At 58.6% G+C, this 112703-nt stretch carries 118 protein-coding genes and 1 pseudogene (1 of these 119 running past the window's edge); 58 read left to right on the top strand and 61 right to left on the bottom strand.

The features are described 5' to 3' along the window. Positions 1–37 precede the first annotated feature (37 nt). From gpmI to K3754_RS18345, 3 genes are read left to right on the top strand one after another with little or no spacing between them, the layout of a single operon-like run. The gene (gene gpmI, locus K3754_RS18355) at positions 38–1555 is read left to right on the top strand and encodes a 2,3-bisphosphoglycerate-independent phosphoglycerate mutase (RefSeq protein ID WP_259939309.1); all 1518 of its coding nucleotides are present in this window, start codon (positions 38–40) and stop codon (positions 1553–1555) included. After that, positions 1540–2682, top strand: coding sequence for a murein hydrolase activator EnvC family protein (locus K3754_RS18350; protein WP_409202363.1), 1143 nt, complete (start codon positions 1540–1542; stop codon positions 2680–2682). The genes gpmI and K3754_RS18350 overlap by 16 nt, the downstream gene beginning before the upstream one ends. Before the next feature lie 2 nt (positions 2683–2684). After that, entirely contained in the window at positions 2685–4019 is a 1335-nt protein-coding gene (locus K3754_RS18345; protein ID WP_259939306.1) for a S41 family peptidase, read from the top strand. Positions 4020–4081: 62 nt separating this feature from the next. Here K3754_RS18345 and K3754_RS18340 read toward each other — a convergent pair whose 3' ends face one another. The 6 genes from K3754_RS18340 to ilvD all read right to left on the bottom strand — a co-directional run bounded on the left by K3754_RS18340 (position 4082) and on the right by ilvD (position 9078). Further along, positions 4082–4816, bottom strand: coding sequence for a hypothetical protein (locus tag K3754_RS18340; RefSeq protein WP_259939304.1), 735 nt, complete (start codon positions 4814–4816; stop codon positions 4082–4084). A gap of 1 nt (position 4817) precedes the next feature. Continuing rightward, on the bottom strand, positions 4818–5300 hold the full coding sequence (locus K3754_RS18335; protein ID WP_259939301.1) for an RNA polymerase sigma factor: 483 nt from the start codon (positions 5298–5300) through the stop codon (positions 4818–4820). A gap of 165 nt (positions 5301–5465) precedes the next feature. Next, a complete protein-coding gene (locus tag K3754_RS18330) occupies positions 5466–5831 on the bottom strand; it encodes a hypothetical protein (RefSeq protein ID WP_203209720.1) in 366 nt (121 codons plus the stop codon). A 9-nt stretch (positions 5832–5840) separates the two neighbouring features. Beyond that, on the bottom strand, positions 5841–6614 hold the full coding sequence (locus K3754_RS18325) for a DUF6478 family protein (RefSeq protein ID WP_203209721.1): 774 nt from the start codon (positions 6612–6614) through the stop codon (positions 5841–5843). 111 nt (positions 6615–6725) lie between these two features. Then, positions 6726–7331 (bottom strand): hypothetical protein, encoded by a 606-nt coding sequence (locus K3754_RS18320; protein ID WP_203209722.1) that lies wholly within the window; start codon positions 7329–7331, stop codon positions 6726–6728. Further along, positions 7312–9078: a dihydroxy-acid dehydratase gene (gene ilvD, locus K3754_RS18315; RefSeq protein ID WP_259939295.1), complete on the bottom strand. Its 1767-nt coding sequence runs from the start codon at positions 9076–9078 to the stop codon at positions 7312–7314. Before ilvD ends, K3754_RS18320 begins: the two co-directional genes overlap by 20 nt. Positions 9079–9252: 174 nt before the next feature. On the opposite strand from ilvD, the gene K3754_RS18310 reads away from it, so the two are divergent. The 5 genes from K3754_RS18310 (at position 9253) to K3754_RS18290 (ending at position 15838) form a co-directional block, all read left to right on the top strand. After that, entirely contained in the window at positions 9253–12354 is a 3102-nt protein-coding gene (locus tag K3754_RS18310) for an ABC transporter transmembrane domain-containing protein (protein WP_259939292.1), read from the top strand. Beyond that, complete coding sequence (locus K3754_RS18305; protein WP_259939273.1) at positions 12351–13250, top strand: CPBP family intramembrane glutamic endopeptidase; 900 nt, start codon at positions 12351–12353, stop codon at positions 13248–13250. Before K3754_RS18310 ends, K3754_RS18305 begins: the two co-directional genes overlap by 4 nt. A 58-nt stretch (positions 13251–13308) precedes the next feature. Then, a complete protein-coding gene (gene accD / locus K3754_RS18300) occupies positions 13309–14259 on the top strand; it encodes an acetyl-CoA carboxylase, carboxyltransferase subunit beta (RefSeq protein ID WP_259939270.1) in 951 nt (316 codons plus the stop codon). Then, entirely contained in the window at positions 14256–15530 is a 1275-nt protein-coding gene (locus K3754_RS18295) for a folylpolyglutamate synthase/dihydrofolate synthase family protein (protein ID WP_203209726.1), read from the top strand. Before accD ends, K3754_RS18295 begins: the two co-directional genes overlap by 4 nt. A 113-nt stretch (positions 15531–15643) precedes the next feature. Then, positions 15644–15838, top strand: coding sequence for a hypothetical protein (locus tag K3754_RS18290; RefSeq protein ID WP_203209727.1), 195 nt, complete (start codon positions 15644–15646; stop codon positions 15836–15838). Here K3754_RS18290 and zapE read toward each other — a convergent pair. After that, positions 15817–16893: a cell division protein ZapE gene (zapE, locus tag K3754_RS18285; RefSeq protein WP_259939265.1), complete on the bottom strand. Its 1077-nt coding sequence runs from the start codon at positions 16891–16893 to the stop codon at positions 15817–15819. The genes K3754_RS18290 and zapE overlap by 22 nt on opposite strands. A 46-nt stretch (positions 16894–16939) precedes the next feature. Continuing rightward, a complete protein-coding gene (locus K3754_RS18280; RefSeq protein ID WP_259939262.1) occupies positions 16940–17332 on the bottom strand; it encodes a GFA family protein in 393 nt (130 codons plus the stop codon). A gap of 210 nt (positions 17333–17542) precedes the next feature. On the opposite strand from K3754_RS18280, the gene K3754_RS18275 reads away from it, so the two are divergent. Further along, a complete protein-coding gene (locus K3754_RS18275) occupies positions 17543–18784 on the top strand; it encodes an MFS transporter (protein ID WP_203212257.1) in 1242 nt (413 codons plus the stop codon). On the opposite strand, the gene K3754_RS18270 is transcribed toward K3754_RS18275, so the two are convergent. The 6 genes from K3754_RS18270 to mbfA all read right to left on the bottom strand — a co-directional run bounded on the left by K3754_RS18270 (position 18781) and on the right by mbfA (position 23692). Next, positions 18781–19698, bottom strand: a complete 918-nt coding sequence (locus K3754_RS18270; RefSeq protein ID WP_259939256.1) for an ornithine cyclodeaminase family protein — start codon at positions 19696–19698, stop codon at positions 18781–18783. The genes K3754_RS18275 and K3754_RS18270 overlap by 4 nt on opposite strands. Continuing rightward, positions 19695–20315, bottom strand: a complete 621-nt coding sequence (locus K3754_RS18265) for an HAD family phosphatase (RefSeq protein WP_259939253.1) — start codon at positions 20313–20315, stop codon at positions 19695–19697. The genes K3754_RS18270 and K3754_RS18265 overlap by 4 nt, the downstream gene beginning before the upstream one ends. A 64-nt stretch (positions 20316–20379) precedes the next feature. Next, positions 20380–20832, bottom strand: coding sequence for a YaiI/YqxD family protein (locus K3754_RS18260; protein ID WP_259939250.1), 453 nt, complete (start codon positions 20830–20832; stop codon positions 20380–20382). A 5-nt stretch (positions 20833–20837) separates the two neighbouring features. Continuing rightward, entirely contained in the window at positions 20838–21671 is an 834-nt protein-coding gene (fghA, locus tag K3754_RS18255; protein ID WP_259939247.1) for an S-formylglutathione hydrolase, read from the bottom strand. Between the two features lie 65 nt (positions 21672–21736). Then, the gene (locus K3754_RS18250) at positions 21737–22666 is read right to left on the bottom strand and encodes an AEC family transporter (RefSeq protein ID WP_259939244.1); all 930 of its coding nucleotides are present in this window, start codon (positions 22664–22666) and stop codon (positions 21737–21739) included. A gap of 51 nt (positions 22667–22717) precedes the next feature. Then, a complete protein-coding gene (gene mbfA, locus K3754_RS18245; protein ID WP_259939241.1) occupies positions 22718–23692 on the bottom strand; it encodes an iron exporter MbfA in 975 nt (324 codons plus the stop codon). A 141-nt stretch (positions 23693–23833) separates the two neighbouring features. Here mbfA and K3754_RS18240 point away from each other — a divergent pair, with 141 nt between their 5' ends. Then, positions 23834–24451 carry a TetR/AcrR family transcriptional regulator gene (locus tag K3754_RS18240; RefSeq protein ID WP_203209736.1) on the top strand — a complete coding sequence of 206 codons (618 nt, stop codon included), beginning with the start codon at positions 23834–23836 and terminating at the stop codon, positions 24449–24451. Positions 24452–24465: 14 nt separating this feature from the next. Then, positions 24466–24693, top strand: a complete 228-nt coding sequence (locus tag K3754_RS18235; protein WP_259939235.1) for an I78 family peptidase inhibitor — start codon at positions 24466–24468, stop codon at positions 24691–24693. On the opposite strand, the gene paaK is transcribed toward K3754_RS18235, so the two are convergent. After that, positions 24687–26000 carry a phenylacetate--CoA ligase PaaK gene (gene paaK, locus K3754_RS18230; protein ID WP_259939231.1) on the bottom strand — a complete coding sequence of 438 codons (1314 nt, stop codon included), beginning with the start codon at positions 25998–26000 and terminating at the stop codon, positions 24687–24689. The genes K3754_RS18235 and paaK overlap by 7 nt on opposite strands. Next, a complete protein-coding gene (gene paaI, locus K3754_RS18225; protein WP_259939228.1) occupies positions 26000–26437 on the bottom strand; it encodes a hydroxyphenylacetyl-CoA thioesterase PaaI in 438 nt (145 codons plus the stop codon). Before paaI ends, paaK begins: the two co-directional genes overlap by 1 nt. A gap of 117 nt (positions 26438–26554) precedes the next feature. Here paaI and K3754_RS18220 point away from each other — a divergent pair, with 117 nt between their 5' ends. Then, positions 26555–26902: a DUF2794 domain-containing protein gene (locus K3754_RS18220; protein ID WP_409202362.1), complete on the top strand. Its 348-nt coding sequence runs from the start codon at positions 26555–26557 to the stop codon at positions 26900–26902. 6 nt (positions 26903–26908) lie between these two features. Here K3754_RS18220 and K3754_RS18215 read toward each other — a convergent pair whose 3' ends face one another. From K3754_RS18215 to K3754_RS18205, 3 genes are all read right to left on the bottom strand, one after another. Then, complete coding sequence (locus K3754_RS18215) at positions 26909–27682, bottom strand: C40 family peptidase (RefSeq protein WP_259939226.1); 774 nt, start codon at positions 27680–27682, stop codon at positions 26909–26911. Further along, positions 27679–29061, bottom strand: coding sequence for a M17 family metallopeptidase (locus K3754_RS18210; protein ID WP_259939224.1), 1383 nt, complete (start codon positions 29059–29061; stop codon positions 27679–27681). The genes K3754_RS18215 and K3754_RS18210 overlap by 4 nt, the downstream gene beginning before the upstream one ends. Before the next feature lie 78 nt (positions 29062–29139). Further along, positions 29140–29517, bottom strand: coding sequence for a hypothetical protein (locus tag K3754_RS18205; protein ID WP_203209743.1), 378 nt, complete (start codon positions 29515–29517; stop codon positions 29140–29142). Positions 29518–29663: 146 nt separating this feature from the next. On the opposite strand from K3754_RS18205, the gene K3754_RS18200 reads away from it, so the two are divergent. The 3 genes from K3754_RS18200 to K3754_RS18190 are packed head-to-tail and all read left to right on the top strand — an operon-like array spanning position 29664 to position 31628. Next, positions 29664–30314 carry a carbonic anhydrase gene (locus tag K3754_RS18200; protein ID WP_203212258.1) on the top strand — a complete coding sequence of 217 codons (651 nt, stop codon included), beginning with the start codon at positions 29664–29666 and terminating at the stop codon, positions 30312–30314. Between the two features lie 15 nt (positions 30315–30329). After that, the gene (locus K3754_RS18195) at positions 30330–31313 is read left to right on the top strand and encodes a sodium-dependent bicarbonate transport family permease (protein WP_203209744.1); all 984 of its coding nucleotides are present in this window, start codon (positions 30330–30332) and stop codon (positions 31311–31313) included. Positions 31314–31316: 3 nt separating this feature from the next. Then, complete coding sequence (locus tag K3754_RS18190; protein WP_203209745.1) at positions 31317–31628, top strand: P-II family nitrogen regulator; 312 nt, start codon at positions 31317–31319, stop codon at positions 31626–31628. Here the strand turns inward: K3754_RS18190 and K3754_RS18185 are convergent, their stop codons facing one another. The 6 genes from K3754_RS18185 to K3754_RS18160 all read right to left on the bottom strand — a co-directional run bounded on the left by K3754_RS18185 (position 31629) and on the right by K3754_RS18160 (position 37504). Beyond that, complete coding sequence (locus K3754_RS18185; protein ID WP_259939220.1) at positions 31629–33254, bottom strand: mucoidy inhibitor MuiA family protein; 1626 nt, start codon at positions 33252–33254, stop codon at positions 31629–31631. A gap of 101 nt (positions 33255–33355) precedes the next feature. Continuing rightward, positions 33356–34378 (bottom strand): aspartate-semialdehyde dehydrogenase, encoded by a 1023-nt coding sequence (locus K3754_RS18180; RefSeq protein ID WP_259939218.1) that lies wholly within the window; start codon positions 34376–34378, stop codon positions 33356–33358. A gap of 98 nt (positions 34379–34476) precedes the next feature. Then, positions 34477–35655 carry an MFS transporter gene (locus K3754_RS18175; RefSeq protein ID WP_259939201.1) on the bottom strand — a complete coding sequence of 393 codons (1179 nt, stop codon included), beginning with the start codon at positions 35653–35655 and terminating at the stop codon, positions 34477–34479. Next, the gene (locus K3754_RS18170) at positions 35652–36428 is read right to left on the bottom strand and encodes an HpcH/HpaI aldolase/citrate lyase family protein (RefSeq protein WP_259939199.1); all 777 of its coding nucleotides are present in this window, start codon (positions 36426–36428) and stop codon (positions 35652–35654) included. Before K3754_RS18170 ends, K3754_RS18175 begins: the two co-directional genes overlap by 4 nt. 109 nt (positions 36429–36537) lie before the next feature. Further along, entirely contained in the window at positions 36538–37212 is a 675-nt protein-coding gene (locus tag K3754_RS18165; protein ID WP_037918829.1) for a response regulator transcription factor, read from the bottom strand. 1 nt (position 37213) lies between these two features. Continuing rightward, positions 37214–37504 carry a hypothetical protein gene (locus tag K3754_RS18160; protein ID WP_203209750.1) on the bottom strand — a complete coding sequence of 97 codons (291 nt, stop codon included), beginning with the start codon at positions 37502–37504 and terminating at the stop codon, positions 37214–37216. 185 nt (positions 37505–37689) lie between these two features. Between K3754_RS18160 and K3754_RS18155 the strand changes: the two genes are divergently transcribed. From K3754_RS18155 to K3754_RS18145, 3 genes are all read left to right on the top strand, one after another. Beyond that, entirely contained in the window at positions 37690–38187 is a 498-nt protein-coding gene (locus tag K3754_RS18155) for a hypothetical protein (RefSeq protein ID WP_259939197.1), read from the top strand. Between the two features lie 152 nt (positions 38188–38339). Further along, positions 38340–38954, top strand: coding sequence for a ribonuclease HII (locus K3754_RS18150; protein WP_259939195.1), 615 nt, complete (start codon positions 38340–38342; stop codon positions 38952–38954). Positions 38955–39054: 100 nt separating this feature from the next. Beyond that, on the top strand, positions 39055–40158 hold the full coding sequence (locus tag K3754_RS18145) for a site-specific DNA-methyltransferase (protein ID WP_409202361.1): 1104 nt from the start codon (positions 39055–39057) through the stop codon (positions 40156–40158). Positions 40159–40256: 98 nt separating this feature from the next. Here K3754_RS18145 and K3754_RS18140 read toward each other — a convergent pair whose 3' ends face one another. The 4 genes from K3754_RS18140 to K3754_RS18125 all read right to left on the bottom strand — a co-directional run bounded on the left by K3754_RS18140 (position 40257) and on the right by K3754_RS18125 (position 43550). After that, positions 40257–40643 (bottom strand): GFA family protein, encoded by a 387-nt coding sequence (locus K3754_RS18140; RefSeq protein ID WP_259939191.1) that lies wholly within the window; start codon positions 40641–40643, stop codon positions 40257–40259. 110 nt (positions 40644–40753) lie between these two features. Beyond that, positions 40754–41191, bottom strand: coding sequence for a response regulator (locus tag K3754_RS18135; protein WP_231024177.1), 438 nt, complete (start codon positions 41189–41191; stop codon positions 40754–40756). A gap of 67 nt (positions 41192–41258) precedes the next feature. Beyond that, entirely contained in the window at positions 41259–42404 is a 1146-nt protein-coding gene (locus tag K3754_RS18130) for an alkane 1-monooxygenase (protein WP_259939189.1), read from the bottom strand. A gap of 78 nt (positions 42405–42482) precedes the next feature. Beyond that, the gene (locus K3754_RS18125) at positions 42483–43550 is read right to left on the bottom strand and encodes an A/G-specific adenine glycosylase (RefSeq protein ID WP_259939186.1); all 1068 of its coding nucleotides are present in this window, start codon (positions 43548–43550) and stop codon (positions 42483–42485) included. 83 nt (positions 43551–43633) lie between these two features. Here K3754_RS18125 and K3754_RS18120 point away from each other — a divergent pair, with 83 nt between their 5' ends. The 3 genes from K3754_RS18120 to K3754_RS18110 are packed head-to-tail and all read left to right on the top strand — an operon-like array spanning position 43634 to position 45951. After that, positions 43634–44143 carry a DUF721 domain-containing protein gene (locus tag K3754_RS18120; protein WP_259939184.1) on the top strand — a complete coding sequence of 170 codons (510 nt, stop codon included), beginning with the start codon at positions 43634–43636 and terminating at the stop codon, positions 44141–44143. Between the two features lie 21 nt (positions 44144–44164). After that, positions 44165–44839: a DsbA family protein gene (locus K3754_RS18115; RefSeq protein WP_259939182.1), complete on the top strand. Its 675-nt coding sequence runs from the start codon at positions 44165–44167 to the stop codon at positions 44837–44839. Further along, the gene (locus K3754_RS18110; protein WP_259939180.1) at positions 44839–45951 is read left to right on the top strand and encodes a CaiB/BaiF CoA-transferase family protein; all 1113 of its coding nucleotides are present in this window, start codon (positions 44839–44841) and stop codon (positions 45949–45951) included. The genes K3754_RS18115 and K3754_RS18110 overlap by 1 nt, the downstream gene beginning before the upstream one ends. A gap of 24 nt (positions 45952–45975) precedes the next feature. On the opposite strand, the gene lpxK is transcribed toward K3754_RS18110, so the two are convergent. From lpxK to K3754_RS18080, 6 genes are all read right to left on the bottom strand, one after another. Further along, positions 45976–46968: a tetraacyldisaccharide 4'-kinase gene (gene lpxK, locus K3754_RS18105; protein WP_259939178.1), complete on the bottom strand. Its 993-nt coding sequence runs from the start codon at positions 46966–46968 to the stop codon at positions 45976–45978. Continuing rightward, positions 46965–48197, bottom strand: a complete 1233-nt coding sequence (locus K3754_RS18100) for a 3-deoxy-D-manno-octulosonic acid transferase (RefSeq protein WP_259939176.1) — start codon at positions 48195–48197, stop codon at positions 46965–46967. Before K3754_RS18100 ends, lpxK begins: the two co-directional genes overlap by 4 nt. A 6-nt stretch (positions 48198–48203) precedes the next feature. Next, positions 48204–48446 carry a DUF4170 domain-containing protein gene (locus K3754_RS18095; RefSeq protein WP_025049397.1) on the bottom strand — a complete coding sequence of 81 codons (243 nt, stop codon included), beginning with the start codon at positions 48444–48446 and terminating at the stop codon, positions 48204–48206. A gap of 52 nt (positions 48447–48498) precedes the next feature. After that, the gene (locus K3754_RS18090; RefSeq protein WP_259939171.1) at positions 48499–49275 is read right to left on the bottom strand and encodes a 3'(2'),5'-bisphosphate nucleotidase CysQ; all 777 of its coding nucleotides are present in this window, start codon (positions 49273–49275) and stop codon (positions 48499–48501) included. Next, the gene (locus K3754_RS18085) at positions 49262–50608 is read right to left on the bottom strand and encodes a TldD/PmbA family protein (protein WP_259939166.1); all 1347 of its coding nucleotides are present in this window, start codon (positions 50606–50608) and stop codon (positions 49262–49264) included. The genes K3754_RS18090 and K3754_RS18085 overlap by 14 nt, the downstream gene beginning before the upstream one ends. Before the next feature lie 107 nt (positions 50609–50715). Continuing rightward, a complete protein-coding gene (locus K3754_RS18080) occupies positions 50716–52245 on the bottom strand; it encodes a hypothetical protein (protein WP_259939164.1) in 1530 nt (509 codons plus the stop codon). 158 nt (positions 52246–52403) lie between these two features. Here K3754_RS18080 and K3754_RS18075 point away from each other — a divergent pair, with 158 nt between their 5' ends. The 4 genes and pseudogenes from K3754_RS18075 to K3754_RS18060 all read left to right on the top strand — a co-directional run bounded on the left by K3754_RS18075 (position 52404) and on the right by K3754_RS18060 (position 54971). Next, positions 52404–53153, top strand: a complete 750-nt coding sequence (locus tag K3754_RS18075) for an SDR family oxidoreductase (RefSeq protein ID WP_259939162.1) — start codon at positions 52404–52406, stop codon at positions 53151–53153. After that, positions 53150–53761, top strand: a complete 612-nt coding sequence (locus K3754_RS18070) for an enoyl-CoA hydratase/isomerase family protein (protein ID WP_259939161.1) — start codon at positions 53150–53152, stop codon at positions 53759–53761. The genes K3754_RS18075 and K3754_RS18070 overlap by 4 nt, the downstream gene beginning before the upstream one ends. Positions 53762–53963: 202 nt before the next feature. Continuing rightward, a pseudogene (locus tag K3754_RS18065) lies at positions 53964–54277 on the top strand (transposase); the annotation flags it as partial. A 46-nt stretch (positions 54278–54323) separates the two neighbouring features. Then, positions 54324–54971, top strand: coding sequence for an NYN domain-containing protein (locus tag K3754_RS18060; RefSeq protein WP_259939159.1), 648 nt, complete (start codon positions 54324–54326; stop codon positions 54969–54971). A 251-nt stretch (positions 54972–55222) separates the two neighbouring features. On the opposite strand, the gene K3754_RS18055 is transcribed toward K3754_RS18060, so the two are convergent. Beyond that, the gene (locus K3754_RS18055; RefSeq protein WP_203198116.1) at positions 55223–55516 is read right to left on the bottom strand and encodes an HNH endonuclease; all 294 of its coding nucleotides are present in this window, start codon (positions 55514–55516) and stop codon (positions 55223–55225) included. Positions 55517–55591: 75 nt separating this feature from the next. Here K3754_RS18055 and K3754_RS18050 point away from each other — a divergent pair, with 75 nt between their 5' ends. Both K3754_RS18050 and K3754_RS18045 read left to right on the top strand, forming a co-directional pair. After that, positions 55592–56926, top strand: coding sequence for a mechanosensitive ion channel family protein (locus K3754_RS18050; protein WP_259939151.1), 1335 nt, complete (start codon positions 55592–55594; stop codon positions 56924–56926). Next, entirely contained in the window at positions 56923–58098 is a 1176-nt protein-coding gene (locus K3754_RS18045) for a TIGR03862 family flavoprotein (protein WP_259939142.1), read from the top strand. Before K3754_RS18050 ends, K3754_RS18045 begins: the two co-directional genes overlap by 4 nt. Here K3754_RS18045 and K3754_RS18040 read toward each other — a convergent pair. The 5 genes from K3754_RS18040 to K3754_RS18020 form a co-directional block, all read right to left on the bottom strand. Further along, the gene (locus K3754_RS18040; protein WP_259939132.1) at positions 58095–58694 is read right to left on the bottom strand and encodes a glutathione S-transferase family protein; all 600 of its coding nucleotides are present in this window, start codon (positions 58692–58694) and stop codon (positions 58095–58097) included. The genes K3754_RS18045 and K3754_RS18040 overlap by 4 nt on opposite strands. 29 nt (positions 58695–58723) lie before the next feature. Beyond that, positions 58724–59722: a DNA polymerase III subunit delta gene (holA, locus tag K3754_RS18035; RefSeq protein WP_259939130.1), complete on the bottom strand. Its 999-nt coding sequence runs from the start codon at positions 59720–59722 to the stop codon at positions 58724–58726. Beyond that, positions 59722–60213 carry an LPS assembly lipoprotein LptE gene (gene lptE, locus K3754_RS18030; protein WP_259939128.1) on the bottom strand — a complete coding sequence of 164 codons (492 nt, stop codon included), beginning with the start codon at positions 60211–60213 and terminating at the stop codon, positions 59722–59724. Before lptE ends, holA begins: the two co-directional genes overlap by 1 nt. Next, the gene (leuS, locus tag K3754_RS18025; protein ID WP_203209772.1) at positions 60200–62746 is read right to left on the bottom strand and encodes a leucine--tRNA ligase; all 2547 of its coding nucleotides are present in this window, start codon (positions 62744–62746) and stop codon (positions 60200–60202) included. The genes lptE and leuS overlap by 14 nt, the downstream gene beginning before the upstream one ends. Before the next feature lie 87 nt (positions 62747–62833). Continuing rightward, positions 62834–63334, bottom strand: coding sequence for a DUF3576 domain-containing protein (locus K3754_RS18020; RefSeq protein WP_259939111.1), 501 nt, complete (start codon positions 63332–63334; stop codon positions 62834–62836). A 288-nt stretch (positions 63335–63622) separates the two neighbouring features. Here K3754_RS18020 and K3754_RS18015 point away from each other — a divergent pair, with 288 nt between their 5' ends. Both K3754_RS18015 and K3754_RS18010 read left to right on the top strand, forming a co-directional pair. Further along, positions 63623–64510 carry a porin gene (locus K3754_RS18015; protein WP_203209774.1) on the top strand — a complete coding sequence of 296 codons (888 nt, stop codon included), beginning with the start codon at positions 63623–63625 and terminating at the stop codon, positions 64508–64510. Between the two features lie 104 nt (positions 64511–64614). Further along, positions 64615–65268, top strand: a complete 654-nt coding sequence (locus K3754_RS18010; protein WP_259939106.1) for a YggS family pyridoxal phosphate-dependent enzyme — start codon at positions 64615–64617, stop codon at positions 65266–65268. A 1-nt stretch (position 65269) separates the two neighbouring features. Here the strand turns inward: K3754_RS18010 and K3754_RS18005 are convergent, their stop codons facing one another. Then, positions 65270–65764, bottom strand: a complete 495-nt coding sequence (locus K3754_RS18005) for a L,D-transpeptidase (protein WP_259943403.1) — start codon at positions 65762–65764, stop codon at positions 65270–65272. 10 nt (positions 65765–65774) lie between these two features. Continuing rightward, positions 65775–66863 carry a GTP cyclohydrolase II gene (gene ribA, locus K3754_RS18000; protein WP_259939103.1) on the bottom strand — a complete coding sequence of 363 codons (1089 nt, stop codon included), beginning with the start codon at positions 66861–66863 and terminating at the stop codon, positions 65775–65777. A gap of 164 nt (positions 66864–67027) precedes the next feature. Here ribA and K3754_RS17995 point away from each other — a divergent pair, with 164 nt between their 5' ends. From K3754_RS17995 to K3754_RS17970, 6 genes are all read left to right on the top strand, one after another. Continuing rightward, complete coding sequence (locus K3754_RS17995; protein ID WP_203209778.1) at positions 67028–67714, top strand: response regulator transcription factor; 687 nt, start codon at positions 67028–67030, stop codon at positions 67712–67714. Between the two features lie 251 nt (positions 67715–67965). After that, positions 67966–68928 (top strand): zinc-dependent alcohol dehydrogenase family protein, encoded by a 963-nt coding sequence (locus K3754_RS17990; protein ID WP_203209779.1) that lies wholly within the window; start codon positions 67966–67968, stop codon positions 68926–68928. A gap of 72 nt (positions 68929–69000) precedes the next feature. Continuing rightward, on the top strand, positions 69001–69789 hold the full coding sequence (locus tag K3754_RS17985; RefSeq protein WP_203209780.1) for an exodeoxyribonuclease III: 789 nt from the start codon (positions 69001–69003) through the stop codon (positions 69787–69789). Between the two features lie 55 nt (positions 69790–69844). Further along, positions 69845–70759 carry a thioredoxin gene (trxA, locus tag K3754_RS17980; RefSeq protein ID WP_259939098.1) on the top strand — a complete coding sequence of 305 codons (915 nt, stop codon included), beginning with the start codon at positions 69845–69847 and terminating at the stop codon, positions 70757–70759. A 27-nt stretch (positions 70760–70786) separates the two neighbouring features. After that, positions 70787–71431, top strand: coding sequence for an LON peptidase substrate-binding domain-containing protein (locus K3754_RS17975; protein WP_203209782.1), 645 nt, complete (start codon positions 70787–70789; stop codon positions 71429–71431). Then, positions 71428–71613 (top strand): Trm112 family protein, encoded by a 186-nt coding sequence (locus tag K3754_RS17970; RefSeq protein WP_203209783.1) that lies wholly within the window; start codon positions 71428–71430, stop codon positions 71611–71613. Before K3754_RS17975 ends, K3754_RS17970 begins: the two co-directional genes overlap by 4 nt. Before the next feature lie 10 nt (positions 71614–71623). Here K3754_RS17970 and K3754_RS17965 read toward each other — a convergent pair whose 3' ends face one another. Next, complete coding sequence (locus K3754_RS17965) at positions 71624–72850, bottom strand: UbiH/UbiF/VisC/COQ6 family ubiquinone biosynthesis hydroxylase (protein ID WP_259939083.1); 1227 nt, start codon at positions 72848–72850, stop codon at positions 71624–71626. Positions 72851–72934: 84 nt separating this feature from the next. Here K3754_RS17965 and K3754_RS17960 point away from each other — a divergent pair, with 84 nt between their 5' ends. From K3754_RS17960 to K3754_RS17945, 4 genes are all read left to right on the top strand, one after another. Further along, the gene (locus K3754_RS17960) at positions 72935–74263 is read left to right on the top strand and encodes an amidase (RefSeq protein ID WP_259939080.1); all 1329 of its coding nucleotides are present in this window, start codon (positions 72935–72937) and stop codon (positions 74261–74263) included. 117 nt (positions 74264–74380) lie between these two features. After that, positions 74381–75565 carry an aminotransferase class I/II-fold pyridoxal phosphate-dependent enzyme gene (locus K3754_RS17955; RefSeq protein WP_259939078.1) on the top strand — a complete coding sequence of 395 codons (1185 nt, stop codon included), beginning with the start codon at positions 74381–74383 and terminating at the stop codon, positions 75563–75565. A 17-nt stretch (positions 75566–75582) separates the two neighbouring features. Beyond that, positions 75583–78477, top strand: coding sequence for a DNA translocase FtsK (locus tag K3754_RS17950; protein WP_259939075.1), 2895 nt, complete (start codon positions 75583–75585; stop codon positions 78475–78477). 160 nt (positions 78478–78637) lie between these two features. Continuing rightward, entirely contained in the window at positions 78638–79246 is a 609-nt protein-coding gene (locus K3754_RS17945) for an outer membrane lipoprotein carrier protein LolA (protein WP_259939072.1), read from the top strand. Between the two features lie 34 nt (positions 79247–79280). On the opposite strand, the gene K3754_RS17940 is transcribed toward K3754_RS17945, so the two are convergent. Continuing rightward, positions 79281–79871: a lytic transglycosylase gene (locus K3754_RS17940; protein WP_203209789.1), complete on the bottom strand. Its 591-nt coding sequence runs from the start codon at positions 79869–79871 to the stop codon at positions 79281–79283. Between the two features lie 72 nt (positions 79872–79943). Further along, positions 79944–80825, bottom strand: coding sequence for an AEC family transporter (locus K3754_RS17935; RefSeq protein WP_259939070.1), 882 nt, complete (start codon positions 80823–80825; stop codon positions 79944–79946). A gap of 83 nt (positions 80826–80908) precedes the next feature. On the opposite strand from K3754_RS17935, the gene hspQ reads away from it, so the two are divergent. Further along, the gene (gene hspQ, locus K3754_RS17930; RefSeq protein ID WP_025049429.1) at positions 80909–81235 is read left to right on the top strand and encodes a heat shock protein HspQ; all 327 of its coding nucleotides are present in this window, start codon (positions 80909–80911) and stop codon (positions 81233–81235) included. A gap of 46 nt (positions 81236–81281) precedes the next feature. Here the strand turns inward: hspQ and K3754_RS17925 are convergent, their stop codons facing one another. The 3 genes from K3754_RS17925 to K3754_RS17915 form a co-directional block, all read right to left on the bottom strand. Next, positions 81282–82859, bottom strand: a complete 1578-nt coding sequence (locus tag K3754_RS17925; protein WP_259939055.1) for a gamma-glutamyltransferase family protein — start codon at positions 82857–82859, stop codon at positions 81282–81284. Between the two features lie 316 nt (positions 82860–83175). After that, positions 83176–83670, bottom strand: coding sequence for an ATP-binding protein (locus K3754_RS17920; RefSeq protein WP_259939052.1), 495 nt, complete (start codon positions 83668–83670; stop codon positions 83176–83178). Next, a complete protein-coding gene (locus K3754_RS17915) occupies positions 83663–84001 on the bottom strand; it encodes an STAS domain-containing protein (RefSeq protein ID WP_259939050.1) in 339 nt (112 codons plus the stop codon). Before K3754_RS17915 ends, K3754_RS17920 begins: the two co-directional genes overlap by 8 nt. A gap of 89 nt (positions 84002–84090) precedes the next feature. Here K3754_RS17915 and K3754_RS17910 point away from each other — a divergent pair, with 89 nt between their 5' ends. The 9 genes from K3754_RS17910 to rarD all read left to right on the top strand — a co-directional run bounded on the left by K3754_RS17910 (position 84091) and on the right by rarD (position 94219). Beyond that, complete coding sequence (locus K3754_RS17910) at positions 84091–85263, top strand: acetyl-CoA C-acyltransferase (protein WP_259939047.1); 1173 nt, start codon at positions 84091–84093, stop codon at positions 85261–85263. 75 nt (positions 85264–85338) lie between these two features. Next, positions 85339–85797, top strand: coding sequence for a GAF domain-containing protein (locus K3754_RS17905; RefSeq protein ID WP_259939044.1), 459 nt, complete (start codon positions 85339–85341; stop codon positions 85795–85797). A gap of 77 nt (positions 85798–85874) precedes the next feature. Continuing rightward, positions 85875–86447, top strand: a complete 573-nt coding sequence (locus tag K3754_RS17900) for a helix-turn-helix domain-containing protein (RefSeq protein WP_259939041.1) — start codon at positions 85875–85877, stop codon at positions 86445–86447. Positions 86448–86450: 3 nt separating this feature from the next. After that, on the top strand, positions 86451–87071 hold the full coding sequence (locus K3754_RS17895) for a LysE family translocator (protein WP_259939039.1): 621 nt from the start codon (positions 86451–86453) through the stop codon (positions 87069–87071). After that, positions 87071–87463, top strand: coding sequence for a GFA family protein (locus K3754_RS17890; protein ID WP_203209797.1), 393 nt, complete (start codon positions 87071–87073; stop codon positions 87461–87463). The genes K3754_RS17895 and K3754_RS17890 overlap by 1 nt, the downstream gene beginning before the upstream one ends. A 2-nt stretch (positions 87464–87465) precedes the next feature. Further along, positions 87466–89913: an FAD-dependent oxidoreductase gene (locus K3754_RS17885; protein WP_259939035.1), complete on the top strand. Its 2448-nt coding sequence runs from the start codon at positions 87466–87468 to the stop codon at positions 89911–89913. Further along, the gene (locus tag K3754_RS17880; RefSeq protein ID WP_259939031.1) at positions 89910–90791 is read left to right on the top strand and encodes a homocysteine S-methyltransferase family protein; all 882 of its coding nucleotides are present in this window, start codon (positions 89910–89912) and stop codon (positions 90789–90791) included. The genes K3754_RS17885 and K3754_RS17880 overlap by 4 nt, the downstream gene beginning before the upstream one ends. A gap of 11 nt (positions 90792–90802) precedes the next feature. Then, a complete protein-coding gene (locus K3754_RS17875; RefSeq protein WP_259939029.1) occupies positions 90803–93247 on the top strand; it encodes an FAD-dependent oxidoreductase in 2445 nt (814 codons plus the stop codon). Between the two features lie 51 nt (positions 93248–93298). Continuing rightward, the gene (gene rarD / locus K3754_RS17870) at positions 93299–94219 is read left to right on the top strand and encodes an EamA family transporter RarD (RefSeq protein WP_259939027.1); all 921 of its coding nucleotides are present in this window, start codon (positions 93299–93301) and stop codon (positions 94217–94219) included. On the opposite strand, the gene K3754_RS17865 is transcribed toward rarD, so the two are convergent. After that, a complete protein-coding gene (locus tag K3754_RS17865) occupies positions 94216–94626 on the bottom strand; it encodes a nuclear transport factor 2 family protein (protein ID WP_203209802.1) in 411 nt (136 codons plus the stop codon). The genes rarD and K3754_RS17865 overlap by 4 nt on opposite strands. A gap of 77 nt (positions 94627–94703) precedes the next feature. Between K3754_RS17865 and K3754_RS17860 the strand changes: the two genes are divergently transcribed. Beyond that, positions 94704–95351: a pseudouridine synthase gene (locus K3754_RS17860; protein ID WP_259943401.1), complete on the top strand. Its 648-nt coding sequence runs from the start codon at positions 94704–94706 to the stop codon at positions 95349–95351. 281 nt (positions 95352–95632) lie between these two features. Here K3754_RS17860 and K3754_RS17855 read toward each other — a convergent pair whose 3' ends face one another. Continuing rightward, complete coding sequence (locus K3754_RS17855; RefSeq protein ID WP_203209803.1) at positions 95633–97060, bottom strand: aldehyde dehydrogenase family protein; 1428 nt, start codon at positions 97058–97060, stop codon at positions 95633–95635. Positions 97061–97222: 162 nt separating this feature from the next. On the opposite strand from K3754_RS17855, the gene K3754_RS17850 reads away from it, so the two are divergent. Continuing rightward, the gene (locus K3754_RS17850; protein WP_203209804.1) at positions 97223–97876 is read left to right on the top strand and encodes a peroxiredoxin; all 654 of its coding nucleotides are present in this window, start codon (positions 97223–97225) and stop codon (positions 97874–97876) included. Between the two features lie 2 nt (positions 97877–97878). Here the strand turns inward: K3754_RS17850 and K3754_RS17845 are convergent, their stop codons facing one another. The 8 genes from K3754_RS17845 to rbfA form a co-directional block, all read right to left on the bottom strand. Further along, entirely contained in the window at positions 97879–98670 is a 792-nt protein-coding gene (locus K3754_RS17845) for an FkbM family methyltransferase (protein ID WP_259939025.1), read from the bottom strand. Between the two features lie 162 nt (positions 98671–98832). Then, on the bottom strand, positions 98833–100968 hold the full coding sequence (gene pnp / locus K3754_RS17840) for a polyribonucleotide nucleotidyltransferase (protein WP_259939024.1): 2136 nt from the start codon (positions 100966–100968) through the stop codon (positions 98833–98835). Between the two features lie 349 nt (positions 100969–101317). Continuing rightward, positions 101318–101587 carry a 30S ribosomal protein S15 gene (rpsO, locus tag K3754_RS17835; protein WP_037906963.1) on the bottom strand — a complete coding sequence of 90 codons (270 nt, stop codon included), beginning with the start codon at positions 101585–101587 and terminating at the stop codon, positions 101318–101320. A gap of 201 nt (positions 101588–101788) precedes the next feature. Then, positions 101789–102265 (bottom strand): hypothetical protein, encoded by a 477-nt coding sequence (locus K3754_RS17830; protein WP_259939023.1) that lies wholly within the window; start codon positions 102263–102265, stop codon positions 101789–101791. Between the two features lie 56 nt (positions 102266–102321). After that, a complete protein-coding gene (locus K3754_RS17825) occupies positions 102322–102828 on the bottom strand; it encodes a DUF1643 domain-containing protein (RefSeq protein ID WP_259939022.1) in 507 nt (168 codons plus the stop codon). Positions 102829–102835: 7 nt separating this feature from the next. Continuing rightward, the gene (gene truB, locus K3754_RS17820; protein ID WP_259939021.1) at positions 102836–103741 is read right to left on the bottom strand and encodes a tRNA pseudouridine(55) synthase TruB; all 906 of its coding nucleotides are present in this window, start codon (positions 103739–103741) and stop codon (positions 102836–102838) included. A gap of 95 nt (positions 103742–103836) precedes the next feature. Then, entirely contained in the window at positions 103837–104574 is a 738-nt protein-coding gene (locus K3754_RS17815; protein ID WP_259939020.1) for a phosphodiester glycosidase family protein, read from the bottom strand. Beyond that, positions 104571–104987: a 30S ribosome-binding factor RbfA gene (gene rbfA / locus K3754_RS17810; RefSeq protein ID WP_203209811.1), complete on the bottom strand. Its 417-nt coding sequence runs from the start codon at positions 104985–104987 to the stop codon at positions 104571–104573. The genes K3754_RS17815 and rbfA overlap by 4 nt, the downstream gene beginning before the upstream one ends. A gap of 87 nt (positions 104988–105074) precedes the next feature. Here rbfA and dapB point away from each other — a divergent pair, with 87 nt between their 5' ends. The 3 genes from dapB (at position 105075) to K3754_RS17795 (ending at position 106515) form a co-directional block, all read left to right on the top strand. Beyond that, on the top strand, positions 105075–105899 hold the full coding sequence (dapB, locus tag K3754_RS17805; RefSeq protein ID WP_259939018.1) for a 4-hydroxy-tetrahydrodipicolinate reductase: 825 nt from the start codon (positions 105075–105077) through the stop codon (positions 105897–105899). Beyond that, positions 105883–106056, top strand: a complete 174-nt coding sequence (locus K3754_RS17800) for a hypothetical protein (RefSeq protein WP_259939013.1) — start codon at positions 105883–105885, stop codon at positions 106054–106056. Before dapB ends, K3754_RS17800 begins: the two co-directional genes overlap by 17 nt. 102 nt (positions 106057–106158) lie before the next feature. Continuing rightward, positions 106159–106515: a dihydrodipicolinate reductase gene (locus K3754_RS17795; RefSeq protein ID WP_259939012.1), complete on the top strand. Its 357-nt coding sequence runs from the start codon at positions 106159–106161 to the stop codon at positions 106513–106515. Positions 106516–106531: 16 nt separating this feature from the next. Here K3754_RS17795 and K3754_RS17790 read toward each other — a convergent pair whose 3' ends face one another. Then, positions 106532–106735: a DUF1674 domain-containing protein gene (locus K3754_RS17790; protein WP_203209815.1), complete on the bottom strand. Its 204-nt coding sequence runs from the start codon at positions 106733–106735 to the stop codon at positions 106532–106534. Positions 106736–106821: 86 nt separating this feature from the next. On the opposite strand from K3754_RS17790, the gene K3754_RS17785 reads away from it, so the two are divergent. Continuing rightward, positions 106822–108096: an RsmB/NOP family class I SAM-dependent RNA methyltransferase gene (locus tag K3754_RS17785; protein WP_259939011.1), complete on the top strand. Its 1275-nt coding sequence runs from the start codon at positions 106822–106824 to the stop codon at positions 108094–108096. On the opposite strand, the gene K3754_RS17780 is transcribed toward K3754_RS17785, so the two are convergent. Beyond that, complete coding sequence (locus K3754_RS17780; protein WP_311201446.1) at positions 108097–108894, bottom strand: PhnD/SsuA/transferrin family substrate-binding protein; 798 nt, start codon at positions 108892–108894, stop codon at positions 108097–108099. Between the two features lie 130 nt (positions 108895–109024). On the opposite strand from K3754_RS17780, the gene K3754_RS17775 reads away from it, so the two are divergent. The 3 genes in view from K3754_RS17775 to lspA are tightly spaced (at most 16 nt apart) and all read left to right on the top strand, a layout consistent with a single transcriptional unit that may run on beyond the window. Continuing rightward, complete coding sequence (locus K3754_RS17775; protein WP_203209817.1) at positions 109025–110773, top strand: heparinase II/III family protein; 1749 nt, start codon at positions 109025–109027, stop codon at positions 110771–110773. A gap of 16 nt (positions 110774–110789) precedes the next feature. Next, the gene (gene purH / locus K3754_RS17770; RefSeq protein ID WP_259939010.1) at positions 110790–112376 is read left to right on the top strand and encodes a bifunctional phosphoribosylaminoimidazolecarboxamide formyltransferase/IMP cyclohydrolase; all 1587 of its coding nucleotides are present in this window, start codon (positions 110790–110792) and stop codon (positions 112374–112376) included. A 15-nt stretch (positions 112377–112391) separates the two neighbouring features. Continuing rightward, a protein-coding gene (lspA, locus tag K3754_RS17765) for a signal peptidase II (protein ID WP_259939004.1) crosses the window boundary here: on the top strand, positions 112392–112703 show its 5' portion. It continues 186 nt past the right edge of the window; only the first 312 of its 498 coding nucleotides appear in the window; its start codon is at positions 112392–112394; its stop codon lies beyond the right edge, outside the window.

Genomic DNA, 112703 nt, shown 5'->3' with positions numbered 1-112703 from the left:
AGGCCACAAAACAAGGCGCAATCGGAGCAGTCCCAGCATGAGAACCCCAAAACCCGTGGTATTGTGCATCCTTGACGGATGGGGGCTCAGCGATGTGAAGGACGGCAATGCGCCGTTTTTGGCCAAAACACCCACCGTAGACCGGATCATGCGCGATTGCCCCAATGCGACCTTGATCACCCATGGGCCAGATGTTGGTCTGCCGCGCGGGCAAATGGGCAACTCCGAAGTGGGGCACACCAATATTGGGGCGGGCCGCGTGGTGGCCATGGATCTGGGGCAGATTGATCTGGCCATCGAGGAAGGCACCTTTGAACAAAACCAGCGGCTTGTGGACTTCATCGCCGCGATGACGGCCAGCGGCGGCACGGCGCATCTGATGGGCTTGGTGTCTGATGGCGGGGTGCATGGTCATCTGGCGCATATGATCGCGGCGGCAAAGGTGCTGGATGACGCGGGCGTGCCAGTTGTGATCCACGCCTTGACCGATGGCCGCGATGTCGCGCCGCGCTCTGCCAAAGGGTTTTTCGAAGCGCTTGAGGCGGCATTGCCGAAGGCGGTCAAGGTTGTGACTGTGACAGGCCGCTATTACGCGATGGACCGTGACAACCGTTGGGACCGTGTTGAGAAGGCGTTTGATGCCATTGCCCGTGGACAGGGATTGGCGGCTGATGATGCACAAAGCGCTGTCGATGCCGCCTATGCACGAGATGAGAATGACGAATTTGTGCAGGCCACGGTGATTGACGGCTACAAAGGGGCGCAAGACGGCGACGGATTTTTCTGCCTCAACTTCCGCGCCGATCGCGCGCGCGAAATCATGGCGGCTCTTGGCGATCCGGCGTTTGACGGATTTGATGCAGGCGAGCGCCCAAATTGGGCGGGCTTGATGGGCATGGCGGCCTATTCAGACCAACACACAACCTATATGACGACGGTCTATCCCAAGCCGGAGATCATCAACACTTTGGGCGCTTGGGTGGCGAAGCAAGGCTTGCGCCAATTCCGACTGGCCGAGACGGAAAAATATCCCCATGTGACATTCTTCCTGAACGGTGGTGAGGAAACGCCATCAACGGGCGAGGATCGTTTTATGCCAAAATCGCCTGACGTGGCGACCTACGACCTGATGCCGGAAATGTCATCGGCAGAGGTCACTGACCGTTTCGTCGCAGCGATTGAGGATGGCTATGATTTGATCGTCGTGAACTACGCCAACCCCGACATGGTGGGCCACACAGGCGATCTCGATGCGGCGATTGCGGCTTGCGAAGCGGTGGATGCTGGTCTGGCGCGGGTCTGCGCCGCGCTGGAAAAGGTGGGCGGTGCAATGGTGCTGACGGCGGATCACGGCAATTGCGAAATGATGATCGACCCCGAAACCGGTGGGGCGCACACCGCGCATACCCTCAACCCTGTCCCGGTGGCCCTGATTGGCGGGCCGGACGGGGCGCAGCTTGCAGATGGGCGGTTGGCCGATCTTGCGCCGACGCTGTTGCACCTGATGGCAATGGAGCAACCAGACGAAATGACGGGGGCATGCCTGATCTCATGATCCGCGCAGCATTCCTTTCACTGATGCTCTGGCCCATGGCCGGTCTGGCGCAAACCGATGCGGCGGATCAGGCGCGGGCGGCCTCTGCCGCATTGGAGGAGGCATCAGGCCTGCTTGACGATGCCGATGGCGCCCGCGACCGGGTCAAGGCGTTGACTGAAACGATACAGGCGTTTGAAACAGGTCTCGGTGCGATGCGCGAAGGACTGCGCCGTGTCGCGATCAAAGAGGCGGAGCTTTCGACCAAGCTCAACGCGCGTGATGGCGAGGTGGCGCAGCTTTTGGGGGTATTGCAAAGCATTGGCGGCAATCCCTCCCCTGTCACCTTGCTGCATCCTGGTGGACCAACTGGAACCGCGCGGGCCGGCATGTTGCTGGCCGAACTCACGCCGGCATTGAACCGCCGTGCGGACGGGCTGCGCCGCGATCTGGAGGATGTGCAAACCCTGCGTGCGCTACAAACCGATGCGGCAAAGCGGTTGCAGGATGGCTTGACCGAAGTCCAAGCCGCCCGCACCGCCCTGAACGAAGCGATGGCAAACCGCACCGACCTGCCTTTGCGCTTTACCGAAGATCCCGTGCGCACTGCGATCCTGATCGCGTCCACCGAGACGCTGGACGGGTTTGCCAGCGGCCTGTCCGAGATCGTCACCAATGAGGTCGCGCCAGCCCCGGCAAAACTGGACGGAATGGCAGGCGATCTGCCCTTGCCTGTGCAGGGCCTGGTGCTGCATGGCGCCGGTGATGTGGATGCGGCGGGGGTCAAACGCCCCGGTATCATCCTGGCCACTCGGCCACAGGCGATTGTGACGACGCCAACAGCTGCCACTGTCCGTTATACGGGGCCACTGCTGGAGCTGGGCAATGTCGTGATCCTTGAACCACAGGCCGATGTGTTGTTTGTGCTGGCCGGTCTGGACGTCGTTTATGCCAAAACCGGCGAGGTGATCGCGGCAGGCACCCCTCTTGGTCTCATGGGGGGTGGTCAGGCGGCGCAAGGCACGTCATCCTCACCCCTTCGTGAAGGCACTGGCACTGACCGCTCAGAAACGCTCTATATAGAAGTAAGACAAGACAACATTCCACAGGACCCCAGCGATTGGTTCCGAACCGACAAGGATGGATAAGAATGAAGAAGTTTGTGATGGCAGCCCTTGGCGGCACAGTGGCAGGTGTAATTGCAACCACCCAGATCGCCGCGCCTCTGCTGGCGCAAGAAAGCGCCAAGACCGAAAACGTCTATGAGCAGCTTGATCTGTTTGGTGACATTTTCGAACGCATTCGCGCCCAATATGTGGAAGACGTGGACAGCAGCGAGCTGATCGAAGCGGCAATAAACGGAATGCTGACCTCGCTTGATCCGCATTCCAGCTATCTGTCCCCCAAAGACGCGGCCAAGATGCGCGAACAGACCCGCGGCGAATTTGGCGGGCTGGGCATCGAGGTCACGCAAGAAGACGGCTTTGTCAAAGTGGTCTCGCCAATGGATGGCACGCCGGCCTTTGAGGCGGGCATCGAAGCAGGCGATTTTATTACACACGTAAATGGTGAAAGTCTCTTGGGTCTGGTTCTGGATGACGCAGTCGAGATGATGCGCGGGCCGGTCGGGTCCGAGATCGTGATCACCGTGGTGCGCGAAGGGGAACAAGAACCCTTTGACGTGTCCATCATCCGCGACACGATCCAACTGACCGCCGTACGCGCCCGCACCGAGGGCAACACAGCGGTGCTGCGTCTGACCACATTCAACGAACAAACCTACCCCAAGATGAAAGAAGGGCTTGAGGACCAGATCGAAGCGGCCGGCGGCATCGACGGGATCAATGGCATTGTGCTGGATCTGCGCAACAATCCGGGTGGTCTGCTGAATCAGGCAATCGCGGTGAGCGATGCTTTCCTCGAAGAGGGCGAAATCGTCAGCACCCGTGGCCGCACGTTGGAAGATGGCGACCGCGTCAATGCCACGCCGGGCGACCTGTCGATGGGCAAACCCATTGTGGTGTTGATCAATGGCGGCTCTGCCTCGGCCTCAGAGATTGTCGCAGGTGCGTTGCAAGACCACCGCCGCGCGATTGTCATCGGCACCAAGAGTTTCGGCAAAGGGTCGGTTCAGACGGTCATGCCTCTGCGCGGCAATGGCGCGATGCGCCTGACCACGGCGCGGTATTACACCCCCTCGGGCCGGTCTATTCAGGCGCTGGGTGTGTCACCTGACATCGTTGTGGCGCAACCTCCGGCCAAACCCGAAGAGGACGAGGCGGATACACCGGCTCGCAAGCGCCGGTCCGAAGCGGATCTGCGCGGCAGCCTGAACAATGACAGCCTGACCGACGACCAGATCAAACAGATCGAAGAAGATCGCGCCAAAGCGGAAAAAGCCGCCGAACTGCGCGAAGAGGATTATCAACTTGCCTATGCCATCGACATTCTCAAAGGTCTGTCGGCGCTGGGTCCGAAGAACTGATCTGACCCCCGCGACAACAAAAGCCCGCCATCATGGCGGGCTTTTTTGCTTTGGATGCAAAGCTAGAGTAAGGCCGCAAGACCCGTCGACAACGCTTCTGTCCTGGCCGTATCCCCGCCACCGATCAACAAATAGCCGATGCCGTTCTCAACCCAGCTTACCCCGGCCATGTCGAACATGACGGTTGTTTTTGGTCCGCGATCCGGTCCGCTCACCGACTTCAGGCAGAGCGCCATCGGGGTGCCGTCCTCTGCCAGATAGGCCATCTGCAACAGGGGAGATCCGTTCAGCCCCAGCATCTGGGCGCGTTTAAAATCCAAACCCGAAACAGACAATGCCTCACTCAGGTCCACGCCAAATGCCTCTTTGGCGCGGGCCAGAACCTGCGCTGTTTCGGCGGGCGGCTGAACAGCGTTCTCCAGCGTTTCAGTGACATAAAGCGCCTGATAGGAGGCTATGGTCGCAATCCATCCGGTGTTCGGGGCCGGACGCATGAAATTGGTAACCGCAACGCCAATCACAAAAGACGCGGCAATGGCCGACGCCACCCAAATGCCGCGCGATGGTGACGGGGCAGAGCCCGCCAGATGCGCTGGCAACGCAGGTGCATCCAGAACTGCAGGGTTCATCGACAGCTTCAGCAGCTTCATCGGAACCGCAAGATTGTCCAACCGCGCGGCAATCAGCGCGTCAGCCTTGGCCGCGGATTTGATCTGCGCCGCCTTTTGTTTGTCCAACTCGCCATCCAGATACGCGGTCAGTTCCTCGTCTGAAAATGATGTTCTGTTCTCGCTCATCTCAGGCTCTTTCATCCGGAAACTTCTGCGCGATGGATTTGCGGGCGGCGGCCAGACGGCTCATCACTGTGCCGATCGGGATCTCCAACATTTGTGCCGCATCTTTGTACGCATAGCCCTCTACGTAGACGAGCAAGACCGTCTCGCGTTGGCTTTCTGGCAGGTTCCTTATCGCGTTAAACACTTCACCGGTGAAAATATTCGCTTCGCTGCTGGCTGTGTTGGCGGTGAGCTCCACCTCTTCCACTGGGACCAGCCCATTGCCGCGTCGCACGGCCTCGCTGCGCAACTCATTCAGCCAGATCCGCCGGGTCAATGTGAACATCCACCTGTCCAGATGCGTGCCCGGCTCAAACTTGCCTGCATTTTCCAACGCTCGCGTGCAGGCCTTTTGTGCCAGATCATCCGCCGCTGCGCGGCTCCCGCTGAGCATCAGTGCAAACCGCCACAAACGCGGATAAAGGGAAGGAAGCCCCTCGCGCACAACACTTTGACTGTTTTTCTTGACGGACCAGCGGATGGCGGCGCCTCTTTGGCAATTACAAAATCAGCGGCGCGGCTTTGACATCAAAGCGCGGGCCATGCTGCGGATAGTACAATCAGGAATGGCATTTTTTCAAACTTAATAAAGCGGCGCCGGAAAGCTGTTCTAGGCGGTTTCAACACAATGGCGGCGGAAGGCGCTTTTGAGCATGTCCAATTCTGCACGCAGCAGGTCCATCTCGGCAAGGATGTCGTCCGACAGGACCTCGCCTGCGACCAGTGTCATATGGCCCAGTTTGCGATCCTGCGTGCCGTCCCGGATCAGCAACGTATGAACTCCGTCTGCGATCATTTCCTTGGGGATCGGAATGGACAGCATCCAGTGATCCGCCTTTGCATCATGGGCCAAGACAATATCCTGGATCTCGACATCCTGATGGGTCACGACAATCTGCGGCTGGGTGTCGCCTGCGCCGGTGATAATCCCCTGCCAGACCCCCTGCCGCATCTTGGTTTTGGTCAATTTCAACATTCTTGGTCCTCAAAGCTGGGCGCGGGGGCGGCGTGAGAAGGTCAGATCGCGCAACACCACCTGGTTCATTTGCGGTCCTTCAAAGATCAGATCCACCCATGCCCGTTCCACCCGTTTCTCGTTGATATTGGAATAGGCCAGATCAAACTCAACGCGGATGTTCTCTTCGCTCAGAGGCAATTCGCGCACAATCTGTTCGGTGTTGGGGCCGTGGCGAATATTCAACCGGGTGAAGATCTCCAGCGGTTTTTCCATTTCCACAATGGCATCCATGCGCAAAAGATGGGTCCGCTTGAGGCCGATCACGCCGTCATCGGGCAGGTCGATGACCAGCGACAAAAACGACCCGTCAAACTGAAAAACATCAAGACGCAGCCCATAAGGCGCCAGATCTTCCTCGCGCAAATTGCGCAACTGGCGCAGGGTCAGCTCCGAGAATTCACAATCATGGAACAGCGTCACCTCGCGGCCCAACATGGATTTGTTGGCAATCGCGGAATACCCCGGTGTCGGCAGCGGACCACGCCACAGTTCAGGCCGCCAGGCCCAGTCTGCGTTGTGCGGTTTGAAAAAATTTGTCGAGCCGATCATTGGCAAGGCCAGCCGGTCATCGGCGATATGGATCAGCCGATCGAGATGGGTCTTGAGCAGCCTTGCTTTGTTCCGTTGCCGCCGCAGTTGAGGCAGGTCGGTTTTCCGCGCACGCCGTGCAGCCCGCGCCCATCGCAATATGCTGCGCGAGAAAACCTTTCCGTCCAGAAAGTTGAAGCCGAGTTTGGACATACCTGTAAGCGCCCTGCATTTTTGCGCAGTGTATCCAGCCCAATGGTTTCATTCAAATGAATTGGGGACAATCTGGCGCTGTTTCAGGGCTCGTTTCCAGTCTGGAAACAATTAATCCGCGTTTCGCGCCCGCGATCCGGTAATCAAGGCTGACAAAAGCGCCCCGCCCTCGCCCGATACGGCGGCGCCGTTCTTTGGCCCATAGACTGCCAGACCGATCACATAACCCCCAATAAGGGCTGTGCCTCGCCATTGCTGGTCTGCCACATCTTGCGTGGGGGCAGTGCCAGTGGCGCGGAAAACCACGCTTTTGCTGTGCCGGGTTGTGTTGTGAACGTCCCTGAGCCCCATGGCCCGGGCGCTTTGGTCCGGTGTGGGCAAGGTGGTGCCGGGTGTGGTGGCCGAAATGCTTGCGGTGATGATACCAAGTGGCGCACCACGCGAACTGCTGGACTGCCCCAAAACATCGCAACGGGCCATGATCGCAAAACGCGCGGTCAGGTTCTTGGGATCGATGCAATAGCCCTTTGGTGCGACAAGCGTAAAGCCTTTGCCCATCATCTGGGCCTCGGTGACGGGCGCCGCTCTTGGCCCCGGTGTGGCCGCCGGCAGGTTCAGGCCGTCAAGAAATGATGCACCCTGTCCTGCCTCGCAACCCGCGAGGAGAGACAGGGCAACAATGGCTGCGGCTGGGCCTTTACAGGTCCATGTAGTCATGCGTTTCCGCCGCTGCGCCAGGATGTGTGACCGCGCCAAGATAGGTTGGGCCAACAAGCTGTGCGTATTTCCACAGCGCGCCGGAGGCATAGTTTGTCGGACGAGGGCCGGACCATTCCGCCTTGCGGCTGGCCAGCTCTTCGTCGGTCAGATCAACAGTGATCGACCCTTCAACCGCGTTGAGGGTGATCATATCGCCGTTCTTCAGCAGTCCAATCGGCCCGCCAAGCGCCGCCTCTGGGCCTACGTGACCCACACAGAACCCGCGCGTCGCGCCCGAGAAACGACCGTCAGTGATCAGGGCGACCTTCTTGCCCATGCCCTGACCGGACAAAGCCGCTGTGGTTGCCAGCATTTCGCGCATGCCGGGGCCGCCGCGTGGTCCTTCGTTGCGGATCACGAACACGTCTCCTTCCGAATAGGTGCGGTTCTGCACCGCTTCGAAAGCGTCCTGCTCGCATTCAAACACCAGGGCTGGGCCAGTGAACACAATGTCTTCGTCGGACATGCCAGCGATTTTCACGATTGCGCCTTCGGGGGCCAGGTTGCCCTTGAGGCCAACAACACCGCCTGTGGTGCTGATCGGATTTTCAACCGCGTGGATCACCTTGCCGTCCGCTTCACGCTCAATCTTGTCCAGCTCTTCACCCATGGAATAGCCTGTGGCGGTCATGCAGTCGGCATGGATCAGGCCAGCCTTGCGCAGCTCCTTCATCACAACCGGAACACCGCCCGCTTCAAAGAGGTCTTTTGCAACGTACGCGCCGCCCGGTTTCATATCTACGAAATGCGGCGTGTCGCGGAAAATTTCGCAAACATCGTCAAGGAAAAACTCGATCCCTGCCTCATGCGCCATGGCGGGCAGGTGCAAACCTGCGTTGGTGGAGCCGCCCGTGCAGGCCACAATACGCGCGGCGTTTTCAAACGCCTCACGGGTACAGATGTCACGCGCGCGGATGTTTTTCTCGATCAGGTTCATCACTGCCGCACCGGAAGCTACGGCATATTCGTCGCGGGACTTATAAGGGGCAGGCGCACCGGAAGAGTTGGGCAGCGCAAGGCCAATCGCCTCAGACACACAGGCCATGGTGTTGGCGGTGAACTGGCCGCCGCAAGCACCGGCAGAGGGGCAAGCGACCCGCTCAAGGATTTCAAGCTCGGCCTCGGTCATGGTGCCGCCCTGCCAGTTGCCAACGGCCTCGAACATATCCTGAACGGTCAGGTCACGATCCGCAAACGCCGCAGGCACATCCGCGCCCTCTGGTGCCTTGCCGGGCAGGATCGAACCGCCGTACATGAACACCGAAGGGACGTTCAGGCGGATCATTGCCATCATCATTCCGGGCAGGGATTTGTCACAACCGGCGAGACCCACCAAGGCATCGTAGCAGTGGCCGCGCATCGTGAGCTCAACCGTATCGGCAATCGCCTCGCGGGAGGCCAGCGAAGACCGCATGCCTTCATGGCCCATCGCGATACCATCCGTCACAGTGATGGTGGTGAATTCGCGGGGTGAACCCTGCTCCTGTTTCACGCCAATCTTCACGGCCTGTGCCTGACGGTTCAATGCGATGTTACAGGGGGCGGCCTCGTTCCAGCAGGTCGCAACGCCGACCAGCGGCTGGTGGATTTCCACGTCCGTCATGCCCATCGCATAGTAGTAGGACCGATGCGGCGCGCGTGCCGGGCCTTCGGTCACATGGCGGCTGGGCAGTTTGGATTTGTCAAAACGTTGGTTGGTGGACATGGCGAAGCTCCCGAAGATAGGCCTGAAATACTGGTTTGCTCTTGGTCTAGTCGTGCAATCGCGCTGCTGCAAGGCCAAGCGGCTATGTTGTAATACACACCAAGCGGCCTTAAATTTACAAAACCACAACAAAGGGCATGTCCACGCCCCACAGGCCCAGTGAAAGAGCGGTGCATGGAACCCAGCCTATTTTCCTTTATCTGGAAGTATTCCCGCCGCGAGCAATTGTTCTTATTGGCCTTTACGGTTTTCACCTTTCCGTTTCTTTATGCCACGCTGGAACTGCCCAAACGGATCATCAACGATGCCATCGGGGCCACCGGTAGCGTCGTCACCGTGTTCGATGTCGAAATGACGCAGGTGCAGTTTCTGTTTGGTCTGTGCTTTGCCTATCTCGGCTCCGTCTTGGTGCATGGCTTGCTGAAAATGCGGCTTAACACGATGAAGGGGATTCTGGCCGAACGGCTTTTGCGGCGTTTCCGGTTTCAGTTGGTCAGCCGCATGATGCGGTTTCCCCGCAGCTATTTTCAGAATACCAGCCAGGGCGAATTGGTCAGCATGGTGACATCTGAGGCCGAGCCGATGGGCGGGCTGATGGGTGACGCGGTGGCACAGCCGGTGTTTCAGGCGGGCCAGATGCTGATCATCGTGACCTTTCTTTTCATGCAATCCATCTGGTTCGGGCTTGCGGGCGTTGCCCTGATCCCCTTGCAAGCGTGGCTGATCCCGCTGTTGCAACGACAGATCAATCTGCTGAACAAGGAACGCATCGGCGAGGTGCGCCAGTTTGCCGCCGAGATCGGTGAAACGGCGGCAGGGATCACGGATCTGCGGACAAATGGCGGTTGGCGCTTCCGCTTGGCGCATTTCACCGACCGTTTGGGCCGTCTTTTCGATGTGCGCTTTCGCATCTACCAAAAGAAATTCTTTATGAAGTTCCTCAACAACTTCATCACCCAGCTGACACCATTCTTCTTTTACGCGGTTGGCGGCTACTTGGCGATCAAGGGGCAGATCACGGTTGGTGCCTTGGTTGCCGCACTGGCGGCCTACAAGGATCTGTCGAGCCCCTGGAAGGAGCTGCTGACTTACTACAACCAGACGCAGGACATGTCGCTGCGCTGGGACATCGTGACAGAGCGGTTCAATCCGTCAGGCGTGATTGACGAAGCGCTGTTTGAAGGCACCCCGAATGAAATCCCGCATCTGCGCGGCGAGATTGAACTGCGCAACGTTTCGGTGCGCAACTCAGATGGCAATATGATCCTTCAGGACATTTCGCTGAAATTGCCGCCGGGCAGTCAGGTTGCCATTCAGATGGAAAGCCAGGCAGAGCGGACGGCCCTGTCCGAGGTTCTGACCCGCGAAGTGATCCCGACTAGGGGCAAGATCACCATGGCCGGGCACGACCTCAGCGGGCTTCATCAGGCGGTTATTGCGGCGCGCATCGGTTACGCCCACGCGCAGCCCTATATTTTCAAGGGGAACATCGGGGACAATCTGTTGATGCCCCTGCGGACCAGCCCCAAGACGGTGTTGTGGGATCCTGCGCACAAGGACCGCCGCGGAATCGAGGCGCGCAGATCTGGCAACAGTCCCGATAGTACAGTGGCCGATTGGCTTGATCCCGAGCTGGCCGATCTGGGATCAGCAGATGAAATCAACCAATTCTGGCTTGAAATCACCGAGGCATTGGGCACCGCTGATTTGATCTTTCATCGCATGCTGAACTCGCGCATGGACCCGGAAAAATATCCCGAACTGGCACGGCGGATTGTCGATCTGCGCCAAGAGGTTGCGCAGCGGCTTAAGGAGGAGGGGCTGGACAAGGCCGTTCACCGCTTCGACCCCGAAAAGTTCAATCCGGCGGTGCCGCTGGGCGGCAACCTTATCTTTGCCGCGCCTGTGCGTGACATCAGCCAGCAAGGCCTTGTCGCCGAAAAATCCTTTTTGTCGATGTTTGTGGAACAGGGCTTGGCCGAGCAGGGCATCGCGATCTCGCAAACCTTGGTGGAAACGCTGCACCAGACCTTTGGGATGGACGGCACGGATCATCCGCTTTTTACCGCGCTGGGCATCGAAGAAGACCTTTACGAACAGCTTGTCGACATCGCCAACCGACGCCGTGACAGGGGTGACAATGCCTTGACCGGCGAAGAATTTGCGCTGTTGCTTACGGTGCCTTTTGCGTTGACTGCAGAGCAAATTGGCCCGTCTTTCCCTGAAAGCTTCAAGGAAGAAATCCTGACCATCCGCAAAACCAATGGTCCGTTCCTGCGGGAACAGGCGAAGGGGATGTTTGTACCGATTTCTCCTGAAAACTATCTGCCGCGTCTGACCATCTTGGAAAATCTGATCTATGGACGATTTTCCTCAATGGCGGGATTGCAGGCCGATAAGGTGCAAGAGGTCGTCGCGGACATTTTGCTGAAACACAATCTTAAACGGCAGGTTTCGGTCAATCTGTTTGATATTCCGACGGCGATCGGCGGTGCAAACTTGCCTGCGGCCTTTCAAGAACGTGCCGCCTTTGGTCGGGCGGCGATCAAACGTCCCGATGTGATGGTGTTTAACCAGACCATGGGCGGACAGGAACAGGCCAACCATGCCCAGATCCGCAACCGATTGCATGATCTCCTGCCCAATACGACGTTGATCTTTATTCAGGACAGTTTCCCAAATCCCGAAGAATTCGATGTCTATGTCGAGATCCGTGATGGCCGGTTGGATGGGGCAGGTCAGGATGAAGACGACCCCGATGTCAGCGACGATCTGCGCCGTAAGCTCAGGATCATTTCGCGTAACGAATTGTTCGGCAGCCTCAGCCCGCGCAATCGGCGTTTGCTGGCCTTTGCCGCGCAATGGTACAGCGCTGAGCCGGGCGAGCGGATTTTCAGTCAGGGCGAACGCCCTGATGCGGCCTATCTTTGCCTGTCCGGCAAAGCCGAGATGAGCTGGACCGATGGCGACGGTCAGGCACATCACATCTCCTTTGTGGAGCCGGGGCGATTGATCGGGGATTTGTCGATCATTCAGAACGAGCCGCGCCAGCTTGATCTGGATGCAGTGGAGGCTGTGCAATTCCTGCGGATCGGGGCCGAACAATTCCGCGCGGTCGTTGAAAGTGATCGCACCGTGCTGCTCAAACTTCTTGAAACTGTGGCGGGCCATTTGACCGAACTTGCCGATATCCTGCGCGAGGCGCGGGTACAGATGCCGCAAGGAATGCTGCGCCTTGAAGAAAGCCTCGAGACAGCTGATAAGCCCGCGGAATGAAGCAGCAACCCGCCTATCTTCTGCATGAAGTATTCATTGCACCCGCCCGCAAGAAACCGGCGCTTTGGCGGTTTCTGGCCGGTCTGACCCTGGCTGTTGTCGGCTATGTCGCACTGAACCAGATGTTCTTTCAACTGGTGTATGGGCTGGCCGGAGACGGGGCTTATGCCCTTTATAACGAGCTGGCAGACGGCACCTCACCGCGGGCCATGCTGCTGCTGCTTTTCAGCTTTGGATTTATGGCCATGGCGGTTGGTATCTCCGTCCGGCTGCTGCACAGTCGGTCCATGTTGACCCTGTTTGGGCCGCTGGGTTTGGCGCTGTCCGATTTTCGCGCCGTCAGCATAGCCATGATCGCCTTGGGCGTTTTTCTCGCCATTTTGCCGCCGTGGGATATGGGCGGCTCGCTTACGGAAAATGTGCCCTTTGGGCATTGGATGGTTTTGTTGCCTTTCTCGCTTTTGGGAGTGCTGGTACAGGTCGGCGCCGAAGAACTGGTGTTTCGCGGCTATATCCAGCAACAATTGGCGGCGCGGTTCCGCTCGCCCTGGATCTGGATGGTTTTGCCATCCTTGCTGTTTGCGGCGGGGCACTACCTGCCGGATTCTGCCGGTGACAACGCCCTGTTTATAGCCCTTTGGGCGGGGGTTTTCGGGATGTTGATGGCTGATCTGACGGCACGGTCCGGATCATTGGGGCCGGCCATCGCGGTGCATTTGTGGAACAACGTCACTGCAATCCTCATTGTGTCATTGCCCGATGACCTTTCCGGGTTGGCGCTGTATCATTCCCCCTTCGGGATGGCCGATGCTGCCGCAGTGCGGGCATGGCTTCCTGTGGATTTTGCGCTGATGTTTGTCTCATGGCTGGCAGCAAGGGTTGCGATACGCCGCTGATTGCAATTTGTGCAGCAGGGTCTTATTTGGAAAACAGTTTTGCCATCAGGGGCTATGTATGAACTGGATCACGAACTACGTCCGGCCACGGATCAACTCGATCTTCTCGCGCCGCGAAACGCCGGACAATCTGTGGACCAAGTGCAATGAATGCGGCACCATGCTGTTTCATCGCGAGGTGTCTGATAACCTGAATGTCTGTACCAATTGCGGACATCACATGGCGATCTCGCCACGTGAGCGGTTCAAGGCTTTGTTTGACGGCGGTATCTTTTCAGAGATCAAGGTACCTGCGCCGACGCCGGACCCCCTGCATTTCAAAGACCAAAAGAAATATCCGGACCGTATGAAAGCGGCGCAAAAGCAAACAGGCGAAGCCGAAGCCATGCTGGTCGCGCATGGTGAGATGGGGCGCACACCGATTGTTGCCGCCGCACAGGACTTTAGCTTTATGGGCGGGTCTATGGGCATGTATGTCGGCAATGCGATTATTGCCGCTGCCGAAGAAGCCGTGAAACTCAAACGCCCGCTGATCCTGTTCTCCGCTGCGGGCGGCGCACGGATGCAAGAGGGCATCTTGTCGTTGATGCAAATGCCGCGCACCACGGTTGCGGTTCAGATGCTCAAAGAGGCGGGTCTGCCCTATATCGTCGTGTTGACCCACCCCACCACGGGCGGTGTTACGGCCAGCTATGCGATGCTGGGTGATGTGCATATCGCCGAACCCAACGCGCTGATCTGCTTTGCCGGGCCGCGCGTGATCGAACAAACCATCGGTGAAAAATTGCCCGATGGCTTCCAGCGGGCCGAATACCTCCTGGATCACGGGATGCTGGACCGTGTGACGCCCCGCACCGAAATGCGCGACGAGCTGATCACGATTACCCGGATGTTGCTTGGCCTGTCACCTGCCGTACGCGGCGATCTGCCCGCACCCGAAGTTGTGGAAGACGGGAAAAGCGGCGACACCGCCAAAACTGACCCAAAACCTGCTGATCCCAAGAAATGAGCGCGGCCACATCTGACGCCATCCTAGACCGGATGATGGCGCTGCATCCCAAGATCATCGACCTCACGCTGGATCGGCTGTGGCGGTTGTTGGATGCGCTGGGCAATCCGCAAAACGATCTGCCGCCCGTGATCCATATTGCAGGTACCAATGGCAAGGGGTCCACCCAAGCGATGATCCGCGCCGGGCTTGAGGGGATGGGCAAGACCGTGCACGCCTATACCTCCCCCCACTTGGCGCGGTTTCACGAACGTATTCGACTGGCGGGGGAGCTGATTTCAGAAGAAGCGCTCACGGCGGTGCTGGATGAATGTTACGCCGCCAACAACGGCGAGAATATCACCTATTTCGAGATCACGACTGCTGCTGCGATGCTCGCGTTTTCGCGGACCAAGGCGGATTATACCCTGCTTGAAGTGGGGCTGGGCGGACGGCTCGATGCCACCAATGTCATCGACACTCCGGCGCTCACCATCATCACGCCTGTCTCGGTGGATCATCAGCAGTTTCTGGGTGAAACACTGGCAGAGATCGCAGGCGAAAAGGCCGGTATCATCAAGCGGCGCGTGCCTTGCATCATTGGCCCGCAAGACGATGCCGGGCTTGAGGTGATGGAGCAAGTCGCGGCCCGCAACATGGCACCGGTGCTGGCCTATGGGCAACATTGGCACGTCGGAACCGAAGCAGGCCGCCTTGTCTATCAGGATGAAAACGGGTTGCTGGATCTGCCCTTGCCAAACCTGCCGGGCGCGCATCAGGTGCAAAACGCCGGCGCGGCACTGGCCGCATTGCGCCATCTTGGCGCGGATGAGGCAGCCTGCGAGGCCGCAGTGACCAAAGCGTTCTGGCCTGCGCGGATGCAACGCCTCAAAGGTGGCCCGCTGATCGAGATTGCCGGTGATGCAGAGCTATGGTTGGATGGTGGGCACAATCCCGCAGCAGGCGAGGCCATCGCATCGGTCCTGTCAGAGCGCGGCGCACGGTCCACCCATCTGATTTGCGGGATGTTGAACACAAAAGACATCGGCGGCTATCTGCGGCCATTGGCGGCCCACGCCAAAAGCCTGCATGCGGTTTCCATTCCCGGCGAAAGCGCCACCCTTGCGGCCTCTGAAACCGCCGCTGCGGCGCGGGCCGAGGGGATGGTAGCCTTTGAGGCAGAAAGCGTTGCACAGGCACTCGCAGACATCGTTGCCAAAGATCCACACGCCCGTGTTTTGATCTGCGGGTCGCTTTATCTGGCTGGTGCGATCTTGCGCGAAAACCACTAGATGTAGGCTCTTTGTAACTAATCTCTGCACATAAACGAAATTTTAGTGTATACTGGCTCTAATTCAGGCGTGGCTTGACCACAAAAAACTGAATGCTGTGGAGGGCGAGCAAGATGAGTTATCAAGAAAATGTCGGGCGGACTCCGTCCGCTGAAATGGATGATCGCACAGTGTCACAAATGGTCTTTGTGGCGGTTGGTCTGGCGATTGTGGTGGGCGGACTTTGGCTGCTTTATCAAGGCAATGCACCCTATCATCCAGATGTCCCGATGACTGACAGCGAAACCTATTTGGCGATCGAATCCTGATCAGCCCAATCTTCGGATTGCATCTCGCGCAGCCGTGAGGCTGTGCGCTCAAACTCGAATGTGCCTTCCCCCTCAACATAGAGCATTTCGGGAGAGGCGGCAGCAGAACAAATCAATCGGACATGCGCCTCGTAGAGGGCATCAATCAGAGTAACAAAACGCTTTGCCTCGTTAAAGTTGGAGCGGCCCAGCTGTGGAATGTTGTCCAGAAGCAACACCCGCGTGGCTTCCGCCAATGCCAGATAATCCGCTGGGCCAAGCGGCCTGCCGCAGAGCTCATGGAAACGTGCCCGCGCCATCCCGTTGCGGAACTGTGGTATCTCCACTTCTCGGCCCTTGACGTGCAAAACCATGGGCGTGCCGGCACCGCCCGCAAGATCATCCCAAACCGCATCCATGGCGGCCCGGCTTTCTGCGTTCACGGGGGTGAAATAAACCTGACTGCCCGCCAGGCGGTCTTGCCGGTAATCGGTGGGGCTGATCAGTTCATGCACCACCATTCGGTCTTTGATCAGTTCGATGAAGGGTACAAACAGATTTCGGTTCAATCCGTCTTTGTACAGATCATCAGGCAGCCGGTTTGAGGTGGTCACCACAACAACCCCCGCCGCAAAAAGCGCCTCAAACAGCCGCCCGACAATCATCGCATCGGTGATATCGGTGATCTGCATCTCGTCAAACGCCAGCAGCCGAACAGAGCTGGCCACATCCGCAGCCACCGGCGCGATGGCATCGTCCACACCGGTTTTACGGGCCTCATGCATGGCCGCGTGAATCTCCTGCATGAACGCGTGAAAATGCACTCGCCGGGCCGGAATATCATCCAGATGATCGACAAACATATCCATCAACATGGATTTGCCGCGCCCTACACCGCCCCAAAGATAAAGCCCCTTGGGCGGTTCTGGCGCTTTGCGGAACAGACCTTTTTTCACAGGTTGCATCAACGCATCGCGGATGCGGTCAAACTCCGGCAAAACGGCTTCCTGGGCCGGATCGGGCCGCAAGCTGCCTTCGGCAATCATCCGGTCATAGGTTTCGCGCAAGCTGGTCATACCACAGGCTTATCGCCCCGGTGGGAGATTGAAAAGTGCTCTGACCTTACGAAGGCTTGATGATCCCATCTGTGTCCCAAGGTTGCGCGGCATCAGCATAGATGGACTTCTCCGGCGCGTAATGGGCCGGATCATCCAGCGAGGATGCGTGCACGTAGACCCTGTCACTCATACGCGTGCTGCGCCGGGTCAATTGCGATCCGCAATTGGGGCAAAACCCGCTGTAGGTCGGTTGCCCTGACCCGCCCTGCATTTCAAAAACTTTGCAGGTCTTGCTGATCGAGAAGGTGTCAATTTCAAGTGGCAGCATTTCAGAATGCCCGGAACCAGTCAGCTTCTGGCAATCGCGGCAATGGCACCGAAACGTCGCCGCGCTGTGCCGGGTGCCCTCATAACGGACATGCCCACATTTGCATCCGCCAACCACACGCTGTGCCATGATGTCTCCTCTCTTGCGAAAGTCTAAGTCAAATTCGGCTCGATGTCAGCTTGCTGGATGAAAGCCAAGGCATTGTCGCCGACAGGACACAATTGTTGACCATGGTTTTGGCATTCATCAATCCCCCTTCGCGCGCCATCACAATGCTTGATTTGACCCTGCGCGATCTGTGCGTAATCTGGCCGGACGCCCCCCCGCATCGGAGCCATCATGCAAGAACGTTCCCCTTTGTTTACGCCCGTCCTGATCGTGGGCTGTGTGATCATCATGGTCAGTTTCGCGGTGCGGGCCTCCTTTGGTGTTTTTCAGATCCCGATTGCTGAAGAATTTGGCTGGTTGAGGGCGGAATTCTCACTGGCTATCGCGATCCAGAACCTTGCTTGGGGCATTGGGCAGCCGATCTTTGGTGCATTGGCGGAAAAGATCGGCGACCGGCGGGCCATCATTATCGGCGCGATTGTCTATGCTGCCGGTCTTTTGCTTTCGGCCAACTCCGTCACTCCGCTTGAGCATCAAGCCTACGCTTGGCTGGTGGGATTCGGGATTGCAGGCACCGGCTTTGGTGTGATTCTTGCGGTTGTTGGTCGGGCCTCATCGGATGAAAACCGGTCAATGTCTCTTGCCATTGTCACGGCGGCGGGAAGTGGCGGTCAGATTTTCGGGGCACCGATTGCCGAATGGATGCTGGGTTTCATGAGCTGGCAAGGTGTGTTTGTCGTGTTCGCGGTGGCCGTCATGGCGATGATCCTGACCTTGCCGATGATGCGGGCACCCGCGCTTGCGACAAAGGCGGAGCTGGAAGAAAGCCTTGGGCAAATCCTGATCAAGGCGGCCCGAGATCCGTCCTATACAATGATCTTTCTGGGGTTCTTTTCCTGCGGCTACCAGCTTGGGTTTATCACGGCCCATTTCCCCGCCTTTGTGACTGAGCTGTGCGGTCCCATCCTTGCGGGTGGGGTTCTGCATAGCGTTGGGATAACCACCACCTCGGCACTGGGGGCGGTGGCGATTTCCCTGATCGGACTGGCCAATATCGTCGGAACGCTGACCGCCGGTTGGGCGGGTAAGCGGTATTCCAAGAAGTATCTGCTGGCCGGTATTTATGTCGGTCGTACCATCATCGCCGCGCTGTTCATCATGTTCCCGATCACGCCGATTTCGGTCATTCTGTTTTCGGTCGGGATGGGTTCGTTGTGGCTGGCCACGGTGCCACTGACCTCGGGGCTGGTCGCGCATATCTATGGGCTGCGTTACATGGGCACGCTTTATGGCATCGTCTTTTTCAGCCACCAATTGGGCAGTTTCCTTGGCGTCTGGCTGGGCGGGCGGATGTATGATGCCTTTGGCAGCTACACTGCCGTTTGGTGGATCGGCGTTGGCGTCGGCGCATTCAGCGCCATTGTGCATCTGCCGATCCGTGAACGTCGCCTCGAAGGGTTGGTGACAGCCTAACGGCTGCGCCAACGGTCCAGAATATAGCGGCTGGTCATCAAATCCAGATGCGCCCCGCCGCCGTTCTTGAACAGGGTGATTTCGTCATCCGACGAACGGTTGAAGTTACCCGGATCGTAGTAATCAGCGATCAAATGTTCGCGGGCAATCACACCTGATTCAAGCGGGATGTTGATCTCTCCGATGTGACCTATCGTGGTGTCAAAACTGTCCACAAAAACCCGCGCACGGATGATCGCGTCATCATCCACCTCACGCATATCGGGGCGGTAGGCGCCAATCAGGTCAACATGCTGCCCCGGTTGCAGCCAATCGCCCTTGATCAGCGGATCGGTGGACATGGTGGCGCTGGTGATGATGTCCGCAACCCCCACCGCGGCTTGCAGATCCGTGGCAACGCGCAAGCCCGGAGTTTCAGCAGCCATTTTTTCAGCGTTGCCGGCGCTGCGGTTCCAGACGGTAAACTGCGCATCAGGAAACACCGCACGATATGCGGCATGCAGGGCGCGGCCCTGATTGCCTGCACCGACGATCAGGATGTTCTTGCTGTCTGGTCGGGCCAGTCGCCGCGCGGCAAGCAAGCTATCACCGGCGGTTTTCCATTTGGTCACAAGATGAAAGTCAACAATTGCCTCAAGCATGCCGTTCGCATCAGCGTATAGGTTCAGCCCGCCATTGATCATCGGGTTGCCTTTGGCCGGATTGCCCGGAAAAACCGTGGCGGATTTGACTGCAATCCCCAGACCGTCGATCCATGCAGCCCTGCTGAGCAAGGTGTCATCACCCCGATAGAGAAAGGTATCACCGATCTCGGCCTTGGGCAGGGTGTGACCGGCAGCCAATGCGTCCGTCAGGCCGATCCAGTCCAGCACCGCCTCGCCCGCGTCAAAAGGGATAAAGGGAATGTCAGTCATTTTGCGTCCTCTTGGGTCAAAAGCCCCGCCATCACCAGCCGATTGGCCCAGCCTTCCGGTCCGGTGAAATGGTGGGTTTGCCAGCCGCGTGCTGCGGCAGCGTTGATATTGTCGATCCGGTCATCGGTGAACAAAAGCGCCTTTGGATCAACGCCGCTGCGATCCTCAAGCGCGGCATAGATGCCCGCATCCGGCTTGATGACCCCCAAATGACCCGAGATATAATCCCCGTCGAATTGCCGGAGAAAGGGGTAGTGCTCTGCCGCCAGATCATAGGTCTGAATGCCGAAGTTGGTAAGGGAGAACACTGGAACATTGGCGCGTTGCAGAGCCTGCATCAGGCGCACGGAATGGTCGATCACGGGGGCGGCGATGTCGATCCAGCGGTCGTGCCAGAGCTGGATCTCTGCACGCCAATGCGGATAGATCTCAGCGGTGTCATAGATCACATCACGGAACGTCTCGCCGCGATCAATACGGTCGTTCATGCCGTGCAGATCAACCTCTGCAAACATCGCGCGGCGGCGGGCTTCGCCTATCTGCGCGTCAAAAAACCGCTCTGGCAGCCATTCGATCAGAACATTGCCGATGTCAAAAACCACGGCTTGGGGTGTCATTTGTCTGCCCTCCCGGCATTGGAAACTTTCAATGTCTCCATCCGTTTACCTTGACGGAAAACGCTCATAACCGCGCTGCTGCACGCAGCTCCCGCTCCAGCGCATCCAGAAATCGGGAACGGTCGGCTTTGGTGAACCCTTTGCCGCCGCCTTGCCTGAATGGATCAGCGGCCCGCAGATCCGCCATCAAGTCTCGGGTTGCAAGAACGTTGCCGATATTGGCCGCCGTCAATGCCTCGCCATTGTGTTTGAGCACTTTGGCGCCCGCCTCCACACATTTGGCGGCAAGGGGGATATCGCCTGTGACCACCACATCGCCGGCGCCGGCCCGATCCGCAATCCACATATCCGCAACGTCCGGGCCGTCCGGCACGATTACGGTCTCCACCAGCGGGTTTTGCGAGGGCCGCAATCCGCCGTTGGACACCACGAACATCCTTACCTTGTGACGGGTTGCGACCCGTTCTGCCTCCGCTTTGACGGGGCAGGCGTCGGCGTCAATATAGAGCGCGGTCAATGGCCTCAGACCCCATAAAGCGCATCGGCGTGAAAGGCGATGTGATCTTCCATGAAGGTCGAGACAAAGAAGTAGCTGTGGTCATAGCCCGGCTGCATCCGGAACGTGGCTTGCTGTCGCTTGGCGGCAATCGCGGCGGCCAGTGCCTCGGGCTTGAGCAGGTCCAGAAACTGATCCGATGCGCCTTGGTCAATCAGGATAGGCCCGTCAAAGCCGTTCTCCTGCATCAGCAAGGTCGCGTCGTGTTTGGCCCAAGCCGCGTCATCCTCGCCCAGATAGGCGGTCAATTGTTTGCGGCCCCAATCGCTTGCGGTTGGGTTGGCAATCGGCGCAAAGGCCGAGACAGACGCAAACCGCCCCGGCAGGTTCATCGCCAATGTCAGCGCCCCATGGCCACCCATCGAATGGCCGGTGATGCCCTGCCGCGTCAGGTCAATGGCAAAATTCGCGCCGATCAATGCGGGCAATTCTTCTGCGATATAATCCCACATCTGAAAATGTGTCTGCCAGGGGCCTTGGGTGGCGTTGACATAAAACCCGGCCCCCTTTCCCAGATCATAGGCTTCGTCGTCGGCGACATCGTCACCGCGCGGAGAAGTATCAGGAAACACCAGCGCGATCCCGTGTTCGGCAGCCCATGATTGCGCACCTGCCTTGGTCATCGCGTTTTCATGTGTGCAGGTCAGGCCCGACAAGTACCACAGCACCGGCACCGGCCCATCGCGGGCCTCTTCTGGCAAGAACAACCCAAAGGTCATTTCGCAATTACATGCCTCTGAACTGTGGGAATAGACACCTTGCGTGCCACCAAAACAGGCATTTTCAGAAATGGTTTTCATCGTCGGATCCTTTTGTCATGTCCGCCGCGCCGGGCCGGACCTTGCAACAGTCAGTACTGGAAAGATCAGCCCCCTGTCACCCCCGCGATCACAAGGCTGACGGTGACAATGCTGAGGGCTGTGGAAAATAGAATGGCGGTGGAAACGCGTACCGGGGCTACGCCATAATGCTGGGCGAGGATAAACACATTGCCCGCCACGGGCAGGGCGGAAACTGCAATGATCACGCCAGCCTTGAACGGGTCCACATCGAATATGTAAAGCGCGGCAATACCAACCAGCAACGGATGCAACACCAGTTTGCAAAAGCTGAGCCAGCCTGCCACTTCGATCCGTTCCGCCGATTTAAAGGCGAGCGACGCGCCGATGGCAAACAAGGCGCCGGGGGTGGCGGCGCCGCCCAGGATGGCCAGAAAATCATTGATCGGATCAGGGATCGGAAGTGCGAAACCGGCACAGACAAACCCAAGCGAGATCGCCACAATCATTGGATTGCGCACCAGACCCAGGGCAATAGACCGGATCATGCGCAGGCTGATCTGGCCGTCCCGCGCACCGGTGATCAAAATCACAATAAGGCTGGAGAACACGATCAGATCTACCGCCAGCGCCAACAGAACCGGACCAATCGCCTCCGCACCCAGCAGCAGGGTCAACATTGGAACGCCCAGAAACCCGGTATTTCCGATGGCGGCGCATTGCGCTTCAATCGCGGTAGTCGGCACGTCCAAACCGCGCAGAAAGCCGACGATGGTCGCGATCCCGTAAACAAACGCCGTACCCCACAGATAGGCCGCGATCAAACGCCCGTCCCAGACCTCGGCCAGCGACAGGTTTGCCGAAAACCGGAACAACATGGCCGAGAGGGCAAAGTAGAATACAAATTTGGTGAGGTAGGCGGTCGCTTCTTCACTGAAAAAGCGGGTGCGCCCGGCCCAGTATCCCAGACCGATCAGCAAAAAGAACGGCAAGGTCTTGAAAAAGATCGCCAGCATAGCCTTGGGTAACCAGCCGGAGGGTCGGGCGCAAGGTGCCTCTGCGGCCCGTCAGCCCGATCCGATCAGAACACCCGCAGCGAAGACGAGCGCACCGCCCAGCACGACCTGCATGGCGGCACGGAAGAACGGCGTTTCCATGTATTTGTTCTGAATCCAGGCAATCGCCCATAACTCGATAAAGACGACGACAAAGGCAGTGATCGTGGCGGTCCAGAAATCCGGGATCAGATAGGGCAGGGCATGGCCCAATCCCCCGACCGTGGTCATGATCCCTGAGGCAAAGCCGCGCTTCCACGGCGATCCCCGCCCCGACAGCTCCCCGTCATCAGAGGCCGCCTCGGTAAAGCCCATGGAAATCCCGGCCCCGACGGAGGCCGCCAATCCCACCAGAAAGGTTGTCCATGTGTCTTGCGTGGCAAAGGCGGTGGCGAAAATGGGCGCGAGGGTCGAGACAGACCCATCCATCAGCCCCGCCAACCCCGGCTGTACCCATGTCAGGATAAATTGCCGATGCGCACGGCCGTCCTCTTCTGTCTGGGCATCGCCGGACAAATGGGTCTCGGTAAGCCCTGCCGCCGTCGATTGATGCCCAGCCTCAGCTGCGGCCAGATCGCCCAAGAGTTTCCGTGTAGCTGTGTCAGATGTCCGTGCGGCTGCTGCCAGGTAAAAGGCCTCTGCGTCCCGTTCCATGGCGGCGGCTTCTTCGCGGATGCGTTCAAGCCCGAGGTTTTCGACCAGCCAGACCGGACGGCGGGCGTAGTAGCCCGACACATGCTCGCGCCGGATCAGCGGAATGGTGGACCCAAACCGCGCCTCGTGAAGATCAATCAACCGTTTGCGGTGCGTGTCTTCTTCGCTGGCCATGCCATCAAACACGGCGGCGGTGTCGGGAAAATCTTCACGCAGATTTTCTGCATATCCACGGTAAATCCGTGCATCATCTTCCTCAGAGGAAATGGCAAGCGCCAGAATCTCTTGTTCAGTCAAATCCTTGAAACGTTTACGGGCGAGCGAGAAGCGCATGGCAGTATCCTCTAGCGGTTTAGAATGATTCTAATACTTGCGGGCAACAGGAACAACCGACTTTGCGTGACGGAAAGGGATTTATTCCTTGGAACTAAACAAAACGGTTTATATTCTCATATTCAACATTCTGGAGTTTCCATGACAGCACTCGCACAGCAGATTCGCAAAGGCCGTAAGTTCGATCAGGTTCTTGCCGGTGCCCGCGAGGTGTTTATGGCTGACGGCTTTGAAGGGGCCAGCGTGGATGAAATCGCCCGCGTTGCTGCCGTATCCAAAGCCACCCTCTATAGTTATTTCCCCGACAAACGTCTGCTTTTCCTCGAAGTGGCCAATGCCGAATGTTGCCGGCAATCGGACGAGGCGATGGACAATATAGATCTCGAAGCGCCGCCGCGCGAGGTGTTGATGCAAACCGGCTGCCATTTTGTCAGGTTCATCACCTCCAAGTTCGGACAGCAAATCTTTTGCATGTGCGTTGCAGAGAAGGACCGGTTCCCCGAACTGGGGCAACAATTCTACAATTCCGGTCCCGCTGTGATGCGTGCCGAGATGGCCGAATACTTCGAAATGGCCGAAGCGCGGGGCGAGCTGCGGATCAAGGACAAGCTACTGGCGGCGGACCAATTCGGCGATTTATGCAAGGCAGACATCTGGACCCGTTTGATTTTTGGCGTGGTGCAAACAGTCAGCGAAGAAGAAATCCACTATGTCGTGGAAAATGCTGTCGATACCTTTCTGGCGCGGTACGGCGTATGAGGGGATGCATCGCATTGACGCTGCTGGTTCTGGCCGGATGCAGCGCAGAGCCTGCTATCAATGCCTGCGGTGCGGACCAGTGGCGCAGTTTGCTGGGCAAGCCCGAGGCCGCATTGTCTGTCATCAACAAGGAACTGCGCATTATTCACCCTGGCGATGCCGTGACGATGGATTTCAACCCTGCACGGCTGAATGCTGAGATCGACGCGCAGGGCAAGATTGCAAAACTGGCCTGTTACTGACCCTTGGGGCGGTTATCGACGATCCGAACGGCCTTTCCTTCGGATCGCGGCACACCGCCAACATCAGCCACATCCACTTTGATACTGACGCCTACGGTTTGTTTGACCTTGGCGGACAATTGTATGGCGGCGGCGGCGCGGGTCTCATCCGACATGGACGCATCCGCGCATTCGCAGATCACGCGCATTTGGTCCATCCGGTCCGGACGGCTCAACTCGATCTGGAAGTGCGGGGCCAATGATTTGACCTCCATGAGCGCTTCTTCGATCTGGGTTGGAAAGATATTCACCCCGCGCAAGATGATCATGTCGTCGGTGCGCCCGGTGACCTTTTCCATCCGCCGCATGGACCGCGCCGTCCCGGCCAGCAGCCGGGTCAAATCGCGAGTCCGGTAGCGGATGATCGGAAAGGCCTCTTTGGTCAAGGAGGTGAAAACCAGTTCCCCGCGTTCCCCGTCGGCAACGGGTTCTCCGGTGTCAGGGTTGATAATCTCCGGGTAAAAATGGTCTTCCCAGATGTGCAGCCCGTCCTTTGTCTCCACGCATTCCATTGACACACCCGGCCCCATCACTTCGGACAGGCCGTAGATATCCACCGCATGCATATCGAAAGCCTCTTCGATCTCAAGCCGCATGGCGTTGGTCCATGGCTCGGCGCCGAAGATGCCGACCTGCAAGGAAGAGTCGCGCGGATCGACCCCCTGCGCGGCGAATTCGTCCAGAATGGACAGGGCATAAGACGGGGTTACGGTGATCCCTTTGGGTTGAAAATCACCGATCAATCTCACCTGCCGGGGGGTCATACCGCCGGAGACAGGCACCGTCGTCAGTCCCAGATAGTCAGACCCCAGATGGATGCCCATCCCGCCAGTGAACAACCCGTAGCCATAGGCGTTGTGCAGCATGTCTCCGGGGCAAAGACCGGCCGCCCGCAATGACCGCGCCACAACGGAGCCCCAGTTGTCCAGATCTTTCTTGGTATAACCCACAACCGTCGGCTTGCCTGTCGTACCGGACGAAGCATGCAGCCGCGCCACCTGTTCACGGGGCACGGCAAAGAGGCCAAAGGGATAGTTGTCGCGCAGGTCGTTCTTAACCGTAAAGGGAAATTTTGCCAGATCAGCCAGAGAGTGCAGATCATCCGGATGCACACCCGCCGCATCAAAACTGTCCTTGTAAAAAGGCACGTTGTCATAGGCATGGCGCAGTGACCATTTCATCCGCTCAAGCTGTAGCGCCTCAATTTCGTCGCGGCTGGCAATTTCAATCGGATCCAATGTGGATTTCGCGGGCGTCAGATCTTTCATCAGGATGGAACCTCTTGGGGGAAATGTTGGCCTTTGACGGTGCGTGACAATCCGCGAAACAGGGCAATGGTCCGGCCGTCTTCTCCGGTGACCGTGACATCATAAACGCCGGATCGCCCGGTTTTGGATACCTCGGCGGCGGTGGCGGTCAGCAATTCACCGTCAGTACCGGGGGTCAGATAGGTGATTTGGTTTTGCTGCGCGACGGTCAGTTGATTGTAGGTGTTGCAGGCAAAAGCAAAGGCGCTGTCGGCCAGTGCAAAGGTAAATCCGCCATGACATATCCCGTGTCCGTTCAGCATATCAGGACGCACCCGCATGGTCAGAGTTGCCTGACCCGGGGCTATCTTGGTGATTTGCATGCCCAGCCCGCTTGAGGCGGGATCTTTGGCATACATGATCTCGGCACATTTTTCGGCACAGGTTTGAGGGGTCATTTCATGTCGCACATATGTTTCATAAATCGGGACATTTGCACAACTTTGTAACGCTTTCAATCCTTTTGATCCATTGCCGGGCTTGATTTGTCGCGCCAACAGCGCAACTGTATCCATATGACGATGCATTCCCCTCCCCAGGTCACCCCGTTTGAGCGCCCGCCCGAACAAGTTGCCTTTCATCGCACAGAGCTATCCGTGATCCTATCGTTGTATGGCCGCATGGTCGCAGCCGGCGAATGGCGCGATTACGGAATATCCTGCCTGAGGGAAGTGGCCGTCTTTTCGGTATTCCGGCGGACCGCTGAAATTCCGCTTTACCGTATCGAGAAACGGCCAAAGCTGCGCAACAAGCAAGGCATGTATGCGATTGTTGGCACGGGCGGCCAGATCATGCGTCGCGGCCACGATCTCAAAGCGGTCTTGCGGGTATTGGAACGCAAGCTGATCCGATCCGTCGATTGATGGACCTCAAAGACGGCGATGGCCGGTCACTGGCCCATCGCCCTGCGCCTCAATCCGTGTGATTGCATCCTCAATCGGTTCATAAACTGTGCTCATCGCGCCTGCATTGGCATGAAGAATGGTTTGCGGATCACTTACAATCGCCACGTGCCCCTTCCAGAACAGCAGATCATTCCGCTGGTAAACCTCATTGGTGGCATGGCCCAATGTCGCCTGCTGGTCGCTGTCGGCAGGGCAGGGCGTCCCGCAGGCCAAAAGCGCGGCCTGAACCAAACCTGAACAATCAATGCCCCAACGGCTATTGCCACCCCAAAGATAGGGCGTGCCAAGAAAACGGGCCGCGACCTCTGCGGGATCGGAATACCGGGTTTCCACAGGTTCCAGATGATTGATTGGGATATAGCCAAGGCAGGTCTGGGCATAATTTCCCACCACATCCGTGACCTTGATCCGACTGCCAAAGCTGAGCGAGATCAGATCGGGGGATTTGAAATCAGCCCTTTCATAGGCATGTGTGGCCGGGGTACAGACCTGGTGACTGGGCTCCAGTTGCGGACCTAAGGTCACGCTCCGAACATAGCCGCAATAGCCATCCTTGGCCGATTGCACATATCGCCAATCCCCTTCATCGCCCAGCACAGTCACTACATCGCCGTAGATCAGCTGTCTGTCGCGCGGCCCAGCGGGACTCCGGCAAAGATCGGCAACGCTGGCGGTGATCTGTGCCGGATCGGCGCGGTTGGATTTGTCCGGATCTGGGGTCAGGCGTCTGTCGGTCATGGGGCCAAGATCCCGTCCAGGGCGGCATAAAGTGCGCGGGTCGCCTGGCCAATGCCGCCCTTGGGCCGCGCGGGGGCTGCTGCTGGCTGCCAGCCATAGATATCAAAATGGGCATAACGGCTGTCCGTGACAAACCGGCGCAGGAACAATGCGGCAGTGATACATCCGGCAAAGCCGCCCTTCGGCGCATTGTCCAGATCGGCAATGCCCGGTTCGATCATCGCCTCGTAAGGATCATGAAACGGCAAACGCCAGACCGGGTCGGCCTGCGCCGCCGCCGCTGTTTCCAATGCCGTTACGAATCCGGCATCGTCCGAGAAATAGGGCGCGAGGTCCGGCCCCACCGCGACACGCGCCGCGCCAGTCAGCGTGGCCATGGAAATGATCTGATCGGGTTTCTCTTCGTCCGCCAAAGCCAATGCATCGGCCAGAACCAGCCGCCCTTCGGCATCGGTGTTGTTGATTTCAACCGTCAGACCCTTGCGCGAGGTCAGGATATCCTGTGGACGGAAGGCATTGCCGGATACGGCGTTTTCCACCGCTGGGATCAACACCCGCAGCTGTAGTTTCCGGCCCGTTGCCATAATCATATGCGCCAGACCCAGCACTGCGGCTGCCCCGCCCATGTCCTTTTTCATCAGCCCCATTGACGCGCCGGGCTTGAGGTTCAAACCGCCGGTGTCAAAGCACACGCCCTTGCCGACCAGCGTCAGCGTGGGCCCGGTATCCCCCCAGCGCATGTCAATCAAACGCGGTGCGCGGTCCGCCGCGCGGCCAACGGTATGGATCATGGGCAGGTTCTGTTCCAGCAACGCGTCGCCAGTGATCACTTTGATCTTTGCCCCATGTGCCCCTGCCAGATCCCGCGCCGCTTGTTCCAGATCGGGCGGGCCCATGTCGGATGCTGGCGTGTTGATCAAATCCCGGGTCAGGCATTCCCCCGCGGCCAGCGCCTCTACCTCGAATGTAGTCACTGCTTTAGGCGCGACCAATTCTGCCGCCATTGGTGTTTGAGTTTTGTAGCGGTCAAAACTGTAGCTGGCCAACAACCAGCCCAGTGCTTCGACGGCCTGTTGATCGTCCGGCAGGCCAGACGCAATCTTGTATACCCCCTTGGGGAGCCTGGCTGCAGCGCTAGCCAAATGGAACCGTCCCCGCTTGCGGGACGCTGCCGTGCCGTATCCGGCCAGCGCCATCATCACAGACCCGTCCGCCGCCGGTATCGCCAAGGCTTGACCCAGCCCCCCGGTAAACCCCTGCGCGGCGATCCAGTTTTGCACGGCGTCCGGTTGGTCCGCCGTCCACGCCCCAAGCCCATCCTCGGCAATCACATGAAGCGGCAGGGCAGATGTGGTATCGGATGCAAAACGAGGTGGCATGGGGCGCTTTCTTACTGGTTAATTCTCGCGCCCAGCCTACCCGTTCCAGCGACACCCGCAAGCCATCTCAGGCCGGGATCATTCGGGCATGTCGTCAATATCCCAGATCGCGGTCAATGAACGCTCACCAATGCGAAACAGCCGCGAAAGCGTTGCCGCAAGCGCGGTTGCATCGTTGTTGGCCACGCATTGCACGACATCCCCTGCCACCTTGGCCAGATCCGCCATCCCGATCTGGTCGGCGACCGCGATCAAGGACCTCGCACTTTTCTGTAGATCGGGCCAGGCGGCATCGCGAAATTTCTGTTCGCATTGGGTCAAACGCCGCGCCAGATCTTCGAGGGCGCGGCAGACCACATCTTCGGCCCCCGCTTCGCCCAGTTGCGTATAAAGCGCGCCCAGCCGATCCTGATCCACGCTGATTTGTTCCCTTGGTCGGATTTGCAGAACCTGCATCAACTCACCCCTTGTTCAGCCCCCACGGCCAAAGCGGAATATTGTCCAAACAAGTATGTAAATGGTTGCTCTGCTTCTGTGTTTTCGCTCGAATTTGTTCCGGAATTAAGTTAACCCTGCGGAAATGTTTCAGGAGACTATCAATGATGGATCATGCAAAACCACTTCCGGCATATCTATTGACGCGCTACCACGGCTGGAAAGCCACCGGTTATGCCGACAACAAGTCGTGGTATCGACGACTGGCGACCGAAGGGCAGCGGCCCCGCGCCATGGTGATCTCCTGTTGTGACAGCCGCGTGCATGTGACCTCGATTTTCGGGGCCGATCAGGGCGAGTTTTTCATTCACCGAAATATCGCCAATCTCGTCCCCCCTTGCGAGCCTGACGGCCAGCATCACGGGACATCGGCCGCCGTGGAATACGCGGTGCGGGTTCTGAATGTCGCGCATCTGATTGTGCTGGGCCATTCCAGTTGTGGCGGCGCGAAAGGCTGCCTTGAAATGTGCAAGGGAAACGCACCGGAACTGGAAGCCAAAGACAGCTTTGTTGGCCGCTGGGTGGATATCCTGCGCCCCAAGTATGGCGAAGTTGCTGACATTGAGGACGAACAGGAACAGGAACGCCAGTTTGAGAAGCATGCGGTGATGACATCGCTTGAAAATCTCATGACCTTTCCTTGGGTCAATGAAAAGGTGACAAGCGGCGAATTGAGCCTACATGGCCTGTGGACCGATATCGGCGAAGGTGGGTTGGAATACTTCTGCCCGGAAACGGGAAAATTCCAGCCAGTTTAACAGGGCATTTGGGGCATGGAAAATCTGTTCTCTCTGGCGGCGGACAATCTTGTTTCGCCAATTATTCTGTCCTTCGTATTGGGGGTTGCGGCCTCCCTTGCGCGGTCTGATCTGAGCATTCCTGAGGCCGCCGCCAAGGCGCTGTCGATCTATCTGCTTTTCGCGATAGGCTTCAAAGGTGGGGTAAGTGTTGCCGCGCATGGCATTGATGCGCGGCTTGGGCTGGCCTTGCTGGCGGGGATCATTCTGTCGGCGGCCCTGCCTTTGGTCGCTTTTGGCCTGTTGCGGGTGATGACAGCGATGAGCCGCCTTGATGCGGCTGCCGTGGCGGCGCACTACGGGTCGATCTCGATCGTGACATTTGTCGCGGCCACGTCGGTCTTGGAAAGCCGCGGCATAGCCGCGGAGGGTTACATGGTCGCCGTTGCCGCCGCGATGGAAGCGCCTGCGATCCTGTCCGCGCTGTGGCTGGTGGCCCGTGGCGGAGGCGGCGATAGCAAAGGCATGGACAGCACATTGCTGCGTGAGATCATGTTGAACGGCTCCATCGTTTTGCTGGTTGGAGCGTTCCTGATCGGCTGGGCGACGGGCGAGGAGGGTCTGGCGGAAATCTCCAGCTTTATTGTGTCGCCGTTCAAAGGTGTTTTGTGCCTGTTCCTGCTGGATATGGGCCTCGTCGCCGGGCGGGGCCTGCGCCAAGGTGGCGGTATCCTCACACCATCGGTCTTGGCCTTTGGGGTGTTAATGCCCCTGATCGGCGCGGCGGCCGGTCTAGTTACCGCCCTGGCGCTTGGCCTGACGCCGGGCGGTGTGACGTTGATGATGGTCCTGTCGGCTTCTGCATCTTACATCGCGGTGCCAGCGGCCATGAGGGTAGCGCTGCCCGAGGCAAACCCGTCTCTGTACCTGACTCTCTCGCTTGGGGTGACATTCCCCTTCAACCTGACGCTGGGTATCCCGCTTTATGTGGCGGTGGCCCAAGCCATGACCGGAGGCTGACCTATGCAAACTCATAAAGCCAAACGTGTTGAGATCACCATCGAAGCGGTCATGCAATCGCGCCTCACCGATGCGCTGAAAAAGGCAGGCGTGACCGGCTACACAGTGCTGCCGGTGCTGGGCGGGTCCGGCCGTTCCGGTGAATGGAGCCGCGCAGGTCAGGTCAGCCGCGCCTCTGGCATGGTGCAGGTGGTGTGCATCATCCGGCCTGAACGGCTTGATGGGTTGCTCGAAGGGGCCTTTGCCGTGGTTGAACGACATATCGGCGTGGTCAGCGTAACCGATTGCGATGTGCTGCGCGCCGAACGGTTCTGATCAGCGCAGGATCTTGTCCTCGGGCCAACGCAGGTTTTCCTCAATCGTGACCGATGTTGTGGCCCCAGCGGCGACGTTCAGATCCCACTGCAAAATGCCGCGCCGGTCATCCAGATTGGTCTCATCGGGCACAGGATTGGCGGACCAGTCAATTTGCAGATCTTCCTGTGCAGTATAGGGCACAGCCGCCCGCACCTCGACCAGCCAATCCTCTGATCCGATGTTCTGGATGTCCATCCGGGTGCGATCCGTTTTGGCATTGGACCGGCTGATGATCCCGCGATCCCCTTCGGTCTGGTCCAGAACGGTATAGGTCAGGCGCAAGTCCTCGATCGATCCAAACGGCAGCTCTGCCTCGTCTCCCGCAGGGATCAGCCCAAGGTTCATTTGCCCAATCAGGGTATTGTCCAGAAACAGCGCCACCTCATCCGCAGGCAAAAGTGGTTCTTGGGTGGTGTTGGTAAATTCCGCCATCAAAAAGGCGGTCTGATCGGAGCGCGGCACCGCGCGGGCAAAGCGGCGGGCGGGAAAGGTCAAAGTGTCCAGCGCTACGCGGCTATCATCCACGCCGCTGGCGATGCTGACGGGTGTGGCGAAATCATAGCGCACGCCAGGGCCGTCGAAATTGGTCATGCCCTTGGCCTCCTCAACGATAACCGGTGCTTCGATTGCCGGATCGGCAAAGCTTTCGGCGCTGTCGGCCATCTGGCGCGATAGCTTTGCACGCGGAGGTTCCTTGTCTGCCAAGGTCAATCGTCGTGGGTACACTTGTGACGGTTGGGTCTGGCCCGAGGGTGCAAGCGTGGAAAGGGTCAGGGCGACCCCCTGCCAGTTCTCGCCGCTGCGTTGAGAGACAACCGCCCCCCGTTTGATCGAAAGCTGCGGCGCGTCTTTGCCGTCCAGATGAATGTCATAAGTCGGCAGCCAATCCGCATCGACCAGATACTCCAAACCGATCATCACCTCACCCGCCGCCGGGGCCATGACATCGAGGGTCAGCTGCGCGTGTTTCTCCGGCGGTGGGGTCAATGCCTCCAGCGCCGCCCGCGCATCCCTAAGCGTGGTTTCCAGATCTTTCCGCCCCAGTTCAAGATCACGGGCGGCCTGGCGTGCGCGCAGGGCGTCTTGCTCCGCCTGAAGGCTTTCTGCGCCGATCATCTGGCCAAGCGCCTGCAAAGTGCTGACATCTGCTGGCAATCCTTCGTTGCGGCCCAAATCCCCCAGAAACCCGATCTGCGCCTGTGCCGCGCGGCCAGCAAGAGAGGCCGCTTCGATCTGGTCATCTAGACCCCGCAATGCAGCCTCGGCCGCATTGATCTGCTCCTTGGCTGCAAGGATTTCGGCGCTGTCTGTGTCTGCTTGTGGCGGCACAGCCTCTTTGCGGAATTGCGTTGTGCCAAGGGTTGCCCCCGTGACCGAAACCCGCAGAAATTTACGATCCATTGTGTGCGGCAAGTCCGGCAAGACGATCTGATGGCTGCCTTGGGGCAGGGTGACAGTGGCCTGACGGTGGACCGTTGCCAGATAAGGATAAACCGTGACCGCCTGCGGTTCGGATCGCAGGATAAAGACATCCGCCAGCGCGGCGGTTGGCAGCAGGGTCAGGCAGGCAAAGAGGACACGCATAATTCAGTTCCCATATCTATTGCCGTTACTCTGCACCCTCACGGCCAAAAGAAAAGGGGACCAAACGGCCCCCTTTCCCCAATATGCATTTTGAGCGGATATCAGCCCTTTTTCAGAACTTCCCGACCCAACAGTTCGGCGATTTGAACCGCATTCAAGGCCGCACCTTTGCGCAGATTGTCAGAGACGCACCAAAGGTTCAGACCATTGTCGATGGTGCTGTCCTGACGGATACGGCTGATGAAAGTGGCGAAATCGCCGACACATTCAACCGGGCTGACGTAGCCGCCGTCTTCGCGCTTGTCGATCACCATGATGCCCGGTGCCTCGCGCAGGATATCGCGGGCTTCGTCCTCGTCGAGGTGATCTTCAAACTCGATGTTCACCGCTTCGGAGTGGCCCACAAAGACCGGCACGCGCACACAGGTTGCCGTGACCTTGATTTTGGGGTCGACGATCTTTTTGGTCTCCGCCACCATTTTCCACTCTTCTTTGGTGGAGCCATCTTCCATGAAAACGTCGATGTGCGGGATCACGTTGAACGCGATCTGTTTGGTGAATTTGCGCGGTGGCTTGTCGTCCGTGGGGTTGTAGATCGACTTGGTCTGATCCCACAGCTCATCAATCCCCTCTTTGCCCGCGCCGGACACCGATTGATAGGTGCTGACGACGACGCGCTTGATCGTGGCGCGGTCGTGCAACGGCTTGAGCGCAACAACCATCTGCGCGGTTGAGCAGTTGGGGTTGGCGATGATGTTCTTCTTGGCATAGCCGTGGATCGCTTCGGGGTTCACCTCGGGCACGATCAACGGGATATCCGGGTCGTAGCGATAGAGGGAAGAGTTGTCGATCACGACGCAGCCCGCCTTGGCGGCACTTGGCGCGTATTTCTTGGTGGCCTCAGAGCCAACAGCAAACAGCGCCATATCCCAGCCGGTGAAATCAAACGTATCAAGGTCCTTGCACTTAAGCGTCGTGTCCCCATAGCTGACTTCCGTGCCCAAAGACCGACGGCTGGCGAGTGCCACAACCTCGTCCGTAGGGAACTGGCGCTCGGCCAGAATATTCAGCATTTCGCGGCCCACATTGCCTGTGGCGCCCACGACGGCGACGCGATAACCCATCTGATTTCTCCAATATATATAGTGATGGTCGCAGCCCTTTAGCCTGCCTGACGGGCAAGTAAAAGGGGCTCAGCTATACAGGCTGTGCCTTTGTCGCCTCAATCGGCATTATCGCGGCTGAAAAGGTACACCAAAAGCCCAAAGGCGAGGCTTCCGGCAAAAAGGACATAGACCGCAACATAGGGGCTGGCGGTGGTCGCCGCGCCGGGCAGGGCGGCACTATAGACCTTGCCGGAGAAGAACTGCGCGACGCCCACGCCGCCGATGCTAAAGAGATTCAGCATGGTCACACCGCGCCCGATCAGATGCGGCGGCAAAAAGCTCCGCCCATGGGCCATGATCACCGGATAGGTCGCGCTGAAAAAGCCGATAATGCACAACATTGTTACGGACAGCGCGAGCGATTGCGCAGGCTGTGCAATCAGCACGGCACTTGCGACAAGGGTGATCACCGTGCCCATCACGATCATCCATTTGCGCGACGGCATAAGACGGTCTGCCGGACCATAGGCCAAGGCGCCGATGACCATCGCAATGCCCATCAGCAAGCTGGCCTGACCTACGGTGCTCGTCCCCGCGTCAAACACATCCGCCAGATAAGGCCCGATCCAAAGTCCGCGCACTGCACCGGAGATCGCATAGCTGACTCCCATGATCGGGAAAATGAACCACAGCGCCCGCAGCTTGAACAGCTCGGCCAGTGATCCCTTTGATTCGCCGATGACCTTTTGGGGATCACGCACAAAGATCAACGCACCAAAGGCCACCAGTGCAGACACCGCCGCCAATGCCCAAAGCGCGTTGCGCCAGCCCAGCGTTTCGGCGGCCAGTGCCATCGGGTAGGAGGCGACTAAATTGCCCAGACTGCCCAGCCCGACCATCATCGAAGCAAGGATAGCAAACTGCGCCGGCGGATAATCGCGGGCAAAAATATAGTAAGAGGCCATCAGCACCGGTGAACATCCGATCCCGATCAGGGTCATGGCAATGCTGATATGCAAAGGCGTGGTCGCCAAAGCAAAGAGCGCCGCACCACCACTGCCGCCGATGAAAAGCGCCCATGCCGTCGTCCTTCTGGGTCCGATACTGTCCAGCGCTGCGCCCACGGGGATCTGCATGGCGGCAAAAGACAGGAACCAAAGTCCGGAGGCAAAGGCCAGATCATCAGGTGTCGCCCCGATGTCTTGCTCCAGTATGCTGGACAAAACCGCAAGAAAGGCGCGGAAAAATTGGCTCAACACATAGCCGAGCCCCAGAAGGAAAATTCCGGTGTTCATGACTGGGATGCTTTCCATTTTGCGGTCAGGGCTTGCGCGCCATTGCTCAGGATCAGCACATCCGCCCCAACCGCCACAAAAAGCGCACCTGCCTCAATGGCCTCATTTGTCATTGGATCGTGGGTGGAGAGGATCCCCGGCGCCTTGCCTGCCGCGCGAATACGGCGCAACGCGTCCATGATCACCGTCTGAACGTCGGGATGCAGGGAATTGCCCATATGCCCCATATCCGCCGCCAGATCTGCCGGACCGATAAAGACACCATCCACCCCCTCGACCGCGAGGATATCATCCAGCGCGGCGATGCCTTTGCGGTTCTCGACCTGCACCAGCAAGCAAATCTGTTCATCCGCAGTCTTGCCATAATCCTTAATCTGGGAAAACCGCGAGGCGCGGGTCAGGGCATAGCCAACGCCCCGGTCGCCATGCGGCGGATAGGTCACGTCGCGCACCAATTGGCGGGCTTGTTCGGCGCTTTCGACCATTGGAACCAACACCGTTTGTGCACCCGCATCCAACATCTGTTTGAGCAGATAGGTCTCACCCACAGGCAATCGCACCACCGCATGGCTGTCTGACGCCTCAAGCACCTGCAACTGCGCGATAACAGAGCGCAGATCATTTGGCCCGTGCTCTGCGTCGATGACCATCCAGTCAAATCCGGCGGTCCCCATCAGCTCAGTGGAAAAGGTATCACCAAGGCCCAGCCAGCAGCCAAACTGCACTTGCCCGTTCCGGAGGGCGCTTTTGAACGGATTGGTTTTTGCGGGCATGATCACTTCCTCGGCAAGGGTTGCTGCACCCTAGACAAGGTTAATCGGGATTGACCAGAGGGAACAATGTACCAATTTTTGATGTGCTCGGAGGTTTGCAGAACGCCTTTCAGATCACCTTGATCACGTCTTTGTCGATGGCCAACATATAGCCGCGCCGTGCGATGTTCTTGACCAACAGCTCTGACACCAGTTGATTGCCCAAGGTATCGCGCAGCCGTTTGATGCGGGTTGCCCCTGCGGCCTCGTCGCAATCTGCGGCGCTGCGGCCCGATATCACGCCTTCGATTTCAGAGCCCGACATGACCTCATCATCCATTCGCGCCTCGGCCAGCACGGAAAGGGTTTCCATCGCCGCGCCGGTCAGTTTGAAGCCAAAGTTGTTGAGATAGACGGTGTTCTCTTCACGGCTGATCAGCAGGGAATTGACCTGAATGCCCGCCCGCTCAATCTGTGCCATGCGGCGGTTGAACCCGATGAGCAGAACCAGAAAAACCAGCGCCGCGATCAGCATCGCACTGGCAAAGACCAGCAGCACAAAGATCACCACGCGGTAGCTGTTCAACGTATCGGAAAAAGCCGTGCCGGATTGCGCGAGAATCTCCAGCAGTTTGATCTCGGCACCGCTGGTCAGATCGTCATTTTCAACAAAGATCCGTTCCACCTGCGCATTGAACTGGTTTGCATCCGGCAAAGCCCAGAACAGCAAAACCGCGCCAAGCAACAGGAGGGCAACAATAGCCGCGATGCCGCCGCCTACAAATCGCCCGCCAAAGCGGCGCATATCAGAAGCGGAGGTAGTTTGATCCGGCACTGTCTTTCCTTTCCGCCAATCCATCGGGGCCAAATACCCCCAGAACATTCAGCAAGGTCCAACCTTGCTGTGCCAATCTGGTGGCCAATTCTGATGCAGCTCCTGCCGGAGTACATGCACCGTTGATCTGCGCGACACCGTAATGCAGGCGCAGGGGATTGTCCTGTTTGGCCTTGTAATCAGCATAGCAATCCGCAGCCGAGGCGGGCTGCGCAAGGCCAATCGCAAAGGCGAGGGCAAAAGAGATAATGGCGTGTTTCATGACACCTTCCTGCGCTTTTGCAGGGCGTTATTCAATATCCAAGGCGATTGAGCTGCGATGATATCGGATAACACCCCGCTGTTATTGCCTGTCTCAAAGGGGCTGGCCCACCCTGAGGTCAGAGCATCCCTCCATCCCGCTCTTGCACGGGGTTCCCGCGCAGACCTGAAGAAAGGATCAGACCCATGTACCGCAGATTTATCGCCACTATCGCCGCCGCGTCGATTGCCATTACCGCATTTGGGGCCATGCCTGCCCGCGCAGACAATGACGACGCCGCCCGCGCCCTGGCCGCCCTGTTGGGTATCGCGATTGTGGGTAAGATCATTCACGACAACAAGAAAGACAAAAAAGCACATCACTACGAGAAGAAGCACGTTACGAAGAACCACGTGCCGCAATACAATCAACCCAGCTACAAGCCGCCGCGCTATCAGCCAAAGCCGCGCCCGCTGCCGCGCCGGGTGGATCGCAAGCTGCTGCCGGGAGAGTGCTTCCGCAGCTACCGGACAGGGCAAGGCAAAGTGCGGATGTTTGGCCGCCGCTGCCTGAAGAACAGCTATGACTTCGTGAACCGCCTGCCCCGTCAATGTCTCTATGTGTTTGACACCCCGCGCGGCAACCGCCGCGGATATGAAGCCCGCTGTCTGCGGGATCGGGGATACCGCTTGGCCCGCAGGTAACTGCGTGCCCGGGCCGGTGGCGCGCCCCCGTGCCGCCGGTTGGAGGCGGGAGAGTGTTCGGGCAGTCTTCCGCCTTCAAAAACAGTAACGAGTAAACTGTTGCAGACAGCCCGGCCCTTGTGGTTCGGGCTGTCTTGCGGTTTGGGTGTGCCATGACACCTGATTTTTCATTTGAGCGTGCCGCCTTGGCACAAGGATACAGCCGTATCGCAGGCGTAGACGAGGTGGGACGCGGACCGCTTGCCGGTCCTGTGACCGCCGCTGCGGTGGTACTGGACCCAGCGCAAATTCCGGATGGGCTGAACGATTCAAAAAAATTGTCGAAGAAAGCCCGCGCACGTCTTTATGACGAGATCTTGCAGGTGGCGGATGTGTCGATTGCCCATGCCACTGTCGAAGAGATTGACGAACACAATATCCTGCGGGCCAGCCACATCGCGATGATCCGGGCGCTGGACGGGCTCAAGACGCCTGCGGATTATGCCCTGATTGACGGCAATATGATCCCGCACGGTTTGAATCTTCCATCCCAGACAATTGTCAAAGGCGACAGCCTCTCGCAGTCGATTTCAGCGGCTTCAATTATGGCAAAAATTTGTCGGGATTGTGTCATGTTGTCATTGGCGCAACAGCATCCCGGTTATGGATGGGAAACCAACATGGGATATGGCTCAAAAAAGCACATGGATGCGCTGCAAAAACTTGGTGTCACCCCACACCATAGACGTTCGTTCAAACCGGTCCACAATATCTTGTATCAAGAATAAAACTTAACTGATTGATTCAAAAAAGAATTTGACCGCGAATCGCCTTGGGGTCATCCTGTCACCAACCACAGAGTGCAAAAGCACCGCGGACAGAGGCAGTATGATGAAGACAATGACAAAGGGCGCAACAGCGCTTCCCTTGAACGAAATTCTTGCGGGTGACTGCATAGATCTGATGAACGCATTGCCGGAATGCAGCGTTGATCTGATTTTTGCTGACCCGCCCTATAACCTGCAATTGCGCGGCGATCTGCACCGGCCCGACAACTCCAAGGTCGATGCCGTTGACGATGAATGGGATCAGTTCGCAAGCTTCAAAGCCTATGATGAATTCACCCGTGCATGGCTCAAGGCAGCGCGGCGTTTGCTCAAACCAAATGGCGCGATTTGGGTCATTGGCAGTTATCACAACATATTCCGTGTTGGCGCGGCGCTTCAGGATCAGGGGTTCTGGATTCTCAACGATGTGGTGTGGCGCAAGTCCAACCCGATGCCCAACTTCCGCGGCAAACGCTTTACCAATGCTCATGAAACAATGATTTGGGCCGGTAAGGACGAAAACAGCAAATACACCTTCAACTACGAGGCGCTGAAGGCGCTCAACGAAGGCATTCAAATGCGCAGTGACTGGGTGCTGCCGATCTGCACCGGCCACGAGCGGCTGAAGGATGACAACGGCGACAAGGCCCATCCAACACAAAAGCCCGAAAGCCTGCTGCACCGCATTCTGGTGGGCTCCACCAATCCCGGTGACGTTATTCTTGATCCGTTTTTTGGCACTGGCACCACGGGTGCTGTGGCCAAGATGCTGGGCCGTGATTTCATTGGTCTGGAGCGCGAGGAAAGCTATCGCAAGGTAGCGGCAAAACGCATCAGCAAGGTGCGCAAATTTGACCGCGAAGCCCTGCAAACAACAACATCAAAACGCGCAGAACCGCGCGTGCCATTCGGCCAATTGGTCGAACGCGGCATGTTGCGTCCGGGAGAGGAACTCTATTCCCTCAACGGCCGCCACAAGGCCAAGGTCCGTGCCGATGGCACATTGATCGGAAGCGACGTGAAAGGTTCTATTCATCAGGTCGGCGCGGCGTATGAAAAAGCGCCAAGCTGCAATGGCTGGACGTATTGGTGCTTCAAGAAGGACGGCAAACGTGTGCCGATTGACCTTCTGCGCCAACAGATCCGCGCCGAGATGGCCAACTAAACACCCAAACAATCGAACACCGCCGGTGCCCGCGACCTTCTTGCCGAAGGATCGCCCTGAAGGGCACTCACCTTGCCCCGCCTTTTGGCGGGGCTTTTTTATTTGAGCGTGGATTGATCCACGACGGCCACGTCCGGCAGCGGATAATAGTCGCCCTTGTCATCGGGATAAAGTTGACGGTCCATCGACAAACCGCTGGCCCCGTCAATGGACCCGGCCATGACCGAAATGTTTTCACTGGTCTCTTCGGTCCAGAACATCTGGCTGCCGCATGTACCACAAAACCCGCGACGCGCGGTTTCTGACGATTTGAACCAGGTCAGGTGGTCCTGTCCGGTGATGGTGATACTGGATTTGGCCGTTTGGGTGGCGGCAACGTAATGCCCCGAAGATTTCCGGCACTGCGTACAATGGCACCCGACAACCGGACGGGGCGACCCCGATATTTCGTATTCAACGAGACCACAAAGACAACTTCCGCGCATAGACCCCTCCTGCGGTTTTCTTGCAGATTAGGTCTGTTTGGCGGGCCTTGCCGTGCGAATGCGAACCCAATCCGCACTGGCGCGACCCGCAACGCAAAACGCCGGGTGGATCAGTTGGCGGTCTGTTGGGCCCTGATCCTTGATCCCGTGCCGATGGGTGACATCACCGCGTGAATGTAGCGGCCGTCAAATTCTGTTTTCGACAGGACATAGGCCACGCCCGCCGAATGCGCCTTTTCCCACATAAAGGGCGAGGGCCAGTCACTGACCATTATGATGGGGATCTGTGCAAGCATGGGGTCTTCGGCCAGTTCCAAAACGAAATTCGCACCCAGCCCGTCAGGTAGATTGTTGTCGAGTAGGATCAGTGTGATCTGCTGTCGGCTGAGCGCAACGCGTGCAGACCGCAGGGTTGCGGCCACTTCCACCTGCAGATCATGGTGGGACTTTCCGATGATCCGGGTCAGACGTTCCCGGTCAAATTCGCTGTCTTCAATAATCAGGCAGGTGCCTGATGGTTTGGACCTAGATCGCATGTTGGTTTGCATGACACCCCCCGGTGACGGCTGATGTCACAGGGATGGCAGACAAGTCTTAAGAAAGCGTTCGGACAGCTCAGCGGGGCATCGGGGTGCGGCGCTTGTTGTAGTCGTGCCAATCGGTGATTTCAGGATAGTACATCTCGCGCCAATTGCGCACGCGGGGGTTCATGATCCGCTTGAACAAGGGCGGCACCATCGCGGCCATGGTCATCACCGGATAGCCATAGGGCAGTTGCGGTGCCTGATCGGTGCCGTAGGTCTGCAACACTGGAAAGCGGCGGTCAGGCTTGTAGTGGTGATCGGAATGCCGCTGTAGATTGATCAGTAGCCAGTTTGACGCCCGGTGCGCCGCATTCCACGAATGGCGCGGCTGCACATGTTCGTATTTGCCCTCGCCCAGATGTTTGCGCGTCAGCCCATAGTGTTCAATGTAATTGACCAGCTCAAGCTGCCAGATGGCGACGCCCGCCTGAACCACAAACAACAGCAGACCCGTCATGCCGCCAAGGATCAGCGCCAACAGTAAGAACCCGCCTTGCAACGCCCAATAGCGAAAGAACGGATTGCGGCGGTCGGTCCAAGGCAGGTCTTTGCGCGCCAGCATCTGCGCCTCCGCCCGAAAGGCCGAAACAAGCGATTGCCGCAAAACGCGCGGATAAAACCTGTGAAACCCCTCATTGTATCTCGCGGTTACCGGATCACGGGGCGTTGCGACATAGCGGTGATGCACCAAAAGATGTTCGGACCGGAAATGTGAATAGAGCACCATCGCCAGCAGGATATCCGCCCACCAACGTTCCAGATTGTTTTTCTGGTGCATCAGTTCGTGGCTGTAGTTGATCCCGATGGTGCCGGTTACGACCCCAACCCCCATGAACAGAAACACCCGTTCTGCCGTGCCCAGATGCTCGGCCTGCGGCACATAATAGATCAGGCCAAAAACCGTCACGGTCTGCGCGGGCACCCAGATCAGCGTGATCAGGCGATACCAGAACAAATCCTCATCGGCCGCCTCAAGATCGGCATTGTCGAGGTCCAGACCCAGCACCGCATCCAGCAGCGAAAACAAGAACCACGTCACAATCGGCAAAAGTGCAATCGACCAGCCGCCCACCACTGCGCAGATCCAGGTCAGCGGGATCAGGCCAAGGGACAACCAGAACGGAAGGGCGCGGGACAGCCGCGCCAGGTCTTGCGGTGCGATAATGGTGTTTGGCATCGGGGCTCCTGCCGGCTTTGTGGCGTGTTCGAGGTTGATATACCGTAAACGGCGGCCCTCTCAAACACTGACGCCGCGCTATTTGCGCGACAAATCGAACGCCTTGCGCATGACCGTTGGCAGATCGGAAGGCCGGAAATTTGCAGGCGGGACAAAGGTGCCGACGCTGGGTTCGGCATCGGCGGCAACAGCGCCGACTTGAACGCTCAACATCAGGTGGAAATGGGTAAAGGTATGGCGCACTTCGCCGTCAATGGGCCGCCAATCACCCTGCACGGGAGGCACGCCCAATGGTCGATCTTTGTCCACGTCCAGCCATTCCGATCCTGGCCAGCCAAGCATCCCGCCCAGCAACCCCTTGTCCGGACGGGTTTCCAGCAGCCACGCCCCATCGGCCCTTCGTGCGAGATAGACAGTTCCGTGCCGCACAGGTTTGGGCTTTTTCGGGGTTTTCTTTGGCAGTCCCGCCGCCGTGCCCCGTGCTCGTGACAGGCAGGGGTCGCGCCATGGGCAAATGCCGCAGGCGGGCGATTTGGGGCTACAGATCGTTGCGCCAAGGTCCATTACGGCTTGGGCATAATCACCCGGCCGGTTTTGCGGCGTCAGAGTTTCGGCAAGCGCCATCAGCTCAGGTTTGGCGGCAGGCAGCGGTGTGTGAATATCGTAAAGCCGGGCCATCACCCGCTCAACGTTTCCATCCAGAACGGTGCGCGGCGCGTCAAACGCTATCGAGGATACCGCTGCGGCGGTGTAGGGGCCAATCCCCGGAAGTTTCAGCAAGGCATCATGATCTGCCGGAAAGGCGCCATCATGGTCTGCAACCACCACCCTTGCGCATTTCAACAGGTTCCGGGCGCGGGCATAATAGCCAAGTCCGGCCCATTCCCCCATCACTTCGGCATCCTCGGCACCCGCCAGATCCGCCACTTTGGGCCAGCGGGTGACAAAACGGGTGAAATAGTCCCGCACCGCCGCAACAGTGGTCTGCTGCAACATGATCTCGCTCATCCAGACGTGATAGGGATCGGGCAGTTGGCCCGCCTTGCGATCCGCTGGCGCCACCCGCCACGGCATCTGGCGGGCATGTACATCATACCAATCCAGCAAGATGCGCGGCAGATCGCCTGTCTGGTCTGTTTCACGCATTCTTTATGGCTCCGCTGTCGCTCTGGGCTGGTGATACGGGGGCAAACCATTATGTTGAACCCGATCCAAAGGGAAACATAGTCATGCCGCCACGGCGCGCCAGTACAAAAGGGTTCAAACGGACGGACAGCCTGCTGACCGACCAGATCCGCCGTGCCAGCGAGACCCGTGGCTTTGCCCAATCACGCCTGCTGACCCAATGGGCCGAAATTGCGGGCGAAGATATTGCCGCCATCGCCCGTCCGGTAGAGGTTGGCTATGGCCGGGGCGGAATGGGTGCGACATTGACCTTGCTGACAACCGGGGCCAATGCGCCGATGCTGGAAATGCAGAAGGAAAAACTGCGCCAGAAGGTGAACGCGATCTATGGCTACAACGCCATTGCCCGCGTGCGGATCACCCAAACCGCCGCCACCGGCTTTGCCGAAGGCAAGGTGGATTTTTCCCATCAAAAACCCAAGGCACAGCCCCCCGAACCTGACCCCGCGCTGCGGCAAAAAGCGGCGGCGACAGTGGGCCCAGTATCGGACGATGGTCTGCGCGAGGCCCTTGCGCGGCTGGGCGAGAACATATTGAACAAGAACAAACGCTGAAGAGCTGACAAAGGAAACGACATGAACCGCAGAAATATGATCCTTGGCGCCTTGGCCGTTGTGGGAGTGGGCGGCTGGTATCTGACCAGCAATCCGCGCAGTGGGTCCACCCCCGTGAACCCGCTGGCCAATGCCGCAAATGCGCAAACCAGTGGCGATGTGGACACATCCAGCGTGCCGGACATGGTGCTGGGCAACCCGGATGCGGCTGTGACCATCACGGAATATGCCTCCTTCACCTGCCCGCATTGCGCGGCCTTCCACGAAGGTACGTTCAAGAAGCTCAAGTCGGACTATATCGACACCGGCAAGATCAAGTTTGTCTACCGCGAGGTCTATTTTGACCGTCCGGGTATCTGGGCGTCTTTGATCGCCCGTTGCGGCGGCGAGGAAAAGTTCTTTGGCATTGTCGATCTGATCTACAAGAGCCAGTCCACCTGGGCCCGCGCGGGTGATCCCGCCGCGATTGTGGAAGAGCTGCGCAAAATCGGGCGCCTGGCCGGATTGGACAGCGACACCATCGAAGCGTGCCTGCAGGACGGCAAACAGGCCGAGACACTCTACGCATGGTATCAGGAAAATGGCAAAGCCGATGATATCGACAGCACGCCCAGCTTTATCATCAACGGGACCAAGTACAGCAACATGGCCTATGACAAGCTCAAAGACATCATTGAAACAGAGCTGGCCGGCTAATGACCGCACCGCTGCAAGGGCTGAAGGTTGTTGAACTGGCCCGCGTTCTGGCTGGCCCCTGGGCCGGTCAGACGCTGTCTGACCTTGGGTGCGATGTGATCAAGGTCGAAAGCCCCGCTGGCGATGACACCCGCCAATGGGGCCCGCCCTTCGTCACCCGTGATGAGGATGTCAGCGCAGGGTATTTCCATTCGGCCAATCGCGGAAAGGCTTCTGTCACCGCAGATTTTCGCACCGCGGAAGGGCAGGCGAAGGTCAGGGAGTTGCTGCGCGATGCGGACATTCTGATCGAGAATTTCAAGACCGGCGGATTGGCCAAATATGGCCTCGACTATGGCAGCCTGAAGGATGAATTTCCGGGGCTGATCTATTGCTCCATCACCGGCTTTGGCCACACCGGCCCCTATGCGCACCGCGCAGGCTATGATTTTATCATTCAAGGCATGTCCGGACTGATGTCGATCACCGGAGAGCCGGACCGCCAGCCGCAGAAATCCGGGATGGCGATCACCGATATCTTCACGGGGATCTATGCCACGACCGCGATCCTTGCGGCAGTGCATCAGCGCAGTCAGACCGGCAAAGGCCAGCATATCGACATGGCATTGCTTGATTGTGCCGTGGCGATCATGGGCAATCAGGCGATGAACTACATGCTGACCGGCAATGCGCCGGGGCGTATGGGCAACGCCCATCCCAATCTGACCCCCTATGAAGTCTTCGAAAGCAGTGACGGCCACCTGATCATCGCAACGGGCAATGACGGTCAGTTTCAACGTCTTTGCCGGTTGCTGGGGCTTGAGGATATGGCAACCTCGCCTGATTACACCAAGAATGCCGATCGCGTGGCGAACCGGCCAGAGATGATCCGGCGCTTGAATGAAGCCACGTCAAAGCGCAGTCGTGATGATCTGCTGGCCGATTGCGAGGCGCATAATGTTCCGGCCGGGCCGATCAATGATCTGTCCGATGTGATGGCCGATCCGCAAGTGGTGGCACGGGGTATGCAGATAGAACTGGACGGCGTGCCGGGGTTGCGATCCCCGTTTACCTTTTCAGGGGCAGATCTGGCGCTCCACCGTCCGGCGCCGAAACTGGGCGAGGACGACTGATCCGGATACGTCAGATTTTCCGAACTACGCAGGCTTGGGCAGTTGGTCCAACGCTTTGAACAAGGCATTGCCCTCTGGAAGGGACAACCGCACCGGCAATGTGATCACCTTGCTGCGAAAATTCGCGGGCAGGCGCACCGCATCTTTCTCTGTCGTCACCAGCTGTGCGCCTCTGGCCTTTGCATCCGCCTCCAGCCGGGTCATCAGCGCAGGCGTCAAAGGCTGATGATCATCCAGCGCCTCGGCATGCACGATCTGTGCGCCAAGGCCCCGCAGGGTGGCAAAAAACTTCTCCGGATGGCCGATCCCGGCAAAGGCCAGCGCCTTGGTGTCCGTCCAATCCATGCCGGTTTGCAAAGGTGCAAGTGCGGCCTGTACATGCGGCGGTGCGCTGGGCAACGCGGCGGTATCAAACTCTGACTGCGCGGCCGCATCCCCAATCGACAACAGCAGATCAGCCCGCGCCAACCCAACCGCCGCAGGTTCGCGTAGCGGCCCGGCAGGCAGGCACAAGCCGTTGCCAAACCCCTTGGCCGCATCCACCACCACCACGCTCAGATCGTAATGCAGCGCCGGATTTTGAAAGCCGTCATCCAGTACAATAACACTCGCGCCCGCCTTTTGCGCCGCCCGCGCCCCGGCAGCGCGATCCTTGGCCACCCAAACTTCAGCAAAGGCGGACAAGAGCAACGGTTCATCCCCGACATCCACCGCCCTGTGCCGCGCGGGATCAACCTGCACGGGCCCTTCCAACGTGCCACCATACCCGCGCGAAACGATGTGCGGTTCGTGGAACAACCCGCGCAAGTGTTCCACCACGGCCATAACTGTCGGGGTTTTGCCTGTGCCGCCTGCATTGATATTTCCAATACAGATTACCGGAATGTCCAAACGCTCACGCGCGCCCTGTGCCAATCTGCGGGCCGTCGCCATCGCATAAAGGGCACCCAAGGGGCGCAGCAGCTGCGCCCGAAGATCCGGTTTGGGTTTGTGCCAAAAATCCGGTGCTCGGGTCATTTGCCTGCCTCTCTTGTGTCCAGAATATCCTGGATCAGGTCGGTAATCTTGTCCGTCACTGCCGCGCCTTTGCTGATCACATCCCAACCGGCATGGGCCATCGCGGCAGCCTGATCAGGGGCAATCAGCCGGGAAACAGCTGTGCCCAAAGCGTCGGCATCATTCACGATCCGCGCCGCGCCCGCCGCCGCCAGCCGCGTGTAGGATGGCATGAAGTGGCGGACCTTTGGCCCATAAAGCACCGCAGAGCCAAGCGCCGCAGCATCAAATGGATCGCAGCCGCCTTCGCCCGCAATCAGAGACGATCCAAGAAATGAGACAGGGGCAATGCGGAAAAACAGCCCCAAATCCTGGGTGTCATCGGCAATCAATACTTGCGTGGACTCATCGGGAAAACCGTCATTTCCCCAATTGAGCACTGAAAAATCCCGTTCGGCGGCCAGCGCCGCAGCGGGGTCTGCACCTTCCTGTGTGGCGGGGTGCAAGATCAGCAACAGCCGGTGTGACAGCCGCATCGCCTTGCGATGGGCTGACAGAACAACCGGCACTTCCTTTGGCAAGACCTGCGCGGCGAACCACACCGGGCGTCCGCCAATGGCTGCTGACAATTCCGACAAATCGGACTCCACATGGGGCAAGGCCTGCCCGCCGGCGAGCAGCGGATCGGTCAGGTCAATTTGATCGCGCGGCTGGCCCAGTTGCACCAAACGCCGCCGCGCCGGTTCGGTGCGTGCCATCACGGCGACAAATTTCGACAAAAGCTGCCCTGTCAGATCCGGCAACCACCGGTCCCGTCGCCCGTCAAAACCGCGCGTGTCCGCATCGACCAAGATCATCGGGCAATGCCGTTCGGCTGCCTCCAGAATGAGATTTGGCCGCAGCGCCCCCCATGCCCAAACACAGGCATCAGGCCGCCAATGATCCAGAAATGCGGCAACTGCGGCGGGGTGTTCACTGGGTGCAGGCGTTTGGATGATTGTGACATCAGGACGCTGTTGCAGGGGCGGCGGCGCAGCATCGTCATCGGGAAGCGTGATCAGAACATGCAGGCCAATCCGTGCGCCGCACATCCGCAAGGCCAAATCCTGAAGCGCGATCACATTGCCCGGTTCGGCGGCATGCAACCAAAGCAGTTCCCCCTTTGGGCGCGGGGCAAACGGCTCTTTCGTTTGTGCCTCTGCCCGACGGGCCAAGGCCCGATAGGCGGTCAGCCCAAGTGACCGCGCCATCGGTAATTAGCCCAGTTCTTCGGTGGAGGAGGCCGCCGCTTCTTCGTCGCGCAGCCGGTGCAGGTGCGCGATGAAATAGCGCATATGCGCGTTGTCCACCGTACGCTGTGCCTCGTTTTTCCAAGCATCATAAGCGGTGGCGTAGTCGGGGAAAATTCCAACGATGTGGAGGTCATCGACATTCTTAAAGACGTTTTCGCTGGGGTTCACCAGTTCACCGCCAAAAACCAGATGCAGACGCTGTGCCATAATGCTTCCTTTGATGGATGTAGATTGATCTCTGCCTATCAGATGCGGGGCCTCACGCAAGGGCGTCGATCAGAGCAATTTGAGAGGGCGCACCGCCCGCCACCACGCCATTGAGCCGCGGATCAGGGTTGTTGAAGCGCAGCGGCTGGCCGGTTTGGTCAGAGCAGACACCGCCCGCTTCGGCCACGATCAGCGCCCCTGCAGCAATGTCCCATTCCCAACTGCGCCGCAGCGTGAGCATTGCATCAAACCGCCCCTGTGCCACCAGCGCCAGCCGGTAAGCCAGCGATGGGCGGTAGTTGCGGGTAAACTCCGGCGTGGCCCCGCCGCGCCAAAACCCGCTGTGCAACGCGGGTTTGGCGGCCAGAACCGTGGATTTTTCCAGACTGGGTTGTTTGGTGGCGCGTATCGGCTGACCATTGAGATATGCCCCTCCCCCCAGAGATGCGGAGTAGAGCTTGTTTCGCAGTGGCAGGTAGACCACGGCTGCAGTCACCACGCCCTGCTCCGCCACGGCAATGGCATGGGCCCAGGTGCTGGACCCCTCCATGAAACTGCGTGTGCCATCAATGGGATCGACGATGAAAACGCGGTCTTGGGTCAAACGGTCGGTGTTGTCTTCGGTTTCTTCGGACAGCCAGCCATAGTCGGGTCGCGCCTGCCGTAGATTGGTCAGCAACAGATCATTGACCGCCAGATCGGCCTCTGTCACCGGGCCTGCATTGCCGGGCTTGTCCCAGCGCAGCGCAGTTTTCCCGGCAAAGCTGGTGGCGACACGCCCCGCCATGCGGGCCGCATCAATCAATAGGGGCAGATCACGCGCCGGCAAGGGTCATTCCCGGCACCAAAAGCGATGGCACGACACGGCTCAGATGCGTGCGGGCATCATTGGCAGGCCGCATATTGCGCAGCATATCGCGCAGATTGCCCGCAATTGTGCATTCATTGATCGTATGGGTGATCTCTCCGTTCTCGACCCAATGGCCAGCGGCCCCGCGCGAATAATCGCCCGTGTTGGGGTTGATCGTGCTGCCGATCATCGAGGTCACCAAGAGCCCTGTGCCCATCTCGCGGATCAGATCATCGCGGCTTTCTGTGCCTTGGGTCAGCTCGATATTCCAGTTGGAAGGCGACGGCCCCGATGATGTGCCGCGCGCGGCATTTCCGGTTGGAGCGAGGCCCAGCTTGCGGGCCGTGGCCAGATCCAGCGTCCAGCCTTGCAAAACCCCGTTCTCCACAATCATACGCCGCGCTGTTGGCAGGCCTTCACCGTCGAAGGGGCGTGATCCACTGGCGCGGGGACGATGTGGATCTTCGACCAGGGACAGATGGTCGGGCAAAACGGCCTCTCCCATCGCGTCACGCAGGAACGATGCGCCACGTGAAATGGACGAGCCGTTGATCGCGCCAAGCAAATGGCCAATCAAACTAGAGGAAACCCGTTCATCAAACAGCACCGGAAAGGCGCCTGTGGGTGGTTTGCGGGCGTCCAGCCGCGCCACAGCCCGTTCCCCTGCGGTTTTGCCGATATCATCAGGTGCGCGCATGTCGGACTGAAAGATCCGGCCATCACCATCATAGTCGCGTTCCATGGAGGTGCCGCTTCCGGCGATGGCGACACAGGATAACCCGCGATCTGTGCGGCTGTATCCGGCGTCAAATCCATTGCTGGTGGCAAAATGTGTGACATGGGCGGCATAACCGGCGCTGGCGGATTGCACTTGGCTGACACCTTTGACGGCCAGTGCCGCGGCTTCGGCCCTTGCGGCATCATCTTGCAGGGCCTGCGGTGATGGCTCCGCGGAGGGATCGACCAGCTCCAACGCGTCAATGTTCCAATGGGTCGCAAGCTGATCGGCGTCCGCCAGCCCGGAATAGGGATCTTCGGGCGCCTCCCTGGCCATGGCAACGGCCCGTTCGGCCATCTCTTCAATGGTGCGCGACGAGGTGTCAGAGGCGGAGACAATTGCGGACCTCTGCCCGACAAACACCCGCAGTCCGATATCAATACCTTCGGATCGCTCTGCCTGTTCCAGCACTCCTGCTCGCACATCAACTGAAACGGATGTCGCCCGGATCGCCTTGGCATCGGCGCTGTCTGCACCGGCTGATCTTGCTGCCTGCAACAGGGATTTGGTCAGCGCATCAAGAGGCTGGGACATAATTCACTCCGGCTTGGGTCGGAAAGACAGGTAACCCTCCCCATCCGGCAGGACAAGGGGAGGGGCAAAGAGTGGCGGTCAGGGACCAACCGCGTGCTTGGAATAGGTTACTTGATCCGCTGCCCATTGGCGAGGATCTGGCCATCCTCGGTAAAGTCGATCTTGGACTTCAACTGATCAGGACCGCCCGCTGGCACAGTGATCATCCCCATCATCATTCGTGGCATCATCGCTTGATCCGCCGGGATCAGACCCATGGATACCAGCTTGTCGATCAAGCCATTGGCCCCATCAAGAGTAAAGGAAATGCTGCCCACAGGCTTTGGGAAACCGGGTATGGTGGTCTTGTCGGCATTGTCGAGTGCCACCTGACCGTCCGCTTCGAACTTGGCGCCAACGGCGTCCAGCAGCAGTTTATTGATCGTGACCGCTTCCACCTCACCCGGAACATCCGCGCCCATGTTTTCGGCGACCTTGGGATCAAGGTAATCAACCAGAAGCTTGGCCTTGCCGGCCAGATCAATGACCAAAGTGGCCGGATCACGGGGCAGTTGGCCTGCCGGATCAAAGATGCCCCAGATCAGGTCGGACATCTGGAAGTCACCCATGGTGAGGCCAAAGGCGAAATCCTGCGGATCGTCGGATTTGCTGACCGGGATGGCGAGGTTAAAGGCGCTTTGCGCCATACTCAGCTCAATCGGGAAGGGCAGGTCGGCCACGTTCATCGTGACCTGCAAATTGGTCTGCCCGCCGCCGTAGCTGACCCCATCCGCGCCCAGATCAACGCTCAACCGGCTGCCCTGTGACGAGGTGTTCAGGGACATATCGCCGTTCACCGGATCGGTCACCTGCATCGCGGTCGCGCTGGATCCGGCGTTGAACGCGCCGGTGATCTCAAAGCCTGCCTTGATCATTGCAGATGTGTCAGAGGCCTTTTCCAGCAACAGCGGGATTGCCCCTTCCGCAGACATCTCAAGATTCTGCAGATTGCCATTCAGGCTGACTTGGTTGCCTTCTTGGGGGTTGTCGACAAACAGATCATAGGTAATCCCGGCCACGCTGCCGGATTGTTGATAATCCCTCAAATCACCAATTGTCATGCTGGTGTTGCTGACCAGACCGGTGCCGGTGACATCAAAGCGCGCGGTTTCCGGCCCGATCACATCACCGTCTGCTTCCAACTGCTGAAGCTTGAGGCCGAAGGTGTCGGCGGAATAGGCATAGTTCATTTTTTCCGGGGTGCCGCTGACGATCATGGAATGGCCGGTCTGGATGTAATCCATCGACAGTTTGAACGCCGAGGAGGAGCTGCCATCGGTCCCGGTCATGACCATTGGCAGGGTCTCGGGCATAACCACCGCAACCGACCCGTCACCTTGCCCAACGAAAACAATCGTGCCCATCGACATGGTCATCGACCCGGCCTGATCGGGCATCTCAAAACCCAGTTGAATGTCACTGACAGTCAGGTTGTTGCCGCTCGCGCTTTGCTGGCCCTGAACGCTGTACCCCATCCCTTCCATGTATTGTTGCCAATCACCCCAAACCTGCGCCGGTGTGAGATCGGCCAACGCGGCCTGGGACAGGAAAACCAATGGAACGGCGAAGCAAAGCGAAGAGGTCGAAAAGCGGGACATAGACAAATCCTTTGTGGCAAATTTCGCGTCAAGGTCGTGCAAACCCCCGGCAGGGTCAAGCCGCGGCAGGGGCAGGGGGCTGGACCCTCGGTTAGGGGAAGACTACCACATGGGGCAATCAGGTTGCAAAACCCAGACACCACACAAAGGAACACGTTATGGACATGACCGGAAAAACCGTAATGATCACCGGCGCCAGCCGCGGCATTGGCGAAGCGGCTGCGCGGGTCTTTGCCGATGCGGGCGCAAATGTCGCGCTTTTGGCCCGTTCGCAGGAAGCGATTGCACAAATAGCAGGCGAAATTGGCAAACAGGCCATCGCGATTCCCTGCAACGTGGCGCGGTTCGGCGAGATGTCATCGGCGGTGGAAACCACGGTTCAGGCCTTCGGCAGCCTGGACGTCCTGATCAATAACGCGGGCGCGATTGAACCGATCTCCCGCTTGGCTGAGGCGGATCCAGACGGCTGGGGCATGAACATCGACGTCAATCTCAAGGGTGTGTTCAACGGCATCCGCGCGGCGCTTCCGGTGATGAAAGACGCTGGCGGCGGTTCGGTGCTGACCATTTCATCCGGCGCGGCGCACAGTGCCATCGAAGGCTGGAGCCATTATTGCTCTGGCAAGGCGGCGGTGAACATGTTGAACCGCTGTCTGCATCTCGAAGAAGCCGAAGCCGGCATCCGTGCCATTGGCCTGTCGCCGGGCACAGTGGCGACGCAGATGCAGCGCGAGATCAAGCAAAGCGGCATCAACCCGGTCAGCAAACTGAATTGGGAGGATCACATCCCCGCCGAATGGCCCGCCCGCACCCTGCTGTGGATGTGCAGTGCCGAGGCGGATCGTTTCAAAGGCGACGAAATATCCCTGCGCGATGAGGGCGTGCGCAAGGCGGTTGGTCTGATATGATCCAAACGGACCGAAACGGCGATGTCCTGATCGTCACGATCAACCGCCCTGACAAGGCCAATTCACTGACCCACGCGATGCTGTCCGAACTGGCCGATGTGATGGAGGCCGCCCAAGATGCGAGGGCGGTGATCCTGACCGGGCGGGGCAAGGTATTCAGCGCAGGCGCTGATCTGGATGAGGCCCGCTCAGGATTGGCCAAATCCGATGTCTGGGAACGCCTGTCCGGGGCCATCGCGGGCCTGCCCGGTCTGACCATCGCGGCCCTCAACGGCACCTTGGCGGGCGGCGCGATGGGCATGGCGCTGGCTTGCGACTTACGGATCGCGGTGCCGGGGGCCAAATTCTTTTATCCGGTGATGAAACTTGGCTTTCTGCCGCAACCCTCTGATCCGGCCCGTATGGCAGCCTTGATCGGCCCTTCCCGGACCAAGCTGATCTTGATGGGCGGTCAAAAGATTGAGGCCCAAGAGGCGCTGACCTTTGGTCTGATTGACCGCATCGTCGCGCCAGAGGATCTGTTGCAGCACGCAAATGACCTGACAGCCGACACCGTCGCGGCGGCCCCTGCCATCGCGCGGGGCATCAAGGAGATGTGCGGCAGCTAGATCAGTGGCACAACCGGCACATCACAGGCGGCCAATGCGGCCAGGGCCGCAAGGATCATCACAAAACGCATGTTGCTTCCTTTCAGTTGCTACGGTCCAACCAAGCCCGCGCCGGGCCGCCAGAGATCAGCCCGGTGGGTCCGCAAAGCCTATGCCACAGCTGCGGTTAAGGCCGCGTGAAAGTCGCCAGTTGGGCCGGTGCGCTCACCGCGTGAACGACTCCGAGATTTAGAGCGACCACGGCAAGCACACCAACATGGTCGAGAGTTTCCTAAGCCGCCTGCGCAAAATGATCAAAGGTCAACACCATCATGTATCGCCGCAGTACCCTATGAGCATGCGAACAACGCTGCATGGTTGGAAGACAACCGCCGCACGGACAACGGGACGTTGGCGCGGATTGTGGTCAACAACGCGATTGAAGCTCCTGTGTCGCGCAACTGGAAAGGGTATTGGCAGCGGGCGGCAAAAACACTACAAGTTGTGGCTAGGCAAAAGAAAACCCCCAGACCGTGACCTGAGGGCTGTCGCCTAAGCGACGTGGTATTTGGGATATGCACATTTGAGTAGTAAAAGTCAAGAGTCAAATTCACGCCGTGCGGTGTTATATGTGGATGGATTCAACCTCTACCACCCGCTTTGTGAACTAAATGACAATACGCTTAAGTGGCTAAATCTTTGGGCACTGGGTCAGCGTATTTGCCAAGATAGGCAGCATAATTTGGTGGGAGTAAAGTACTGTACCGCCTTTCAAAAGCGTGATTCAGATCAGCTATCCCGGCACAAAATTTACATTAATGCGCTAGAGGCTGTGAATGTTGAAACAGTCTATGGCCACTACATTCATGCGGACAGCAAGCCGTGCGGGGCATGCGGCATGGTGACAACGCATTTGAACGAGAAGCAAACAGACATAAATCTTGCTCTGAGTTTGTTTAGCGATGCTATGCAAGATGCATTTGACTATGCATATTTGCTCAGCGCAGACAGCGACCAAGCCGCCACCGGGAAGTTCTTGCGGGACTTTTTCCCAAAAAAGAAACTGATTACGGTATCGCCTCCCAACAAGCCAATTTCGGACAACGTTGCGAATTATGCCGTGGGCAAGCGGCGACTGAATAGGGATGACATTGAGAAGTGCCGATTTCCTAACTACGTTCAAGCTGGTAGTCTAAAACCAATTCGATGCCCTAAGGAATATTGGAAGTAGCGCACCGCATCCGCCCCTCATGCTTCACAAGCCCGCACCTCTTGAAATTCCACAAGCAGGTGTAGGCACGCTTGTAATCCCGCTGGTGTGTAATGTGCTGCTTGCGGGTCGATTGTTTTGACCTTGGAGAAGCCTGAGCCAGTATATGCACCCGCTCTGCACGTTTCCAGCACTATCCGGCGCAACTCCCTCCCCCTTATAAGGACCCTTCGACGTTTTGGCGGGCATGTTGAGTGTTAATGGTTCGCCCCCTACCGCTTGCGCCGACCGCCCGGAACCTTTGACAAAAAACCCGGCGGGCGTTTGGCCACCCATCTGGCGAATTTCGCAAGCCGTGGATGCCCAAGCAGCGCCTCTGGCGTGTTGTAGGACTGTGCTAACTCCGCCTCGGTTAAGGTTGCATGAATTTCGCGGTGGCAGATGTGGTGCATCAAGACCACCGGCCCACCTTTACCCCCCTTCAGCTTGGGGATCAGATGATGCTGGCTTTGCGGCACGTCGGGTGGAATGGGTCGTTGGCACAGCGGGCATTGCGGGTGGTCCATGTGCAAAATCCTTGAACCTTTCGGGGCGGGCAGGCAAGAGGATGGCGCGATCCGCGTTTTTGACAAGGAAAAATCATGGCTCTCGATCTTTCTGACCAGTCGGAAATTGTGCAGCAGGCCTACGGCTATGCCCTGCAAGGATGGGATCTGGCGCTCAGTTGGTTATTGAGCCCGGCGGCCTGGTCGCAGTTCGCGCTCCTGGTCCTTGCCTATTTGATGGCGGTGCTGGTGGCGCGGCGGTTGCGGCCGGTATTGACCCGCCAGATCACGCCCGCCCAAGACGCCGAAGGGGTCGTTGCAGACAGCCGCCGCTTTGCTGTGATCTTCCTGCCGTTGTTGTTACCACTTTTGGCCTATGGCTTCACCGCCATTGGCGAAACGCTGGTGCGGTCCTTGTTCGACAGTGGCGCGGTGATCGCCTTTGGCAAACGGGTGTTCCTGTTTCTCGCGGCTCGCAGGCTGGTGCGGGACATCATCCATGATCCATTCCTCAAATTGTTGGGTCGCTACGTGCTGCTGCCGGTGGCCGCACTTTATATGTTTGGGGTGCTGGATGATGTTCTGGCGGCGCTCACGGCGCTGACCGTCACCTTTGGCAATATCTCCATTTCGGCCATGGCACTGATCCGCGGTATCATCGCCGGATCGATCCTGTTTTGGTTGGGCGGGTGGTCTACCCGGCAAACCTCGCAATTCATCGACGCGCAGGAACAGATGCGCCCGTCCGTGCGGCAACTGGTGGGCAAGGCCATTGAATTTGCCATATTCGCCGCAGCGTTCCTGCTGCTGCTGAATATCATGGGCATCAACCTTGGCGCGTTGGCGGTCTTGGGCGGTGCGATTGGTGTGGGTCTTGGGTTCGGTCTGCAAAAGATTGCGTCGAACTTTATCTCAGGTGTCATCTTGCTGATCGAAGGGCAGGCCACGGTCGGGGATTATGTCGAACTGGACGGCGGCGAAAGCGGCAAGATCGTCAAGATGACAGCCCGTGCCGCCATTCTGGAAACCTTTGATGGCCGCTGGATCGTGGTTCCGAACGAAGATTTCATCACCACCCGCGTCACCAACTTTTCCGACAGCGGATCGGCGAACCGGTATGAGGCGCCGTTTTCCGTCAGCTATGACACCGATATCAACCTGATCCCGCCGTTGATCGAGGCGGCGGTGTCCAAACATCCCGAAGTTTTGGATGCCCCCTATCCACCCGATTGCGAACTGCGCGGCTTTGGTGACAGCGGTATCGATTTCGCTGTTGAATTCTGGGTGAACGGGCTGGATGACGGGCCGAACAAATACACCTCGGATGTTTTGTTCCTGATCTGGAATGCGCTGAAAGAGGCCGGTGTCGAGATCCCCTATCCACAGCGCGTGATTGAGATAAAAGGCCCGATGCCGGAGCTGAAATCATGAAACAGGCGGTGGTGATCGGCGCAGGGCCAGCGGGCCTGATGGCGGCCGAGGTGATGGCAGAGGCCGGTTTGGCCGTTACGGTTTGCGAGGCCAAACCTTCGGTCGGGCGCAAGTTCTTGATGGCAGGGAAATCCGGCCTCAACCTGACCAAGGACGAGGACGGCAGCAGCTTTCGCGCCGCGTTTTCCGAGGCTCGCAAGCCGCTTACCCCCATGATCGACGCCTTTGATGGGGATGCGGTGCAGGCGTGGGCCAAGGGTCTGGATCAAAAAGTGTTCACCGGCAGCACTGGGCGGGTGTTCCCGGTCGCGATGAAGGCGTCCCCATTGTTGCGGGCATGGATGACCCGCCTCGCGGCGGCGGGGGTACAGACCAACACCCGCTGGCGCTGGCAGGGGTGGGACGAAGACAAGCTGATCTTTGATACGCCAGTGGGGCCGCAAACCCTGAACGCTGATGTGACGGTTCTGGCGCTGGGGGGGGCAAGCTGGGCGCGGCTGGGGTCGGACGGTGCTTGGGCTGATATCCTTGGCGGCAAAGATGTCCCGCTGGCGGCCTTCGCCCCGGCGAATGCGGGCGTCTTGATCAACTGGTCGGCGCATATGACCAAACATTTCGGCGCGGCGATCAAAGGGGTGAAGTGGACGTCTGGCCCTTATTCCTCAAAAGGGGAGGCCGTGCTGTCTGCGCAGGGGCTCGAAGGTGGCGGGATCTATTCCATCTCGCGCGGGGTGCGCGAAGGGCATTCGTTGGCGCTGGATCTTTTGCCGAATATGACAGTGGCTGAGATCACCGCAAAACTGTCGAAACCGCGCGGCAAGGCAAGCCTTGCCAACCATCTGCGCAAAACGGTGAAACTGACCCAGGCCCAGATCGCATTGTTGCAAGAGATGGCGCGGCCTTTGCCAGATGGTTTGCGGGCGACGGCGCGGTTGCTCAAGGCGGTGCCCGTGACAAACGCGGGGCTACGCCCGATGGACGAGGCGATCTCCACCGCAGGCGGGCTGCGCTTCGCGGCACTGGACGAGGGGCTGATGATCAAAGCGCTGCCGGGGGTGTTCGTCGCCGGAGAGATGCTGGATTGGGAAGCGCCGACAGGCGGTTACCTCATCTCGGCCTGCCTTGCGACAGGCCGATGGGCCGGGCAACACGCGGCCCGCTGGGCCGGTTAAGCGGCGGCGGGTTCCTTGGTTTGCGCTGCCTTGAATGCATCCCGATCGCGCAGACCTTTGGCCCAGGTGTTCAGCTTGTCATCGACCCGTGGAAAGCCCGCGCCGATGGACCAGTTGATGCAATGCACGGCCAGAATATCCGCATGGGTCATTTGATCACCCATCAGGAAGGGCCCCTCCAGACGCTCTGACAACAGGCCGGCTGCACGGCCAAATTCGGCTTTCAGGCTGTCTTTGATCTGCGGCATCCGCAATGCTTCGGGAAAGACAAAGCTGTGCTTTGCCGCTGCCCAAAGGATCGCATCAAATTCATCGATCAACCAAAAGGTCATGGCGTCCTGTCGGGCGCGTGCGGGCGTTCCGGCAGGCGCGGTCAGCATCCCGTGCTTGTCCCCAAGGTAGGTCATGATCGCAACGCTGTCGGTCAGCACATCATCACCATCGACCAATGCCGGGATCTTGCCCGTCGGATTGTGCTTGAGCGCCTCCTCAGATCGTGGCGGGGCGGCAATCTGAACATAGTCCTGACCCAGTTCTTCGAGCATCCACATCACGCGGAAGGCCCTTGATTTGGTTGCGCCGATCACTTTGTACATCTGCTTTCCTTTCGTTCAATCGAGCCTGTTCAACGCTGTGTGCCCAGCATTGCAAGGCGGATAAATGCCCGTTCGACCAATGCCATCGCAGGCGCATTTTGTCCGGCGGAGCGCAATTTGAGGTCTGTGTCCGTCAAAACGGTCAACGCGGTCTCCAGGCGTGCCGCGCCCCAGTTGCGGGCCTGCCGGGACACGCGCTCGCGGTCACGCACGCCATAGACCGGCGCACCGGGGTTGGCGGAAATCCGGTAAAGGGTGCGAAAATGACGGGTGGCCATGATGCACAGGGTAACAGGATTAACGCCCTGTCCCTGCAGCTTGCTCATCACCGGACCAATATCGCCTGACCGCGCCTCAGCCACCACATGCAGGATGTCATCCACATCAGCCTCCGTAGAGGTCGGAGCGCAGGCGGCGACATCATCGGCGGTCAGCGCGGAGGGATCGTTCAGCTTGTATAGAGCCAGCTTTTCCAGCGTCTGACGAAAATCACCGGGGTCCAGCGCACGGGCGAGATCGGTAAGGTTCGCCATCGCATCCGGCTCTGGCTTCAGTTTTGCCTCCGCCAACAAACGCTCAATCTCGGCGCGGTCGGGCGGCGTGTCATAAATCGCAGTAGCATAGGCATTGCGATGATCCTGAAACGCCTTGAGCACTTTGGAGGTTTTCTTGAGATCGCCTCCTGTCACCACAATCTGAGCATCACCGGGCTGCCAATCGGCAAGGGTATCGATCAGGATCTTGGCGATGTTGTCATTTGCATCTTCTACAAGTGCGGCCCGTGGGCCGGGGAAAAACCCTACCGCCTTGATCGCATCCAAAAGCATTGCCGGATCGCGCCGCAACTCGGCGGCGGGCATCCGGGTGAGGCGCATTTCCTCCTCGGCGTTTGGCCCAAGCAACGCCTTGAGAAACTCTTGCCGCTTCAGCGCAACACGCATCGCATCGCTGCCATATATCAACAGCCCGGTTTTGTCCGGATCAGGCCGGGAGAAATAGCCGTTGGCGTCGCGGGGGCTTAGCTTCATCAGCTCAGATCAGCGGCGTAGAGACGTGTGATCAGTTGATCGGCCAGAATCACCATCAGACGTTTTTCCGCGTCCTGTCTGCTGGCCAATGTGGCCACGGTCGTGCCCGTGGCGGAATAGCCTGTAAAGTTCTCGACCTGGCCAGATGTCAGAATTTGCCCCGTTTGCAGATCGCGCAGCGCATAATCGACCGATCCAATCAGATCAAACCGCGTGGTTTCACCCGCCCGGTTGATTGCAAGACGTTCTTCGCGTGTACTGATGTTGACAGCCAGACCATAGGCCGGAGAGGCGCCGCGCCCCAGTTTCTGTTCAATCTCGCGGGTCAGGAAATAGCCGTAGCGCGCGTTTGGTGGATCAACCTCGACCCGATCTTGCAAAAGCCGCCCGTTGCCGCCCGGCCCATAGACAGGCTGAAACCCGCAAGCGGCAAACGCCAGTGGGGCCAGCACCATGAACCGGCGGCGATAGGTGGCTTTAGGCAACGACATTCACAATCCGTCCCGGCACAACGATGACCTTTTTCGGCGCAGCGCCATCAAGGCTTCGCACAACAGCTTCGTGGGCCAGTGCGATTTTTTCAACCTCTTCTTTGGGCATATCGGCCGGCACCTGAATTTCAGCCCGGCGTTTGCCGTTGACCTGAATGGGCAGGGTCACTGTGTCATCCACCAGCATCGCCTCATCCGCCTTGGGCCAAGGGGCCGTCACGATCAGGCCGGTTCCGCCCTGATGCGCCCAGATATCCTCGGCCAGATGCGGGGTCATGGGCGACATGAGTTGAGCCAGCGTCATGATTGCCTCGCGCTGTGCGGCGTAACCGGCCTTGGATTTCTGCAAGATGGCGGTGAAGGCATAGAGTTTCGCGATGGCCGCGTTAAAGCCAAAGCTTTCGACGCCCATGGTCACGTCATGGATGGTCTTGTGCATGGCCCGCAGCAGATCCTCATCGCCTTGGCCTTTTGCATCCCTGTCCATCTGGCCAATGCGGTCGCAGATGTTCCAGACCCGCGTGAGGTGCTTGAACGCCGCATCCGCGCCGGAGGCTGTCCATTCCACGTCCCGCTCGGGCGGCGAATCGGACAACACGAACCAGCGGGCGGTGTCTGCGCCATAGTTCGAGATAATGTGCAGCGGATCGACCACGTTTTTCTTGGATTTGGACATCTTGGCGGAGGGGATGATCTCCACTTCGGTACCATCGGCAAGTTTACCATCGGTCACATCTTCGGGCAGGTGATAGACCGGGCGTCCCTTCGCATCACGGGTCTGATAAATTTCGTGTGTCACCATGCCTTGGGTAAAGAGCGCATCAAAGGGCTCAATTGCCGTTTCCGGCAGATGGCCGGTGATCTGCATCGCGCGGGCAAAGAACCGCGAATACAGAAGGTGCAGAATCGCATGTTCAATGCCGCCGATATACTGGTCGACGTTCATCCAGTATTTGGCGTCTTCCATATTGGTCGGCGTTTCGGCCCGCGGCGCGGTGAACCGTGCAAAATACCACGACGAATCGACAAAGGTGTCCATCGTGTCGGTTTCACGCTTGGCCGGTGCACCGCAGGACGGGCAGGCACAGTCGCGCCATGTCGGATGCCGGTCCAGCGGATTGCCCGGCGTGCCAAAGTCCACGTCATAAGGCAGCTCAATCGGCAGGTTCTCTTTTTTCTCCGGCACCACGCCGCAGGCATCGCAATGCACAACGGGGATCGGACAACCCCAATAACGCTGGCGGGACAAACCCCAGTCACGCAGGCGGTATTTGGTCACGCCTTGGCCAACGCCGTTCTGTTCGCAAAAATCAACGGCTGCGTTGATCGCCTCTTCGCCGGTCTGCCACGCGTCGCCAGCAAAACCGCGGTTGTAAAAAACCTTGTCCGATTTTGCGGGCACATATGCCTCTTCCAACACCTCGTTGGCGTCTTCGGACGGCAGATAGGTCGAGATGATGGGCAACTCGTACTTTGTCGCAAATTCAAAATCGCGCTGGTCATGCGCGGGGCAACCGAAGATCGCGCCGGTCCCGTAGTCCATGAGAATGAAGTTGGCGATATAGACCGGCAACTCATGCGCGGTATCAAAAGGGTGACGCACGCGGATGCCGGTGTCAAAGCCCAGCTTTTCGGCGGTTTCAATCGCCTCTTCCGTGGTACCGCCCTTGCGGCATTCGGCGCAGAACGCCGCCACATCTTCGTTTTCGCGCTCAAGCACTTTGGCAAGCGGATGATCCGGGGAAATCCCAACAAAGGACGCGCCCAACAATGTATCGGGGCGTGTTGTATAAACCTCGATCCGGTCGTGACCTTCGGGGGCATCAATTGTCGAGAAGGCAAACTGAAGTCCGCGCGATTTCCCGATCCAGTTGGCTTGCATCAGCTTGACCTTTGCAGGCCAGTTGTCGAGCGTGTCCAGCGCGGCAAGCAATTCTTCGGAGTGGTCCGAGATTTTGAAGAACCATTGTGTGAGTTCGCGCCGTTCGACCAATGCGCCAGAGCGCCATCCGCGACCGGCCTCAACCTGTTCGTTGGCCAGAACCGTCATATCGACAGGATCCCAGTTCACCACGGCGTTCTTGCGGTAAACCAAGCCCTCATGAAGGAAATCGAGGAACAGAGCTTGCTGCTGGCCATAATATTCCGGATCACAGGTAGCAAATTCGCGGGACCAGTCGATAGACAGGCCCAGCGGCTTCATCTGGCCGCGCATGTCGTCGATGTTGCCGTATGTCCAGTCCTTGGGATGGCCACCAATGGCCATCGCCGCGTTTTCAGCAGGCATCCCGAACGCGTCCCAGCCCATCGGGTGCAAAACATTGTGGCCCGTCGCGATCTTGTAGCGCGCAATCACATCCCCCATGGTGTAGTTACGCACATGCCCCATGTGGATGCGCCCAGATGGATAGGGGAACATTTCAAGCACATAATACTTGGGCTTGTCAGCGGCGCGGACCGCCTTGAAGACTTCATCTTTTTCCCAGGCTTTTTGCCAGCGGGCTTCGATCTCGGCAGGGGTATATCGGGACATCGTATTGCGGACCTTTGGAAATAGAAAACGCCGGGCTGCTTGTGTCACAGGGCCCGGCGTTTGTGTAGACAGTTATTTTGTTCGGGCTCAGAACTTGTTGTCTGAGATACGTAGTTCGCGGGCACGGGAGAGAATCGCGTCTTCGACCGCGCGTGTGGTTGCTTTGCTGACTGATCGGCCGCCGCGCGTTTGCAGGGCAACATTCAAAGACCGTGCATCCAATGCGGGATCATCAATCAACACCGTGGCGCGATAGGCGCGGCCACCACCGGGTGGTGTTCCGTAGCCGGTAACGATGACACCTGTGTATGGATCAACCGTTTGCACGGGCAGGAAGTTCAGCACTTCGAGTGTGGCAGACCACAGATATCGGTTCACAGATACCTTGTTGTCGGCTGTTTTTGCGCGGAAAATCGACCAGACCGTATTGTCGGGGTCGGTTTCGATGGCCGATGGGTTGTTTGCATTATTATAGTATGCAGGCCGTTCTGTTGCCGGACGTCCCAGCTTGCCAATAGCGCCACAAGCGGTCATCGACCCTGCAATCAAGAGGGCCAGTCCGATTCTGCAAACTGTTTGACGCGCCATTCGAGCATTCCTTTGCCTGTTTGATCACTGGTCTATCCAAGCTGTGCGATCTGGGCAAGGCATATGTATTGGTGCGATTCCCAACAAAATCAGGGTTTGCGGCGTTCAATTGTGTCCGACCTGGAGGGCAATGGGGAAAAACTGTGGCAAAGCTGCACCATTGAGCACGACATTGCAGTCTGGCGTTTCAGGCATCTTGCGCAAATGGGGGCAAAGGAGGCAAACACCCTGCATACCCTTTCCGGATTCCCCGGTCTGGGCATGTGAATTCAAACCGAGGGAAAACTCATGAAAAAAGTTCTCTTCGCTACAACAGCTCTGGTTGCGACAGCCGGCGTTGCAGCAGCAGACGTTACATTCGGCGGCTGGGGCCGCTTTGGTATCCTGTACAACGAAGCAAACGTTGGCAACGAAACCAACATCACAAGCCGTTTCCGTCTGCAGATCGACGCGACAGCCGAATCTGACGGTGGCGTAACATTTGGTGCACGCGTTCGCATGCAGCAGAACAACACAGACAACGGCAACAGCCCAGCAGGCACAGGCTTCAACGGCGCGCGTTTCTTCGCACGTTCCGGCGGCCTGGAAGTTGGCGTTGGTAACATCTACGGCGCGATCGAATTCATGCCAGGCATGTACCCAATCGACCTCGGCCTGACCGGTCTGGGTTACGAGTACACCGCATACCAGTTCCGCGCTGACGCGTATTCTTCCGGTGGCAACGGTTCCGCAGGCTCCAACGGCGTTGAAGTTCTGTACTCCATGGGCGACCTGTCCTTCCACGTGTCCGCTTCCGACACCAACGACCGTATCGCCGCACACGCAGCATACTCCTGGAACGGCTGGACATTTGCTCTGGGTGCTCAGGACTCCAACAACGCAGCTGACACAGAACTGGCCGCTTCGGTTTCCGGTTCCTTCGGTCCAGTTGACGTAACTCTGGCCTATGCCGACAACGGCACAGCTGGCGACCACATCACTCTGGCCGGTCGTTTCGACGTTGGCGCAGCAACAAACGTAGAAGTCTACGTTGCTGATGCGGACAACTTCGCAAACACATCCTACGGTGTTGACTTCAACCACGATCTGGGTGGCGGTACATCGCTGCGCGGCGGTATCGCATCGCTGAGCAACGACACAGTACGTGCCGACCTGGGTGTTCGCTTCAACTTCTAAGTTGATCTGAACCACGGTATTGGGGGCAGGCCTTTGGTCTGCCCCTTTTCTTTTGCGCGGGTCTGGTGTTTTCTGCCGCTCCCACCTCCCAAGAGCGTATGATCATGAGCCTGCAAGACATCACCACCCGTATTTCCCAAGCCGAACAAGACGCAGGGCGTGAGCCCGGATCGGTTAAGCTGATCGCGGTCAGCAAGGTGCAGCCGAACGAACGGGTCGCGGATGTATTGTCTCAGGGTCACCGCTGTTTCGGCGAAAACAAGGTGCAAGAGGCCGCAGGCAAATGGCCTGATTTCAAGGACAGCTTTGACGGCGTTGATTTGCACCTGATCGGACCCCTACAAAGCAACAAAACCCGGCAGGCGATGGAGCTTTTTGATACAATCCACTCGGTTGACCGGCCCAAGCTTGCCAAAGCCATCGCGCGGATTGCGCAAGAGATCGGGCGCTGCCCTGATCTGTTCATTCAGGTCAACACCGGGGAAGAACCGCAAAAGGCCGGTGTAATGCCGGGAGAAACGGATGCCTTTGTCGCCGAATGCCGCGCGCTTGATTTGCCGATCAAGGGATTGATGTGCATCCCGCCAGCGGATGAAGAACCGTCCTTGCACTTTGCCTTGCTGGCCAAGATTGCCAAACGCAATGATCTGACCGGCCTCTCCATGGGCATGAGCAGTGACTTTGAGCGGGCCATCGCAGTGGGCGCAACCCATGTGCGTGTCGGCTCTGCCATATTCGGGAATCGCGTTCCGGCCTAGATCAACGAACGATGAGCCGCGTCCCACGCTCCGTTCTGGCTGCAATCCATCGCAAGTCACCCCTGCGCAGCCCAATGCACCCTTCGGTCGGGAACCCTGGACGTCTGTGCTGATGAACAAAGATCGCAGACCCAAGGCCCGCCTTGGCATCGGGCCAATTCCAATCGGTGAGCAGAACAAGATCATAAAGCGGGTCCGCCCGCCGCAAGCTTTCTGCGCTATGGGCGTAAGGCACCCGAACCATCTGGTTATAATTGACGTCACCCGAGGCATCTGACCAAAGATCACCGGGCCGGATCGGCACTGCCCAAGGCGCGGGGGCAGCCATTCTGTCGGGCCGGTACAAGATACCGACAATGTGATGAACACCGCGCGGCGTGGCACCGTCGCCCTCGCGCTTGTCCGATGTAATGCCACCTTTGCCAAGGGTGCAGGGGAACCGCCGCCCGAGAAACCGCAGGCCAAGTGGCGTCAGCACCATATCTTCGGGCGTCATTGCGGCCATATCAAAGAAGATGACCGGACTTGGCCGCCTTGGTCGCCAGATAGTCGCGGTTGTAGTGGTTTTCCCCCACCATCAGCGGCACCCGTTCGGCCACATCAATGCCGCTGGCCTGCATCATCTCTACCTTGCGCGGATTGTTGGTCAGCAGTCGCACAGCAGAAAACCCCATGGATTTCAGAATGTCAGAGCCTAGCCGAAAATCACGTTCATCATCCTCAAAGCCAAGCCTGTGATTGGCCTCAACCGTGTCAAACCCCTGATCCTGAAGCGAATAGGCCCGCATCTTGTTGGCCAACCCGATCCCGCGCCCCTCTTGATTGAGGTAAAGCAGAACGCCATGCCCCTCTTGCCCCATTTGCGCCAATGCCGCTCGCAATTGCGGGCCGCAATCGCATTTGAGGCTGCCCATGACATCGCCGGTGAAACAGGCTGAATGCAGCCGTGCCAGCACGGGCTTGCTGCGGTCCGGGCGGCCTACTTCGATGGCATAATGCTCTTCGCCGCCGTCTTCGGGACGGAAGATATGCAAACGGCCCGCATCGGAGGCTTCCATCGGCAGGCGGGCATTGACCACCGGATGCAGATCGCTGCGCAAAGACAGGATCGGCATCGCGGCCACCAGATCCAGTGCCGTCAGCCCATGTTGCGCGGCAAATCCGCGACCGTCAGGCAGATCCAGAACCAAAACCGCAGGCAAAAGCCGGGCCGATTTCACCAATTGCAACGCAGTGCGATGCGCGTCCACAGCGCCGCCACGGACGCAATTGAACGGACCTTTCATCGGCGAACGCAGGTCATCTGCCGGATTGGCGATGCTTTGCACCCATGCCGGCGTGGCATCATCGGGCAGCGGAAGCCGCGCCAGATCGTTGTCATAGACCCGCGCCTTGAGCGTTTCGGCACGCCGCGCCGTGATTGTCAGAACAGGTGAGCCGCCCAACGCCAACAAATCGGTAAGCCGCTGCGCGTTCAATGTCTCGGCGGCCAGAACCAGCACGGATTGCGCACCGTTCAGCACCACAGGCACGCCCATGCGCAAATCGGCCCTTGCGCGGGCCAGTTGTTCGGTAATGTCGGGACCAAAACTCATGTGATAATATAACTTCTTTGTTGGGCAGGGTCTACTTACGCCTTCGTGACACAGATTGAAACATTTCAGGTGCTTTGCAACACGAGGCCGTGAAAGAATTGCAGCAAACCTTGCCGCAGCGGGGTGCAAGACGCATCTATATCCCAAGTTGATTGGAGAAATGTATGGCCCAGCTCAAAAAGATCCTGCTTGTGGACGATGATGACGACCTGCGCGAAGCGTTGAGCGAGCAATTGTTCATGACCGAAGATTTCGACGTATTCGAGGCGGAGAACGGGGCCGATGCAATGTCCCGTGCCAAAGAGGCAATCTATGATCTGGTGATCCTTGATGTTGGCCTGCCCGATACCGATGGTCGCGAGCTGTGCCGCCTGATGCGCAAACAGGGTGTGAAAAGCCCGATTGTAATGCTGACCGGTCATGACACCGATGCAGACACAATCCTGGGCCTGGATGCTGGCGCCAATGATTACGTCAGCAAACCGTTCAAATTCCCGGTTCTGCTCGCCCGCATACGCGCCCAGTTGCGCCAGCACGAACAATCCGAAGACGCGGTGTTCCAGCTTGGGCCATATACCTTCAAACCTTCGATGAAGATGTTGATTACCGAAGAAGACCGCAAAGTGCGCCTGACCGAGAAGGAAACCAATATCCTCAAGTTTCTTTATCGTTCAAACGATGGCGTGGTGCCGCGTGACGTGCTGCTGCATGAGGTCTGGGGCTACAATGCCGGGGTCACGACCCACACGCTTGAGACGCATATTTATCGGCTTCGACAAAAAATTGAACCAGATCCGTCAAATGCGCGCCTTCTTGTTACGGAAAGTGGTGGGTACAGGCTCATGGCCTGATTCGCGGGAACCATTTTCGCGAAACCGAATTATTTCCCTGAGCGGCGGGGTTTTCATGACCTGCCAATCGGTTTGAACCCGAAGCATGTGTCCGGGCAATGACACATACCTCCCTGTTGGACTCGGGCCGGACATCTTGTCTGGCCCTTTTTTTCTGCGCCAAGCGGCCGCGCCGTCCAAGTGACGTTGCGGCCCGTGGTCTGGCGCCGCCAGCGCTGCTGCCCCATGTTGAGGGGAACAGGAGTAAACACATGAAGCAAGTGATCTACGAAACCTTTGGCAATCCGGCGGACGTGCTCAAAGTTGTTGAAACGCCCGATATGCCCTTGGCCGAAGGCCAGGTGCGGGTGAAAGTGTTGCGTGCGCCGATCAACCCATCTGACCTTATTCAGGTGTCGGGCAATTATGGTGTGAAACCGCCGCTGCCTGCTATCGCGGGCAACGAAGGGCTGGGCCGCATTGTCGAAGGGCCGGGAGAGGGGCAATTGGTTTTGCTGCCAGCCGGGCAGGGCACTTGGGTCAGTGAAACGGTTTGCGATCCCCGTCATCTGGTGCCGCTGCCCGAGGGGGATCTGGACCAGCTTTCAATGCTGCTGGTCAATCCGGCCACGGCGGCGCTGCTTTTGACAGATTACGTCGATCTGAAAGAGGGCGACTGGGTGATCCAGTCTGCCGCAAACTCTGCCGTGGGCGGCTATCTGGTCCAACTGGCCAAAGCCAAAGGCATCAACGTGGTTTGCGTGGTGCGCCGCGAAAGCGCAATTGCAGGATTGAAAGATCTGGGCGCAGATGTGGTGTTGGTCGACAGCCCTGATTTGGCGCGGGACGTCAAAGCCGCCACAGGCGCCAAGATGAAGCTGGCGGTGGATGCGGTGGCGGGCAAAACCGCTGGCCGCCTTGCAGACACGCTGGAGCCGGGCGGAACCTTGGTGAATTACGGCGGCATGTCCAACGAGGACAGCGCGATTGGAGCTGCGGCGCTTATTTTCAACAACATCACAGTGCGCGGCTTTTGGTTGGTCACATGGATGAACGCGGCGGACAAGGCGACACGCGCGGCGCTTTATGCAGATCTGGCGGGCCAGATTGCCAAGGGCACGCTATATGCGCCCATCGACAAACATTTCACCCTCGATGAAATTGCCGAAGCGGCAAAATATTCCTGGGCGGGCGAGCGGAACGGCAAGGTGATGATCGCGCCCAACGGCGTCTGATTTCATCATGGCGGCGGGCGGCGGCAAGGGGTAGGGTGCGGCCCAAACACCCCAAACCGGAGCCTGCCGCCCATGTCTTTTTCCCTCGCCACCTGGAACATCAACTCCGTTCGCCTGCGCGAACCTCTGGTGCTGCGTTTGCTGAAAGAACACGGGCCAGATGTATTGTGCTTGCAGGAATGCAAAAGCCCGGTGGACAAGATCCCGACTGAGGCTTTTCACGCGGCGGGCTATACCCACATGGTTGCGCGCGGGCAAAAGGGCTACAACGGCGTGGCAATCCTGTCCCGCTTGCCGTTGGAAGATGTCGGTGATCGCGATTTTGCCGCGCTTGGCCATGCCCGCCACGTAGCGGCCAAGCTGGAGAACGGCACGACCATCCACAACTTCTATGTGCCTGCGGGCGGTGACAAGCCGGACCGCGAGATCAACGAAAAGTTTGGTCAAAAGCTGGATTACCTGTCCGAGATGCGCGACTGGTTCCATGCGGAAAATCCAGAAAAATCCATCATGGTCGGCGATCTGAACATTGCCCCGCGTGAGGATGATGTCTGGGACCACAAAAAACTGCTCAAGGTGGTGAGCCACACTCCGGTTGAGGTTGAGGCACTTGCCGAGACCCAAGATGCAGGCAAATGGGTGGACATCACACGACAGGATATTCCGCAAGGCAATCTGTATAGCTGGTGGTCTTATCGCTCTCCCGATTGGGATGCCGCCGACAAGGGCCGCAGGCTCGATCATATCTGGGCGACACAAGACATTTCGAACGCCGGTCACTCCAGTCATGTTGTGCGCGATGTCCGCGGATGGCAACAACCCAGCGACCACGCCCCGGTTTTTGCGACCTTTGACCTTTGAATCTGCGCCAACTGCCTACATATAGGCACCAAACGCGCAACGCGAGGAATTAAAAATGATGGAACTGAACCTGTCGGGTGCGCCCGATGCCGATCTGATCAAAGACAGCGACGAAGCGTCGTTCATGCAAGACGTGGTCGAGGCGTCGCAGACGACCCCGATTGTTGTAGATTTCTGGGCGCCATGGTGCGGCCCCTGCAAGACCCTTGGTCCACAGCTTGAAGCGGCAGTGAAAGCTGCAAAGGGCGCGGTCAAGATGGTCAAGGTCAACGTTGACGAAGCTCAGATGATCGCCGGTCAGTTGCAGATCCAATCCATTCCAACCGTTTATGCCTTTCACAAAGGTCAGCCGATTGATGGCTTTCAGGGTGCCCAGCCCGAGTCCGAGATCAAGGCCTTTATCGACCGCGTCGTGAAAGCCGCGGGCGGCGAAGCGCCGGGCGAGCAACTGGACGAAGCGGTCGCCGCCGCAGAGGAAATGCTGGCCGAAGGCGCAGCTTCGGATGCGGCGCAGACCTTTGCCGCCATCCTTGGCGAAGACCCGCTGCACGCGGGCGCTTATGGCGGCATGGTGCGGTCCTATCTGGCGCTGGATGATCTTGATCACGCCGAAGCCCTGCTGAATGGTGCGCCGATCGAAATCTCCAAAGCGCCGGAACTCGAAGCCGCCCATGCCCAGCTTGAATTGGCACGGCAGGCCGCTGATGCCGGTCCCGTGGCCGAATTGACTGCTGCTGTCGAAGCCAATCCAGAGGACAATCAAGCACGGTTTGATCTGGCGCAGGCGCTTTATGCCAATGGCGATGCCGAAGGGGCGGTGGATCATCTGCTCGACATCTTCAAGCGGGATCGGGAATGGAACGATAGCGCCGCCAAGACACAGCTGTTCACCATTTTCGACGCGCTGAAACCGAATGATCCGGTGGTTCTCAACGGGCGGCGCAAGCTTAGCTCAATGATATTTGCCTGATCGGCTTGGCGGGCTAGATCGTTGTCCATGATAAAGCCAACCGAATTGCCCGACACAATTGCGATTTTTCCGCTGGCGGGAGCGTTGCTTTTGCCGCGGTCGCGGTTGCCGCTGCACATCTTTGAACCGCGGTATCTTCAGATGATATCCGATGCGCTCAAGACTGATGGCCGGCTCATTGGCATGGTGCAACCCAACGAGGTGCCCGGCCGGGAAGGGCCGGGTTTGCAAACCATCGGCTGTGCGGGCCGGATTACACAGTTTTCCGAAACCGAAGACGGGCGGTACATGATCACCCTCGGCGGTGTCTCGCGGTTTCGCGTGATACAAGAGGTTGAGGGGTTCACGCCCTATCGTCGCTGCGATGTCAGCTGGGATGGGTTTGGCCGGGATCTGGGCAAAGAAGAAGGCGACAGCGGATTTTGCCGCAAACCGTTCCTGACATTGCTGGGCCGGTATTTCGACACGTTGGGCCTGTCGGCCGACTGGGACACGCTGAAAGATGCGGAGGACGAGTTGCTGATCAATTCCCTTTCGATGATGTTGGAATTTGACCCCGAGGACAAACAAGCCTTGTTAGAAGCGCCATCGCTTGAAACGCGGCGCGAAACATTGGTGACGCTGATAGAATACGCCATGCGCGGCGGTCAGGAAGAAGGATTGATGCAATGACCAACACCGAAGTGCAGTTCGACCGCCGAATGCTTGAAGCGCTGATTTGCCCGCGGACCCAAGCCACGCTGCGCTATGACGCGGAAAATCAGGAACTGGTGTCGAAAGAGGCCGGTCTGGCCTATCCGATCCGAAATGGCATTCCAGTGATGCTTGAAGATGAGGCGCGTATCCTCGACTGATCCTCTCAGATCAAAGCGGTTTGCCCTGCATCAGGCGCGGCAATTCCCCATTGAGACCAGCGGCCTCACGGATAAATCCACGCCGCAAACCCGGCAGGGCATTGACCGCTGCCATCCCCAGATCCCGCGCTGCGCGTAGTAATGGATTGTCGTTCGAAAACAGCTTGTTAAAGCTGTCCGTCGCCAGTGCCAGCGATGTGTTGTCAAAGCGGCGCCATTCCTGGTAGCGGGCCAATGCGGCGTCTGATCCGATGTCTTCACCGCGCAGCTGCGCTTCTGCGATCACCTCGGCCAAGGCAGCGACATCGCGCAGACCAGCGTTCAGTCCTTGCCCTGCAATCGGATGCATCCCGTGGGCCGCATCCCCGACGAGCGCGACGCGAGGGGCAATCATTTCATGGGCCAGTGACAGGCCCAACGGATAAGTGAACCGCGCCCCGGCAAGCGAGATTTGACCGAGGAAACTGCCGAAGCGCGGGCGCAACACGTCGATATAATCGTCGTCCTGCAGGGCGTGAATCCGGGCGGCGTTCTGGGTTGTCTCACTCCAGACGATAGACGAACGCTTGCCCTTGAGCGGTAAGATCGCCAGCGGGCCGGGCGGCATGAAAAACTGGTGTGCGACGCCATCGTGCGGCAATTCATGATCAATCGCGCAGACCAAGGCGGTTTGCCCGTAGCTTTGGACAACCCGTTTTATCCCGGCCCTTTCGCCGGTGCCGCTGCTGCGGCCATCTGCACCGATCAGCAGACGCGCCCGCAAGGTTCTGCCGCTGTCCAACGTGACCGTGATACCGTTTGCATCGACATCCTGCCCAACCACCCGTGTACCGTTGATCTGGGTGAGGCCCGGCGTCGATTTCACCGCGTCCAAAAGGGCGCGGCGCAGGTGCCGATCCTCGACCATGTACCCCATCGGGCCTTCTTCGATTTCGGCATGATCAAACTGCATCACGAACGGCGAAGGGCCTTCGCCCGCGCGGCCATCGGTAACTTTGATCTCAAGCATCGGCTGCGCCTGATCGGCAATCACGGGCCATATCCCAAGCCCCTGCATCAACCGCATAGACGCCAAGGCCAGGGAATAGGACCGCCCGTCAAACTTTGCGTTCTTGCGCAGCTTGAGATCCAGCGCATCTATCACGGTGACCTTCAGGCCGATCTGCGCCAAAGCGAGTGCAAGCGCTGGCCCGTTCAGGCCACCGCCCACAATTGCGATATCGGTATCAAATGTCATGCCCCTAGATATGCGCGGCAGGTGGGGATTGTCCATGTGCCCAAGCGCCGCTACCGTCACCAAAAATCACGGAAGGGTAAGACCATGCAGGACTGGCTAATGATGACCGCCGCAGACTTGGGGCGCGGGATTGCGGAAGGGCAGATTGATCCGGTGGCGCTGTGCCAGACCTATCTGGATGCCATTGATGCGCATCCCTTGCGGGATCGCATATATGCACGTGTGACGGCAGACCGGGCCTTGGCCGAGGCGCAGGCCGCATCGGAACGCGCCAAATCGGGGCATCGCCTGTCTGCGCTGGATGGTGTCCCGGTCTCTTGGAAGGATCTGTTTGATACCGCAGGTGTGGCAACGGAGGCCGGATCCAAACTGCTGGAAGGGCGGGTGCCGGACCGGGATGCGGTCGTCTTGCAAAACGCCACCGCTGCGGGTTTGGTTTGTTTGGGCAAAACCCACATGAGCGAGCTGGCTTTCTCGGGGCTTGGGCACAATCCCAGCACGGCAACACCGCCATCCGTGAATGATCCAGACGGCGTGTCGGGTGGCTCATCCTCCGGCGCAGCGGCCTCAGTTGCCTTTGGGCTGGCCGCGGCGGGCATCGGGTCAGACACCGGTGGTTCAGTGCGTATTCCGGCGGCGTGGAATGATCTTGTGGGCCTCAAGACCACCTCGGACCGGCTGACCCTCGAAGGGGTGGTGCCGCTCGCCCTAAGGTTTGACACGATTGGTCCGCTCTGCCGCTCGGTCGAGGACGCGAGCCTTTTGCTGGCCGCGCTGGAAGGGGGCAAAGCCGCCGACCTGCATCACGCTGATATTGAGGGGCGTCGCTTTGCCCGCCTGACCACCGTTGCAATGGATGATCTCCGCGAGGCACCCGCCGCCGCCTATGCGGATGCGCTTGCCCGGCTCGAAGCGGCAGGCGCCATTATCGAGGATATCGATGTGCCGCAAGTGAACGAGGTGATGCCGCTCTCTGGCTGCCTTTACACAGCTGAGGCTTATGGATTGTGGCGGGATGTGATTGAGGCCAATCCGGACAAAATGTTCTCCGAAATCCTTGAACGGTTCCGTTTGGGCAAAGGATTCTCCGGCCCCGATTATGTGGCCGCTTGGGCGACCTTACATGCGGCCCGCGAAGGGTTCTATGCCGCCACCGCCGGTTTTGACGCGGTGCTTCTACCAACCGCGCCGATCTTGCCGCCCAATCTGGCGCGGCTCAGTCAGGACCACGATTACTATGTCTCGGAAAACCTTATGGCACTGCGCAACACCCGCATCGGCAACCTGATGGGCGGTTGTGCCCTGACCTTGCCAACGGGCACGCCGTCGTGCGGACTGATGATGATGGCCCCGCCAAATCACGAAGAACGGTTGCTGCGACTTGGTGCAGCGGTCGAAGAGGTGTTGGAATGACATTGGCGTAAATGCCACAAATAGCACCGTAATTTCCGGTAGTTCTGGACGTAACGGTGGGCCTTGGGTACTTTGAACAAAACGGGGCGTTAATGATCCCGACCTGAGGCAGTTTTGATGTTGTATCCTGAGCGGTTTTCGAACCTTCCGGCCCATGCGTGGCCGCGCCTGCGCGCCCTTCTGGACGTGCATCAAGGTGGTGGGCCGCTTATTCAAATGACCATCGGGGAACCCAAACACGCCTTTCCGGCGTGGGTTACAGATGTCATTTCGCAAAACGCTGCAGGGTTTAACCGCTATCCGCCCAACGATGGATCGCCAGATTTGCGCGGTGCCATCACCGGCTGGATTGACCGGCGCTATGGCGTTGTCATGGACCCAGAGACCGAAGTGATGGCCCTGAACGGCACGCGTGAGGGGCTTTATAACGCGGTCATGGCGGTTTGCCCCGAAACCAAGAATGGCGAAAAACCTGCCATCTTGATGCCGAACCCATTCTATCAGGTCTATATGATTGGTGCGATTTCTGGTGGTGCCGATCCGATCATGGTGCCCGCAACTGCGGAAACGGGGCATCTGCCGGACTATCACGCATTGCCCGAAGAAGTGCTGCGCCGGACCACGGCGGCCTACATTTGCTCACCAGCCAATCCGCAGGGCGCTGTTGCCGATCGCGACTACTGGACCCGGCTGATTGATCTGGCCGAGACCTATGATTTCAAAATTCTAGCAGATGAATGCTACTCCGAGATCTATCGCGATACCCCGCCGACGGGCGCGATGGAGATGGTTCAGGCATTGGGCACCGACCGCAATCGCGTCGTGATTTTTCATTCGCTCAGCAAACGCTCCAATCTGCCGGGTTTGCGGTCCGGATTTGTGGCCAGCGGGCCAGACACGATCCGCGAGATCAAGCAGTTGCGCAACTATGCAGGCGCACCCTTGCCGCTGCCGCTGCAACAGGCCGCCGCCGCCGTCTGGAGCGATGAGGTGCATGTCGAAGAGAACCGCAGGCTCTATCAGGAAAAGTACCAACTGGCCGACCGCATTCTTGGCAATGTGCCGGGCTACGCCAGCCCGGACGCTGGTTTTTTCCTGTGGCTTCCGGTTGAGGACGACGAAAAAGCAGCGGTCAAGCTGTGGCGCGAGACCGGGGTGAAAGTGCTGCCGGGCGGTTATCTGGCACAAGACGTAAACGGGGAAAACCCGGGCAAGACATATATTCGGGTCGCCTTGGTGGGCCCAAAAGAAGAGACGGCACGCGGATTGGAATTGATCCGCGACTGCCTGTACTCGGCATAATTCGAGGGAACAGAGCAATGGCATATCAGACACGCGGGCGCGATCCTCTGCTGGACAGCAATATGGCTGAAGCGATTGAAAAACGCGGTAAGGAATTGTTGGGCCTTGGCCTGATCCTTCTGGGTATGATGGCTGTTCTGATGATCGGCAGCTACACGCCGGATGATCCAAACTGGATGGTGTCCACCGATGCGCCGGTGCAAAACTGGATGGGCCGTATGGGCGCGTCTATTGCTGCGCCTTTGTTCATGATTGTGGGCTGGGGGTCTTGGGGTCTTGCCGTTGTTCTGTTGGTTTGGGGCATCCGTTTTGCCCTGCACATCGGGCAGGAACGTGCGGTCAGCCGCCTGATTTTTGCGCCCATTGCCGTGGCGCTGGGTGCGATCTATGCCGCGACCCTCGCACCGGGCGAGGAATGGCTGCAAACCCACAGCTTTGGCCTTGGTGGCCTGTTTGGCGACACTGTCATGGGCGCGGTTCTGACGGTTCTGCCGATCGGGTCCAGTTTTACCGTGAAACTGATGTCGTTGTTGATGGGGGTGTCGATCCTGACGCTGGGCGCCTTCGTGCTGGGCTTTACCAAAGCTGAATTGCTGCGCATTGGCCGGTTTTTGTTGGTTGGCGTGATCATGGCCTATGCCATGTTGATGACCCTTTTGGGTCGCGGCGCAACCGGCGCTGTTCAGGCCGCACATCAGTTGCAGGCCCGCCATGCCGCACGCCGCGAACGCCTGAGAAAAGAGGCGGATGAGGCCGCCGCCTATGCCGCGATCCAGGAGCATATGGAGATGACCGCCCAAGCCCAGCTTCAGGCGCAAGCGCCCGCTGAGGAGAAGTCCGGCATCATGGCGCGTATGCCCACCCTGATCAAACGTCCCGAAACCATGCCCGAGCCAGAGTTGGTGGAGACCTACAGCGAAGCCGTCATCGACGAGGTGCCGGGCGAAGATCGGATCAAATCCAAGATTGCCGATGTCATTAAGAACCGCGTGCGCAGCACCACCGCTTTGCACACACCAACAACCGCGCCTCTTACCAAAGGTCGGGGCAGGGGGCCTGATCCGCTTGTGCTGAACACCGCGCCTGTGGCCGAGCTGCCACCAGAGCCGCCGCTGACCGCTTCTTTGCGGGCCGAGCCGCCATTGACGGCCGCCGCCCAGCCGCAGATGCAGGTTCACGCGACTGTGGCGCCTGCACCCGAACCTCTTGTGGCTCAGGTTGCCGCTGATCCGCTGCCGCTTGAAAGCTCTACATTGGTCGAAGCACCTGCGCCCGCACCGGTCATTCCGGTCGCAGAGCCGCGCAAAGTGGTGCAGCAGCCCGCACGCAAAGTGGTGCAGCCGTCCAAGCAAGCCAAAGCCGAAGAACAGCCCACGCTGACCTTCGAAGACACCCACCCTGGTTTCGAACTGCCGCCGCTGAGCCTGCTGGAAAACCCCGAACAGGTTCAACGCTTGCATCTGTCGGATGAAGCGCTCGAAGAAAATGCGCGGATGCTGGAGAACGTATTGGATGACTACGGCGTCAAAGGCGAAATCGTCGCTGTGCGCCCCGGCCCGGTTGTCACCATGTATGAGCTGGAACCCGCGCCGGGCCTCAAGGCCTCTCGCGTCATAGGTTTGGCTGATGACATCGCCCGGTCCATGGCTGCCCTGTCGGCGCGTGTTTCTACCGTGCCCGGACGTTCGGTAATCGGTATCGAACTGCCCAACGAAAACCGCGAAAAGGTGGTTCTGCGCGAAATCCTCGCGGCACGCGATTTCGGCGACAGCAACATGCGCCTGCCGCTTGCATTGGGCAAAGACATTGGCGGTGACGCGGTTGTCGCGAATCTCGCCAAAATGCCCCACCTGCTGATCGCAGGGACCACCGGCTCCGGTAAATCGGTTGCGATCAACACCATGATCCTGAGCCTGCTATACAAGCTGACGCCGGAAGAATGCCGGTTGATCATGATCGACCCCAAAATGCTGGAACTGTCGGTTTATGACGGCATTCCGCATTTGTTGTCGCCGGTTGTAACCGATCCGAAGAAGGCGGTTGTGGCCCTGAAATGGACCGTGGGCGAGATGGAAGAGCGCTATCGCAAGATGTCCAAAATGGGTGTGCGCAACATTGAAGGTTACAACGGCCGCGTGCGCGAAGCCTTGGCCAAGGGTGAAATGTTCAGCCGCACCGTTCAAACAGGATTTGACGAGGACACCGGCGAGCCGATCTTCGAGACCGAAGAGAACACACCCGAGGCGCTGCCCTATATCGTGGTGATCGTGGACGAGATGGCGGATCTGATGATGGTCGCGGGCAAAGAGATCGAAGCCTGCATCCAGCGTCTGGCGCAGATGGCGCGGGCCTCTGGCATTCACCTGATCATGGCAACACAGCGCCCCTCGGTCGACGTGATCACCGGTACGATCAAGGCGAACTTCCCCACGCGGATCTCGTTTCAGGTTACATCCAAGATCGACAGCCGCACCATTCTGGGTGAAATGGGCGCCGAACAGCTTTTGGGCATGGGTGACATGCTTTACATGGCGGGCGGTGCCAAGATCACGCGCTGTCACGGTCCATTTGTGAGCGACGAAGAGGTGGAGGAAATCGTCAATCACCTTAAGGCTTATGGCGAACCGGACTACGTCTCTGGTGTGGTTGAAGGCCCGTCAGAAGACAGCGAAAGCAACATTGATGCAGTGTTGGGCCTGGGCGGCAATACAGATGGCGAAGACGCCCTGTATGACACGGCGGTGCAAATCGTTATCAAAGACCGGAAATGCTCGACCTCCTACATCCAGCGGAAACTGGCGATTGGCTATAACAAAGCCGCACGTCTGGTGGAACAAATGGAAGATCAGGGGCTTGTGTCCCCCGCCAACCATGTCGGAAAACGCGAAATTCTGGTGCCAGAGCAGGGCTAAATCCCTCTTCACCGCCTCAGCACTGTTGAAAACCGCCGGCCCCTGTGCCGGCGGTTTTTCCATTGATGGGCCAAGTTTGCGCGGATTTTTGCGGGCTGATATCGCATAACCGCACAATGCGCCCTATGTGTAAGGCCAAGCAGTCAGACAGGAAGACATTATGCGTATTTTAACGATGGCCGCTGCAGTTACAGCGGCAGCACTTGTGATAGCCCCGGTTGCGGCCCTGGCGGAAAAGTTGCCGTTGGGTGAAATCTCTGCCTATCTGAACAAGTTGCAGACCGCCAAGGGCGAGTTCACGCAGATCAATGACGATGGGTCCATCAGCACCGGCACCATCTATATCAAACGCCCCGGCAAGGTGCGCTTTGAATACAATCCGCCGGAATCGGCCTTGGTGGTCGCGGGCAGCAACACGGTGGTGATTTACGATAAGAAATCCAACCAACCGGCGGAAAGTTATCCTCTGAGCCGCACACCTTTGTCGATCATCCTGGCACGTCAGGTCGATCTGGGACGGGCAAAGATGGTCACCGGACACCGCTTTGACGGCACGGCCACCGTGGTCAAGGCGCAAGATCCTGAAAACCCAGGCTATGGCAATATCGAGCTGAAGTTTACCTCCAATCCGATTGAGCTGCGCCAATGGGTGATCAATGACAGCGGCGGCGGGCAGACCACCGTTGTGCTGGGCGATCTGCAAAAGGGTGTGAGCCTGCCAAACAATCTGTTTGATGTCGGCGCCGCACAATCCGCGCCAAAACGGTAATGAAACCCCTGCCCAAACGGGGCAGGGATAACAATCAGAACCGGCGCAACCGGCAGCTGGAGATTTGTTCGCGGTACATGGCAGATCGGGCGTCAACCTTGCCTGCCACGGCCACCAGCCATGCTTTCCTATTGTAGGTCTGACGGGAAAACCCGGTGTGGCCCTCATGATAGGCCAGATATTGGTTGCGAGCGTCCGTGAGGGGAATGCCATTCCGGTCTTTGCTTTGGGTCATATACCAGCCCATAAAATCGCTGGCATCGCGAATGCGGTCCCGCTTGGCAGTACGCCGGTTTTCGGCGCGGCGATATTCATCCCAAGTCGCATCCAATGCCTGGCTATAGCCATAGGCGCTGGACTGGCGGCCCATCGGAATCACGCCAAGCACATATTTGAACGGTGTGCGCGCATCGGCGACAAATTTGCTTTCCTGATAGATCGTCGCCATCTGGACGTGGATCGGCACGCCCCATTTCCGCTCAACCTTGCGGAAGGCTTTGTAGTATTCGGGGCGCTGCTTGAGGATCGTGCAGGCGTTATCCAGATCCCGCGGGGCAGAAGACTGCCCACCGCCACAGGATGCCACCAACAGCACAATAATCAACGCGCGAAGAGTTTTGCTCATCTGCCTCTCGCTTTTTGTTTTTATATTTTGCCGCAGTTTATCAGATTCTATGCGGGCGTCACATCACAATTTTCACAGCAAAAGCGCCAAGAGTAGCGGCAATGCGCCGATCGACATCAGGGTGGACGCAACGACCAGCCCCGCAACGGCTTGTGATTCTGCTCCGTACTTCTCGGCCAGCAGATAGGACGTAACTGCGACCGGCGTTGCGACCTGCAAAACCAGCACGCCAAAGGCGGTTTTGTCCAAGGCAAACCACCGCCCGGCGAACCAGGCGATCCCCACGCACAGCAGCAGCTTCACAAACGAAAGCACAATCGCCTGACCCATCCCCGCGGGCGAGAGCCGTGCGACGGCCACGCCCAAAGTGATCAACATCAAAGGAATCGCCATCTGCCCCACAAGGCTCAGGGTATTGGTCAGAAACACCGGTGTTTGCCACCCCTGCCACAGGAAAAGCGCGCCCAGCAATGTGGCCCAGACCAAAGGCTCGCGCAGCACTTTGCCAAATGATCCCGCCCCCGCAACAAGCCAGATCCCAAAGGTGAATGACCAGATTGCCATGATCGCAAAAACCACCACCGCATAGCTGAGACCGGTTTCACCAAAGGCAAACAACGCCAGCGGCAGACCCAGATTTCCGGTATTCCCAAAAATCAGCGGTGCGGTAAACGTGCGTCTGTTCAAACCCAACGCCAGCACAAGCACCACCGCCGCGGCTGACACTGCCCCGTAGGCCACCACAGTTGCCAGCGAAAGCGAGGTCAGGGCCGCCGGATCAATCTTCGTGTTCATCAGCGAAACAAAAATCAGGCAGGGCACGGCCAAGGTCATCGCCATTTGGGTCACAAACTGAATGCGGTATTCTAGCCCGACCTTGACCCAGACAAACCCAATCCCAGCCAGTAAAAATACCGGTGCGACGATCTCAAGCACTGTGAGGGTGAGGTTCAACAGTCTGTTTCCTTCAATTGCCGCTGCGTGATTGGACAAAAGCCACTTGAAACGCTACCTAACGAGAGGTAGGGCCTGCAGTTATGCTTCGAACACGCGCTAAATATCACCTTGGGCAAATCGTCCGCCACAAGAAACATCCCTTCCGAGGGGTGATTTTTGATGTCGATCCGGAATTTGCCAATACCGATGAATGGTACGAAGCCATCCCGGAAGAAAGCCGGCCGGTCAAAGACCAGCCGTTCTATCACCTTTTGGCCGAAAACGATCAAAGCTACTATGTGGCTTATGTATCGGAGCAGAACCTGGTTGCCGATTATTCGGGCGAACCTGTGGATCACCCCGACATCCCCGATCTGTTTGGCCCGTTTACCGATGGGGCCTATCCGCTTCATTTCCAGTTGAACTAAAGACGGCGATTTTCGCCGCCCGGTGTTTTGCAACGGGCAATGTGGCTCAGTACCCCAGTGCACATCCGTCTTTCCGCGGATCACTGGCCCCTTCCAACACGCCATCCGGGCGCAGGCGGATCGATTGCGCCCCGCCAATAGCGGTATCCGTAATTACTACCTGATGCCCCAAATCGGTCAGCGACTGGCGCACAGCCTCTGAATAGCCGCGTTCAATCTTTAGCACGCCACCATCCGCAAAGGCCCGCGGCGCATCAATGGCAGACTGCATATCCATTTCGAAGTCCTGCAGGTTGGACACAAACCGCGCATGGCCGCATGGCTGATAGGCCCCACCCATCACGCCAAAGGGCATGATCACCTTGCCGTTTTCACGGATCATCCCCGGAATGATCGTATGCATGGGGCGCTTGCCACCTTTCAGCTCATTGGGGTGGCCCTCTTCTAGGGTAAACCCGGCCCCCCGGTTTTGCAGAAGAATACCAAATTTGTCAGAGGCAATACCCGATCCAAAGCCGTGAAAGATCGAATAAATCATCGAAACGGCCATACCATCGCGGTCTACCACGGTGATATAGACGGTATCTTTATGCACCTGCTCTGTCAGTGGGGCTGCAGCTGGCATGGCCTTCTTGGGATCAATCAATGTCGCCAGCCGCTGCGCAGTTTCCGGGGCCAGCATGTGATCGAGCCGAGTTGTATGATCCGGATCGGCCAGAAACCGGTTGCGGGCGTCATAGGCCAGCTTGCTCGCCTCCGCCTCAATATGAACGCGCTGCGCGCCAAGCGGATCCATCGCCGCAATGTCAAACTGCGCGAGGATATTCAGCAGCAACAACGCCGTTGCGCCCTGCCCATTTGGCGGATGTTCAACAACATCAATGCCCTTGTAGGACGCTTCAACCGGGACCGCTTGGTCGCTGGCCGCGGCGGCAAAATCCTCTGCGGTGTGAGCGCCGCCTTGGGCCGTCAGCGCGGCAATCATATCTTCGGCAATCTCGCCGGTGTAAAACGCATCGCGGCCCGATTTCGCGACGCGGCGTAGCACCTCTGCCTGACCGGGCGCGCGGAAGATATCGCCGGTTTTCAGGGCGCTGCCATTCTTGAGGTAGTGATTTCGGGCGCTGCCCTTAAGCTTTTCAGTTTCTAAAGCCCAATCAAACGCAACGCGCGGCGCAACGGGGACACCCTCATCCGCGTAGTGAATGCTTGGCGCCAGAAGTGTATCAAGCCCCAGTTTCCCAATCCGTTCGGACAACCCGCAAAACGCATCCATCGCCGTTGGAATTGTCACCGCATCCGCAGAGTAAAGTGGCACGGCGGTGTCACCCCGCGCCCGCAATGCCGCTGCATCAAGGGCCGCCGGCGCCCGGCCAGATCCGTTTAGCGCAATCACTTCATCCGACCCGGCTTCTGAATAGAGGACAAAACAATCCCCGCCGATCCCGGTCATTTGCGGCTCACAAATGCCCAACAAGATCGCCCCGGCAATCGCTGCATCCATCGCATTGCCGCCACGTTCCAGAATGTCGATAGCGGTTTTTGCGGCCAAAGGGTGCGAGGTCGCGCACATGCCATTGCTGGCAAACACAGGGGACCGTCCGGGAAAGTGAAAGTCACGCATTGATGGCTCCGTCAGTTTGATTTGACCGGAACCTAGCCCGCGAGTGCAGGGCTGCCAATGATATAGGGAAAAGATCCTCGGCGCCGCGCATTGGGTGGGGGCTATAAAGCGCGCCGCCGAGGGAAGCCTTGTGAAGCTACAAAACCAGATATGCCCCCAGACAACGGCGCAATTATGATCAGATCACGGCACTTGTGGGAAACATCAGGGCAGCTTTGAGGCATGGTAAACGGTATGAGCTTGCAGGGACTGCACAACCGAAATGCCCCGCAAGCGAGATCGCTGGCAGGGCTTTCAAAAACGAAGGAAATGGAGGTTAAACCTCGGCGTGCAAAGCCACGGCCAATCGCAGGTCAAGCTGGTTGGTGTGTCCAACCCGCCGATACCGGATGTCCTTTGCCAGATCCTGTATCAGGAACCACCCAAAACCGCCCTCCGGCATGTCAGGGGTATCCACGTTGATATCTTGGGCCATCCCGATCGGTGTCTTGCCATCCGGCATGGCCATCCCGCGATCCACAATCCGAAGGTGGAGCCCATCACGAAGTTGTTTGCACCGGATATGAATGGCCTCTTTGCGCTTGCGGTCTGAATAGGCATGTTCAACAATGTTGTTCAATGCCTCGGCCATCACCAACTCGACCGTACCGGCCTCTTCTACATCCAGGGCGAGTGGCCCCAATCCCGCCAGCAAGGCACTGAGCGCTCCACGCACGTCGGATTGTTGGCTGTCGAGCGACACTTCAAACGGCGGCAAATATCCCAAGGTCAAAGCTCCTGTGTCAGCGACCGGCATGTCCTGCTTATGCATGGTGAACCGCCAGAGCATCATCAAGGGTGGCAAACAATTGGAAAACACTGTCCATCCGGGTCAGGGTAAAGACCCGCTCAACCGGGGCGCTCAGCCCGGCCAGAACCAGCTGTCGGTCTGGCGCAAGGTGTTTCATGGTTGCGACAATTGCGCCCAGCCCGCTGCTGTCAATGAACTGCACCTGTGCCAGGTTGAGGATCACCATCGCGCCTGATCCAACGGTATTGCGCCGCATGGCGTCTTTAAAGGCAAGCGCGACAACCGCATCAATGCGATCCTCCTGAACCGTCACGACACATCTGTCCCCTTCAATCTTCGTGGAAACTTTCATAAGTAAACCCCTGAGACCCGAGCGTTGCATCAAGGCATAGCGGTAAATCCTTACCAACTGATGATCAGACGCCAAGCAAGGAGAACGTGATGCGAAATGTTGTAATTGCGGGCGCGGCCCGTACGCCCATGGGCGGATTTCAGGGTGCATTTGAAGGCATGACAGCCGCCGAGTTGGGCGGCCACGCCATCAAGGCCGCGTTGGACGGCGCGGGCCCCGCGCAGGTTGAAGAGGTGCTCATGGGCTGCGTTCTGCCCGCCGGTCAGGGGCAAGCGCCTGCGCGGCAGGCCGGTTTTGCCGCTGGTCTGGGCGAAGAGGTGCCTGCCACAACCCTGAACAAGATGTGCGGCTCCGGCATGAAGGCCGCAATGATCGCATTTGATCAGGTCGCCCTTGGCCATACGGACGTCATGGTCGCAGGCGGCATGGAGAGCATGACAAATGCGCCTTACGTTCTGCCTAAAATGCGCGGTGGTGCGCGGCTCGGCCATGGCCAGGTGATTGACCACATGTTCCTCGACGGGCTCGAAGATGCCTATGACAAGGGCCGCCTGATGGGCACCTTTGCCGAAGATTGCGCCGAGGCATTCCAGTTCACGCGTGAAACCCAGGACGAATATGCGCTTGCCTCGTTGTCTCGGGCGCTCGAAGCGCAAAACAGCGGTGCGTTCGAGCACGAGATCGCCCCGCTTGGGGTCCGTTCGCGCAAGGGCACCACAACCGTTTCAGCCGATGAGCAACCCGCCAGCGCGCGCCCCGAAAAGATCCCGCAGCTCAAACCAGCCTTCCGCGAAGGTGGCACGGTCACAGCTGCCAATTCCTCCTCAATCTCTGACGGCGCTGCCGCGCTGGTCTTGGCCTCAGAAGAGGCCGCCAAGGCGCAAGGCCTGACCATCCGCGCCCGCATTATGGGCCACGCCAGCCATGCCCAGGCGCCAGGTTTGTTTACCACCGCACCGGTGCCCGCCGCGCAAAAACTGCTGGACCGAATCGGCTGGTCAAAAGAGGATGTCGATCTGTGGGAAGTGAACGAAGCCTTTGCCGTTGTGCCACTGGCCTTCATGCATGAGATGGATCTCAGCCATGACATCGTGAACGTCAACGGCGGCGCCTGCGCACTGGGCCATCCTATCGGCGCTTCGGGTGCCCGGATCATGGTAACGCTGCTCAACGCCCTCGAAAAACGCAATCTCAAGCGGGGCATCGCGGCCATCTGCATCGGCGGCGGCGAAGGAACTGCCATTGCAATCGAACGGGTCTGAACCCTTTTTGGCCTAAAATACTCACGGGGGTCCGGGGGCAGTCAGCCCCCGGTCGCCGTTTCAAGGGCACACATCATGACTGTCGATTACCCAACCCTCGCCAAAACCCTTGCCGCCCTCACAGAGGGGGAAACGGACGCTGTTGCTTTGATGGCGACCGTGGCCTGCGAGGTGCATCATGCAGATGACCGCTTTGACTGGACCGGCTTTTACCGCGTCACAGGTCCAGAAATGCTCAAGATCGGGCCGTATCAAGGCGGCCACGGATGCCTGACGATCCCGTTCTCGCGCGGGGTCTGCGGGGCGGCGGCGCGGGAACAGGCGGTGCAACTGGTCGCGGATGTGGATGCTTTCCCTGGCCACATCGCCTGCGCCTCTTCCACCCGGTCTGAACTTGTTTTGCCGGTGTTTGATGGCAAAGGCCGCCTGATCGCGGTGTTTGATATCGACAGCGACCAACCCGCGGCGTTTACGGACGGGGATGCAGAGGCCCTGACAAGGATCCTCAGCGCAGTTTTTGCGCGGGCAGAGTAATCGCGTGAAATAAATCTGGATTTTTTCACGCGACTCAGGCATCGTGAAATTCGCGTTAGAATTTTCACGGACCTGACATGCAACACAGCACCCCGGACAGACCAGACACTTTGGGCGCCGATCTGCGGGCCCTGCGCAAAAGCCGGGGCTTGACGCTGACCGATATGGCCGATGCGCTGGGCCGGTCCGTCGGCTGGCTCAGCCAGGTTGAACGGGACATCTCAGAGCCTTCCATCACCGATCTACGTCATATCGCGGCGGCGCTGGATGTTTCCGTGTCCATGCTGTTCCGCCACGAGGCCGCCCCTGCCCATGAGGCAGGCTTTGTCGTGCGCAAAGATGCCCGCCGGACCATTGGTGCCTACACCGCCGGATTGGTTGAAGAGCTGCTTTCCCCCGATCTGACTGATGATTTCGAGATGGTGCATTCCACCTTTCAGCCGCACAGCCGCATCACCGAAGAGGTCACGCGCCAGACGCAAGAGGTGGGTTATTTGCTGTCCGGTAAATTGGAGATCGAAATCAACGGCACCACCCATTTGATCCACCCCGGTGACAGTTTCCGCATCCGGGGCGAACCATTTCGCTGGTCCAATCCCTTTGACGCACCTGCCGTGGCGATCTGGGTCATCGCCCCGCCGGAGTATTGACGTATGAGCTTTGAGGCCTGGATCGTATTCGCGCTGTTCTGGTTGGTTTTTGTCACCACGCCAGGCCCAAATGCCGTCAACTGCATCAGCAACGGCATGACTCTGGGTTTCCGCCGCAGCCTGATTGGTGTGCTCGCCATCCTCACACAGGCCACGCTCTTCCTGATCTTGTCCGCTTTGGGCGTCACCGCATTGATCACGGCATCACCGCTGGCCTTCACGGCGGCCAAGCTGATCGGCGCGGGCTTTCTGATTTATCTCGGCGTGCGCGGCTGGCTGAATGCCAGCAAGCCGGTGCCAGAGATCACACGGCCCGCACGGTCGATCTATTTGCGAGCCTTTGCGATCGCCACCATCAACCCCAAAAGCGTGGCAGGCTACCTCGCGGCCTTTTCCCAGTTTGTCCAACCAGATGTTCCGATCTGGGACCAGATGGTGGTGATCATGCCTACCGCGCTGACGCTCACCGCGCTCAGCTACACAAGCTTTACCGCGCTTGGCGCTGGGCTGGGCCGTGCGGCGATGGGGGCGGTGTTCAACATTTGGGTGCGCCGGGTCATGGCGGTCTGTTTTATAATCTACGGCACCCTTCTGGGCAGTGCCGTTACACCGGGGAGGGCGTGATGCCAGATCAAAGCAACATTCTGAAGGGCAGCTGCAACTGCGGCGCAGTCACCTTTACCGTACGCGATGGCGGGCAAAGCGTATCGGCCTGCCACTGCGGCCAATGCCGCAAGCAATCGGGCAACTACTGGGCCTCCGGCTATGCGCCCCGGTCAAACTTCGACATCACTGGCGAAGTGCGTTGGTTCGATTTGACCAAAACCGCCACCCGCGGCTTTTGCCCCGCTTGCGGCTGTTTCCTGTTCTGGAAAGCCCACGATGAAGACGGAATGAGCTTTTCATTGGGTGCCATTGACGGTCCGACCGGGCTGACTCTGCAAAAACACATCTTCGTCGCGGACAAGGGTGATTATTACGAGATCGCGGACGGCGTGCCGCAAAGGGAGCAATAAAGATGAGCAACTTTCCATCAACGGCCCGCGTGGTCATCATCGGCGGCGGCGTTGTCGGTGTGTCATCGCTGTACCATCTGGCCAAGGCCGGCTGGACCGATTGTGTGCTGCTCGAAAAGAACGAACTGACAGCAGGCTCCACCTGGCACGCGGCGGGCAATTGCCCCAACTTCTCGACCTCCTGGGCGATCATGAACATGCAGCGCTACTCGCTGGGTCTTTATGCAGGGCTGGAAAAAGAGGTGGATTACCCGATGAATTATCACGTCACCGGCTCCATCCGGCTGGCGCACAGCAAAGAGCGGATGCAGGAATTTGAACGCGCTCGGTCCATGGGCAATTACCAAGGTCTCGACCTTGAAATGATGGCCGTGTCAGACATGAAAGACCGCTATCCCTTCATTGAAACTCATGATCTTGAAGGGGGGCTGTGGGATCCGGCAGATGGTGACATCGATCCAGCGCAGTTGACTCAGGCCCTGGCCAAAGGGGCACGGGAAATGGGCGCACGGATCGAACGCTTCTGCCCTGCAACGGGCGTGACCCGCGAGGGATCCGAATGGATTGTGCACACGGACAAGGGCGATATCCGCTGTGAATATGTGGTGAATGCCGCTGGCTACTATGCACAGCGGGTGGCTGAGTGGTTCAAGCCCTATGGCGGGCGCACCTTGCCGATGACCGTGATGAGCCACCAGTATTTCCTGACCGAAGAGATCCCCGAACTGGCTGCCTGGACCAAGGAAAATGGCCGCAAGGTGCCTCTGCTGCGGGACGTGGACACCTCCTACTACCTGCGTCAGGACAAGAATGGTCTCAACCTCGGCCCCTATGAACGGAACTGCAAGGCCCACTGGGTCACGCCGCAAGACCCCATGCCCGAGGATTTCTCGTTCCAACTTTATCCCGACGATCTGGAGCGTCTGGAATGGTACATCGAAGACGCAATGGCGCGGGTGCCGATTCTGGGAACCGCCGGTGTGGGCCGCGTAATCAACGGGCCAATTCCTTATGCGCCAGACGGTCTTCCGCTGATTGGACCGATGCCTGGGGTTCCGAATGCCTTTGAGGCTTGCGTGTTCACCTTTGGGATCACCCAGGGTGGCGGCGCGGGCAAGGTGCTCGCTGAATGGATCACCGAGGGTCAAACCGAGTGGGACATGTGGGCGGTCGATCCGCGCCGCTACACCGACTACACCGATCAGGACTTCTGCGATCAAAAAGCGATGGAAACCTATGGTCACGAATACGCCATGCACTTCCCGCATCATGTCTGGCCTGCGGGACGTGACCGCAAGCTGTCTCCGGTCCATGACAAAATCCTCGCGGCAGGTGGGCAGATGGGCACCTTCAACGGCTGGGAACGGGCCAACTGGTTTGCCAAACCGGGGGATGATACCTCTGAGGAAAGCACCCAGACATGGGATCGCAACGGCCCATGGGCGCTGCGCGTCAAAGAAGAGGTCGAGGCAGTGCGCGATGGTGTGGGCGTTCTGGATCTGCCGGGTTTTTCCCGTTTCAATTTGTCGGGTGACGGCGCTGCCGAATGGTTGCGCGGACGGATCACCGGCGGATTGCCCAAAGTGGGGCGTATGAACCTGGCCTATTTTGGCGACAATCGCGGGCGCATACTGACCGAAATGTCGATCCTGCGGCACGGCGAGGATCACTTTACCCTGATCACTGCTGCCACAGCGCAATGGCATGATTTTGACATCCTGCGCCCGGCGCGGGATGCAGGGTTGACCCTGACGGATCACACCACTGAATACTCAACACTGATCGTCACCGGCCCGCAAAGCCGTGCGCTGTTTGAAGCGTTGGAGACCAAGGCGGACCTGTCCTTGGGTTGGTTGACCCATCAAGCGGCCGAAGTGGCGGGCAAGCCCTGTGCGCTGGCGCGAGTCAGCTTTGCTGGCGAATTGGGTTGGGAGATTCATGCCGCAAATGCCGATATTCCCGCGCTTTATGATGCGGTGATCGGCGCAGGTGCGAAACCCTTTGGGATGTTCGCGTTGAATTCCATGCGGATCGAAAAAGGCTACCGCGCCTGGAAGGGGGATCTGTCCACCGACTACACCTTGTTGGAAGGGGGGCTCGACCGCTTTGTCAAACTCGACAAACCGCAGGATTTCCCCGGCAAGGCCGCGATGCAGTTGGAAAAGCAGGCAGGCAGCAAGAAACGCTTTGTCATCATGACCGTAGATGCAGGCGATCAGGACGCGCCCTATATGTCGACGGTCTGGCATGATGGCGCGGTTGTGGGCGAGACCACATCAGGCGATTGGGGCTACCGCGTGAACAGCTCAATTGCGCTGGGCATGTTGCGGGCCGATCTGGCGGTGCCCGGCACAGAGGTCGAGATCGATATCTTTGGCAAGATGTGCAAAGCCACGGTTCAACCCGATCAGCCGCTTTGGGACCCTCAAAACGAACGCATCCGGGCATGAGCGCGATCACGCTTCTGGATGGCGGCATGGGCCAAGAACTGGTGCACCGCGCCGGAGACAGGCCAACGCCTTTGTGGTCCACACAGGTGATGGTGGATCACCCCGGATTGGTGGCCGAAGTCCACGGTGATTATGCAGATGCCGGGGCCTCGGTGGCCACCACCAACAGCTATGCAATTCACCGGGACCGTCTGCTGGGGACGCCTCTCGAAGATCAATTGGCCGAACTGTTGGCGCTTGCGCTCAAAGAGGCGCAGAACAGCGGCTCTGCGCGCATCGCGGGGGCGATTGGGCCGCTGGTTGCCTCTTACAGGCCGGATTTGCATCCGGACCCTGACACGGCGACACCGGCCTATGCCGAAATCGCCCAGGCCTTGGCGCCGGGATGCGATCTCATTCTGGCAGAAACCGTTGCCTCAGTGGACCATGCCCGCTCCGTTCTGGCAGGGGCGCTGAGTGCTGGCAAACCTGTCTGGATCGCGATGACGGTGGATGATCAAGACGGCACCCGCCTGCGCTCGGGAGAGCATCTGGCAGAGGCGGTTGCGGCGGTGGCCGATCATGCGGATGCCGTGCTCGTCAATTGCTCCGCTCCTGAGGCCGTGCCTGCGGCGCTGCCTATTTTGGCCGCATCTGCCCGCCCTTTTGGAGCCTATGCCAATGGGTTTGAAAAGATCGCCGAAGGTTTTCTAACGGCAAAGCCGACGGTTGATGCGCTGACCTCCAGACGCGACTTGACCCCTGCGGCCTATGCCGAGCTCGTTTTGCGCTGGGTGGATCAGGGTGCCACCATCGTTGGTGGCTGCTGCGAGGTTGGCCCCAAGCATATCAAAGAAATTCACCGTCGCTTGTTGGCGGCAGATTATACCATCATTTGAAGGGTTCATCCATGGCCATCCCCCCCTCACACGCCCGCGTTGTCATCATCGGTGGCGGCGTCATCGGTTGTTCCGTTGCCTACCACCTGACCAAGCTGGGGTGGAAAGATGTTGTTCTGCTGGAGCGCAAACAACTGACCTCTGGCACCACTTGGCATGCGGCCGGTCTGATTGCCCAATTGCGGGCCACGGCCAATATGACCAAGCTGGCGAAGTATTCGCAGGAACTCTACGGCAATCTGGAAACCGAAACAGGTGTGGCCACTGGCTTCAAACGCTGCGGGTCGATCACCGTGGCCCTGACCGAAGAGCGCCGCGAAGAAATTTACCGCCAGGCGGCGATGGCCCGTGCCTTTGGCGTTGATGTTGAGGAAATCAGCCCCGAAGAGGTGCTGGAAAAATACGAGCATCTGAACATCGAAGGTGTCACCGGAGCGGTCTATCTGGACAAGGACGGGCAGGGCGATCCTGCCAATATCGCGCTTGCGATGGCCAAGGGCGCACGACAAGGCGGCGCACAGGTGCTGGAACGCACCCGCGCCACCGGTGTCACCCGCGAGGGACGGCGGATCACCGGCGTGGATTGGGCACAGGGCGAGGACAGCGGCCATATCGCCTGCGACATGGTGGTGAATTGCGGCGGCATGTGGGGGCATGAGGTTGGCCGGATGCTGGGCGTGAATGTGCCACTTCAGGCCTGCGAGCATTTCTATATCGTGACCGAAGCCATCGAAGGGCTGAAACAACTGCCGGTTCTGCGGGTGCCGGACGAATGCGCCTATTACAAAGAAGATGCAGGCAAGATTTTGCTTGGCGCATTTGAACCCAACGCCAAACCTTGGGCGTTGGATGGTATTCCGGCGGACTTTGAATTTGATCAACTGCCCGAAGATTTTGACCACTTCGAGCCTATCCTCGAACACGCAGTGAACCGGATGCCGATGCTGGCAGAGGCCGGCATTCACACATTCTTCAACGGCCCCGAGAGCTTTACCCCGGACGACGCCTATCACCTTGGCCTCGCGCCGGAGATGGACAATGTCTGGGTCGCGGCGGGCTTTAACTCCATTGGTATCCAATCGGCTGGCGGCGCTGGCATGGCATTGGCGCAATGGATGCACGACGGCGAGAAACCCTTTGATCTGGGCGATGTCGACATCAGCCGCATGCAGCCTTTCCAAGGCAACAAGACCTATCTGGCCGAACGGTCCAAGGAAACTCTGGGCCTGCTCTATGCCGATCACTATCCCTTCCGGCAAAAGGCCACAGCGCGCGGGGTGCGCCGCACCCCATTCCATCAGCACCTCAAGGATCGCGGCGCCGTTATGGGCGAACTGGCGGGATGGGAACGCGCCAACTGGTTTACGGTTCCGGGGCAGACACCGGAATATGAATACAGCTGGAAGCGGCAGAACTTCTTTGACAATGTCCGCGCCGAACATATGGCCGTACGTGAGAACGTCGGCATGTACGACATGTCATCCTTTGGCAAAATCCGCGTTGAGGGCCGGGACGCCTGCGCCTTTATGAACCACATCGGCGGCGGGCAATACGACGTGCCTGTGGGCAAAATTGTCTACACCCAATTTCTGAACCAACGTGGCGGAATCGAGGCGGATGTGACCGTCACGCGCCTGTCCGAAACCGCCTATCTGGTGGTGACACCTGCGGCAACGCGTCTGGCTGATGAAACATGGATGCGCCGCCATCAGGGCGCGTTCAACGTGGTCATCACGGATGTCACGGCGGGTGAGGGTGTTCTGGCCGTGATGGGGCCAAATGCCCGCAAACTGCTGCAAGCCGTCTCGCCCGATGATTTCAGCAATGCGGTCAATCCTTTCGGCACCGCGCAAGAGATCGAGATCGGGATGGGCCTCGCCCGCGTGCACCGCGTGACTTACGTAGGTGAACTGGGCTGGGAGATCTACGTCAGTGCCGATCAATCGGCACATGTGTTTGAAACGCTCGCAGAGGCTGGTGCGGATATGGATCTGAAACTCTGCGGGATGCATATGATGGACAGTTGCCGCATCGAAAAAGGCTTTCGCCATTTTGGCCATGACATCACCGCAGAAGATCATGTGTTGGAGGCGGGCCTCGGCTTTGCCGTGAAAACCGACAAGCCTGACTTTATCGGCCGCGATGCGGTGCTGCGCAAAAAGGAAACCGGGCTGGACGCGCGAATGGTGCAGTTCCGACTGACCGATCCTGAACCACTGCTCTACCACAATGAACCGGTGCTGCGGGACGGCGAGATTGTCGGCTATCTGTCCTCGGGGTCATATGGCCATGCATTGGGCGGAGCGATCGGCCTTGGCTATGTGCCGTGTAAAGGGGAAAGTGCGGCAGATGTACTGGCCTCGTCCTACGAAATCGACGTGGCAGGCACCCGCGTCAAGGCAGATGTATCGCTGAAACCGATGTATGATCCCGCCTCTGAACGGGTCAAAGTTTAGGGGTGGTCGCCCTCCACAATCGCGGTTACGCATGACGCCGGAGGATCCGCCATGCGTAACCCAGACAGCTTGCCCCCCACCAAAAACGAAGACACACCGCTAGGTCTGGCTTATGCGCTGGGAGCCTATGTGTTCTGGGGCTTCTTACCCCTATACATGAAACTGCTCTCGCATATTCCTGCGGCTGAAGTGGTGGTGCACCGGATCATCTGGTCACTGCCGATTGCTGCGGTGGTGTTGATCATCTTGCGCCGCACCGACGCCCTGCGAGAGGCGCTGCGCACGCCGCGTATGTTGGCCATGGGCTGTGTGACGGCGGCGCTGATCTCGATCAATTGGGGGATCTATGTCTGGGCGATCACTTCGGGCAACACTCTTGAGGCGGCGTTGGGCTATTACATCAACCCGTTGTTCAGCATTTTTCTTGCGTCGGTCCTGCTGGGGGAACGTCTGAGCAAGGCACAGATGCTTGCCATCGCCCTGGCAGCGGGTGCGGTTCTGGTCCTGACATTGGACGCCGGTCGTATGCCTTGGGTTGCGCTGGCGCTGACCGTGTCCTGGGGGTTCTACGCACTGGCCAAGAAAAGCCTGCCTATCGGCCCCAATCAGGGGTTCTTGCTTGAAGTGCTGATCCTGATTGTCCCGGCGCTCGGTTATCTGGGGTATCTCACTGCAACGGGCCAATCGCATTTCAGCTTTAGCCTGACCCGCGATACCTGGCTTTTGCTCGGTTGCGGCGCGGTGACAGCGGTGCCGTTGATGATCTATGCCAACGGCGCCAAACTGCTGCGCCTCTCGACGATCGGCATCTTGCAATATATTGCGCCCACGATGATTTTCCTCGTCGCGGTCTTTGTTTTCAAAGAACCCTTTGGTCAGGCGCGTATGATTGCCTTTCCCATGATTTGGGCGGCATTGGTGATCTATTCAGGCTCAATGTTGCGCCAGATGCGCAAACCGCAACAAGGTTAAGACAGCGCCTCGCGCAGCTTGAGAAACCGCGGGTCGGTCGCAACGCGCTTGTTCATCGCCTCCCGCAGTGCGCCGACAGTTTTGTGGGGCCGCATCACCACCTCAAGTTGCTGCATCTCGCCAGCCTCGTTCAAGGTCATCAGATCCAGCCCGACACAATCCAAGCCATCGATCTTGCACTCAAACTCAAGGATCCAATAATCGTCCTCACCCAGCACGCGGCGATAGCGGAAATCCTCGAACACCTCGCCGACATGCCCCAACACCGCTGAGACCGCCTCGCGACCGTGCCATGTCGCCCAATAGGTCGGCGGCATGAAGCGGATGTCATCTGCCATCAGATCCGACACCCCCTCATGATTGCCTTCAAGCACCATATCGTGAAACTTTTGCACTGTGGGATGCATCTCAATTCTCCTTTGTTTGGCAAAGACTGGCATGAGGTGGGTTGAAAACCCACCCTACATCTGTGATCGAACGGCCTATGGACGTTACGTATTCCCCGCCCCAAGACCCGCTTGTGATTTTGCACGAAGATGCAGAGGTGCTGTTGGTCGATAAACCCGCCGGTTTGCTGAGCGTGCCGGGCAAAGGCGAACATCTGGCCGATTGCCTGCTCTCGCGGGTGCAGGCCGCCTTTCCCGATGCCTTGCTGGTGCACCGTCTGGACCGCGACACATCCGGCGTCATGATCTTTGCCCTGACGCCCTATGCCCAACGCCACCTTGGCTTGCAGTTTGAAAAACGCATGACCCGTAAAACCTATGTGGCGCGGGTCTGGGGCGTACCGGCGGAAAAGTCGGGGACTATTGATTTGCCCCTGATCGTCGACTGGCCGAACCGGCCGCTTCAAATGGTATGCCATGACACGGGCAAACCGGCGCAGACAGACTGGCGTGTGATCAAAGACGAGGGCACGACGGCCCGTGTGCGCCTGATGCCCAAGACTGGTCGCAGCCACCAGCTGCGTGTGCATATGCTGGCGCTGGGACATCCGATCTTGGGGGATCCGTTTTATGCAAGCGGCTTCGCGTTGGAGTTTCCGCGCCTGATGCTTCATTCAGAAGAGTTGCGCTTCAATCATCCGCAGGGTGGCCGATCCGTGAAAATCCGGGCGAAGGCACCGTTCTGAGAAGGCGGGATTGAGTTTTTCTTGCCAAATGAAGCAAAGGGCCATCACCCCGTCCAGACCGGTGCGCCCGGCCGAACGGGGCTTCACTTGGCACACGGGATCGCTCTCCAGCTACCCGCGCGACACAACGTTAGCCGCGCAAGGTAAACGAAGTGCAAAGCGCTACTCTTGGCTTCATTTGGCAAGAAAAACTCAATCCTGCGGGTTCTCTCGGGCGCGGCCAGTTGAAAAAAAAGAGGCCGCCCGAAGGCAGCCCCAGATCATGCGCCAAGGATGGCGATTTATTCAGCTGCCCAACCTGACACCGCCTTGATTTCAAGGAATTCCTCAAGGCCAAACACACCGCCCTCACGGCCATTGCCGGATTGTTTGTACCCGCCAAAGGGTGAGCCCATGGCAAAGCCCTGACCATTTGTTTCCACCATGCCAGAGCGCAACCGACGCGCCACGCGGCGGCGTTTCTCGGTGTCTTCGGTCTGGATGTAGTTGGTCAAGCCATAAGGCGTATCATTGGCAATCGCGATGGCTTCCTCTTCGGTCTCAAAGGGGATGATCGACAAAACCGGGCCAAAGACCTCTTCCTGCGCGATGGTCATATCGTTGGTGACATCGGCAAAAACGGTTGGCTTTACGTAGTAGCCGCGGTTCAATCCATCAGGACGGCCCAACCCGCCTGCCACGAGACGCGCCTCCGACATCCCCTTTTCAATCAGACCCTGGATCTTGTTGAATTGCGCTTCGGACACGACAGGGCCAATGTGCTTACCCTCTTCGGAGGCCGGGCCGACATGCGTGTTGTTGGCCACGTCTGCCGCCATTTCCACAGCCTCGTCATATCGCGATTTGTGCACCAGCATCCGCGTTGGCGCGTTACAGGACTGGCCAGAGTTGCGGAAACAACGGATTGCGCCCGCTTTGGCCGCCTTGGGGTGCGCGTCTTCAAAGATCACATTGGCACCCTTGCCGCCCAGCTCAAGCGATACACGCTTGAGCGTGTCTGCCGCCGCCTTGGAAATCGCGATACCCGCGCGGGTGGAGCCGGTGAAACTGACCATGTCCACCTCTGGATGGCTGGACAGCTGGCTGCCGACACCGGGACCGTCGCCATTGACCAGATTGAACACACCAGCGGGGAAGCCGGCCTCGTGGACAAACTCGGCGAACAGAATGCCAGACAGCGGTGCAATCTCGGACGGTTTCAGGATTACGGTGCAGCCGGTCGCCATCGCCGGAATGGCCTTGAGGATGATCTGGTTCATCGGCCAGTTCCAGGGCGTAATCAGCGCGCAAACGCCAATCGGCTCAAGCAGGGTTTTTTCGGTGGCGGTAAAGTCGCGCTCGAACGAGAAATCCTCAAATGCCTTGAGGAACCCGTCAATGTGCCAGCTGCCTGCACCAACCTGCTGGGCACGGCTCAGGTCAATGGGCGCACCCATTTCCTGCGACATCGCCTGCGCCATCTCTTCCTGGCGGGCGATGTAGACTTCCTTGAGCTTTTCGATCAGGCGGGTCCGCTCTTCCTTGGAGGTCTGCGACCAGCTGTCGAATGCGGCACGCGCAGCAGCGACAGCCGCGTCGGTGTCCGCTTGCCCGCCCAGAGAGATGACAGCGCATTGTTCCTCGGTGGATGGGTTGATGACGGCATAATCATTGGCGACCGCAGGCGCGACCCACTGGCCGTTGATGTAGAACTCTTTTTTCTCGAGCATGACAGAAATCCTTTGTTTCGTTGATGCAACAGGGTCCGTCCCTGACGAAATCTGCGCCACTTTGTCACTCAGCATGTGGTGCTGCAAGAGAGGGGATGCAACTGGACTTAAGAATAATTACATCATGCATACAGCATTCTGACAATTACCCCGGAGGATACCATGGGTTTGCGCATTAACGACACTATTCCTGATCTTACTGTCGAAACCGATCAAGGCAGCCTTTCTTTGCATGACTGGATCGGTGACAGCTGGGCGATCCTGTTTTCGCACCCCAAAGACTTCACACCCGTTTGCACCACGGAATTCGGTGCGGTGGCACAGCTGGCCGATGAATGGGCCAAGCGGGGCACCAAGGTGATAGGCGTCAGCGTCGATGGCGTTGAGGACCACAAAAAATGGAAGGGCGACATCGAGCAGGTTGCCGGCGCCAAGGCCGGTTTCCCGATCATCGCAGACACCGGCTTGGAAGTGTCCAAAGCCTTCGACATGCTTCCGGCAGAGGCCTATTTGCCCGATGGCCGCACGCCCGCAGACAGCGCCACGGTGCGGTCTGTCTTCATCATTGGACCCGACAAGCAATTGAAGCTTTCGATGACATATCCCATGACCGTTGGTCGCAACTTTGCCGAAGTGCTGCGGGCGCTGGATGGGTTGCAGATGTCCACGGGCAATGGCGTGGCGACACCGGCAAATTGGAATGTTGGCGATGATGTGATCATTCCGCCAACTGTTTCCAATGACGATGCAAAGGCCAAGTTCGGGGAATTTACAACCGTTCTGCCCTACCTGCGCACAACCAAAGCGCCGGGCTGATCCTAGTCGAAGTCGAGTTTGGACTTCGACAACAGCAACAATGGATAGTTGCGCGCGGTGGGCCTGTCTACCGCGCGGAACAGTGCCGCGCGGCCTCGCCGCATGGCGTACATATGGGTATACCCAAGCGCCTGTGCTGCATCCAGCGCCGGGCTGCTGCCATCCTGAACGGAACGGCGGTCCACCTCGATGCCCAAGACCGGACTGTGAACCGACAATGTCTGCGCCGCACCGCGGATCACCTCGGGCTCATGGCCCTCGACATCTATCTTCATAAAGGTGACGCGTTTGCCGTTTAAGGGCAGTTTCATCTCATCCAGCGCCTTGAGCTGTAGCTCGACCTTTTCATCCAGTGGATTTCCGTTCGTAGCACTCGCCCCCGTGCCACCAAGGTTAAAGGCAGGTTGGATGACCTCCAGCACGCGCGACTGGTCCGATAGCCCCACGGGATGAACGGTAATATTGGGCCGCAAAGCCGCGTTGATCCTGAGCAGTTCAAGCGCCTTTTGGTTCGGTTCAAAGGCGTGAACTTGATCAAACACATCGGCAAAGTTTACTGCGTGATTGCCAATATTGGCGCCCACATCCAGACAGATCCCGCCCGGCTCCAATTGCGGAAACACATGCCTTTCCAGCGCCGACAATTCGCGATGCGCAAACCGTCCATCCAAATGGATCTTGGCGGTAATCAGATCAAAGGCGTAGCCGGCCAGCGCAGGACGTCCCGCATCTTGATGCGAACGGACCGCAGAGAGCATCAAATGCTTAAACAAGGCACGGTAGAGAAAGTTCATGGGAAATGAGTAAGGAGGGGGATTCCGCTTGGCAAGTATTAGGTTTGCTGCACAACCGCTGGTTTGTCGGAGCAGTAAATTCAGCGATATCAGATGTTAACAGCAAAAAGCCCCGATGTTTCCACCGGGGCCTTTCCAAAGATTTTCAGAACAAAGAGAGGATCAATCCTCTGCTTTTTCTTCTTTCTTGATCTCTTCGCCGGTTTCCTGATCCACAACCTTCATGGACAGGCGCACCTTGCCGCGATCGTCAAAGCCCAAAAGCTTCACTTTCACTTCCTGGCCTTCCTTCAGAACATCTGAAGGATGATTCAGGCGGCGGTTTTCGATCTGGGACACATGCACCAGGCCGTCGCGCTTGCCAAAGAAGTTCACGAACGCACCGAAGTCGACGATTTTCACAACCGTGCCGGTGTAGACCATGCCTTCTTCTGGCTCTGCCACGATCGAATGGATCATGTCGTAGGCTTTCTTGATGCTGTCACCGTTTGGCGACGCGATCTTGATGATGCCTTCGTCGTTGATGTCGACCTTGGCGCCGGACACTTCAACGATTTCACGGATGACTTTACCGCCCGAACCAATCACTTCACGGATTTTGTCCGTTGGGATCTGCATCGTTTCGATGCGCGGTGCGTGAACAGAGAAATCTGCCGCGCCGGAGATGGCTTTGTTCATCTCACCAAGGATATGGATCCGGCCTTCTTTGGCCTGCGCCAGTGCCTTTTCCATGATCTCTTGCGTGATACCGGCAATCTTGATGTCCATCTGCAAGGACGTGATCCCTGCTTCGGTACCGGCCACTTTAAAGTCCATATCACCGAGGTGATCTTCATCGCCCAGAATGTCGGACAGGATCGCGTAAGACCCGTCTTCTTCGAGGATCAGACCCATCGCAACACCTGCCACAGCCGATTTCAGCGGAACGCCCGCGTCCATCATGGACAAGGAGCCACCGCAGACTGACGCCATGGAGGACGACCCGTTGGATTCGGTGATCTCGGACACAACGCGGATGGTGTAGGGGAAGTCGGTAGCCGCAGGCAGAACCGCCTGAAGCGCACGCCATGCAAGCTTACCGTGACCGATCTCACGACGGCCGGGAGGGCCCACACGGCCAACTTCGCCAACCGAATAGGGAGGGAAGTTATAGTGCAGCAGGAAGTTGGATTTGAAATTGCCATGCAGTGCGTCGATGAACTGTTCATCATCGCCAGTACCCAGGGTGGTCACAACCAGACCCTGCGTTTCGCCGCGGGTGAACAGGGCAGAGCCGTGTGTCCGTGGCAACAGGCCGGTTTGCGAAACGATATCGCGGATCTCGTCGGTCTTGCGGCCGTCGATACGCTTGCCGGTTTTGACAACGTCACCGCGCAGGATGGAGGCCTCAAGACCTTTCATCGCGGAACCGAGGTTGGCATCTGCCAATTGCTCTTCGCTCAATGCGGCTTTGATCGTCTCACGCGCAGCGGAAACAGCGGCGGTGCGCTCTTGCTTGTCGGCGATTGCAAAAGCGGCGCGCATTTCTTTTTCGCCCGCTTTGGCCACGGCTGCGGACAACTCGGAGTAGTCTACAGGCTGGAAGTCAAACGGCTCTTTCGCGGCATCTTCGGCCAGATCGATGATCAGGTCGATGACAGGTTGAATGCTGTCATGAGCAAATTTCACCGCGCCGAGCATTTCTTCTTCGGTCAGCTCGTAGGCTTCGGATTCAACCATCATCACGGCGTCTTTGGTACCGGCCACAACCAGATCCAAACGCTGATCCGGGTTCAAGCGCAGATCCTGCATGTCGTCCACGGTTGGGTTCAGGATGTATTCACCATCCTCATAACCGACGCGGGCGCCCGCGATTGGGCCCATGAACGGCGCGCCGGAAATGGTCAGTGCGGCAGAGGCCGCAATCATCGCAACCATGTCCGGGTCATTGACCAGATCGTGGCTGAGGACCGTACACATCACCAGAACTTCGTTCTTGAAGCCGGGGACAAACAGCGGACGGATCGGACGGTCGATCAGGCGGGCTGTCAGGGTTTCTTTCTCGGTGGGGCGTGCCTCACGTTTGAAAAAACCGCCTGGCACTTTACCGGCGGCGTAATATTTCTCTTGGTAGTGGACGGTCAGCGGGAAAAAGTCCTGTCCGGGCTTTTGCTGTCGTGCATAGGTGACGTTTGCCATCACGCTGGTTTCGCCCAGCGTTGCGATGACGGAACCGTCTGCCTGACGGGCCACTTTACCTGTTTCCAGTGTGAGCGTCTCTTCGCCCCACTGAATGGATTTTGTCGTTACATTAAACATCTACGTTTCCTGTGTTGGCCAATTGGCCTTTGCATAGGGGGCGCATTCCCCCTGACCTCGGTATCTTCTTTGTCAGGCGCTGAGGTCCGGGCGCCGGCTTTCAGATTGCGGGGGCATACAGGTTTTTTGGTGCAATGGAAAGCCTTGTGAATATGCGCAACTCAGGCGGCAACAGCGGCGGGCGGAGGCCATTTTGATTTGCCCGTCCTGCAATTGACGTGATTTGTCTTCTTCAAAGGAAACCGTCTGGAATTTTCAAAAATGCCGGGGCCGCACCACATTGCGCCCCACAATAAAAAACGCCCGGCAAGAACCGGGCGTTTTCAATAACTCTGAGGTGCGGCTGCGCTTAGCGGCGCAGACCCAGACGTTTGATCAGGTCCTGATAACGGGCCTCATCTTTGCCTTTGACATAGTCCAGCAGCTTACGGCGCGTCGCGACCATTTTCAAAAGGCCACGGCGACCGTGGTTGTCTTTCTTGTGGGTCTTGAAGTGCTCTGTCAGCGTGGCAATACGCGAGCTCAGAACGGCAACCTGTACTTCGGGCGAACCTGTGTCGCCTTCTTTGGTGCCAAATTCTTTCATCACGCGTGCTTTTTCTTCGGGCGTAATCGACATCGGGGTCTCCTTCATAGGATAAAGTGAAAAGGAATGGCGCAGGCCGGGATGTCGTCCAGCACAGGCCCATGGAGATACCGCCGACCGATAGGAATCAGCTGGCGATGGGGGCGTATAGGAAATCCGGAGGTGTTTGGCAAAGGGTATCTTTGTACGCCGCTGGGTTTGTTGCACCCCATTCAATGCAGTTCGCGTTCTACGTCAAGCAGGCGCAAACCCCAGATCACGCGCCAGGCTGAGCGGGATAAGCGCAAGATCAGCCTCGGCCAATGGGGCAGGCCCGCCAACTTGCGCTATCACACGATCCCCCATCCAGACCTGCAATTGGCCGGTTTGTTCCGGGTCTTCCTGGATGTGAACTTGCGGTTCTGGCAGGTTTGCATCGCTGTCGTCCCAGACAAGGACCAAGGCATCCTCGGCTGGCTCAAAGTCATGGATTTGAAGGGTTTGATCCTGCGCAATCCAATCTGCGGCGTCTGGTGTCGCGGTTTGCGTCTGTGTCTGGGTCGAACAGGCTTGGCTCTGGTCCTGTTTCACGCTTTGGACCTCGTCCACTGCAACAACCTCGGCGGGCGCCACGGTGCCAACGCTTAACGCACTCATCAATCCGGCCATCCCAAACATATGCTTCTCGATCCGCTTGCCCATGTGCGCCGGCCCGTTTCCGGATGCCAGCATTCAAGCCGCTTGGTAGCTTGGGGAGGTTAATACGCCTCTAAGGCAGGCCGGTTTGTTCAGGTCCAGAGCACGGGTTGCTGCACATATGGCAGATAGAGCGGGTGCTTCGGGTGGCCCGCTTTGGACAGTCCCAAATGGAACAGCGGCTTTGGCCCCGCGCGAAGCATATCTGCGACGGCCAAGCCACGATTTTGATGCGCACCATGCACGCCCCAAGCAGCGATAATTCGATCCGCCCATTCGGCCCCTTCAGACAGGATCTCGTCATTCTGTGGGCCTACAGGATCTTTGGCTGCTTTCATGTCGCGCGGATCTGTGGCCCGCCACGCAAAAATATTGGTCACACGAAACCCGCCAAAGCCCAGCGTCCGCGCCCGCCGTTCACAGCGTTCAACCGTTGGATCGTTCTGCACCTCTGTTGCGGTGGACGGGTTCAACATCACAAACATCACCCGTTCGGCACCTGCGTCCCAAACACGGCTGAGGCTATAGCGATACCTCTCGCAGTCCGAATAGACCGCCGTGGAGGGCGCATCGCCCTTGGTATGGCTTCGGGTGATCAATGAAGGCTCAGGTGTTGAACACGCGAGAAGGGTGCAACTCACCTGATTTGAACCGGCCCACGGCCACTGCCTTGCCCTCAAAGGAGGCCCAGCATTCATCGCCGTATTCCACGTCATGCGCGATCACCATGCCGGGATTGCCATTGCGCAATCGCGTGGCCCCTTCGGCGCTGGCTTTGACTTCCGGCAGGTCGCACAGCCCCTCTTCGAGCGGCAGCAAGTGATCGTCCAGTTCCGGCGTGCGGGCCATTTCCTCGATCTGCTCGATGGTCATCCCCTTGGCCGCTTCAAACGGACCGGACCAGATGCGGCGCAGTTCGCGCACATGGCCATAACAGCCCAGAGCCTCGCCCAGATCCCGCGCAATGGACCGGACATAACCTCCCTTGCCGCAGACCATCTCAAGCGTCACATGATCGGGATCGGGACGGTCAATCAGCAACAGGCTTTCCACAAACAAGGGCCGCGCGGCCAGATCCATCTCTTCGCCGTCGCGTGCCCGTTTGTAGGCGCGTTCCCCGTCGATTTTGACCGCTGAAAACTGCGGCGGCACCTGTTCGATATCACCGATAAAACGGCCAAGTGCCTCTTTGATCGCGGCATCATCGGGCCGGATTTCGGAGGTCTTGAGCACTTCACCCTCAGCATCATCGGTATTGGTCGCCGCGCCAAGTGTGACGGTGAACTCATAAGCCTTGAGCGCATCGGTAATATAAGGAACGGTTTTGGTTGCCTCGCCCAATGCCACGGCCAGAACACCGGTTGCATCCGGATCAAGGGTGCCTGCATGGCCGGCCTTCTTGGCATCCAGCGCCCAACGCACCTTGTTCACCACGGCTGTTGAGGTTGGCCCGGCGGGTTTGTCCACCACCAGCCACCCTGAAATATCCCGGCCTTTGCGTTTACGCGCCATGTTCGCCCCTTATTCACTGTGCGCCTGCGCTATACAGAGAGACGCGGTCCCTGCCCAGAGGGAGGACGAAATAAACAACGCGGCAGCGCGCGGCGTTACTTTGCGTCCTCGACCACGCCGATGATTGGGCCAAGCGGGGTAAATCCAGGGTCATCACGACCCAAATCCGGTGCGCGAATGCGAGAAACATTGCCGTCCAGATAAAGCGCATTTGGCAGTTTCAGATGATCGCGAAACAACCGACCAAACTCATGAAAGGTGACAGTGTTGTCCGAGATTGCAAACACGGCCCTTTTGCCATCCGCGGAGGTGCCAACACCGTTGCGAATGTAGCGTGAGGTGCTGTCCGGCAAAAAGCGTGGATGCAACGCGCCATCAATCACCAACATCGGGCCGGATTGGGTTGCACCATAACACTGCGGGTTCTGGTCAAGGTAGGCGTTGGTCTCAAACACATCGGCGCGGCCTTTGCGCAAACACAAAATACCATTCGGAAGCAGGCCAAAGTTCCCCGGACCCGCACTTGAAATCACGCCGCGCTGCTGTTCACCTTGTTCAATGTAATGGCCAACGGGCGCGCGATCCTCGTGGTACATGCCCGCATTCATGGCAAAGCCAAGCTGCTTGCCCTGCTGCCGCAATGCTCGGTCAACGCTGCCAAAATGGCCATAAAGCAAATCATCACTGTCCCATAAAAACAGCCGAAGCTGTTCTTTGGCGGGGGACACCTCGCACAGGGTGTAGGCATTGCCGTCGTAGGTTTCTTTGCGGCACTCCGCCGCCTGCGCCGCAGTTGCGCAAAGCAGCAGCGCAAGAGCCGCCAGCCGGATCATGCCTCGCCGGTATCGTCCGGCGCATCTGCGTCGCGGCGCACGACCTCTTGGTTCAACATGCGGCGGGTTTCATCCATCTGGTCAAAGGTCTGATCCAGTTGGAACCGCAGGTCCGGCGAGAATTTCAGCGTCAGTTTTTTTGCGACCATACGGCGCAGCTCACCTTTGTTGCGGGCCAGCAATTGCAACACTTCATCCTGTCCCTGACCGCCCAGCGGCAAGACATAGGCTGTCGCGATCTTGAGATCGGGTGAAGTGCGCACCTCACCCACGGTGATCGACATGCGGTTCAGCTCGGGGTCATGCACATCCCCACGCGCCAGCACCTCGGACAAAGCCCGGCGGATGGTTTCGCCCACACGAAGCTGGCGTTGCGATGGGCCGGAGCCCTCATGAAACTTGTTCTTTCCCATGTCTCCCATCTAGTGCCTCCCAATGGCTTTGCCAAGCGGGTGAAGGCAGGCTAAACCCACGTCAAAGCGATGCAGGAGATCAAAGCCATGACCCAGACCACAGGCGTGACCATTACAGGGGCCTCTGGCCGCATGGGCCAAATGTTGATTGCACAGGTCAATGCCTCGGACAAACATCATCTGGCTGGCGCGGTTGAGCGCAGCGGCCACCCTTGGGTCGGGCAAGATCTGGGCGAGGTCATGGGCGGCGCGGCAACGGGCCTCAAGGTCACGGATGATCCGCTCGAAGCGATTGCCAAGTCGCAGGCCATCATTGATTTTACCGCGCCCGCCGCCACGCTGGAGTTCGCCGCATTGGCCGCGCAGGCCCGCGCGGTGCATGTGATCGGCACCACGGGGATGTCAGACGACGAGATCGCGGCGCTGGAACCGGCTTCGCGTCATGCGGTGATCGTACGGGCCGGCAACATGAGCCTTGGCGTGAACTTGTTGACCCAACTGACAAAACGCGTGGCCGCCGCATTGGATGAAGACTACGACATCGAAGTGATCGAAGCCCACCACAACCAAAAGGTCGATGCGCCCTCCGGAACTGCGCTGATGCTGGGCGAAGCTGCCGCAGAAGGGCGTGGTGTGTCGCTCAACGATGTGGCCGACCGTGCACGGGATGGCATCACCGGCGCCCGCAAACGCGGCGATATCGGTTTCACTGTGATTCGCGGCGGCGATATTGTTGGCGAACACGACGTGATGTTCGCCGCAGCAGGGGAACGGATCATCCTGCGCCACGTTGCCTCTGACCGCTCGGTTTTTGCACGCGGGGCGCTCAAGGCCGCGCTTTGGGGGCAGGGCCGTGCGCCGGGGCAATACGATATGCTGGATGTTCTGGGGTTGAATGATCCCGCATCTTGAGAAACGGATGCTGCTTCTGGCGGTGGTTTTCGTGGCTTTGATCGCCAGCTTTCAACTTGGCCGCAGCTTCGAACGCTGGCGCTATGATGATCTGTGTCTCGATATGGGCGGCGGGCGCAATCCGGGCAATCATCCGATTTGTGTGATTGCCCGTTGAGGGGCAAGGCAAGACCCGCGCGTTGCGGAAAACTTACCAAAAATGAAACCAATCACCTTTTGGAAACGTATCTGTTTCAGAACTTCTTTTCGGAGGTGAGTGATGAAACGTTTTATTGCAATTGGTGCGGCGCTGTTGACGGGCTTGGCGGGTCCGGCCTTTGCCGATTTTCAAAAGGTGACAAGCCGCGCGGAATTTGTGGCGCTTGTGGAAGGCAAAACTTTGTCACGACCATTGGTGCGCCTTCAGGTTAGCCCGGATGGCCGTATATCAGGGCGAGGGGCAACCTGGGACATCAGCGGACGCTGGCAGTGGAAGGGCGGTTATCTGTGCCGCAGCCTTGAATGGGGCGGTGATGATCTTGGCTACAATTGTCAGGAAGTGCGTGTGAACGGAGAGCGCATGCGCATCACATCAGATCGCGGAACCGGCGAATCGGCTGAATTCAAGCTGCGCTGATCAGATTGGGCATCGATCAAAAATCGATTGCGATGCCCTTTTTCTCCCAATCGCCGTAACGCACGGGCTCCGGCCCGTCGCGCCCGCCCAGTTCCGGTGGCAGATCCAGCGCCTCTGCCTGCTTGCGCCGCTCTTCGGCCTCAGCCAAGGCGCGTTGCGCGGCGGGGGGCAGTTGCGCTTTTTGCTCTTCACGGTCGGGGTTCGGCGCGGTCTCTGTCATGCTGTCCTCTTGAGGCATTCTGCGCATTGATATACGTGCCGACATGCCCACGACAACCCAAGACCCCGGATAGACAGGAAACCCCAATGGCAGACACAGGCGTTCAAGCCCGCAGAAGTGCGGTGTATATGCTCGATCAGATACTGGGGGATGAGCCGCGTTTGATGTCCGAACTGCTGGCGGGTGGCGCGCTGGACAAACTGCCCCCCGATGACCGCGCCCGAGCGCAACGCCTTGCTGTAGAAACCCTGCGCGGGTTGGAACGTGCAGACCGGTTGCTGCAAAAACACCTGAACAAACAACCGCCCCTGACCATTCGCAATGTGTTGCGCGTTGGCACCGTCGAGCTGTGTCAGGGCGGTGCTGCGCATGGTGTGGTGAATGCGATGGTCAATCTGGTATCGAGCCATAACAAATTGAGCCACCTCAAAGGCCTCACCAATGCGGTGCTGCGCAAAATTGCAACTGACGGCCCCGAGGCATGGGCCGCACTGCGTGCCCCCCGCCTGCCCAAGTGGCTGCGCGGCCCGTTGATTGAGGCATGGGGGCCAGATGCGATGGCGGCCATGGAGGCGGCGCATTTTGCAGGTGCACCGCTGGATCTGACCGCCAAGGGTGATGCAAAGGCATTGGCTGAATTGGTGGGTGGTGCCTTGCTGGCGACGGGCACCGTGCGCGTCGAAAATGCAGGCCAGGTGTCAACAATGCCCGGATTTGCCGAAGGCGAATGGTGGGTCCAAGACGCCGCTGCCGCGATCCCTGTGCGGGTTTTGGCACCCCGAGCCGGCGAAGCCGTGCTGGATCTATGTGCCGCGCCGGGCGGAAAGACCATGCAACTGGCCGCCGCTGGCGCGGAGGTAACGGCGGTCGATTCTTCTGTGCCACGTATGGTGCGGGTCAAAGAAAATCTTGCGCGGGTCGGGCTAACAGCCAAAACCCTGACCAAAGATGCCCGCGCAGTGAAAGGCAGCTTTGACGCGATTTTGCTGGATGCGCCCTGTTCAGCCACTGGCACAATGCGCCGCCACCCTGATCTGCCCTATGCCAAGGATGGGTCCGAATTTGGCGATCTGATCGAATTGCAGGGAGAGTTGATTGACCACGCTTGGACATTGCTCAAACCCGGCGGTCGTCTGGTGTTTTGTACATGCAGCCTGCTGCCTGATGAGGGTGAAGTGCAGGTGGACGAGGCACTGGAGCGGCACGAGGATATGACCGTGGACCGCGATGCGCTCAAGATTGATGGTGTCTCGGCGGATTGGATCACCACCGAAGGCGGCCTGCGGCTGCGTCCCGATTTCTGGGCGGACAAAGGCGGCATGGACGGGTTCTACATCGCCTGTCTACGCAAGGCGGTTTGATCAGCCAGCGGTTTCTGGAGGATTTGAGATCGCCAGATAGGCGGCTTTGGGAATGTGGGTCAAACCCTTGAGGCAAAGCGCATCGCGATCCGCTTGATCTAGCCCCGCAATCGCCGCCGAGACCGCTTCGTATGTCGCCTGCCGGTCGACACCAGCCGCCGCGATATAGGGCAGGCCGGGGGTCGGAGAGGTTTGGGCCAGAACCCGCAGATCAGCTGCAAAAGCATCGTATTTCTGGATCAATTCCCACGTCACCACGTCAAGCGCGGCAATATCGGCCCGTCCTTCTGCCACGGCCCGCGCCGAGTTGAGATGACCGTGGCTCTGGCTGCGGTTTTCAAACCAGAAGCCGTGCGTTTTGGCCAGGGCATAGGGCGCGGCATACCCTGATTGCGAAAAGGTTTGATTGTAGGTGAAACGCGCGTCGCGATAGGCGGGCAAGCCTGTCCGATGATCATCCGCCCGCACCACAATCACGCTGTTGTAATAGCCTGCCTCACAGCCTTTTACGCCATAATCCGGCGTGCCGATCAGCGTGACCTTGTCATGCAGCCATTTGCGATAGGGCATGCCGCAGGTCTGGCTCAACACCAGATCATCAGCGGTCCAGACCTCAAATTCATCCCGTGCATTGTCCGGCTTTTCAGGTGCATCAATGCCGCGCTGGGCGAGTTCGGCGCGGATCAAGGTCCAATACCGATCATGAGCCTGAGCGTTTTCGGGGCGCAGATACATCATCAAGCTGGCAATCACGGGCAATCCTCCGGTGGTTTCAAGGCGCAGTTCTAGCGCTGCCAAGCCGATCAAAACAGCCCATTTGCGACCAAACCCGCCGATGCTACCCTTCCGGGGCAAAAAGCGGTGACTCAGCGTCGTGCGCGGGCTATGCTCCCGTCAAACGCCGTCAGAGCGTCAAGGGCAGCGAGATATGTTCAATATGACCAGCTTGAAAGCGCGCAAGGCGCGGTTTCTCAATCGGTGGCACGCCCGCGCGGCGACCCGCACCCGTGCGCAGGTTAAAGGATTCGTATCCTCCCCCGAGCCCCGAACTATCGGTTCTTTTGCCCGCGGGCGGCAGTTGATCGCGGGCAATTTCCTGTTTGCCGGAACTCTGGTGAATGCGCCGGGGCAATCCATGTGGGCGATTGAGCCACCAGATGCGAATTATGCCGCCGAATTGCAGGGGTTTTCCTGGCTCGATGATCTGGCTGCACTGGGGGATCCAGCGGCGCGGTCTGCGGCGCAAGACTGGCTTTGGGGCTGGATCGAGATTTATGGCAAGGGCAAGGGGCCGGGGTGGACACCTGATCTGACGGGCCGCCGTTTGATCCGATGGATCAACCACGCCCTGTTTGTGCTGCGGGGCCAGGAAACGGCACAAAGCAAGGCGTTCTACCGCTCGCTTGAACAGCAGACACAATTCCTTTCGCGGCGCTGGCGCGGCGCGGCGCCGGGTTTGCCCAGGTTCGAGGCGCTTACTGGTTTGATCTACGCCGGACTTGCCCTTGAAGGGCAAGAGGGGCTGGCCGATCCGGCGGTCAAGGCACTGGCGCGCGAGTGCAGCATACAGATCGACGATCAGGGCGGCTTGCCGACCCGCAATCCCGAAGAACTGCTGGCCGTGTTTACCCTGCTGACCTGGGCCGGAGCCGCGCTGCAGGATGTTGGCCGTACTCCGCCGCGTGAACACCTTGCCGCAATTGAACGGATCGCCCCCACCCTGCGCAGCCTGCGCCACGCCGATGGCGGTTTGGCGCGGTTTCACGGCGGTGGGCGCGGTGTCGAGGGATGGCTGGATCATGCGCTGGCGGCCTCCAACGTGCGGGCAACGCAGCCTGAAGGCCTTGCCATGGGCTATGCCCGGCTGTCTGCCGGGCGCACCAGCGTTGTGATCGATGCCGATACCCCGCCAGTGGAGGATGCGTCGGTGAACGCTCATGCATCAACACTGGCATTTGAACTCACCTCTGGCCGCCGTCCCTTGGTGGTGAATTGCGGATCTGGCGCGTCTTTCGGGCTTGAGTGGCGACGGGCCGGGCGGGCAACGCCGTCGCATTCTGCACTATCGCTTGGCGGCTTCTCCAGTGCCCGCTTGGCCGAACCGGACCGTCATTCTGGTCTGGAAGAACTGATCGACGGGCCAACCCATGTGCCGGTCGAAATCAGCAGCGCCCCGGATGGCCTGCGGTTTCAGGGCGGGCACAACGGCTATGTCAAATCCCATGGGCTGACCCATGCCCGCACACTTGAGCTGACGCTGGACGGGCGCGGCCTTGCGGGAGAAGACATGCTCTTGGCGATGGAAGATGCCGACAAGCGACGCTTTGACGCGGCGCTGGACGCGGGAGAGCTGAAGGGTCTGCGCTTTGACATCCGGTTTCACCTGCATCCGGACGTGGATGCAACGCTGGATCTGGGCGGCGCTGCGGTTTCGATGGCGTTAAAGAGCGGGGAAATCTGGGTTTTCCGCCATGACGGGGCGCATAACCTCTCGCTTGATCCGGGGGTCTATCTGGAGACAACCCGCCTCAAACCCCGCGCGGCACAGCAGATTGTCCTCACCGGGATGGCATTTACCTATGCCACACGCATCAGGTGGTCCTTGTCCAAGGCGCAGGAAACTGCGATTGGCGTGCGTGATTTGTCTATGGACGATCCCTATTCTGATGACGACTGACCAAAGGACCACTGCCATGCCCGATCTTGCCCCCGTCAAACGCGCCCTTCTTTCCGTTTCCGACAAGACCGGATTGGTCGATCTGGGCAAGGCGCTGGCCACTCACGGGGTTGAACTGCTCAGCACCGGTGGCACCGCCAAGGCGCTGCGCGAGGCCGGGCTTGAGGTCAAAGACGTGGCCGAAGTTACCGGTTTTCCGGAGATGATGGATGGCCGGGTCAAGACCCTGCACCCCGTGGTACATGGCGGTCTGCTGGCCCTGCGCGACAATGACGAACATGTTGCCGCGATGAACGAACACAACATCGGCGGCATCGATCTGGTGGTGGTCAATCTTTATCCGTTTGAGGCGACGGTGGCCAAAGGGGCCGAATACGCCGAAGTGATCGAAAACATCGATATTGGCGGGCCGGCGATGATCCGTTCTGCCGCCAAGAACCATGGCTTTGTCAACGTTGTGGTTGATACCGAAGACTATGCCGCCGTGATCGCGGAGCTGGAGGCCAACAACGGCCAGACCACCTATGCCCTGCGTCAACGGCTGGCCCAGACGGCCTATGCTCGCACCGCCGCCTATGACACGGCTGTCAGCACCTGGATGGCTGCGCAAGTGGACGACACACCGCGCCGCCGCACCTTTGGCGGCACATTGGCGCAAACCTTGCGCTATGGCGAAAACCCGCATCAGCAGGCGGCGTTCTACACCGATGGCACAAACCGTCCCGGCGTGGCCACCGCGCAGCAGCATCAGGGCAAGGAGTTGTCTTACAACAACATCAACGACACCGATGCGGCTTTTGAGCTGGTCAGCGAATTTGACCCCGCGGGCGGTCCGGCCTGTGCGATCATCAAACATGCCAACCCCTGCGGCGTGGCCACCGGATCAACCATGGTCGAGGCCTATACCCGCGCCTTTGATTGTGACCGGACTTCGGCCTTTGGCGGCATTATCGCACTGAACCAGACACTGGACGGTGAAACCGCCGAAGCGATCAGCGGGATTTTTACCGAAGTGGTGATTGCCCCTGGTGCCGATGCTGATGCGCTTGAAGTGTTTGCCAAGAAAAAGAACCTGCGTCTGCTGACCACCGATGGTCTGGCCGATGCCGATGCGGCGCAACTGGCCGTGCGGCAGGTCTCTGGCGGCTTTTTGGTGCAGGACAAGGACGTGGGCCGGATCACACGGGATGACCTCAAGGTCGTAACCAAACGCGCACCGTCCGATCAGGAACTGAGCGATCTGCTGTTTGCCTGGACCGTGGCCAAACACGTCAAATCCAACGCGATCATCTATGTCAAAGACGGCGCAACCGTGGGCGTTGGCGCGGGCCAAATGAGCCGTGTGGACAGCACCCGCATCGCTGCCCGTAAAGCGCAGGACATGGCCGAAGCGATGGGACTGCCCGCGCCGCTGACACAAGGGTCGGTTGTGGCCTCTGACGCCTTCTTTCCCTTTGCAGACGGATTGATCACGGCGGCCGAGGCGGGCGCAACCGCGCTCATCCAACCGGGCGGCTCCATGCGCGATGACGAAGTGATTGCAGCGGCGGATGAGGCGGGCCTCGCGATGGTCTTCACCGGCATGCGCCACTTCCGACACTAAGACAGAGGGCGGCAGATGCGTATCTTTTACTGGGCCGGATTTGCCGCCTTTTTGCTGGACCAGGTCAGCAAGTACATTGTGATCCACCTGATGGATCTGTCGCGCATCCGCGCGATTGACGTGATGCCGCCGATCCTGAACTTCCGATATGGCGAGAACCGCGGGATCAATTTCGGCATTCTGGGCGATGCGCCTGATGCCAGCCGTTGGGTGTTGATCGGGCTTGCGCTGGTGATTTGCGTCGGCGTGTTTTTCTGGATGCGCCGCGCCAAAGTTGGCGTTTTGGCGCAGATCAGTGCCGGATTGCTCGTTGGCGGTGCTTTGGCA

The organism is Sulfitobacter sp. M368, from assembly GCF_025141875.1.
Taxonomy (GTDB): Bacteria; Pseudomonadota; Alphaproteobacteria; order Rhodobacterales; family Rhodobacteraceae; genus Sulfitobacter; species Sulfitobacter mediterraneus_A.
This window is presented reverse-complemented; position numbering and strand designations above follow the sequence as displayed.

Coding starts and splice junctions, on each gene's coding strand:
- gpmI (WP_259939309.1), top strand. CDS start 38: ATGAGAACCCCAAAACCCGTGGTATTGTGCATCCTTGACGGATGGGGG.
- K3754_RS18350 (WP_409202363.1), top strand. CDS start 1,540: ATGCCTGATCTCATGATCCGCGCAGCATTCCTTTCACTGATGCTCTGG.
- K3754_RS18345 (WP_259939306.1), top strand. CDS start 2,685: ATGAAGAAGTTTGTGATGGCAGCCCTTGGCGGCACAGTGGCAGGTGTA.
- K3754_RS18340 (WP_259939304.1), bottom strand. CDS start 4,816: ATGAGCGAGAACAGAACATCATTTTCAGACGAGGAACTGACCGCGTAT.
- K3754_RS18330 (WP_203209720.1), bottom strand. CDS start 5,831: ATGTTGAAATTGACCAAAACCAAGATGCGGCAGGGGGTCTGGCAGGGG.
- K3754_RS18325 (WP_203209721.1), bottom strand. CDS start 6,614: ATGTCCAAACTCGGCTTCAACTTTCTGGACGGAAAGGTTTTCTCGCGC.
- K3754_RS18320 (WP_203209722.1), bottom strand. CDS start 7,331: ATGACTACATGGACCTGTAAAGGCCCAGCCGCAGCCATTGTTGCCCTG.
- ilvD (WP_259939295.1), bottom strand. CDS start 9,078: ATGTCCACCAACCAACGTTTTGACAAATCCAAACTGCCCAGCCGCCAT.
- K3754_RS18310 (WP_259939292.1), top strand. CDS start 9,253: ATGGAACCCAGCCTATTTTCCTTTATCTGGAAGTATTCCCGCCGCGAG.
- K3754_RS18305 (WP_259939273.1), top strand. CDS start 12,351: ATGAAGCAGCAACCCGCCTATCTTCTGCATGAAGTATTCATTGCACCC.
- accD (WP_259939270.1), top strand. CDS start 13,309: ATGAACTGGATCACGAACTACGTCCGGCCACGGATCAACTCGATCTTC.
- K3754_RS18295 (WP_203209726.1), top strand. CDS start 14,256: ATGAGCGCGGCCACATCTGACGCCATCCTAGACCGGATGATGGCGCTG.
- K3754_RS18290 (WP_203209727.1), top strand. CDS start 15,644: ATGAGTTATCAAGAAAATGTCGGGCGGACTCCGTCCGCTGAAATGGAT.
- zapE (WP_259939265.1), bottom strand. CDS start 16,893: ATGACCAGCTTGCGCGAAACCTATGACCGGATGATTGCCGAAGGCAGC.
- K3754_RS18280 (WP_259939262.1), bottom strand. CDS start 17,332: ATGGCACAGCGTGTGGTTGGCGGATGCAAATGTGGGCATGTCCGTTAT.
- K3754_RS18275 (WP_203212257.1), top strand. CDS start 17,543: ATGCAAGAACGTTCCCCTTTGTTTACGCCCGTCCTGATCGTGGGCTGT.
- K3754_RS18270 (WP_259939256.1), bottom strand. CDS start 19,698: ATGACTGACATTCCCTTTATCCCTTTTGACGCGGGCGAGGCGGTGCTG.
- K3754_RS18265 (WP_259939253.1), bottom strand. CDS start 20,315: ATGACACCCCAAGCCGTGGTTTTTGACATCGGCAATGTTCTGATCGAA.
- fghA (WP_259939247.1), bottom strand. CDS start 21,671: ATGAAAACCATTTCTGAAAATGCCTGTTTTGGTGGCACGCAAGGTGTC.
- K3754_RS18250 (WP_259939244.1), bottom strand. CDS start 22,666: ATGCTGGCGATCTTTTTCAAGACCTTGCCGTTCTTTTTGCTGATCGGT.
- mbfA (WP_259939241.1), bottom strand. CDS start 23,692: ATGCGCTTCTCGCTCGCCCGTAAACGTTTCAAGGATTTGACTGAACAA.
- K3754_RS18240 (WP_203209736.1), top strand. CDS start 23,834: ATGACAGCACTCGCACAGCAGATTCGCAAAGGCCGTAAGTTCGATCAG.
- paaK (WP_259939231.1), bottom strand. CDS start 26,000: ATGAAAGATCTGACGCCCGCGAAATCCACATTGGATCCGATTGAAATT.
- paaI (WP_259939228.1), bottom strand. CDS start 26,437: ATGACCCCTCAAACCTGTGCCGAAAAATGTGCCGAGATCATGTATGCC.
- K3754_RS18220 (WP_409202362.1), top strand. CDS start 26,555: ATGACGATGCATTCCCCTCCCCAGGTCACCCCGTTTGAGCGCCCGCCC.
- K3754_RS18215 (WP_259939226.1), bottom strand. CDS start 27,682: ATGACCGACAGACGCCTGACCCCAGATCCGGACAAATCCAACCGCGCC.
- K3754_RS18210 (WP_259939224.1), bottom strand. CDS start 29,061: ATGCCACCTCGTTTTGCATCCGATACCACATCTGCCCTGCCGCTTCAT.
- K3754_RS18205 (WP_203209743.1), bottom strand. CDS start 29,517: ATGCAGGTTCTGCAAATCCGACCAAGGGAACAAATCAGCGTGGATCAG.
- K3754_RS18200 (WP_203212258.1), top strand. CDS start 29,664: ATGGATCATGCAAAACCACTTCCGGCATATCTATTGACGCGCTACCAC.
- K3754_RS18195 (WP_203209744.1), top strand. CDS start 30,330: ATGGAAAATCTGTTCTCTCTGGCGGCGGACAATCTTGTTTCGCCAATT.
- K3754_RS18190 (WP_203209745.1), top strand. CDS start 31,317: ATGCAAACTCATAAAGCCAAACGTGTTGAGATCACCATCGAAGCGGTC.
- K3754_RS18185 (WP_259939220.1), bottom strand. CDS start 33,254: ATGCGTGTCCTCTTTGCCTGCCTGACCCTGCTGCCAACCGCCGCGCTG.
- K3754_RS18180 (WP_259939218.1), bottom strand. CDS start 34,378: ATGGGTTATCGCGTCGCCGTCGTGGGCGCCACAGGCAATGTGGGCCGC.
- K3754_RS18175 (WP_259939201.1), bottom strand. CDS start 35,655: ATGAACACCGGAATTTTCCTTCTGGGGCTCGGCTATGTGTTGAGCCAA.
- K3754_RS18170 (WP_259939199.1), bottom strand. CDS start 36,428: ATGCCCGCAAAAACCAATCCGTTCAAAAGCGCCCTCCGGAACGGGCAA.
- K3754_RS18165 (WP_037918829.1), bottom strand. CDS start 37,212: ATGCGCCGCTTTGGCGGGCGATTTGTAGGCGGCGGCATCGCGGCTATT.
- K3754_RS18160 (WP_203209750.1), bottom strand. CDS start 37,504: ATGAAACACGCCATTATCTCTTTTGCCCTCGCCTTTGCGATTGGCCTT.
- K3754_RS18155 (WP_259939197.1), top strand. CDS start 37,690: ATGTACCGCAGATTTATCGCCACTATCGCCGCCGCGTCGATTGCCATT.
- K3754_RS18150 (WP_259939195.1), top strand. CDS start 38,340: ATGACACCTGATTTTTCATTTGAGCGTGCCGCCTTGGCACAAGGATAC.
- K3754_RS18145 (WP_409202361.1), top strand. CDS start 39,055: ATGATGAAGACAATGACAAAGGGCGCAACAGCGCTTCCCTTGAACGAA.
- K3754_RS18140 (WP_259939191.1), bottom strand. CDS start 40,643: ATGCGCGGAAGTTGTCTTTGTGGTCTCGTTGAATACGAAATATCGGGG.
- K3754_RS18135 (WP_231024177.1), bottom strand. CDS start 41,191: ATGCAAACCAACATGCGATCTAGGTCCAAACCATCAGGCACCTGCCTG.
- K3754_RS18130 (WP_259939189.1), bottom strand. CDS start 42,404: ATGCCAAACACCATTATCGCACCGCAAGACCTGGCGCGGCTGTCCCGC.
- K3754_RS18125 (WP_259939186.1), bottom strand. CDS start 43,550: ATGCGTGAAACAGACCAGACAGGCGATCTGCCGCGCATCTTGCTGGAT.
- K3754_RS18120 (WP_259939184.1), top strand. CDS start 43,634: ATGCCGCCACGGCGCGCCAGTACAAAAGGGTTCAAACGGACGGACAGC.
- K3754_RS18115 (WP_259939182.1), top strand. CDS start 44,165: ATGAACCGCAGAAATATGATCCTTGGCGCCTTGGCCGTTGTGGGAGTG.
- K3754_RS18110 (WP_259939180.1), top strand. CDS start 44,839: ATGACCGCACCGCTGCAAGGGCTGAAGGTTGTTGAACTGGCCCGCGTT.
- lpxK (WP_259939178.1), bottom strand. CDS start 46,968: ATGACCCGAGCACCGGATTTTTGGCACAAACCCAAACCGGATCTTCGG.
- K3754_RS18100 (WP_259939176.1), bottom strand. CDS start 48,197: ATGGCGCGGTCACTTGGGCTGACCGCCTATCGGGCCTTGGCCCGTCGG.
- K3754_RS18095 (WP_025049397.1), bottom strand. CDS start 48,446: ATGGCACAGCGTCTGCATCTGGTTTTTGGCGGTGAACTGGTGAACCCC.
- K3754_RS18085 (WP_259939166.1), bottom strand. CDS start 50,608: ATGTCCCAGCCTCTTGATGCGCTGACCAAATCCCTGTTGCAGGCAGCA.
- K3754_RS18080 (WP_259939164.1), bottom strand. CDS start 52,245: ATGTCCCGCTTTTCGACCTCTTCGCTTTGCTTCGCCGTTCCATTGGTT.
- K3754_RS18075 (WP_259939162.1), top strand. CDS start 52,404: ATGGACATGACCGGAAAAACCGTAATGATCACCGGCGCCAGCCGCGGC.
- K3754_RS18070 (WP_259939161.1), top strand. CDS start 53,150: ATGATCCAAACGGACCGAAACGGCGATGTCCTGATCGTCACGATCAAC.
- K3754_RS18055 (WP_203198116.1), bottom strand. CDS start 55,516: ATGGACCACCCGCAATGCCCGCTGTGCCAACGACCCATTCCACCCGAC.
- K3754_RS18050 (WP_259939151.1), top strand. CDS start 55,592: ATGGCTCTCGATCTTTCTGACCAGTCGGAAATTGTGCAGCAGGCCTAC.
- K3754_RS18045 (WP_259939142.1), top strand. CDS start 56,923: ATGAAACAGGCGGTGGTGATCGGCGCAGGGCCAGCGGGCCTGATGGCG.
- K3754_RS18040 (WP_259939132.1), bottom strand. CDS start 58,694: ATGTACAAAGTGATCGGCGCAACCAAATCAAGGGCCTTCCGCGTGATG.
- holA (WP_259939130.1), bottom strand. CDS start 59,722: ATGAAGCTAAGCCCCCGCGACGCCAACGGCTATTTCTCCCGGCCTGAT.
- lptE (WP_259939128.1), bottom strand. CDS start 60,213: ATGTCGTTGCCTAAAGCCACCTATCGCCGCCGGTTCATGGTGCTGGCC.
- leuS (WP_203209772.1), bottom strand. CDS start 62,746: ATGTCCCGATATACCCCTGCCGAGATCGAAGCCCGCTGGCAAAAAGCC.
- K3754_RS18020 (WP_259939111.1), bottom strand. CDS start 63,334: ATGGCGCGTCAAACAGTTTGCAGAATCGGACTGGCCCTCTTGATTGCA.
- K3754_RS18015 (WP_203209774.1), top strand. CDS start 63,623: ATGAAAAAAGTTCTCTTCGCTACAACAGCTCTGGTTGCGACAGCCGGC.
- K3754_RS18010 (WP_259939106.1), top strand. CDS start 64,615: ATGAGCCTGCAAGACATCACCACCCGTATTTCCCAAGCCGAACAAGAC.
- K3754_RS18005 (WP_259943403.1), bottom strand. CDS start 65,764: ATGACGCCCGAAGATATGGTGCTGACGCCACTTGGCCTGCGGTTTCTC.
- ribA (WP_259939103.1), bottom strand. CDS start 66,863: ATGAGTTTTGGTCCCGACATTACCGAACAACTGGCCCGCGCAAGGGCC.
- K3754_RS17995 (WP_203209778.1), top strand. CDS start 67,028: ATGGCCCAGCTCAAAAAGATCCTGCTTGTGGACGATGATGACGACCTG.
- K3754_RS17990 (WP_203209779.1), top strand. CDS start 67,966: ATGAAGCAAGTGATCTACGAAACCTTTGGCAATCCGGCGGACGTGCTC.
- K3754_RS17985 (WP_203209780.1), top strand. CDS start 69,001: ATGTCTTTTTCCCTCGCCACCTGGAACATCAACTCCGTTCGCCTGCGC.
- trxA (WP_259939098.1), top strand. CDS start 69,845: ATGATGGAACTGAACCTGTCGGGTGCGCCCGATGCCGATCTGATCAAA.
- K3754_RS17975 (WP_203209782.1), top strand. CDS start 70,787: ATGATAAAGCCAACCGAATTGCCCGACACAATTGCGATTTTTCCGCTG.
- K3754_RS17970 (WP_203209783.1), top strand. CDS start 71,428: ATGACCAACACCGAAGTGCAGTTCGACCGCCGAATGCTTGAAGCGCTG.
- K3754_RS17965 (WP_259939083.1), bottom strand. CDS start 72,850: ATGACATTTGATACCGATATCGCAATTGTGGGCGGTGGCCTGAACGGG.
- K3754_RS17960 (WP_259939080.1), top strand. CDS start 72,935: ATGCAGGACTGGCTAATGATGACCGCCGCAGACTTGGGGCGCGGGATT.
- K3754_RS17955 (WP_259939078.1), top strand. CDS start 74,381: ATGTTGTATCCTGAGCGGTTTTCGAACCTTCCGGCCCATGCGTGGCCG.
- K3754_RS17950 (WP_259939075.1), top strand. CDS start 75,583: ATGGCATATCAGACACGCGGGCGCGATCCTCTGCTGGACAGCAATATG.
- K3754_RS17945 (WP_259939072.1), top strand. CDS start 78,638: ATGCGTATTTTAACGATGGCCGCTGCAGTTACAGCGGCAGCACTTGTG.
- K3754_RS17940 (WP_203209789.1), bottom strand. CDS start 79,871: ATGAGCAAAACTCTTCGCGCGTTGATTATTGTGCTGTTGGTGGCATCC.
- hspQ (WP_025049429.1), top strand. CDS start 80,909: ATGCTTCGAACACGCGCTAAATATCACCTTGGGCAAATCGTCCGCCAC.
- K3754_RS17925 (WP_259939055.1), bottom strand. CDS start 82,859: ATGCGTGACTTTCACTTTCCCGGACGGTCCCCTGTGTTTGCCAGCAAT.
- K3754_RS17920 (WP_259939052.1), bottom strand. CDS start 83,670: ATGCATAAGCAGGACATGCCGGTCGCTGACACAGGAGCTTTGACCTTG.
- K3754_RS17915 (WP_259939050.1), bottom strand. CDS start 84,001: ATGAAAGTTTCCACGAAGATTGAAGGGGACAGATGTGTCGTGACGGTT.
- K3754_RS17910 (WP_259939047.1), top strand. CDS start 84,091: ATGCGAAATGTTGTAATTGCGGGCGCGGCCCGTACGCCCATGGGCGGA.
- K3754_RS17905 (WP_259939044.1), top strand. CDS start 85,339: ATGACTGTCGATTACCCAACCCTCGCCAAAACCCTTGCCGCCCTCACA.
- K3754_RS17900 (WP_259939041.1), top strand. CDS start 85,875: ATGCAACACAGCACCCCGGACAGACCAGACACTTTGGGCGCCGATCTG.
- K3754_RS17895 (WP_259939039.1), top strand. CDS start 86,451: ATGAGCTTTGAGGCCTGGATCGTATTCGCGCTGTTCTGGTTGGTTTTT.
- K3754_RS17890 (WP_203209797.1), top strand. CDS start 87,071: ATGCCAGATCAAAGCAACATTCTGAAGGGCAGCTGCAACTGCGGCGCA.
- K3754_RS17885 (WP_259939035.1), top strand. CDS start 87,466: ATGAGCAACTTTCCATCAACGGCCCGCGTGGTCATCATCGGCGGCGGC.
- K3754_RS17880 (WP_259939031.1), top strand. CDS start 89,910: ATGAGCGCGATCACGCTTCTGGATGGCGGCATGGGCCAAGAACTGGTG.
- K3754_RS17875 (WP_259939029.1), top strand. CDS start 90,803: ATGGCCATCCCCCCCTCACACGCCCGCGTTGTCATCATCGGTGGCGGC.
- rarD (WP_259939027.1), top strand. CDS start 93,299: ATGCGTAACCCAGACAGCTTGCCCCCCACCAAAAACGAAGACACACCG.
- K3754_RS17865 (WP_203209802.1), bottom strand. CDS start 94,626: ATGCATCCCACAGTGCAAAAGTTTCACGATATGGTGCTTGAAGGCAAT.
- K3754_RS17860 (WP_259943401.1), top strand. CDS start 94,704: ATGGACGTTACGTATTCCCCGCCCCAAGACCCGCTTGTGATTTTGCAC.
- K3754_RS17855 (WP_203209803.1), bottom strand. CDS start 97,060: ATGCTCGAGAAAAAAGAGTTCTACATCAACGGCCAGTGGGTCGCGCCT.
- K3754_RS17850 (WP_203209804.1), top strand. CDS start 97,223: ATGGGTTTGCGCATTAACGACACTATTCCTGATCTTACTGTCGAAACC.
- K3754_RS17845 (WP_259939025.1), bottom strand. CDS start 98,670: ATGAACTTTCTCTACCGTGCCTTGTTTAAGCATTTGATGCTCTCTGCG.
- pnp (WP_259939024.1), bottom strand. CDS start 100,968: ATGTTTAATGTAACGACAAAATCCATTCAGTGGGGCGAAGAGACGCTC.
- rpsO (WP_037906963.1), bottom strand. CDS start 101,587: ATGTCGATTACGCCCGAAGAAAAAGCACGCGTGATGAAAGAATTTGGC.
- K3754_RS17830 (WP_259939023.1), bottom strand. CDS start 102,265: ATGCTGGCATCCGGAAACGGGCCGGCGCACATGGGCAAGCGGATCGAG.
- truB (WP_259939021.1), bottom strand. CDS start 103,741: ATGGCGCGTAAACGCAAAGGCCGGGATATTTCAGGGTGGCTGGTGGTG.
- K3754_RS17815 (WP_259939020.1), bottom strand. CDS start 104,574: ATGATCCGGCTGGCGGCTCTTGCGCTGCTGCTTTGCGCAACTGCGGCG.
- rbfA (WP_203209811.1), bottom strand. CDS start 104,987: ATGGGAAAGAACAAGTTTCATGAGGGCTCCGGCCCATCGCAACGCCAG.
- dapB (WP_259939018.1), top strand. CDS start 105,075: ATGACCCAGACCACAGGCGTGACCATTACAGGGGCCTCTGGCCGCATG.
- K3754_RS17800 (WP_259939013.1), top strand. CDS start 105,883: ATGATCCCGCATCTTGAGAAACGGATGCTGCTTCTGGCGGTGGTTTTC.
- K3754_RS17795 (WP_259939012.1), top strand. CDS start 106,159: ATGAAACGTTTTATTGCAATTGGTGCGGCGCTGTTGACGGGCTTGGCG.
- K3754_RS17790 (WP_203209815.1), bottom strand. CDS start 106,735: ATGACAGAGACCGCGCCGAACCCCGACCGTGAAGAGCAAAAAGCGCAA.
- K3754_RS17785 (WP_259939011.1), top strand. CDS start 106,822: ATGGCAGACACAGGCGTTCAAGCCCGCAGAAGTGCGGTGTATATGCTC.
- K3754_RS17775 (WP_203209817.1), top strand. CDS start 109,025: ATGTTCAATATGACCAGCTTGAAAGCGCGCAAGGCGCGGTTTCTCAAT.
- purH (WP_259939010.1), top strand. CDS start 110,790: ATGCCCGATCTTGCCCCCGTCAAACGCGCCCTTCTTTCCGTTTCCGAC.